89 protein-coding genes are annotated in these 85,530 nt (G+C 29.0%); 20 read left to right on the plus strand and 69 right to left on the minus strand.

Features of this window, described 5'->3' with window-relative positions; genetic code table 11:
* Positions 1-314 precede the first annotated feature (314 nt).
* Positions 315-1,091 carry an alpha/beta hydrolase gene (locus tag H2684_RS09330; RefSeq protein ID WP_182089139.1) on the minus strand — a complete coding sequence of 259 codons (777 nt, stop codon included), beginning with the start codon at positions 1,089-1,091 and terminating at the stop codon, positions 315-317.
* A gap of 108 nt (positions 1,092-1,199) precedes the next feature.
* Positions 1,200-1,682, minus strand: coding sequence for a ferritin family protein (locus H2684_RS09335; protein ID WP_182089140.1), 483 nt, complete (start codon positions 1,680-1,682; stop codon positions 1,200-1,202).
* A gap of 263 nt (positions 1,683-1,945) precedes the next feature.
* Between H2684_RS09335 and H2684_RS09340 the strand changes: the two genes are divergently transcribed.
* The 4 genes from H2684_RS09340 (at position 1,946) to H2684_RS09355 (ending at position 6,915) form a co-directional block, all read left to right on the plus strand.
* Positions 1,946-2,146, plus strand: a complete 201-nt coding sequence (locus tag H2684_RS09340; protein ID WP_182089141.1) for an alpha/beta-type small acid-soluble spore protein — start codon at positions 1,946-1,948, stop codon at positions 2,144-2,146.
* A gap of 193 nt (positions 2,147-2,339) precedes the next feature.
* Entirely contained in the window at positions 2,340-4,157 is a 1,818-nt protein-coding gene (locus H2684_RS09345) for a serine hydrolase (protein ID WP_182089142.1), read from the plus strand.
* A gap of 340 nt (positions 4,158-4,497) precedes the next feature.
* The gene (locus tag H2684_RS09350) at positions 4,498-5,847 is read left to right on the plus strand and encodes an MBOAT family O-acyltransferase (protein WP_243159311.1); all 1,350 of its coding nucleotides are present in this window, start codon (positions 4,498-4,500) and stop codon (positions 5,845-5,847) included.
* A 12-nt stretch (positions 5,848-5,859) separates the two neighbouring features.
* On the plus strand, positions 5,860-6,915 hold the full coding sequence (locus H2684_RS09355) for a hypothetical protein (RefSeq protein WP_182089144.1): 1,056 nt from the start codon (positions 5,860-5,862) through the stop codon (positions 6,913-6,915).
* A gap of 31 nt (positions 6,916-6,946) precedes the next feature.
* On the opposite strand, the gene H2684_RS09360 is transcribed toward H2684_RS09355, so the two are convergent.
* From H2684_RS09360 to gnd, 10 genes are all read right to left on the minus strand, one after another.
* Positions 6,947-7,138, minus strand: a complete 192-nt coding sequence (locus H2684_RS09360) for a hypothetical protein (RefSeq protein WP_182089145.1) — start codon at positions 7,136-7,138, stop codon at positions 6,947-6,949.
* A 66-nt stretch (positions 7,139-7,204) separates the two neighbouring features.
* A complete protein-coding gene (locus H2684_RS09365) occupies positions 7,205-7,735 on the minus strand; it encodes a flavodoxin family protein (protein WP_182089146.1) in 531 nt (176 codons plus the stop codon).
* 41 nt (positions 7,736-7,776) lie between these two features.
* Entirely contained in the window at positions 7,777-8,268 is a 492-nt protein-coding gene (locus H2684_RS09370) for a flavin reductase family protein (RefSeq protein ID WP_182089147.1), read from the minus strand.
* A gap of 30 nt (positions 8,269-8,298) precedes the next feature.
* A complete protein-coding gene (locus H2684_RS09375; protein ID WP_182089148.1) occupies positions 8,299-9,189 on the minus strand; it encodes an ARMT1-like domain-containing protein in 891 nt (296 codons plus the stop codon).
* 32 nt (positions 9,190-9,221) lie between these two features.
* Positions 9,222-10,070: an ATP-binding protein gene (locus H2684_RS09380; RefSeq protein ID WP_182089149.1), complete on the minus strand. Its 849-nt coding sequence runs from the start codon at positions 10,068-10,070 to the stop codon at positions 9,222-9,224.
* A complete protein-coding gene (locus H2684_RS09385; protein WP_182089216.1) occupies positions 10,061-10,891 on the minus strand; it encodes an ATP-binding protein in 831 nt (276 codons plus the stop codon). The genes H2684_RS09380 and H2684_RS09385 overlap by 10 nt, the downstream gene beginning before the upstream one ends.
* Positions 10,892-10,910: 19 nt before the next feature.
* Positions 10,911-11,273 carry a NifB/NifX family molybdenum-iron cluster-binding protein gene (locus tag H2684_RS09390; RefSeq protein WP_182089150.1) on the minus strand — a complete coding sequence of 121 codons (363 nt, stop codon included), beginning with the start codon at positions 11,271-11,273 and terminating at the stop codon, positions 10,911-10,913.
* A 135-nt stretch (positions 11,274-11,408) separates the two neighbouring features.
* Entirely contained in the window at positions 11,409-11,936 is a 528-nt protein-coding gene (locus H2684_RS09395) for a methylated-DNA--[protein]-cysteine S-methyltransferase (RefSeq protein WP_243159312.1), read from the minus strand.
* Complete coding sequence (locus H2684_RS09400) at positions 11,911-12,501, minus strand: GGDEF domain-containing protein (protein ID WP_182089151.1); 591 nt, start codon at positions 12,499-12,501, stop codon at positions 11,911-11,913. Before H2684_RS09400 ends, H2684_RS09395 begins: the two co-directional genes overlap by 26 nt.
* Before the next feature lie 135 nt (positions 12,502-12,636).
* A complete protein-coding gene (gene gnd, locus H2684_RS09405) occupies positions 12,637-13,533 on the minus strand; it encodes a phosphogluconate dehydrogenase (NAD(+)-dependent, decarboxylating) (protein WP_182089152.1) in 897 nt (298 codons plus the stop codon).
* A gap of 277 nt (positions 13,534-13,810) precedes the next feature.
* Between gnd and H2684_RS09410 the strand changes: the two genes are divergently transcribed.
* Complete coding sequence (locus tag H2684_RS09410; protein WP_182089153.1) at positions 13,811-14,668, plus strand: MurR/RpiR family transcriptional regulator; 858 nt, start codon at positions 13,811-13,813, stop codon at positions 14,666-14,668.
* An 89-nt stretch (positions 14,669-14,757) separates the two neighbouring features.
* Here H2684_RS09410 and H2684_RS09415 read toward each other — a convergent pair whose 3' ends face one another.
* The 4 genes from H2684_RS09415 to hcp form a co-directional block, all read right to left on the minus strand.
* Positions 14,758-16,278 carry a gluconokinase gene (locus H2684_RS09415; protein WP_182089154.1) on the minus strand — a complete coding sequence of 507 codons (1,521 nt, stop codon included), beginning with the start codon at positions 16,276-16,278 and terminating at the stop codon, positions 14,758-14,760.
* A gap of 76 nt (positions 16,279-16,354) precedes the next feature.
* Positions 16,355-17,680 carry a gluconate:H+ symporter gene (locus tag H2684_RS09420; RefSeq protein ID WP_182089155.1) on the minus strand — a complete coding sequence of 442 codons (1,326 nt, stop codon included), beginning with the start codon at positions 17,678-17,680 and terminating at the stop codon, positions 16,355-16,357.
* Positions 17,681-17,836: 156 nt separating this feature from the next.
* Positions 17,837-18,541, minus strand: coding sequence for an N-acetylmuramoyl-L-alanine amidase (locus tag H2684_RS09425; protein ID WP_182089156.1), 705 nt, complete (start codon positions 18,539-18,541; stop codon positions 17,837-17,839).
* A 142-nt stretch (positions 18,542-18,683) separates the two neighbouring features.
* Complete coding sequence (gene hcp / locus H2684_RS09430; protein ID WP_182089157.1) at positions 18,684-20,387, minus strand: hydroxylamine reductase; 1,704 nt, start codon at positions 20,385-20,387, stop codon at positions 18,684-18,686.
* A 116-nt stretch (positions 20,388-20,503) separates the two neighbouring features.
* Between hcp and H2684_RS09435 the strand changes: the two genes are divergently transcribed.
* Entirely contained in the window at positions 20,504-21,196 is a 693-nt protein-coding gene (locus H2684_RS09435) for a Crp/Fnr family transcriptional regulator (RefSeq protein ID WP_182089158.1), read from the plus strand.
* A 36-nt stretch (positions 21,197-21,232) separates the two neighbouring features.
* On the opposite strand, the gene H2684_RS09440 is transcribed toward H2684_RS09435, so the two are convergent.
* From H2684_RS09440 to H2684_RS09450, 3 genes are read right to left on the minus strand one after another with little or no spacing between them, the layout of a single operon-like run.
* Positions 21,233-21,787, minus strand: a complete 555-nt coding sequence (locus H2684_RS09440; RefSeq protein ID WP_182089159.1) for a hemerythrin domain-containing protein — start codon at positions 21,785-21,787, stop codon at positions 21,233-21,235.
* A 4-nt stretch (positions 21,788-21,791) separates the two neighbouring features.
* Positions 21,792-22,418 (minus strand): hypothetical protein, encoded by a 627-nt coding sequence (locus tag H2684_RS09445; RefSeq protein ID WP_182089160.1) that lies wholly within the window; start codon positions 22,416-22,418, stop codon positions 21,792-21,794.
* A gap of 11 nt (positions 22,419-22,429) precedes the next feature.
* The gene (locus H2684_RS09450) at positions 22,430-22,624 is read right to left on the minus strand and encodes a DUF1858 domain-containing protein (protein WP_182089161.1); all 195 of its coding nucleotides are present in this window, start codon (positions 22,622-22,624) and stop codon (positions 22,430-22,432) included.
* Between the two features lie 159 nt (positions 22,625-22,783).
* Here H2684_RS09450 and H2684_RS09455 point away from each other — a divergent pair, with 159 nt between their 5' ends.
* The 3 genes from H2684_RS09455 to H2684_RS09465 are packed head-to-tail and all read left to right on the plus strand — an operon-like array spanning position 22,784 to position 25,254.
* Positions 22,784-23,545, plus strand: coding sequence for an ABC transporter permease (locus H2684_RS09455; protein ID WP_182089162.1), 762 nt, complete (start codon positions 22,784-22,786; stop codon positions 23,543-23,545).
* Positions 23,542-24,252 carry an ABC transporter ATP-binding protein gene (locus tag H2684_RS09460; RefSeq protein ID WP_182089163.1) on the plus strand — a complete coding sequence of 237 codons (711 nt, stop codon included), beginning with the start codon at positions 23,542-23,544 and terminating at the stop codon, positions 24,250-24,252. Before H2684_RS09455 ends, H2684_RS09460 begins: the two co-directional genes overlap by 4 nt.
* A 30-nt stretch (positions 24,253-24,282) precedes the next feature.
* Entirely contained in the window at positions 24,283-25,254 is a 972-nt protein-coding gene (locus H2684_RS09465) for an NrtA/SsuA/CpmA family ABC transporter substrate-binding protein (protein WP_182089164.1), read from the plus strand.
* Between the two features lie 106 nt (positions 25,255-25,360).
* On the opposite strand, the gene H2684_RS09470 is transcribed toward H2684_RS09465, so the two are convergent.
* The 14 genes from H2684_RS09470 to H2684_RS09535 form a co-directional block, all read right to left on the minus strand.
* A complete protein-coding gene (locus H2684_RS09470) occupies positions 25,361-26,662 on the minus strand; it encodes a nitrilase-related carbon-nitrogen hydrolase (RefSeq protein ID WP_182089165.1) in 1,302 nt (433 codons plus the stop codon).
* 245 nt (positions 26,663-26,907) lie between these two features.
* Positions 26,908-27,651, minus strand: coding sequence for a 4Fe-4S binding protein (locus H2684_RS09475; RefSeq protein WP_182089166.1), 744 nt, complete (start codon positions 27,649-27,651; stop codon positions 26,908-26,910).
* Between the two features lie 9 nt (positions 27,652-27,660).
* Positions 27,661-28,371, minus strand: a complete 711-nt coding sequence (locus H2684_RS09480; RefSeq protein ID WP_182089167.1) for an ATP-binding cassette domain-containing protein — start codon at positions 28,369-28,371, stop codon at positions 27,661-27,663.
* Positions 28,368-29,135: an ABC transporter permease subunit gene (locus H2684_RS09485; protein WP_243159313.1), complete on the minus strand. Its 768-nt coding sequence runs from the start codon at positions 29,133-29,135 to the stop codon at positions 28,368-28,370. The genes H2684_RS09480 and H2684_RS09485 overlap by 4 nt, the downstream gene beginning before the upstream one ends.
* The gene (locus tag H2684_RS09490) at positions 29,098-29,895 is read right to left on the minus strand and encodes a transporter substrate-binding domain-containing protein (RefSeq protein ID WP_182089169.1); all 798 of its coding nucleotides are present in this window, start codon (positions 29,893-29,895) and stop codon (positions 29,098-29,100) included. The genes H2684_RS09485 and H2684_RS09490 overlap by 38 nt, the downstream gene beginning before the upstream one ends.
* Before the next feature lie 229 nt (positions 29,896-30,124).
* Positions 30,125-30,793: an NAD(P)H-dependent oxidoreductase gene (locus H2684_RS09495; RefSeq protein WP_182089170.1), complete on the minus strand. Its 669-nt coding sequence runs from the start codon at positions 30,791-30,793 to the stop codon at positions 30,125-30,127.
* Positions 30,794-30,866: 73 nt separating this feature from the next.
* Entirely contained in the window at positions 30,867-32,612 is a 1,746-nt protein-coding gene (gene arsA / locus H2684_RS09500) for an arsenical pump-driving ATPase (RefSeq protein ID WP_182089171.1), read from the minus strand.
* A 21-nt stretch (positions 32,613-32,633) separates the two neighbouring features.
* Positions 32,634-33,005, minus strand: coding sequence for an arsenite efflux transporter metallochaperone ArsD (arsD, locus tag H2684_RS09505; RefSeq protein ID WP_182089172.1), 372 nt, complete (start codon positions 33,003-33,005; stop codon positions 32,634-32,636).
* A gap of 195 nt (positions 33,006-33,200) precedes the next feature.
* Positions 33,201-34,715, minus strand: a complete 1,515-nt coding sequence (locus H2684_RS09510; protein WP_182089173.1) for a 4Fe-4S dicluster domain-containing protein — start codon at positions 34,713-34,715, stop codon at positions 33,201-33,203.
* Between the two features lie 380 nt (positions 34,716-35,095).
* Complete coding sequence (locus H2684_RS09515) at positions 35,096-35,323, minus strand: thioredoxin family protein (RefSeq protein WP_182089174.1); 228 nt, start codon at positions 35,321-35,323, stop codon at positions 35,096-35,098.
* Positions 35,324-35,412: 89 nt separating this feature from the next.
* A complete protein-coding gene (locus tag H2684_RS09520; protein WP_182089175.1) occupies positions 35,413-35,943 on the minus strand; it encodes a permease in 531 nt (176 codons plus the stop codon).
* Positions 35,940-36,425, minus strand: a complete 486-nt coding sequence (locus H2684_RS09525; RefSeq protein WP_347707545.1) for a permease — start codon at positions 36,423-36,425, stop codon at positions 35,940-35,942. The genes H2684_RS09520 and H2684_RS09525 overlap by 4 nt, the downstream gene beginning before the upstream one ends.
* Before the next feature lie 25 nt (positions 36,426-36,450).
* Complete coding sequence (locus H2684_RS09530; protein WP_182089177.1) at positions 36,451-37,419, minus strand: permease; 969 nt, start codon at positions 37,417-37,419, stop codon at positions 36,451-36,453.
* Positions 37,420-37,440: 21 nt separating this feature from the next.
* A complete protein-coding gene (locus tag H2684_RS09535; protein ID WP_182089178.1) occupies positions 37,441-37,803 on the minus strand; it encodes a metalloregulator ArsR/SmtB family transcription factor in 363 nt (120 codons plus the stop codon).
* Positions 37,804-37,987: 184 nt separating this feature from the next.
* Between H2684_RS09535 and H2684_RS09540 the strand changes: the two genes are divergently transcribed.
* From H2684_RS09540 to H2684_RS09550, 3 genes are all read left to right on the plus strand, one after another.
* Positions 37,988-38,230, plus strand: coding sequence for an SHOCT domain-containing protein (locus H2684_RS09540; protein WP_182089179.1), 243 nt, complete (start codon positions 37,988-37,990; stop codon positions 38,228-38,230).
* 75 nt (positions 38,231-38,305) lie between these two features.
* Complete coding sequence (locus tag H2684_RS09545; RefSeq protein WP_182089180.1) at positions 38,306-38,998, plus strand: response regulator transcription factor; 693 nt, start codon at positions 38,306-38,308, stop codon at positions 38,996-38,998.
* Between the two features lie 12 nt (positions 38,999-39,010).
* A complete protein-coding gene (locus H2684_RS09550) occupies positions 39,011-40,402 on the plus strand; it encodes a HAMP domain-containing sensor histidine kinase (protein WP_182089181.1) in 1,392 nt (463 codons plus the stop codon).
* Between the two features lie 7 nt (positions 40,403-40,409).
* Here H2684_RS09550 and H2684_RS09555 read toward each other — a convergent pair whose 3' ends face one another.
* From H2684_RS09555 to H2684_RS09630, 16 genes are all read right to left on the minus strand, one after another.
* Entirely contained in the window at positions 40,410-42,305 is a 1,896-nt protein-coding gene (locus H2684_RS09555; RefSeq protein ID WP_182089182.1) for an FtsX-like permease family protein, read from the minus strand.
* Positions 42,292-43,056, minus strand: a complete 765-nt coding sequence (locus H2684_RS09560; protein WP_182089183.1) for an ABC transporter ATP-binding protein — start codon at positions 43,054-43,056, stop codon at positions 42,292-42,294. Before H2684_RS09560 ends, H2684_RS09555 begins: the two co-directional genes overlap by 14 nt.
* A 106-nt stretch (positions 43,057-43,162) precedes the next feature.
* Positions 43,163-44,203, minus strand: coding sequence for a sensor histidine kinase (locus tag H2684_RS09565; RefSeq protein WP_182089184.1), 1,041 nt, complete (start codon positions 44,201-44,203; stop codon positions 43,163-43,165).
* Positions 44,200-44,874: a response regulator transcription factor gene (locus tag H2684_RS09570; RefSeq protein WP_182089218.1), complete on the minus strand. Its 675-nt coding sequence runs from the start codon at positions 44,872-44,874 to the stop codon at positions 44,200-44,202. The genes H2684_RS09565 and H2684_RS09570 overlap by 4 nt, the downstream gene beginning before the upstream one ends.
* A 170-nt stretch (positions 44,875-45,044) precedes the next feature.
* A complete protein-coding gene (locus H2684_RS09575; protein WP_182089185.1) occupies positions 45,045-45,422 on the minus strand; it encodes a carbonic anhydrase in 378 nt (125 codons plus the stop codon).
* A 129-nt stretch (positions 45,423-45,551) separates the two neighbouring features.
* Positions 45,552-45,992 carry a PTS sugar transporter subunit IIA gene (locus tag H2684_RS09580; protein ID WP_182089186.1) on the minus strand — a complete coding sequence of 147 codons (441 nt, stop codon included), beginning with the start codon at positions 45,990-45,992 and terminating at the stop codon, positions 45,552-45,554.
* Positions 45,993-46,021: 29 nt separating this feature from the next.
* A complete protein-coding gene (locus H2684_RS09585; protein ID WP_182089187.1) occupies positions 46,022-47,419 on the minus strand; it encodes a PTS fructose transporter subunit IIBC in 1,398 nt (465 codons plus the stop codon).
* Positions 47,420-48,343, minus strand: a complete 924-nt coding sequence (pfkB, locus tag H2684_RS09590; protein ID WP_182089219.1) for a 1-phosphofructokinase — start codon at positions 48,341-48,343, stop codon at positions 47,420-47,422. It lies immediately after the preceding gene.
* Positions 48,344-48,362: 19 nt separating this feature from the next.
* Complete coding sequence (locus H2684_RS09595; protein ID WP_182089188.1) at positions 48,363-49,223, minus strand: tagatose bisphosphate family class II aldolase; 861 nt, start codon at positions 49,221-49,223, stop codon at positions 48,363-48,365.
* A gap of 207 nt (positions 49,224-49,430) precedes the next feature.
* Positions 49,431-50,168 (minus strand): MurR/RpiR family transcriptional regulator, encoded by a 738-nt coding sequence (locus H2684_RS09600; protein ID WP_182089189.1) that lies wholly within the window; start codon positions 50,166-50,168, stop codon positions 49,431-49,433.
* A gap of 140 nt (positions 50,169-50,308) precedes the next feature.
* Complete coding sequence (gene splB, locus H2684_RS09605) at positions 50,309-51,325, minus strand: spore photoproduct lyase (protein ID WP_182089190.1); 1,017 nt, start codon at positions 51,323-51,325, stop codon at positions 50,309-50,311.
* A gap of 74 nt (positions 51,326-51,399) precedes the next feature.
* Positions 51,400-52,776 (minus strand): HAMP domain-containing sensor histidine kinase, encoded by a 1,377-nt coding sequence (locus H2684_RS12470; RefSeq protein ID WP_347707543.1) that lies wholly within the window; start codon positions 52,774-52,776, stop codon positions 51,400-51,402.
* Positions 52,767-53,426, minus strand: a complete 660-nt coding sequence (locus H2684_RS09615; protein WP_182089191.1) for a response regulator transcription factor — start codon at positions 53,424-53,426, stop codon at positions 52,767-52,769. The genes H2684_RS12470 and H2684_RS09615 overlap by 10 nt, the downstream gene beginning before the upstream one ends.
* 43 nt (positions 53,427-53,469) lie before the next feature.
* Positions 53,470-54,228, minus strand: a complete 759-nt coding sequence (locus H2684_RS09620; RefSeq protein ID WP_182089192.1) for a lantibiotic immunity ABC transporter MutG family permease subunit — start codon at positions 54,226-54,228, stop codon at positions 53,470-53,472.
* A gap of 3 nt (positions 54,229-54,231) precedes the next feature.
* Positions 54,232-54,963, minus strand: coding sequence for a lantibiotic immunity ABC transporter MutE/EpiE family permease subunit (locus H2684_RS09625; protein ID WP_182089193.1), 732 nt, complete (start codon positions 54,961-54,963; stop codon positions 54,232-54,234).
* A gap of 5 nt (positions 54,964-54,968) precedes the next feature.
* On the minus strand, positions 54,969-55,670 hold the full coding sequence (locus H2684_RS09630) for a lantibiotic protection ABC transporter ATP-binding protein (protein ID WP_182089194.1): 702 nt from the start codon (positions 55,668-55,670) through the stop codon (positions 54,969-54,971).
* 149 nt (positions 55,671-55,819) lie between these two features.
* Between H2684_RS09630 and H2684_RS09635 the strand changes: the two genes are divergently transcribed.
* Complete coding sequence (locus H2684_RS09635; protein WP_182089195.1) at positions 55,820-56,557, plus strand: sulfite exporter TauE/SafE family protein; 738 nt, start codon at positions 55,820-55,822, stop codon at positions 56,555-56,557.
* Between the two features lie 21 nt (positions 56,558-56,578).
* Here the strand turns inward: H2684_RS09635 and H2684_RS09640 are convergent, their stop codons facing one another.
* The 6 genes from H2684_RS09640 to H2684_RS09665 all read right to left on the minus strand — a co-directional run bounded on the left by H2684_RS09640 (position 56,579) and on the right by H2684_RS09665 (position 62,260).
* Positions 56,579-57,067, minus strand: coding sequence for a GNAT family N-acetyltransferase (locus tag H2684_RS09640; RefSeq protein ID WP_182089196.1), 489 nt, complete (start codon positions 57,065-57,067; stop codon positions 56,579-56,581).
* Positions 57,068-57,197: 130 nt separating this feature from the next.
* A complete protein-coding gene (locus H2684_RS09645) occupies positions 57,198-57,644 on the minus strand; it encodes an OsmC family protein (protein WP_182089197.1) in 447 nt (148 codons plus the stop codon).
* Between the two features lie 106 nt (positions 57,645-57,750).
* Positions 57,751-58,044, minus strand: coding sequence for a hypothetical protein (locus H2684_RS09650; protein WP_182089198.1), 294 nt, complete (start codon positions 58,042-58,044; stop codon positions 57,751-57,753).
* 123 nt (positions 58,045-58,167) lie between these two features.
* On the minus strand, positions 58,168-58,830 hold the full coding sequence (locus H2684_RS09655) for a hypothetical protein (protein WP_182089199.1): 663 nt from the start codon (positions 58,828-58,830) through the stop codon (positions 58,168-58,170).
* A gap of 8 nt (positions 58,831-58,838) precedes the next feature.
* On the minus strand, positions 58,839-61,430 hold the full coding sequence (locus H2684_RS09660) for a helicase-related protein (protein ID WP_182089200.1): 2,592 nt from the start codon (positions 61,428-61,430) through the stop codon (positions 58,839-58,841).
* Between the two features lie 188 nt (positions 61,431-61,618).
* Positions 61,619-62,260 carry a hypothetical protein gene (locus H2684_RS09665; protein ID WP_182089201.1) on the minus strand — a complete coding sequence of 214 codons (642 nt, stop codon included), beginning with the start codon at positions 62,258-62,260 and terminating at the stop codon, positions 61,619-61,621.
* 301 nt (positions 62,261-62,561) lie between these two features.
* Between H2684_RS09665 and H2684_RS09670 the strand changes: the two genes are divergently transcribed.
* Positions 62,562-63,332 carry a DeoR/GlpR family DNA-binding transcription regulator gene (locus tag H2684_RS09670; RefSeq protein ID WP_182089202.1) on the plus strand — a complete coding sequence of 257 codons (771 nt, stop codon included), beginning with the start codon at positions 62,562-62,564 and terminating at the stop codon, positions 63,330-63,332.
* Between the two features lie 2 nt (positions 63,333-63,334).
* Positions 63,335-64,273: a 1-phosphofructokinase gene (gene pfkB, locus H2684_RS09675; protein WP_182089203.1), complete on the plus strand. Its 939-nt coding sequence runs from the start codon at positions 63,335-63,337 to the stop codon at positions 64,271-64,273.
* Positions 64,274-64,319: 46 nt separating this feature from the next.
* Here the strand turns inward: pfkB (H2684_RS09675) and H2684_RS09680 are convergent, their stop codons facing one another.
* Together H2684_RS09680 and H2684_RS09685 are read right to left on the minus strand one after the other, a co-directional pair.
* Positions 64,320-65,300 (minus strand): Gfo/Idh/MocA family oxidoreductase, encoded by a 981-nt coding sequence (locus tag H2684_RS09680; RefSeq protein WP_182089204.1) that lies wholly within the window; start codon positions 65,298-65,300, stop codon positions 64,320-64,322.
* A 26-nt stretch (positions 65,301-65,326) separates the two neighbouring features.
* Entirely contained in the window at positions 65,327-66,193 is an 867-nt protein-coding gene (locus tag H2684_RS09685; protein WP_182089205.1) for a sugar nucleotide-binding protein, read from the minus strand.
* A gap of 263 nt (positions 66,194-66,456) precedes the next feature.
* Between H2684_RS09685 and H2684_RS09690 the strand changes: the two genes are divergently transcribed.
* From H2684_RS09690 to H2684_RS09700, 3 genes are read left to right on the plus strand one after another with little or no spacing between them, the layout of a single operon-like run.
* The gene (locus H2684_RS09690) at positions 66,457-67,758 is read left to right on the plus strand and encodes a cytosine permease (RefSeq protein ID WP_182089206.1); all 1,302 of its coding nucleotides are present in this window, start codon (positions 66,457-66,459) and stop codon (positions 67,756-67,758) included.
* Between the two features lie 8 nt (positions 67,759-67,766).
* Positions 67,767-68,855 (plus strand): DUF917 domain-containing protein, encoded by a 1,089-nt coding sequence (locus H2684_RS09695; protein WP_182089207.1) that lies wholly within the window; start codon positions 67,767-67,769, stop codon positions 68,853-68,855.
* 1 nt (position 68,856) lies between these two features.
* On the plus strand, positions 68,857-70,401 hold the full coding sequence (locus H2684_RS09700) for a hydantoinase/oxoprolinase family protein (protein WP_182089208.1): 1,545 nt from the start codon (positions 68,857-68,859) through the stop codon (positions 70,399-70,401).
* A 98-nt stretch (positions 70,402-70,499) separates the two neighbouring features.
* Here the strand turns inward: H2684_RS09700 and H2684_RS09705 are convergent, their stop codons facing one another.
* The 3 genes from H2684_RS09705 to H2684_RS09715 all read right to left on the minus strand — a co-directional run bounded on the left by H2684_RS09705 (position 70,500) and on the right by H2684_RS09715 (position 72,621).
* Positions 70,500-71,132 (minus strand): 4Fe-4S binding protein, encoded by a 633-nt coding sequence (locus H2684_RS09705; RefSeq protein WP_182089209.1) that lies wholly within the window; start codon positions 71,130-71,132, stop codon positions 70,500-70,502.
* 164 nt (positions 71,133-71,296) lie between these two features.
* Positions 71,297-71,830, minus strand: a complete 534-nt coding sequence (locus H2684_RS09710) for a GNAT family protein (RefSeq protein ID WP_182089210.1) — start codon at positions 71,828-71,830, stop codon at positions 71,297-71,299.
* Positions 71,830-72,621, minus strand: a complete 792-nt coding sequence (locus H2684_RS09715; protein ID WP_182089211.1) for a protein-ADP-ribose hydrolase — start codon at positions 72,619-72,621, stop codon at positions 71,830-71,832. Before H2684_RS09715 ends, H2684_RS09710 begins: the two co-directional genes overlap by 1 nt.
* 320 nt (positions 72,622-72,941) lie before the next feature.
* Between H2684_RS09715 and H2684_RS09720 the strand changes: the two genes are divergently transcribed.
* Positions 72,942-74,894: an FAD-dependent oxidoreductase gene (locus H2684_RS09720; RefSeq protein WP_182089212.1), complete on the plus strand. Its 1,953-nt coding sequence runs from the start codon at positions 72,942-72,944 to the stop codon at positions 74,892-74,894.
* Positions 74,895-74,936: 42 nt separating this feature from the next.
* Here H2684_RS09720 and H2684_RS09725 read toward each other — a convergent pair whose 3' ends face one another.
* The 7 genes from H2684_RS09725 to H2684_RS09745 all read right to left on the minus strand — a co-directional run bounded on the left by H2684_RS09725 (position 74,937) and on the right by H2684_RS09745 (position 80,458).
* Positions 74,937-75,476 carry a LysR family transcriptional regulator substrate-binding protein gene (locus tag H2684_RS09725; RefSeq protein ID WP_182089213.1) on the minus strand — a complete coding sequence of 180 codons (540 nt, stop codon included), beginning with the start codon at positions 75,474-75,476 and terminating at the stop codon, positions 74,937-74,939.
* Positions 75,460-75,732 (minus strand): LysR family transcriptional regulator, encoded by a 273-nt coding sequence (locus tag H2684_RS09730; RefSeq protein ID WP_182089214.1) that lies wholly within the window; start codon positions 75,730-75,732, stop codon positions 75,460-75,462. The genes H2684_RS09725 and H2684_RS09730 overlap by 17 nt, the downstream gene beginning before the upstream one ends.
* Positions 75,733-75,929: 197 nt before the next feature.
* Complete coding sequence (locus H2684_RS12420) at positions 75,930-77,807, minus strand: pyruvate formate lyase family protein (protein WP_279286877.1); 1,878 nt, start codon at positions 77,805-77,807, stop codon at positions 75,930-75,932.
* A complete protein-coding gene (locus tag H2684_RS12425; protein WP_279286878.1) occupies positions 77,761-78,300 on the minus strand; it encodes a pyruvate formate lyase family protein in 540 nt (179 codons plus the stop codon). Before H2684_RS12425 ends, H2684_RS12420 begins: the two co-directional genes overlap by 47 nt.
* 35 nt (positions 78,301-78,335) lie before the next feature.
* Positions 78,336-79,268 (minus strand): glycyl-radical enzyme activating protein, encoded by a 933-nt coding sequence (locus H2684_RS09740; RefSeq protein ID WP_182089221.1) that lies wholly within the window; start codon positions 79,266-79,268, stop codon positions 78,336-78,338.
* A gap of 160 nt (positions 79,269-79,428) precedes the next feature.
* Positions 79,429-79,536 carry a LuxR C-terminal-related transcriptional regulator gene (locus tag H2684_RS12360; RefSeq protein WP_347707544.1) on the minus strand — a complete coding sequence of 36 codons (108 nt, stop codon included), beginning with the start codon at positions 79,534-79,536 and terminating at the stop codon, positions 79,429-79,431.
* Positions 79,537-79,540: 4 nt separating this feature from the next.
* Positions 79,541-80,458: a helix-turn-helix transcriptional regulator gene (locus tag H2684_RS09745; protein WP_243159316.1), complete on the minus strand. Its 918-nt coding sequence runs from the start codon at positions 80,456-80,458 to the stop codon at positions 79,541-79,543.
* Positions 80,459-80,877: 419 nt separating this feature from the next.
* Between H2684_RS09745 and H2684_RS12260 the strand changes: the two genes are divergently transcribed.
* Positions 80,878-84,000 (plus strand): Alw26I/Eco31I/Esp3I family type II restriction adenine-specific DNA-methyltransferase, encoded by a 3,123-nt coding sequence (locus tag H2684_RS12260; protein WP_207719435.1) that lies wholly within the window; start codon positions 80,878-80,880, stop codon positions 83,998-84,000.
* A 30-nt stretch (positions 84,001-84,030) separates the two neighbouring features.
* Here the strand turns inward: H2684_RS12260 and H2684_RS09755 are convergent, their stop codons facing one another.
* Together H2684_RS09755 and H2684_RS12430 are read right to left on the minus strand one after the other, a co-directional pair.
* A complete protein-coding gene (locus tag H2684_RS09755) occupies positions 84,031-85,290 on the minus strand; it encodes an Alw26I/Eco31I/Esp3I family type II restriction endonuclease (protein ID WP_182089223.1) in 1,260 nt (419 codons plus the stop codon).
* Positions 85,287-85,427, minus strand: a complete 141-nt coding sequence (locus H2684_RS12430) for a hypothetical protein (protein WP_182089215.1) — start codon at positions 85,425-85,427, stop codon at positions 85,287-85,289. The genes H2684_RS09755 and H2684_RS12430 overlap by 4 nt, the downstream gene beginning before the upstream one ends.
* Positions 85,428-85,530: the final 103 nt, after the last annotated feature.

Below are 85,530 nucleotides of genomic sequence, written 5' to 3' on the forward strand. Positions count from 1 at the left end.
AATTTTTAACTTTTATTTTTCAATCTATAATATTTTCTTTTTCTTGTATTTAATTTTTTAATTATGCTCATATCTATTAGTCAATTTATATTGTATTTAGTCAAAAGTTTCTATATTTATAGAAACTATGATAGCAACTTTCTTTTATTAAAAAAATATATATTTCAGTTAGCTCGAAGTCAAGTGTCTTATTTACTTTTAAATATATATATCATAAATTAGATGTATATGGAGGATAGATTAAAGAAGAAAGAAGTGTTCACATTATCAACTATAAAATAGAACACTATAAGGAAATAGTAAAGTTCTGTTTTCTACTTATCAATCAATTCAGTGCGAAAAAACTCTGATGTACAGTCTAATACTTCATCTTCCCAATCCTTTCTGTTAAATGTATGATCAGACCCTTCAATAGGATGCAAAAATGCATTTTCTCCATAGATATCAAGATAACGCTCTGAAGTCTTAAAAGGCACTGTTTCATCCAAATTTCCATGAATCAAAAGTACATTTTTATCATATACTGAAGATCTATTAAATATATCCAAACCATTTAATGCTTTTACGAAGTCAATTCCAACACAAAATCCTCCAATATCAAGAAATCCTTTATTTTGAATTGTATCAACATTTTTATCAGTTTCAAAGTTTTTTACTATTTCTCCCATATTACCTGCAGGCGCCCATAGACAAAGTGCTTTAACACTCTCCTTGCAATCACCTGCAAGTATACTCGAAACAGCACCACCCATGCTGAGTCCTAAAACTCCTATATTATTATTATCCACAAATTCAAGTCCTTTTACATAATTTAATATATCCTTTGCCTCTTGAAGTTCTGTAAGTATTGTCATATCTACAAACTCTCCATCACTTTCACCACTTCCACTAAAATCAAATCTTACACTTCCAATTCCTATCTTTTCAAGCATCCTTGACAACTTTACAAATATAAAATGTTTTTCAGCTTTATTTCCTGTAAATCCATGAAACATACAAACCATTGAAATTTTATTCTTCATATTATCTGGTACATGCATCATTCCTCTTAAAGTAAGCCCTCTGCTTTGAATTTCAACTGACTTTTGCATATATATACCTCCATTAACATAAAATCTACATTTACTTTTGAACACATTGATTATAATTTTACTATAAAGATATAATTCAAAGCAAACTTAGCTTAATTCCAGAAAATACTACACAATCTCATCAAGTAAATTTGAAAAGTATTCCACATGTGATTTTTCTTCTTCTAATATAACTTCTAAAGTATCTTTTACATCTTTTTCAGAAACACCTTTATACATATGTGAATATACATCAACTGTAAGCTTTTCTGTTTCTATAGCATGTTCTATTGCAGTTTTTAAATCACAAAATGCATCATCAGGCTGTTCTTTTTGATCAAAGACTTTATTTTCTATTAAATCTTTCAAATATGCAGTTACTTCTTCATCAAACAGATAATCCGGCTCAGTGTCAATTTTTTTAGAAGCCTCATCAAATAGTTTTTGAAATTTTTCACGGTGTATAAACTCTTGTCCTGCTGCGGATTTTAAAAATTCTTTTATCTTTCCTTTAGTATGTCTTGCTCCATTTGTATAAAATTTATATCCCTCATCTTCCATAATCAATGCAATTTTAAGCATTTCACAAGAATTAAAATTATTTTGTGGCATAAATATTACTCCCCTTCTAATAATTTCCTAGATAATTAAATGATACATATAAATATTTTATTTATCAATACATAATTATTATTGAATAAGTTTAAATATAATCAATCTATACCTAAAATATATATTTAATATCTATTTTCGTACTTGTATATAACTTTACCAATAAGTCCTCTAATTACCTAACATATTTTTTTAGATATTGTGCAAACTCTAATTATAAGTAATTAATACTTATTAAAATATTCTAAAGAGGAGTGATTAACATGGCATCAAATAACAGTAATAAATTAGTAGTACCTGAAGCTAAGGAAAAATTGAACCAATTTAAAATGGAATCTGCAAGAGAAGTTGGAGTAAATTTAAAACAGGGTTATAATGGAGATCTTACTGCAAGAGAAGCCGGCTCCGTTGGTGGAAATATGGTAAAAAAGATGATTGAAGCATATGAGCAAAATATGAAATAATAAAGTAATTTAATACAATTAAATTACTTTAAATTAGGATTGAATTTTTTAAAAATTCAATCCTTTTTATATATTTCTTAATAATTAGAATACTAAATATAGATTTCAAAAATTTCTAATATATATATTTATCTCCTATTTATATGTTATTATTATAATTAGTATATTAAAAAGTATAGGGGGATAATTATAAATGATAAAAAAAACTTTTTCTTGTATTTCTTATATAACGATATCAATTTTTCTTATTTTAAGTAGCAGTATTTCAAATGTACAAGCACAAGATGTAATCTCACAAAAAACATCTAGTCCAATTACTGTTAGTATAAACGGTATAAATATCTCATCTGATATAAACAAACCTTATCAGGATTTAAATTCAATAGTAATGATTCCTTTAAATTCAATTTACAAAAATCTTGGAAATGACTTCAATCTTAAAATGAACAAAGACTATGTTCTACTAAGTAATTCCTCATACAACATAACACTTAAAAATAATTATAAAAAAATATCATCAAATGGTAAAACAATAACCTTATCTACAGCTCCTGTGATAAAAAACAATATTATTTATGTTCCACTTGAATTTTTTAGTAAAGTTCTAGGAAAAACAATAAATTGGAATAGCTATACTAAAGTTGCAAAAATATGTACACCTTATAAAAATGAAGAAAGTTATTTTAAAGATTCACTTAATTCAAATACATATTCTTATATATCCCAGAAATTGAACACCTATATGACTTTACTTCAAAAATATGATAATTTTCATGGAAGTGTTCTTGTAGCTAAAGGCGGAAATATACTTTTAAATAAAGGCTATAGTAAATCTGACTTCGAGCAAAATATTGATAACTCTCCACAAACTGAATTTCCAATAGGCTCTATGACAAAACAATTTACAGCTATGGCTATAATGCAACTAGAGGAAAAAGGTCTTCTAAGTGAAGATGATCCTATATCTAAGTATATACCTGACTATCCAAAAGGTAATACTATAACTATCAAAAACCTTTTAACTCATACTTCAGGAATAGTAAATTATACAAATTTACCTGAGTTTTGGACTATGAAAACTGATTCTTTTAAAGATATACAAAATGTGATTAACTTATTTAAAAATAAGCCACTTGAATTCGAACCTGGTACAAAATTTTCATATTCAAATTCAGGCTACGTTTTACTTGGATATATAATTACAAAGGTTACTGGTACAAGTTACATAGATTACCTTAAGGAAAATATTTTTAAACCTTTGAATATGAATAATACAGGAATAGCTTATAATGGTTCTGACAAATTATATACCTCTTCAGGATATAGCGGATATCTTGATATATATCCAATAGATGATGAAATGACTCTAAATGGAACTTATGGTGCTGGTTCACTGTATTCAACTACAGAAGACCTATATAAATGGGATAGAGCTCTTTATACAGAAAAATTAGTGAGTAATTCAACTTTAAATAAGATTTTTACAGGCTATGTCAAAGTTGGTGAATATCAACCTTATTATGGATATGGTTGGATGATCACTGATGGGAAATACGGAAAAGAAATATATCATGGTGGAAATATATTAGGATTTACAAGCAACATTGCAAGGTATCCAGAAAATGATCTTACTATAATTCTTCTTACAAATGTAGGTTATTATAATTTAAACTCTCTAAATGATACTCTTGCAGACATATGCATGGGTGGAAGTTATACACTGCCAACACCTAAAACTGAAATTAATCTAGATAGTAAAATTTTAGAAAAATATGCTGGAACATATTATTTAAATGCAAATCAGCAAAATATCACTATAAAAAATGAAAATGGTAATCTTTACTATGAACCAACTGAAGGCATAAAATATCAGCTCTTTCCTGAATCTTCAAAGAAATTCTTTCTTAAAGAAGCAGATTTAGAAATAGAGTTCATTACAGGAAGTAAAGACAGTATTTATGGTCTTAAGTTTTATAAAGACGGTGTATCTATGATTGCTCACAGGAAATAGATAAAAAGTATCAGTAGATTTTTTAACCTTCAAAATCTACTGATACTTTTTTATGTTCATTAATGATTACTATTCTTATATTTTAGATTTTGTCACATACTTGACATATATATGAATTATAATCTAAAATGTTAATGTTTAATTTTAAACTTACCAAAAATAGATAAATAGGCCAGTATATTCATATGATGAGTTTTTTATGCTTAAAAGGAGGTTTCTTAACTTGTATTTTAACTCAATGCAATTTTTAATATTTTTCCCTATTGTATCAATTCTTTACTTTATTATACCTCACAAAGTGCGATGGATATGGCTTCTAATATCAAGCTATTACTTTTATATGAGTGCCAATCCAAAATATTTGATTTTACTTGTTACATGCACAATGACTACATATATTGGTGGACTTTTAATAGGAAAGTCAAATAAAATAGGTACAAAAAAATTATTCGTTTTTCTAAGTATGTCGAGTAATCTAGGAATATTATTCTTATTTAAATACTATAATTTTTTCACTTCAAGCTTAATACGAATACTATCAAACTTTGGTATTTCTATTAGCATTCCATCATTTGATGTTATTATGCCTATAGGACTTTCATTTTACACTTTTCAAGCTTTAAGTTATATAATGGATGTTTATAGAGGGGATATAGAAGTTGAATTAAATCCTTTTAAGTATGCTTTATTTGTGTCCTTTTTTCCACAATTGTTATCTGGCCCTATTCAGAAGTCAAAAAACTTTATGCATCAAATATATGATAGACACTACTTTGATTACACCAGAGTAAAAAATGGACTCCTTTTGATGTTATGGGGATATTTTCAGAAAACTATGTTTGCAGATAAAATAGCTCCATTTATAAATACTGTTTATAATAATCCTGCAAACCATAGAGGACTTGAAGTAATTTTAGCTACAGTATTATTTGCTTTCCAACTTTATTGTGATTTTTCATCATACTCTGATATAGCAATAGGCGCTGCTGAAGTTATGGGATTTAAACTATCCAAAAACTTTGAAAGACCTTATTTTGCAAAATCAATAAGAGAATTTTGGAAAAGATGGCATATTTCACTTACTAGCTGGTTTATGGATTACTTGTATTTTCCTCTAGGAGGAAGTAGATGTAGCAAACTTAGAACTTATTTTAATGTTATGGTTGTATTTTTAGTAAGTGGTATATGGCATGGTGCAGGTTTCACCTTTATTATTTGGGGAGGACTACACGGTACTTATTACATAATTGGGAAAGTCATAAGTCCTATAAAAAGGAAACTTATAGAATTATTTAAAATTAGAACAAATGTCTTTAGCTATAAATTGATTCAAATAACAATTAACTTTGTATTAATTGACTTTGCCTGGTTATTCTTCAGGGCAAACTCCTTCAAAGGTGCTATTATATTAATTAAAAATATGTTTTATTTTAATCCGTACATATTCATTGATGGTTCAGTATACAAACTAGGAGTTGATTCATTAAATTTTTCTGTAGCAATGTTTAGTCTTTTTACAGTGTTAATTGTAAATTTACTCCAAAGAAATATGAATTTGAGATATGAACTTTCAAAACAAAATCTTGCATTCAGATGGTTTGTGTATTTTGCATCTTTGCTCATTATATTAATATTTGGTACATATGGATCAGAAACTGGTACTCAACAGTTCATATATTCTCAGTTTTAGGAGGAAATATTTGTGATTAAAAAAGCTTTTTTTAAATTTTCTATTTTTTTCGTAGTTTTAATATCTATAATTTCTCTCATAACTCCTATATTTATATTAAAAACAAATCATAGAGGTAAGCTTATAGAAGGATTATATAACCATACTGGCAATTCATATGACGTGGTTTTAATGGGAGGAAGCCATATGAACAGTGGAATAGATCCAAATGTACTCTGGCACAACTATGGTATAACAAGCTTTAACTATGCAACAGGTGGGCAATCTATAGATTTAACTTACTATATACTAAAAGAAGTTCTAAAGACACACAAAAATCCTATTGTAGTTGTAGATGCCTATTACTTAGCAAGAACTGCTGAATATGGAGAAAAAGGATACATAAGCAACGCCCTTGATAACTTGAGATTTTCAATTAATAAACTAGAAGCAATACAAAATTGTGCTCCACTTAAAGATAGATTAAGTTATTTACTCCCATTTTTAAAATATCACTATAGATGGAATGAACTTACAGAAAGGGACTTTAATTATAGAAGCGATGAGGAATACTATGCAAAAGGATTTGACGCAGGTACTAAAGTATATGGAAAGGATGACTCAACTGCAGACCAGACTTCACAGACAGTTTCAGGTACAGTAGATCTTCCAAAAAAATCATCAATTTATTTAAATAAAATTATAGACTTATGTAAAAAAAATAATTTAAAACTAATTCTTGTTAATACTCCTTGTGATTACAACGCTGAATCAGCTTCAAATGACTGGTCCCATAATCAAGCAAAACTTTTTAATAAGGTTAAAGAAATAGCAGAAAAAAACAATGTTCCTTTTATAAATTATAATGATAAACTAGATGAAATACACTTAGACTTTAAAAAGGAAATGTATAATTCAGGACATTTAAACATTTGGGGTGCTGCAAAAATAAGTCTTGACTTTGGAAAATATTTAAGTGAAAATTACAATTTAAAAGATCATAGAAAAGATAAAAATTATAATCAATGGAATATAGATTATAAATATTCTCAAGTAGCAAAATATGTAACCTCACAAAAAGAGTTTTGAATAAATTCAAAACTCTTTTATATACATAATTTTATTGAATTAATCTAACTTTTAAATAAAGAATTCTAAGTTGTTCCTTAAACTCACGATCCTTGCACTTAGATAGATCTATCCTCTCTGTTTCTCCTTCTCTACACACTTCTGTTTTTTTGAAATCTTCTTTGTTAAATCTAGCATGATATTTTTGTCCATTATATAAAAAAGGGTACCATTTACTACACAATTTTTACTCTCATCTCCTTTTCATAAACAATCTCAATATATAAATAGCTCCACAAACAACAATTTACTATTTAATACTTCTTCCAAACTCTCTAACTTTTTCAAGTTCACTTGATTGTTTCATAGCACCCTTGCTAGACATGCCGCTTATAGTTATAATCCCCTTATCAGTCCAGTTCATATATCTATTAATTGCCTTATAACATTGAATAGAAGAATCATATACATTTTCTGAAGCTGAATTCAAAAGAAGAGCTGCACTTTTAATATTGTAGCCAACTTTACCTTTAGCATAAAATCTATCTATTACAGCTTTTATCTGTGAAGTCATAGTAAAATAATATACTGGGGATGCGTAGACAATCATATCTGACTTGTCCATTATTTTATAAATATCTTGCATTCCATCTTTTTGAATGCATTCACCATCATGAGTGCGGCAGTACTCACAGGCCATACATGGATTCACCTTAACACTGCTTAATTTTACAATATCTACAGTATTACCTGTTTCTCTTGCACCCTGTGCAAAAGCCTCTGCCATAATTTCTGTATTTCCACCCTTGCGTGGACTACCAGTAACAACTAAAATATTCATAAAAGACCTCCATTGTTGTATGTTTTCTTTATATTATAACATTAAATGAGGTCAATTTTTGAAAAATCTATATTTCCCTTTTCATCAACTATTTTTTTATCTGCATTTACATACTCTATCTTTCCTACAAACATTTCATGTGAACCGGTAACTATAGAATCTACTACCTTACACTCTATATTTACAGGACAATCTGAAAGTAAAGGAGCATTAATTGTCTTAGCTTCCTCAGTTTTTACTCCTATTTTCTTAAATTTATCTTCGTCCCTTCCACTATGATTTCCTAAGTAGTCAAACATCTTCTGCTGTTCTTTTCCCGGAATATTTACTACAAATACACCAGTTTCCTTAATCATATGATATGAAAATCTTGAAGGTACAATACCCACCATTATCATTGGTGGATCAAAACTACAATTACAACAATAAGCTACAGCAAGTGCATTATCCCTTCCTTTTTTATCTCTACAAGATACTAGTACCTTAGGTGCTGGTTGAAGAGATGATTTCTTATTTCCTTGAATTTTTTCCATTTTAATTACCACCTTTAACTTAATTTTAATCTATTTTGCAATCATATTTCTTATATTTTTTTCATTTGCAAAAATTCCTGTGAACTTTTTCATATTAAATCTTTTAACAAACAAATCACATTTGCACAAAAATATATAATATATATTCTTACCACATCCATATAATCCTTCAAAATTTCCCTGTCCTTTTGAAATTATTAAATCTGCACTTAATATTGCGTGTCTAGATTTTTCATTTATTTTATCTAACTGTGTACCTGGTATATTAGTCCCATTTTCTATAACATTAGCAATCTTATACATTCCTACATCTTCTGCATCTAAAATAGTTGCATCATTATATATTGGTTTTCCTCTTACAATTACATCTATATCTATTTCCGGATATGTTTTCTTTATAACGTCAATAAATACTTTATCAAAAACTATTTCACCTGCATTGTCTATAATATAAGCTACTTTTTTAGCATTTTTCAATTCACCTATGAAATTCTTATATTCAACTTCATCAATAGGCTGATCTTTAGCATTTTTTATCAATCTTTTTAGCTCATTAACATCCACACTATCCATTGCCCCAAAATCAATAAAATTTCCTACCATAGCATACTTTAGTGCCGTAAGAACCTTATCATCTGAATTATTAATAAAGTTTAAAATTTCTCCTTCCATTGAGAGCAACAAATTATTATACTTTATTTTTATATCATGATAAATATCTCCTAAATCAAGTTCATCATTTAAAGCTCTTATAACCTGTGAATTAAGATATGGTGATGTATCTTCTTTCTTAAGAGTTAAGATAATATTAAATACTTTTTTCATAAATTCTAACTTTTTTTCTTCATCTTTTTCATATTGACTAAATAAAGAATCCGTTCTGTTTATAGTACAGTAAATACATTCCAAACAAATATCCATGTATACATCATGCCCCCCAAATCAATATATTTTTAGTTTAAAAACTTCTTTATATTGTCCCACATATCACAAATGGCATCTTTAGCTTTGCTGTTTTCATAACATATTATTGGCTTAATTTCATTTATAGACTTCATAACTAAATCATCATATGGAATTTTCCCTGCTAAAATCAAATTTCTACTTTCAATAAACTTCTCTATTTTATTTGTAATAGCATAGTTTACGTCATATTTATTTATGCAAACCATAGTTAAAATTTCAAAGTGATTACACAAATCAATTATTCTTATTAAATCTTGAAATCCTGACTCTGTTGGCTCTGTTACAACAAGTGCCACATCCGTTCCTGTTATTGAAGACATAACTGGACATCCAATACCTGGTGAGCCATCTATTATAGTCAATTTATTATCTTTATTGAATTTTTTCCCGTTTTCTCTTAGAGAATTTATCAGTTTTCCCGAGCCGTCACCGCCTATATCCATTTCTGCTCTTGAAATTATTCCTTTATCAGTCTTTGTTACAAATGTATCTGCAGTCTTTTCATCCTTTAATTCTATAGCATTTTGTGGACATACCAAAGTACATGCTCCACAGCCTTCACATGAAAATGGATTTACAGTAAAATTATCTATAGCTTTAAACTTACATACACTTTCACATTTTCCACACTTGATACAGAGTTTTTCATCTATACTTGCCTTTTTTCCACCTATAAATTTACTTTTTTGAATATCATGACCCTTGTAGAATAAATATAAATTAGGTGCATCCACATCACAATCTACTCTTATTACATCTTTAGCAAGTTCAGATATAGCCGTTGCAATAGTTGTCTTTCCTGTACCACCTTTCCCACTTACAATTACTAATTCCAAGAAAGCACCTCCTTTACTTGTTTTGAAAGATTGTCAAATAAGGTTTTATAATATTCATCATCATATAGAAGTTCTCCCTTTGAATAAACAACTGCAGTATTTCTATTGTAAGGAATTGTTCCTATTAACGGAATTTTTTCTTGACTACAATACTCTTTTACTATATTTCTCTTTCCGTTATCTTTATTTATAATAATACCAAATGGTATTCTATATATCCTAACAAGTTCAACTGCCATCTTAAGATCATGAAGTCCAAACTCTGAAGGTTCTGTAACGAGCACTGCACCATCAGCATATTTTAATGTATTTGCTACATTACATGAAGTTCCAGGTGGACAGTCAATTATATTTAATTCATTTGGTAAATGTTCAAGGAGCTGTCTTATGACTGGTACTGCCATTGGTTCACTTATATTCAAAATCCCTCTACTGCAATTTATGCCTCTTGTTTTTCCCTTTTCAATCTTTCCTATTTCCCTTTTTCCATAAGTTATAGCATTATACTTACATGCAATCTGACAAGCACCACATCCATGACATAATTTTTGGAAAAGAATAATATCTTTTTTCACTTTAGCAAGTGCATTGAACATACAAACATCTACACATTCACCACAATTAATGCACTTACTGTCATCTATAATTGGATATTCAACTTTAACTTTCTCTTCTATATCCACCTTTGGCTTTAAAAACAAAAAACCATTTGGTTCTTCTACATCACAGTCTATGTAACTTGCTCCAAATGCAAGAGCCAAGTTAGTAGAAACTGTTGTTTTACCTGTTCCTCCTTTTCCACTTAGAACTGCTATATTCAATGTAAAATCATCCTCCAATCTAGTTTGAACCATGCTTAGCAGAACCTGCTACTTTTATCTTTTCTAATTCTCCATTTTTATATTTTTCAAGTGCCAACATTACGGGTATGTTCTCACACTTGTATGCTTTAATTCCACATTTTTCAATAAGTTTAAAGGCATTTGGTCCAAGATGTCCTGTAATTATAACATCTACTTTTTCATCTATTAACTGATTGGATGCAGCAATGCCTGCTGCACTATTTGAAGTTTTTCCCTTGTTTTCTAAGACTTCAATTTCTCCACTATCTGTATTATATATCTGGAAATAACTACATCTTCCAAATCTCATATCAAGTGGACTTTTAATATTTTTACCTTCCGATGATATTGCTATTTTCATAATTAATCCCTCCAGAATTTATCTACAATAAATAATTTTAAGTAAAATAATAATAGCATTTGCCAATTTCATATTACTATTACTTATAGTTATTGTCAAATGCTAATTATAAATTCAATATATTATTTATATAATTTACTTGCTAGGCATATAAAACTTACTAACATCAATTCCTTCTAGTTGAAGTAATTTAACCTTTACATTAAGTCCTCCTCTATACCCTGTAAGATTTCCACCTGCTCCTACTACACGATGACATGGTATAAGTATAGAAACAGGATTTCTTTTAACTGCGCCACCAATTGCTTGAGCTGACATTTTTCTCTTTCCTGTATCAAACATTATTCTTTTAGCAATATCACCATATGTTATAACCTTTCCGTATGGTATCTCACAAAGTATTTTCCATACAGATTTAGAAAACTCACTGCCTTTAACCTTTATAGTTGGCATAAAATTAGGCTCTATCCCACTAAAATAACAGTCAAGCCATCTCTTAGTTTCATTAAAAATATCCAAATTCTCTGCAGTTACACTAATTATTTCTGCATCATCATACCCTATTTTATTTATCAAAAGTCCTGTTACATTCTCTCCGTCACTTGTAACCCTAATATTTCCGACTTCAGAATTATACTTATATATGTATATCTTTTTCATCATACAATTCCTTCTTTTTTTGTAATTTTCTTTTATACATATCATTATCAGCAATTTTTATTAACTCATTAATAGTCATATCACCCTGTATATGTTTTTTATACTCACAAAGACCATAACTTAAACTAAAATTATATCTATTATTATTTTTATTTATCTCATCTAATTTCACATAAATTCTGTTCCAAATTTTATGAACTTCCTCAACTTTAGTATCTGGAAATACTACTAAAAATTCATCTCCACCCATTCTAACTAAAAAGTCAGTTTTTCTAATGTTATTTTTCAAAACTTCAGCTGTATTTATAAGTAGTTTATCTCCCTCTTGATGTCCAAAATTATCATTTATTCTTTTTAAGCCATCTACATCAACAAAACAAACAACAATACTTCCGTTATTAATTTTCGACAAATTAAGCTTCTTATCAAGCAATTTCAATCCTGATCTTCTATTTAATACTTCTGTCATAAAATCTGTACTTGCATAGTATTTTAATTTTTTAATTAAAGCATCTTTTCTTCTCAGAATCTTAATAAGTGTCTTTTTATCTATATCATCATAATTCACTTAACACCACTACCCCCAAATATTTATATGTTTATTATATACTATTATAAGGGCAATAGCTGTCACTTAAAATAATTTGTAAAAGAATCAGTAGATTTATTTACAAATTAAATCTACTGATTCTTCAAATTATAATTATTTTTTTTCTACACCGTGTCCACCAAATTCATTTCTTAAAGCAGCTATTACTTTACCTGTAAATGTATCATCTACCTCTGAACGGAACCTTGTAAATAGTGCTTCTGTTATAGCCGGTGCAGCAATTTTAAGATCTAATGCTTCCTGTACTGTCCACAATCCTTCTCCGTTTGAATGAATTATTCCTTTAATTGAATTAAGTTTAGGATCTTTTTTGAATGCATCTTCCATAAGTTCCATAAGCCAACCACGAATAACAGATCCATAATTCCATACTCTTGCTACTTCTTTAAAATTCAAATCAAACTGACTTTTTTCAAGTACCTCAAATCCCTCTCCAATTGCTTCAAGCATTCCATATTCTATACCATTGTGAACCATTTTTACAAAATGTCCTGAACCATTTCTTCCTGTATGCAAATATCCTTTTTCCACACTTATATCTTTAATCAATGGCTCAATATACTCAAATACTTCGTCTTCTGCACCTATCATTGTACATGTGCCATGTCTTGCACCTTCAATTCCACCACTGGTTCCTACATCTACAAAATCTATGCCCTTTGACTTAATCTTTTCATATCTTCTTAATGTATCCTTATAATAAGAATTACCACCATCTATTATTATATCATGTTTATTAAGAAGAGGTAAAAGCTCATTTATTAAAGAATCGACTGGTTTTCCCGCAGGCACCATAAGCCAAACAACTTTTCTTCCTTTAAGTTTGTTAATTAATTGTTTAACATTATACGCACCACTTAATCCGTCTTTTTCAGCTTCTTTTACTTTTTCTAAATCACAATCAAATGCAATAACCTCATGTCCATGTTCTTTCATGTTTACTGCAAGATTATATCCCATCTTTCCAAGTCCAATTAATCCAATGTTCATTATAAAATCCCTCCAAAATTCATTGGCACTAAATTAATTGCATATCTATTCAAATAGTACCAATATAAAATTATATTAATTTCATGCTATTTTCATACTATGTTATATATTAAATACGAAAATTATTTTCAAATTTAGTATATCATATAGTGTAAAATAATCAAGTATAAAAAAAATTTTTATCTTATAAACAATTTATTAACGTTTATGATATAATTTATATATATTAAAAACTAAGTATTTCTACATAAACTTTAGATAATCATAAGGAGGCACTATGGGTAATATAGAAAATAGCGACTGTTTATCCAGAATTAGAACAATCTATAGCAAGTTAAAAACTGCAGAAAAAAAAGCTGCTCATTATATTTTGGAAAATCCTGAAAGTATTATCCATCTTTCTATAACTGAATTTGCTTATGTAAGTAAAGCAAGTGAAACCACAATATTTAGGCTTTGCAACAAACTTGGCTACAAAGGTTATCAAGAACTTAAAATAAACTTAGCTAGCGCAATAGTCAAACCAGTTGAAAATATATTTGAAGGTATTAATGAAAATGACGATATGTACATAATAATGCAAAAAGTTATGAGTTCAAGTATATCTAGCATTCAAAAGACCATAAGCATGAATGAAAGTTCCCAAATGGAAAAGGCAGTAAATTTAATATTAAATGCAAATAAGCTTATGTTCTTTGGAATGGGTGGCTCTGGTATAGTAGCTTTAGATGCATATCATGAATTTGTAAGAACAGGTATACCTTGTATTTGTAATTCAGATTCTCATTTGCAAATTATGCATGCATCTATGGCTCAAGAAGATGATGTAATACTTGCCTTTTCTACATCAGGAAGCAATAAGGATTTAATGGATTCCATAAAAGTAGGAAAGGAAAATGGTGCTAAAATTATTTCTATTACAAGTAATAAAAAATCACCACTTGGAAAAATTTCTGATATATTATTAACATCATATGGCAAAGAATCTAGTGTAAGAAGTCAGGCTATGGAATCAAGAATTACATCATTAGTACTAGTTAATAGTTTATTTGTAGGCGTTGCTTTAAAGAAACTAGATGTAACATTAAACAACATCGATAAAATACGCTCTGGTATAACAATAAAAAGATATTAATTACTATAGTCAGTAGCTTACGGTTTACATCAAAATCACCGTAAGCTTTCTAACTATACTAATTTATTTTTAATTATTAATATGAATAATTAAAATAATTTTTTTCCTAAAATAATTGTATAGTAATTCAAAAATTTATTATACATGTCCTTATAAATCTGTATATTATTATAGTTAGGTTTTATAATCTTAATTGGTTTCATTCTAGGTATAGGATGTTTTAAACTCTTTATATCACCTACAGCTGCCATTCCAACATATGCTGCTCCAAATACAGAAGCTTCTGTTGTTCCAGCAACAGCTATTTCTTTATTAAAAATATCTGCCTGTATTTGCAACCATATATCTGAATTTGCATATCCACCATTTGCAATTATCTGTTTAACATTTCCATCAATTTTTTCTATCATTCTATATATTGAATACATATTATAAATAACACTTTCCATAGCTGCTCGTATAATATTCCTTTTATCATGCATAAATCTCAACCCAATTAGTGAAGCAGTTGCATCTGCATTCCACCCTGGAGATCTTTCTCCTGTCAAAAATGGTAAGAATATAAGTCCATTGCTCCCAGGATCTATTTGTGAGGCATAATAATTAAATAGATTGTAGATATTATCATATCCTTTTTCAGAAGCCTCTTTTTCAAATTGATCTCTAAACTGATTTCTAAGATATTTAAGAACTATTCCGCCGTTACTTATTGCACCACCAGCTACCCATGTATCTTTAGTAAAACAGTAGCACCATGTTCTTGCCTCTTCATCAAAAAGTGGCTTATTTGCAGCAATTCTCAATGCACCACTAGTTCCAATTGTACATGACATTGATGTGTCATCAAATCCACCACAACCTATATTGGCCATTATTCCATCTCCTGATCCTATAGCCAATGGTGTATCAGTTTTTATTCCCATTTTTTCTGCATACTCTCTTTTAATGCTTGGAACTATGTAAGTACATTCTCTAACCTCACCTAACATATCAGCATCAATTTTCAATATATCCTTTAGAATATCTTTATCCCAATTAAAACTATTAATATTTAAACAAGCTGTTGCTGAAGCGTCTGTAAGATCTATTATGAATTTTCCACTTAACTTGAAAATAATATACTCTTTTATAGTAACAAACTTATATGAATTTTTATAAACTGCTGGCATTTTATTTTTAAGCCATAGTATATTACTAATAGGATACATTGGATGTTGTACTCTACATCCAGTTTTTCTATACAATTCATTGGAATCATAATTTTTTTCTATGAACTTAGCTTCATTTATAGATCTTGTATCTCCCCATGTAATAACATTAGTAAGGTTATTTCCATCTTTATCTACTGCAATAAAGCTATGCATCTGTGAACTCATACCAATGGATCTTATACTTTTAGATGATATATTACACTTATCTATAGAGTTTTTAACCACTTCTAGAAGTGATTTAAATACATAATTAGGATCTAATTCTAACATTCCTTCTTCTGTACAAATAGTTGGATATTCCTTATAATCAAATCCAATTTGATTTCCTTCTATATCAAAAATATTTGATCTTACTCCAGTAGTTCCAATATCAATTCCTATATAAAAATTCTTTCCCAAATTATTACACCCTCTTACTTTTATAAATACTATAATTAACAATAATTTTTAGTCCTATATTGCTTGTCTATCTTTTCTATCCAACAAATACATTTAAAATTAAAACAAATATTAAGCCACAAACCGATAGTATCGTTTCCGCTACTGACCAAGTTTTTAAAGTTTCAGGAACCGTCAATCCAAAGTATTCTTTAATCATCCAAAATCCTGCATCATTTAAATGTGAGAAAAATATACTTCCTGCTCCAGTTGCAAGAACCATAAGCTCTGGACTAACATGTGTTACTGATATAATCGGCAATACCATTCCTGCTGCAGTCATACCAGCAACAGTAGCTGATCCTACAGAAAGTCTTATTACTACAGCTATTAGCCAAGCCATGAGTATTGGTGAAATAGTGCTTCCACTCATTAAAATCTTTATATAATTAGATACACCACTATCTATTAATATTTGTTTAAATGCTCCACCACCTGCTATTACAAACATTATTACAGCTATAGTCTTCACCGATTCCTCGGAAGTCTTCATAATATCAACTATTTTCTTACCTCTAGCTAATCCAAAAGTATATATAGCAATCAATACAGATAACAAAAGTGCAATTGTTGGCTCTCCAATAAAACCGGTAAACTTAGCAAACGTAGTATCTTTAAGAGAACTAAGTTTTACAATAGCATTTAATGCCATAAAAATTACTGGAGTTAAAGCTGTAAACACACTTATTCCAAAACCAGGCATGTCCTCTTCTTTAAATGTCTTTGCGGTAAATAAACCCTTTGGCAAATCACCTACTTTTTTATCTATGTTTATAAATTTTGTAAAAACAGGACCTGCAAGTATAACTGTAGGTATTGCTACAATAATACCATATATAAGAGTTTTTCCTAAATCTGCATTGTACACAGTAGCTATAGCTGTTGGACCTGGATGAGGTGGAAGAAATCCATGGGTAACAGAAAGTGCTACTGCCATAGGAATTCCCACACGAATTACAGGAATATCAGCCTCTAAAGCTACAGTGAAAACTAGTGGTATCAAAAGTACAAAACCAACCTCATAGAACATTGCAAGACCTACTATAAACCCTGTCAATACAATAGCAATCTGGATTCTTTTCTTACCAAATACATTTATAAGTGTCATTGCTATTCGTTGTGCTCCTCCACAATCAGTCATAAGTTTTCCTAATATTGCACCAAATGCTAATAATAACGCAAGACTACCTAATGTAGAACCTACTCCTTTTTCAATTGAAGTAGCTACCATAGGCATAGACATTCCTTCCATAATACCAACTGCAATTGAAACAAGTATCAATGAGATCATTGCATTTACCTTAAATTTCATCATAAGAATCAACAATATTAATATTCCTAATGCAACTATTACTAAAGGCATATTCAAACTCCCCTTCTCAACAATATTTTTATTTCAAAAATTTTTTTCTTAATTAACCTTTCAATACAAAAAATACTTTTGTGAAAAATTTTTTTCACTACAGAAGTTATAGAAATATAAAAAGGGCATCTCAATTTGAGATGCCTTATCTGTTTTCTACTTATTGTAACTCACAATCACTGCATTAAGCCCTGCTGACTTTAGCTTTTGTACCTGCTTTTCTGCATTAGTTCTATCTTTATATGAACCTACTAAAACTCTATAGAAGGTTTCACTTGTTGATGCTTGCTTATTTTTTTTTTCTACTGCTTTACTAACTTTGCTTTTTATATAATTTATACCTAGTTGAGCTAGTATAGCCTTGGTTATTGCTGTTACAATTTGACTTCTTTTACTATCAAAAATATTATTATCTGCGCTACTATCAATGAATCCTGCTTCTATTAAAATTGCCGGACTTTTAGTTTCTCTTAAAACATAAAAGTTAGCACTTTTTACTCCTCTATTTACAAATCCAACTCCTACTAAAGCACTTTGTACTTTTTGTGCAAGTGATTTTGCTTTAGATCCTGTTTTTGTATAAACGTAGGTTTCAACCCCTTTAGCTTTTTCTGGTTTATAGGCATTTCTGTGAAATGATATAATATAATCATATTTCTTTTTATTTTCAAAGCTACTTCTTGCTCCAAGACTTACATAAACATCACTAGTTCTCGTTTCATCAACTATAACTCTATATTTTCTAATCTCTGCTGCTACAGCTTTGCCTAAACTTAGCACATCATCACTTTCTTTTCTGCCTTTATAAGAGGCTCCACCATCTTTTCCTCCATGTCCATAATCAAAACATAATCTAGCCATTTTATTTTCCTCCTTTATTGAACCCCTAAGAAAATATAATAATAATCCTAGCTGTCCTACTATTACTTATGAAATGAAAATAGATTATGTGATTTATAAAAAAAATCACCCTAAAAATAGAGTGATTTTTTATATTAGTAAATTATCCTAAAAATAATTTTAAATCATCATCAACAGTTCCAATTCCTGCTATGTTAAAGTTATCTACTAAAACTTTAGCTACATTTGGTGATAAAAATGCGGGAAGTGTTGGTCCTAAGTGAATATTTTTAACTCCAAGGTGTAATAATGCTAATAATACTATTACAGCTTTTTGTTCATACCAAGCTATATTATAAGATATTGGAAGCTTGTTTACATCATCTAATCCAAATACTTCTTGAAGTTTCAATGCAATTACAACTAATGAATATGAATCATTACACTGACCTGCATCAAGCACTCTTGGAATTCCACCAATGTCACCAAGGTTTAATTTATTGTACTTATATTTTGCACATCCTGCAGTTAATATAACTGTATCCTTTGGAAGTTTTTTTGCAAATTCAGTATAATAGTTTCTTGATTTTGCTCTACCATCACAACCTGCCATTACAAAGAATCTCTTTATTGCGCCAGTTTTAACAGCATCTACAATCTTATCAGCAAGAGATATTACTTGATTATGAGCAAATCCGCCTATAATTTCTCCTTTTTCTATTTCAGTTGGAGCATCGCACTTTTTAGCCATTTCAATCAATTCTGAAAAATCTTTATTTCCATTTTCATCTGCTTCAATATGCTTGCATCCTGGTATTCCTGTAGCCCCTGTTGTAAATAATCTACCTTTATATGAATCTTTCGGAGGAACTACACAGTTTGTAGTCATTAAAATTACTCCATTAAATTTATCAAACTCTTCCTTCTGTTTCCACCATGCATTTCCATAGTTTCCTGCAAAATGTTTATACTTTTTAAATGCTGGATAGTATTGTCCTGCAAGCATTTCACTATGAGTATATACATCTACTCCTGTTCCCTCTGTTTGCTCTAGTAACATTTGAAGATCTTTTAAATCATGACCAGATATCAATATTCCTGGATTTTTTCTGACTCCAATATCAACTTTTGTAATTTCAGGATTACCATAAGTTTCAGTATTAGCCTTATCAAGTAAAGCCATTGCAGTAACACCATATTTTCCTGTTTCCAGTGCAAGTGCAACTAAATCATCTATAGATAATGAATCATCTAATGTAGCTGCTAAAGCCTTTGCCATAAATCCATGAACTTCTACATCGTTGTATCCTAAATTCATAGCATGCTTCATATATGCTGAAAGTCCTTTAAGTCCATAAGTAATAAGTTCTCTTAAACTTCTTACATCTTCATCTTTAGTTGCAAGTACTCCTACTTTTTCAGCTTTTGCATCGAAATCACTAACATTGTCTGCGTACCATACTGCAGCATCAGGAATAACAACTTCGCTTGAAGACATCTTGAATAGCTTTTTAAAGAAACCAGTATTTTCTTTAGTTTCCTTAACTTGTCCACCAGCTTTTATAACTTCAGCTTTTAATTCTTCTCTCAATTTTAAGGTTTCTTTTACTCTATCTAAAAGTACTTCTCTATCAAAGTTTGCATTAGTTATAGTAGCAAACAAATTTTCTACTATATATTTATCTACATTAGAGTCAATTACTCCAACTTTCCTTCCTTCATTACTTACTACTGCCAATCCCTTAGTTACATAAATTAATAAATCTTGAGTTTTTGCAACTTCTGATGTCTTACCACATACTCCTTTTATAGTACAGCCTTTTCCACCTGCTGCTTCTTGACATTGAAAACAAAACATATTTGACATAATCTGCCTCCTAATCTATTATTATATTAATTATTACTTGCCATTTCTATGTGATTATTATATTATATCTATTATAATAGTTCCGTATCTCAGGATACAAAAAGGATGGTATTTAAATGATAAGCTCAGATATTCATACAATAAAAAATTTACCTCTATTTCATGGTATAGAAGAAAACGAACTTGTTTCAATGTTACAATGTTTAGCTCCTAAAACATATGAGTATAACAAAGATCAATGCATAGTAAATTCAGGTGAAAGGCTAGATAAATTTGGAATAATTTTAGAAGGTGAAGCAGCTGTAAGCAAAGAAGATATTGATGGAAACAGAGTTATACTATCTGTTGTAAAAAAAGGTGATTTATTCGGAGAAATGTTAGTATTCTCAAGTTGTGACATATGTCCAGTAACAGTTAGAGCTCAATCATCTTGTAAAGTATTATTTTTAACAAATTCTTCTCTTATAACTAGATGTGGAAATATGTGTTCTTGTCACACTACACTTCTTCAAAACTTTTTAGAAATACTATCAAATAAGGGATTAATGTTAAATACCAAAGTTAAATACCTATCAATAAAAAGCATACGAGGTAAAGTTGCCTCATATATATTAGATCAATATAGCCGTACTAAAAGTACTACTGTAACTCTACCATTAAATCGTAGCCGTCTTGCTGATTTTTTGAATGTATCTAGGCCCTCTATGTCAAGGGAAATATGCAAAATGCGGGATGAAGGTATAATTGATTTTCACTTATCAACATTTAAAATAAAAGATATTGAAGCATTAAAGAGTTTTTGTGAATGAAATAAAAAAGAGACCCCTAGGTCTCTTTTCAAAGTATCATTTATATTTTTCTTCAAGAATCTGCAATATGTCTATATACTTATTTTGGTTTCCGATTTTCTCCATTTGATCTTCGAAAGTATGACATTCATCATTTACTTTATCAAGGGTTTCCTTGCAAAGCTTTCTCCTTGCAAAAGGATATACAACATCATTTTCTTTATCTATATGTCTATATAATAGATGTGTATAGGATATAGCATTTGCTATGACGTCAAGTTTTGCCTCGCAATCACCGGATTTAGCTCTTTGGAGTGCTTCTACAAGATCTTTAATATAAAGTCTTCCAAGATCATGTTCTACCAGCATTCCAAATTTAATTAATTTCTCAGCTGCTCCTCCAATTTCATCTACCATTTTATTAAATAAAAACTTTTCTTCTTTTCCATGATGATGTTTATCTGCGTAATTTCTCACAAAATCAACTATCATTTCAAAATCGTCATAATCAATTTCTTTTCCATTAATTATGCCTAGACAAGCTTTTCTTATAACTTTTAACATTCTTGATATATTACTATGCTCTTCAACCATAAGTTCAATTGCATCCATAAAGTCACACCCTTTCTATTGTATTTATAACATTTTCTGTTCTAGTATATTTATATTTAGTGGCACAAGCACTTAAAAATCCATTTATCCATGAATCTCTCAAATAATAGAAATTAGAAACTTCTCCTTGAGCATCGTCCCAATAATTTTTATGAATATCTACTACTGTTTTCCACTTAACTATATTTTCACTATTTTCAATTATTTCATTAACTCTGTCACAAGGCATTCCCTCAATCATATAATCAAAAATCAATTTAAACATATCTTGTGGAGAACTTTCGCCTAGATCTAATTCTTTCATTTTACTTTCCCCATCTTCGTAAAATATACAAGAGAGCTCTTCTTTAGTAACGATATTTTTACTTAGAAGTTCAGTTACAACATAGGCAAGTCTGCTTTCTACACTCTTTATTCTTTCTTGAAGCCATCCGTGGATATTAGAATGTTCTATTACATCTGATAGTTCTCCTGTAGCTGGAAATCCAAATCTAGAATAGCTTTCATTTAGTAGAGAATCGCTATCATACCCCTTACTCTTACTTAACTCAACTATACTATCTATAAATTTTTCATGTACTTGAATTTTATTGTATAATAAATAGTGTATTTTACCCAAAAATGCACTCATCTAATCACTCCCTATTTTAAGCCTTCATTTAATGCCTTAATAATTTTTTCAACTTCTATTCCATGAACCTGACATGCTTCTTCTATTGTTTCAGCTTGTGCCGATGGACATCCTACACAGCCCATACCAAAATCAAATAAGATGTCTACACACTCAGGATAATTTCTAGCAACCTCACCAATTGTCATATCTTTTGAAATCTTCATATATTTACTCCTCCATTAATTAGATTTAATTTATACATTAATTATATAGTTTACCCTTTTTCTATTCAGTATCCTAAGTTACAAAAAAATATTATAAATTATCTTCTAGTAAAAATTATGCTATAATTGAAATATTGCATTATCTAAGGAGTTGTAATAATGAATCTAATACAAAAATCAAAAAAATATTTAATTATAATAGTGCTGTTTACTATATGGATAGTCGGTAGCGCTTTAAACTTGTGGAATCACTATATTCTGCCAACTCCCAAGGAAGTTATGCTATCTGCAATTACACTAATAAAATCAGGTGATTTGTTTAAACATATAGCCATAAGTACTTTAAGGGTTTTTGAAGGTTTTTTCATAACAGTTCTTTTAGCTGTACCTTTAGGTGTATTATTTGGAGTAAATAAAAATGTTTATTCCTACTTTGAGGGTCTACTTGGATTTTTAAGACATACTCCTCCACTATCTTTGGTACCACTTTTAATACTCTGGTTTGGCATAGGAGAAAGATCTAAAGTAATAATTATAATATTAGCTTCATTTTTTCCTGTACTATTAAATACAATTAGTGGAGTTGAAAGTTGCAATAAAAAATTAATAGAAGTTGGTCAAACATTTAATTTAAGTAAAATAAATATATTTAAAAAAATAGTAATACCTTGGGCCTTACCTAGTATTCTAGTTGGCATGCGATTAGGCATAGGATATAGTTGGAGGGCTATAATTGGAGCTGAAATGATTGCTGCATCATCTGGTCTAGGATATTTAATATTAGATGGAGAGCAGCTATCACGTTCATCAGTTGTCATAGTTGGGATATTATGTATAGGCATTCTCGGTTATTTATGTGATTACATATTTCTCACTTTAACTAAGAAATTTAATTATACCCAAGAGGAGAATAAAAAATGAATGGCTATAAATTGACTAATGTAACTAAGGAATTTTATATAAATGGTAAATCAGTTAGAATTTTAGATAGTCTAAATCTTATATTAGAAGACAGTAAAATTACCGTTATATTAGGAAGAAGTGGCTGTGGGAAAACTACATTACTTAGACTTTTAGGATATCTTGACAATGTCACAGATGGCACTGTAGAGTTCTATTTTCATGACTCTCTAGTAAAACCTAAAATAGGTATGGTTTTTCAGGAGAGTAGACTTTTCCCATGGCTAAACGTAAGAGAAAATTTAACATTCTTTTTGAATAAGAAAAATCCTGAAATTGAAAATAAATACTTAAAATTAATGCGCTTAGAAAACTTTGGTGAGGCATACCCTTATCAACTATCAGGAGGAATGGCTCATAGGGTATCTATAGGAAGAGCTCTTGCATATGAACCAAACATACTTTTAATGGATGAACCATTTGCAGCTCTAGATTTTTTTACTAGATCATATATGCAAGAAGAGCTTTTAAGAATTTATAGAGAAACAAAAAAAGGCATAGTCTTTGTAACTCACAATGTAGATGAGGCGCTATTAATAGGTCACAAAATTGTAATTTTAGATAAAGGAAAAATTATAAAAGAATATAAGATAGATTTAGAATTTCCGAGAGATATATATTCCCAAAAATTATTAAATATTAAAAAGGATATACTTTCGAAATTATAAAATAAATTATTAAATAAAGGAGATTTTACTATGAAAAGCAAAAAGATTTTATCGTTATGTTTATCTGTATTAATGTCAACAACTCTATTCGTTGGTTGTGGAAGCAATCAGCAAAGTACTTCAACAAAAGAAGATGACCTTAAAGAAATTAACATTACATACGTTAAGGCACCTTTAAATGTTCCATCAATATTAGAGAAGAATCAAAAATCCTTCGATAAAAGTTTTGAAAAAGATAATATTAGTGTAAAGTGGCATGAAATAACATCAGGACCTAAACAAACTGAAGCACTAGCCTCAGGAGATTTACAATTTCTCCACGCTCTTGGTGGTACATCAGCTATACTCGCAGCTGCAAATGGAGTTGATTTAAAAATAATCGGTATATATAGCAGAGCTCCAAAAGCTTTTATGATAATTAGTAATGATCCAAATATAAAAACTCCAAAAGATCTAAAAGGTAAAAAAGTTGCAGGTCCTAAAGGTACAATTCTTCATCAATTATTAGTAGGTGCTCTAGAAAAAAATGGACTAGAAAGCAAAGACGTAAATTTTATAAACATGGGATTGTCTGAAGCCTTTGCTGCACTTAACAACAAGAGTATAGATGCAGCTCTACTTGCAGGTCCACTTGCATTAAAAGCAATTAAAAGTGGTTCAAACGTAGTAGCAGATGGTGAAGGAATCGTTGATGGTACAATAGTAACTGCAGTTAGTGGTGATTTCTTAAAAAATCACAGTGATATAGTTAAGACATTTTTAAGCACTCATGAAGAAACTTTAAAATTTATGAAAGAAAATGAAGATGAAGCATTAAAAATAGCATCAAAAGAAGTTGGACTAACAACTGAAGAAACAAATGAAATGTATAAATGGTATGATTTCGATTCAGAAATAAAAGATTCAGATATTGAAGACCTAGAAAAAACTCAAGATTTTATGATAAAAAGTGGTCTTCAAGATAAAAAGATAGATATTAATAGCATTATATACAACAAATAAATTGTCCGTAAAAATTAGTTATTAAAATAATAGGATAATCACAGGCTGTGGCACTTAAAACTTAGTACCACAGCCTCTTTAAAAAATATGCATAATTAATCTTATTCTAAGCCATAACATAATTTAATAGAGCTTCATAAGAACTACGCCAATTTTCTTTGAAGCCTTTGTCATTATCTTTCCATACTGCTTCTGGACCATTAGCAAGATCTAAATTTAAACCATATTTTCCATCTGTTGCTTTTACAACTTGCACTGTTCCATCTTTGTCACATTGATAGCACTTATAAAATTTATCTGATTCCAATATTACTACACAAGAATTTTCCATTGCTCTTACTTTCAAAACATCTGAAATCTGAGTTTTATACATATTATCATCTAATTGTTTCCATTGATTTACAATAATATATTTCTTATTCTTTATTGTTTTAAGTTTGCTGTTATGAAGTAAGCTTAATACCTTTTCAGGAAATAGAATTTCTTCACCATTTAATAGGCAAATAACAATATTGTATTCTCCTGAATGATACACAAATATATTATCGTCTATCTTTTCAGTATAGTTTAAAATCATTCTTGTTGTACCACCACAAGTATAATAATAATGTTTATAATCATTAATTATTTCTTCTTGGCCAATTGTCTTATCAATATCAAATTCATCACAAGGTATTGATGTATCATATACAAATATTTTACCAACATCGTTATGTTTTGCATTTTTTGAATTAAGACTTCTATATTTCATCATTTTTCCAGTTGGAGTATATCCATATACATATGAATTAACTTCTTTATAATCTCCAGAGTAACCCATTGTACAGAAATTAAAACAATTATTCTCAATTGATCTAACCTTATTAAACTTATCCCATCTATCATATAATACATTACCTTTTGAGCTATTTATCAAAATATCAATACCCTGTTTTCCATATGTTCTGCTGAGTAATGAGTAATTACAATCAGCACCAATAGTCATACCAATTTTTAATCCTTTATATATTACAGGTTCAAATTCTGCCTTAATAGTTTGTCTATAATTATCACGTTCAAAAGCAGAATATCTTTCATCTATATGTTTTATATATAATTTGCTAAAAGTATCTCTACCACTACAAAAAGCGTTTACATAAATGCTATAAGTAACTCCATTTTTATCCACACTGCTAAATATAACTGCACACCCAATATACTTACTAAGCTTTCTGCAGTGATTTTCCACATCTAAATACCCATTCTTAGACATAATGTCAATTGAAGTAAGTTTATTTACAAAAGGAGTATAGCAATCCTCAGGAAACACTAATAAATCTATATCAGATTTTTTTACATAATGCATTGTCTTATAAAATGTTATTATTCCTTTTTTATTCATATCTTCCAAATACAATCCAATTTTCATTTTATCACCCCTAAGCAATAAGAAATAATTAATAAATTCAATGTCTTCATGCTTCGATAAACTTAACTATCCCCCCATTCTTATATCTCTGCATGTGTAAAAATGAGATCTACTTCCCATAGATTGTTAATATTAAATACATAATCCTCTGTATTTTGGATAAAATTACTTTTATATTTAATTTTCTTAAAATTATATATATATTATATTATACCATCATTTATAAAATACTAACAATTATTTAACTAATTTTTATGATTTTTAGCATACTCTGTCATTTTTTTACCACAAATCTTTCTATATGTTTCATCCATTGGTGTTTTTGCCTTAATAGCATTTACAGGACATACACTATAACAGGAACCACATTCATCACAACGATTGCCGTCAATTGAATATTTTTCTCCTGGTATAATTGTGCTAAATGTACATACCTTTTCACAGCTTCCACAGGCAATACATTTTTCAGGGTCTATTACAAAACCTGGTGGTTCACACTTCACATCTCCATATGAAAATCTATTACGTTCTATTTTATGATCACGATGTACTTTATCAAAGTCATAGTCATATACTTCACCTTTAAATCTATATAAAACAAATGTTGTCATTGTTGGATATCTCTCAATATCCTTAATTAATGGCAAAAATCTTTCATCTTCTTCAGCTTTTTTAGTAAGCTCTTCAAAAGATAATTCTTTTACATCACCATTGGCTCTAATAAAATATCCTGGTTCAAATATAGGCAGACCATTTTCATCATGTGAAACTGCACCTTGATTTGTTACTAGTGAACATACAGCTAACTTATTTGTTTGGGTAAGTTGTCTGTAGAAAGGCTTTACTTTCATAGTTTGAAAATATAGTCCTTCCTTATCATATGTAAGAAAATGTGCAATTCTAACTTCAGGATATCCATTATCAATAGTTGAAAAAGTATATGCATTTACTGCATCAAATGTTTCAAAAATTTCTTTTATATTTAACATATTATTTTCCTACCTCTCTAAAAATTTAATTAATTTATCAGTTTTTGGTGATTTTAATTTTTCAATATCTCCCTGTTCAACAATTTTCCCCTTATCCATATATATGAAATAATCTGCAAATTTTTTTAAAAACTCCATTTCATGCGTAACAAAAATAAATTCTGTCCCTTTTTTCTTTAATATCTTTATTGAATCAAGTACTTCCTTTGTGAGGAGTGGATCAAGTGCTGCAGTTGGCTCATCTAAGAAGAGAAGTTCAGGATTTGTAACAACAGCTCTTGCAATAGATGCTCTTTGAGCCTGCCCACCAGACACCTTACTTGGTACCTGATTTGCTATTTCTGTCAAATAGAATTCAGATAACACCTCATCACATCTTTTCTTAGCTTCTTTAGAGTCTATTTTCTTAATTTTCTCTAAAATAAGCAGTATGTTTTCTCTAACAGTAAGGTGTGGAAAAAGGTTATGCTTTTGAAAAACATATCCTATTTTATCCTGATACTCCTTTAAATTATTTTCAGAAAGTGTTATATCATTTACTTTTATTACACCATTTTCAACTACTTCAATTCCAGAAAGCTGGCGAAGAAGCGTAGATTTTCCACAACCTGATTCACCGATAATACCAAGTGCCCCTACATTTGAAATTTTTAAACTTATATCCTTTAATATAGGTTTTCCATCATATGATTTTGAAATTCTATCTAAAACTATATTCATGAACCAAGCCTTCTTCCTATATAACTTGCAAGTAGAGAAAGTGGTATTGTAATAATTAAATACATTACCCACATTACTAAATATCCTTCTATTGCAGCATAACTTTTATTTGAAATAACTGTTATAACATAAGATATCTCACTAACAGAAACAATTTTCAACAATGCAGATCCTTTAATAGCACCTGATAAATTATTAATCATGGAAGGAATTAGAGGTTTAATCATCTGTGGAATAATTACATATCTGTATTTTTGCCATGGTGTAAAATGATAAAGTTTCATTACTGTATATTGATCTTCATCTATAACTGCAATTGCCGTTTCATAAGCATTTGCTAAATAAGGTGTACTGTATATTGTCAAAGCTATTATTCCAAGTATTAGTTTTTGATTAATATTGAATCTTGCACCTAAAACATAAACTACTAAAAATATCATAACAAGTAGAGGAGTTCCCATAACAATTTCCTCTAGTAAATTAGAAAGTGTACTTAAAAATACATTTTTGCTTTTCATACACAAGTAGAATATGAAACCTGTTACCATACTAATTAGTAAAGTTACTATGCTAATCCATAATGTTGTTAAAAGTGCATCTATTAACATCTTTCTTTCTGACAATATAAGATCATATCTAGGATTATCTGTTGCAGTTACTATTACAAATACAAATATTGAAATAACCAATATATATGCCAGTGCTTTTTGAATTACTTTACTTGTATTATTTTTCTTGTTCTGGTTTTGTGACGATATATTCAAGTCCGAGATTTTTGTCTTTGAGGAACTCCCCAACTGGTTCATCGTATTTTTTCGCAAGTTGATCATATAGACCTCCATCTTTATAAAGTGTAGCAATATATTTATTTGCTTCATTTAACAGCTCAGTATTTCCCTTTTTAACTGCAAAGGCTGATGTAGCATATTCTGGAATCCCAGAATAAATTTCCGTTGTATCTTTATTAGCTGCATGATCACCAATAACTGTGTTGGCCCCAACAAGCACATCATAATTTCCCGATGTAATTTCCATAATTCCAGAAGCTATATCTGTTATTTCCGTAACCTGTTTACCATATTTTTCTGGTACAGAAACAGAAATTGTCCCTGTAAGTCCAATTACTTTCATATCTTTTATGCCAAAAAACTCTTTTGCTGTCATACTATCGCTAATGTTATGTTTTTCATAGAATTCTTTATTTACTAAAGCTAATGTTCTACTATATCTATATCCATTAGTAAAATCAACTTTTTGCTTTCTTTCATCATTCACAGTCATATCGCTTATTACTATATCTGTATCTCCAGTTTCAAGTGAAGGTATTAACATTGAAAAATCTGTATTAACTATTTCTACATCTCTTCCAAGATATTTTCCGAAATCCTTAGCTATGTCAACCTCTAAACCTGCTGGATTGCCGCTTTTATCAAGATACATAAATGGTGGATATTTTAAATCTATTCCAACCTTTAATACATCTTTTTTACTACTTTTTGAATTACTGCATCCGGCTAAAAACACACTAATCACTATTATAAAAATTAGTGCTAATTTTTTTTCATTTTAATTTTCCCCTTTTCTAACAATAATATATTTTATATACAGCTTTATTATATGTAATTTCCAAAAGCATATGAATATAATAATGTTCAAAAAACTTATAAAAATGAAGCTGAAGCCAAATTTATAACTTAACTTTTAGATAAATAATGGCAGACAACCCTATTTTATAAGGATCATCTGCCTAATATTATTTAATCCATTCAACTACTTTATCAATCGGTTGTCTTGTCTTTGGAAATATCTCTGCATTAGGTGATCTATATCCAAAGGCCACCATTACAGCTAATCCAAATTCATTTGTGTCAATAATTCCTTCTTTGCTTAAAATTTCTTCAATTTTTTCTCTATCAAATCCCTCCATAGGACATGAGTCAATACCAATAAAAGCTGCTGCTGTCATCATATTTGCAAGTGGAATATATACTTGTTTTCCAGCCCAGTCAAATAATTTTCTATCATCTGTCAAATCGAAATCACTTTCTTGGAATTTTTTATAGAATTTCATCTTTCCGTCAATAACTTCTTGAGGCAATTTTTCCACATCTTTTGCCATATATTTAAGATAATCTGATCCTGCCTTAGTTCCTGAAGATTTCCTAACCATAAGAAGTACAAAGTGACTAGCTGTTGGCAATTGCTTTTGAGCACCCCAGGAAAATTCCTTTAATTTCTCTCTCAAATCCATATTTTGAACTACAACAAATTTCCATGGCTCCCAGCCAAATGAACTAGGTGATAGTCTTCCTGTTTCAAGAATAAAGTTAAAATCATCATCAGAAATTTTCTTTTCTTTATCAAATTCCTTACATGCAAATCTAAAATTATAAGCTTTTATTAATTCATCTTTTTTATTCATAATTTTCTCCTTCTAATCAATATTAATAATCTATTTTACTACTTTTATTATTACTCAAATATATATATAATATTTATTTTATCAACTTGATAAGTTCTTCACCTTTTACTTCTTCTGGCTTCCATTCAATAACAGCAAATCTACCTTTAGATATTTCATTTACTTTATTAATCCATTGAATTTCGTTACTTGCCTTAGCTTTTAATATTTTATTTGTTGTATTAGTAGCATACATACTAGAATTGATTACCCACCATTTACTGTGAATATCAGCTCTCTTTAGATCTTTTTGTAATCTCATTGCTTCATAAACTGGTGTGGTTTCTGGAAGAGTTACAATAATAACTTCTGTGTGTTTCTCATCTTTTAATTTAGGTAACAATTTTTTAACTGATTCTGGTATATCTCCTTGGGATCTCTTTATCTCTTTATTATAACTTTGAGTTGAATCCAAAAGTAATAGCGTATGGCCTGTAGGCGCTGTATCAATAACTACCACTTCATTTTCTGATCTATCAACAATCTCAGCAAAGGCTCTAAAAACCGCTATTTCCTGAGTGCATGGAGATCTTAAATCTTCTTCTACATACTCAATATCTTCTTCACTCATAGTTTCTCTAGCTTTACTAAGTACTTCTTCTCTATACTTTGCCAATTCTTTCTTCTCATCAATATGACTTAATGTGATTCCAAAGCTTTCATCTAAAACAAATTTCAAGTGTGCCGCTGGATCAGTAGTTGCTAAATGTACTTTTTTACCTTTCCTTGCCAGTCCCAATGCAATAGCTGCTGCAATGGTGGTCTTTCCTACTCCACCTTTTCCCATTGTGAACACAACTTTTTTATCAGTATCATATAAATCTTCAATTACAGATTTTAATTTTGGAATTTCATCTACCATTAATTTATCATTGCTATATTCAATCTTATCTTCCTTTAGAAATGCTCTTACATTTTCTATTCCAATTATATTATAAGGTCTTAAAGGTATTTTAAATATTTCTAAATTCTTTAAGTACTCTGGAATTTCATTAAGAGCATTTTGTTGCTTTTCATATAACGCAGTTGATAGCATATCGTCATGACTTTCAAGAACTCCATTAATAACTAAAATTTGATTTTTTATACCTAGATCCTGAAGTTCTTTAGATGCTCTTTCAGCTTCTTTTAAAGGAGATACCTCTGGTCTTGAAACTAAAATTAACGTAGTCATATCACTATCAGCTAAAGCCTTTACTGCATTTTTATAAACTCCTTTTCTGCTTTCAAGACCTGCTAACTGACCAAGGCATGATGCTCCATGAGTACTTTCACTTATAAAATTACTCCAAGCCGATGGAAGCTGTAGCATTCTAAGTGTATGACCTGTAGGCGCTGTATCGAATATTATATAGTCAAATTCCTTTTGAATTTTTTCATCAGTAATAAAATTTGAAAATTCATTAAATGCAGCTATTTCAACTGTACATGAACCTGAAAGTTGCTCTTCCATATTTTTAACAACTACATCCGGAAGCTTTCCTCTAAATGGCCCAACTACACTTTCTCTATACTCTCTTGCAGCTTCTTCTGGATTCAAATTTGCAACTACAAGATTAGGTACATCTTTTATTTCAACTCCTTTATTATCTAATTCTGTATGAAAAACATCCTGTAAATTTGAAGCTGGATCTGTACTTACCAACATTATCTTTTTTCCTTCATCAGCTAAATTTATAGCTGTAGCACAGGCAGTTGAAGTTTTTCCTACTCCGCCTTTTCCAGTAAAAAACAAGTATTTAGTTAACTCTATATTGGAAAGATCGAATTTTTTTATCATAGTAATATCTCCTTTTTTACTTTAACAGCATACACCTTCACAGCCACAATCTTTAGATTTTAATTTTACTTTAGCTCTAATGTAGCTTTCAGGAATCTCTAATAAATTGCAAAATTCCTCATTAGTTGGATACCCTTTAGTTTTAACAACTTTACCATCAACCATAATTACTGGTAAAATATCTGGCCCTTCAGCATTTAGTAATTCATTAATACTTTTATTATCAACAAAAGCTTGAGGATTATTAGTTAGATTATATCTTTCCACTATAATTCCTTTTTTCTTTAAATTATTTAGAACTACAGATACTCTCAATAATTCACGGTTAACACTAGGTCCACAAACTCCTGTTGAACAACACATTGCTGGATCATATATAATCATTTTTTTCATAATTTACATCTCCTTATATACATAGATAATTATCTATGTATAGTATATGCTATCATTTATATTATTGTCAATATACAATATATTTATTAATGGTTAATTAATATTATATTCACTTTAGTCTATGTATCTATATTTTCTTACTATTAAAAAAGTAACCACAAAACTTGTGGTTACTCAAATTACTTAATTAATATTTTATTTTTTTGGAACTCCATGTAAAAGATAGAGTTTATCAGCATATTTTGATTCATCTGAAACCTTGAGTTCAGATTTCTTTGATGCAATTTTAACCTGTACTCCTGATATATTTGGTTTTGCAATACAACCAGCTCCTGATACACATCCTTCAGGGCAGGCCATTCCTTCTAGTAAATATCCATCATATTTACCCTTTACTGCATCGTCAAACATCTTCCTACATTCCTTAAGTCCAGCTGCTGATTTAATTTTAACTTCTCTATCTGGATGTTGTTTTTTTATTAGATTAGATACAGCCTCTGCAACTCCTCCAGCAACAGCAAAACCTCTTCCTGAAGCAGTAGCTTCATTATTTAATGTATTTTTAGTACCTACTATTTTAATTCCCTTTGCATCTAACATACCTGATAATTCTTCAAATGTAATAACAAAATCAACTTCACTTTTTACACTTTTTCTAGAAGCCTCTAATTTTTTAGCACTACATGGTCCAATAAATACTATCTTTGCATCTTTATTCTTTTCCCTTACTAAACGAGCTGCAAACACCATAGGTGTTAATGCCATTGATACATTATCAGCATGATCAGGATGAGATTTTTTAGCCATTACAGACCATGCTGGACAACAAGATGTTGCCATAAAAGATAGATTTTTAGGAACATTTTCTATAAAATCTTTAGCTTCATCAATTGTACAAATATCTGCTCCTATTGCAACTTCAACTACATCTTTAAATCCTAATTTAATCATAGCTTCTTTGAAATCATCAAATCCTACATTTTTACCAAACTGCCCTAAATATGAAGGAGCTACAATTGCAATAACATCATTTTTTTGCTTGATTGCCTGAATAAGCTGATAAATTTGGCTCTTATCTGAAATTGCTCCAAATGGACAATTTACCAAACACATTCCACAGCTTACACACTTATCATAGTCTATATCAGCTCTTCCATTTTCATCTGATGATATAGCATCCATTCCACAAGCAGAAGCACATGGACGCTCATGCTTTATTATTGCTGAATATGGACATGCTTTAGCACATAATCCGCACTTTATACATTTATCCTGATCAATAAAGCTTTTACCATTTATAATACTTGTAGCATTCTTTGGGCAAACCTCTACACATGGATGTGCCAAGCATCCACGACACATATTTGTTACTTCATAACTCTTAGTTGGACATGCATTGCAAGCAAATTTTATTATATTAATCAGCGGTGGTTCATAATATTTAGATGGTTTAGTAGCTTGTTCTATCCCTTCAGTAATTGGTCTAGGCTTGTCACTGGGTCTTAAGTTCAATCCCATTGCAAGTCGAACTCTTTCACTGACAATTGCTCTTTCCAAAAAAGCACTTTGCCTGTATTTACCAACATCTCCTCCAACAATTTCATAAGGAATGTTGGCAATTTCATCTAGGTTACCATTAAATGCAATTTTACTTACAGCTGTAAAAACCTTATGCCTTATATCAGCAAGTGTCTTATATTCGTACTTCATTTCTTTCTCCTCTCTTTTGTAAGCAATTTTTTATAGATATTAAATACTATTAGCATAATTTATAAATTATACTAACGATAAATACCTGTTTGGAATTTTAACAATGCAATATCCGCAGTATCCATTTCTCATCAAATATTTAATTTGCCTATTTTAATTTCTGCACTTTATATATTATTTGCGTTTATATTATAACATATTTAGAATTGTTCATGAAACCTTAATTGTTAAATTTTTAATTAATTTATCACCTATTAGTTATTAATCAACTGTTTCAATACTTAAAAATAGCTAAAACTAAAGCGCAAGACAAATAAGATAATCTTACGCTTTAATTCTAAAATATCTGTTATTGTAAAATTTTTATATTAATACCTTCATTATAGATATTTTTTTATTTCATCTTTTGAAAGTACTTTTCCCATAGCTTTTACCTTCTCATCAACTACTAATGCAGGTGTACCCATTACTCCATAGGACATTATGTCCTTAACATCTTGTACCTTTTCAATAGTTGCATCAATACCCATTTCTTTTATTGCTTCCTTGGCATTAGCCTCTAATTTTTTACATTTTGCACATCCTGAACCTAAAATTTTAATTACCATATTTTATTCCTCCTTAATTATTTATTATAAAATATTAATTAATTTATTAAAAATTAAATAAATTAATTATATAAGTAATATCTTATCATCTATAAACTTTCTGCTCTTTGATATACTCTTTCAACCTCTTTTTTAGGTATTATATGAGAAAGAATATATGCAATAATTATTATTCCTGGTATATCAATTAACAATCTAGTAATAGCAAACTTTATACCTAAAGAAGATAGTTCAAACAAAAACATTGGAATTTTTGTTGTGGACCATGCACCTATAAATATAAGCACATTACTAAATTTTACACCTTTTTTCATAAATACTGCAGCTATTGGAAATGCACCATACAATGGTCCTGCTGCTGCTGAACCTATAAAAATAGCAAGCAGTATTCCAACTATTCCTGATTTTTCACCCATAAACTTTATCATTGTTTCTCTAGGAACCCATATATCTAAAAGGCCTAACAATAGAAAAACAGGTGGAATGACTAATGCCATTTCTTTAAATGAATATGCTGTTATGTCTATTGCTTTTAAACCAATTTTGTTATTTATAAAAAACAGTATAGCAATCATAAATAATGTTCCAATAAAAAATCTATATCTTTTAATCAAGTTCATATTCTACCACAAACCTTTCCTAGGATATATGCCACTATAAAAGAAAATATAAATGCTAAAATGTTTCTTACAATTGCAAGTCTTTTACCAAAATATTTAATTTCTACAGGCATTGTAACAATTCCTACCATCATCAATGTAGAAATAAAAGCTCCAATTTGCATATAGCCTGCACCATTTTCAAGCAGCATTGCCGCTGTTGGAAAGGCGACAAATCCTGGAATTAAAGTTATTGCTCCAATTAATGCGGAAACAACTGTACCATACCATCCTGATTGGACTCCAATAATCTTCGATATAAACTCTGCATCAAATACTGAAAGCATTATACCAACAAGAACAATTACTCCTAAAAACTGTGGAAGTATGTTCTCAAAAGCCTTCCATGCTTTTTTTAGAGCCTTTTTAGTTTTATTTTTATCTTTGTAGTAAGACAGTAATAAAAGAAATATTGTAATACTATATATTCCTATATTCAATATTATCACTCCCTAAAAATGCATGGTATTAAATCAAAAAGTGTGCAATAGCATTAAAGAAATATCCAACAAATATAATAGCAATGCCAGTTATAACAACGAAGGCTCCTATTAATTTAGGTTTAATAACCTTTCTAAGTAATATCATCTCTGGAAGTGATAGAGCTGTTGTTGCCATCATAAATGCAAGTGCTGTTCCTATTCCAACTCCTTTATTAATTAATGCTTCTGCAATTGGAATAGTTCCCAAGGCATTTGAATAAAGTGGTACTCCACAAACTACTGCTATAACAACTGCAAATGGATTATTAGGTCCTGCATATTTAGATAGTAATGATGCTGGTGCCCATCCATGAATTAATGCTCCTAAACCTATACCAATTAAAAGAAATATCCAAACCCTATTTATAATGTCTTTTACATTATCAAGAGCAAAATGTACTCTGTCTTTATAAGATAGCTTTTCTATATCTACCTCTCTTGATTGAATTTCATAGACATATTCTTCAACTTGCTTTTCCATTTTTAATAGTCCAATAAATATTCCTCCAAATATACCTATTACAACACCTGTAATAACATATACTAAAGCAATTTTCCAACCAAATGAAGCAAGTAGTATAGCAAATGCTGCTTCATTTACAATTGGTGAAGTTATGAGGAACGAAAATGTAACCCCTAATGGAATTCCTGCTTCAACAAATCCAATAAATATAGGCACCGATGAACAAGAACAAAATGGTGTAACAATTCCAAGTAAGGAAGCCATTATATTTCCCTTTACCCCACTAAATCTTTCTAGAATTTTTTTTGTTCTCTCAGGTGGGAAATAACTTCTAATATATGATATTGCAAAAATCATTATACCCAATAATATAATAATTTTTATAGTATCAAAAAAGAAAAAGTGAACACTTGAACCTAAACGTGTTTCCATAGATATATTAAATACATTTTCGACTAATAGTCTTATTAAATAATCTAACCAATTGAACATTTAAAACACCTCTTATATGAATTAACTCAATTTCTTAGTGCTATTTGGATTGCATTGTTTTGAATATATTTCTTTATCAACTAATCTTTCGCTATCTGCTTTTAGCTGTGGATAATTTTCAATATTATCTATAATATTAGTAATCAAACTTTCTAATACAGGATCCTTAATATTCAATGAGTAAAAAATAAATTGCTCTTTTCTCTCATCTCTAACAAAACCATTATCCCTAAGCTTGGCTAAATGCTTAGATACCTTAGGCTGAGATAGTTCTAAAATACCGCACATTTCACATACACACAGTTCTTCCTGTCCAAGCAATACAATTATTCTCAATCTAGTTTCATCTGATAATAATTTAAATAAATTTGTAAGTTCATTCATGACAATTTCCTCTCTTTAAATAAATATAATACTTATATACTCATATCCGTATATGTGTATTATATGCTTCTCTTTCATAATTGTCAACTATATAAATTTTATTTCTCCACAATTCCTCCACAGTTTATCTATATAATTCAATGTATAGAGATAATAAACTTTTATTAAAGGGAGGAATTGACTTATGTTTTGTGGTGGTTATGGCTTTGGTGGCCCAAGTTCTATGGGACACAGCTGGATATATTTAACCATTGGCTTTAGATTATTAATATTTATAGGTTTAATTTTCTTTGCTATTAAACTATTTAAAACCTATTCTAATAAATCAAATAATGCTATTAATATACTCAATGAAAAATTTGCTACAGGTGAAATTAGTGAGGAAGAATATTTAAAAAGGAAAACAATTCTTTCACAGAAAAACTAGAGATTAAGCTCTCTAGTTTTTTTTATAGGTATAATCTATAATATAACTAAAATAATGGCAAGTGGAGGTATCTCTATGAATAAAGACTTTAAAATATTAGTTGTAGATGATGAGAAAAATATAGTAGATGTAGTTAAAGCTTATCTTGAAAGCAATGGATTTAAAGTACTTACGGCAATGGACGGAGAAACTGCTATGCAGATATTTAACAATGACACTATTCATCTTATAGTATTGGATTTAATGCTTCCTAAGTTAAGTGGTGAAGAAGTATGCCAAAGGATTCGAAACATCTCTAATGTTCCTATAATAATGCTTACTGCAAAAGCAGATGAAGATGAAAGAATAAAAGGAATATCTATTGGTGCAGATGACTACTTAACTAAACCATTTAGTGTTCGCGAACTTGTAGTAAGAGTACGGGCATTACTTAGAAGATCCTATAGAGATTTTACTCCTATGGCTGATATTCTAAATTTTAATAATGGTGATTTAGAAGTTGATGTTAAAAAGATGCTTATCAGAAAAAAAGGTAATGATATACGATTAACACCAAATGAATTTAAAGTTTTAAAAGTATTTTTAATAAATCCAGGTCAAATATTTTCAAGAGAGCAATTAGTTGAAAAGGCTTTTGGTATAGATTATGAAGGCTTTGACAGGACCGTAGATACCTATATAAAAAATATTCGTCAAAAAATAGAGGATAATCCAAAGGAACCAAAATATATAACAACGGTTTACGGAATTGGTTACAAATTTATGTAAGGAGTGACACTAATGAAACTATCCTTAATGAAAAAACTATCCCTAGGCTTTCTTACTGCAGTTTTAGGATCAATTATTTTAGCAAGCCTTATAGCAAATTATACAGTGGGAAATAAATTTAAAAATTATTTGATTGATGAACATAAGACAAAAGTTTCTACTGCTGTTCAAATTGTTGAAGATTTATATGGGAGTGGAGAAAATCCCTCAAATATAAATAATGATGAAATACAAAGATATGCCGAACTTCAACAGCTATATATTGAAGTTAAGGATTCAAATAACAATACTATATATACGTCTGGAGATTCCTATCTTAAGCATAATTCCATGATGGGAAAAATGATGGGTTCTATGATGCATAACACTTCTGAAACTAACCTTGGTCAGTACTCTGAAAATACATATCCCTTGCTAGTTAATAATAAGCATATCGGTACTATAATAATTGGTTATTTCGGAACTTCCTATCTATCTTCAGCTTCAGTAACCTTTATAAGGACTTTGAATAATTCTTTTTTTCTATCAGCTATTGCAGCATTGATTTTTGGACTTATTATAAGCATAATTATATCAAAGCAGCTTTCAAAGCCTCTTATTAAAATAACCCAAACAGCAAATAAAATGCGAAGTGGTAATCTTGAAGTTAGAGCACCAGTTAACTCAAACACTAAAGAAATAGATGAACTTTCAAACTCTATAAACTATTTAGCAGAAACTTTAAAAAATCAAGAGATGTTTAGAAAAAGATTAACTTCTAATATGGCACATGAGTTAAGGACTCCTTTAACCACTCTAAAAACTCATGTAGAAGCCTTTATAGATGGAATATGGGAACCAACGCCTGAAAGATTTGAAGCATTTTACGAAGAAATTGAAAGACTGACAAAAATGGTTAATAATCTTAGAAGCCTAGCAAAATTAGAGGAAACTAACCTTAATTTAAATAAAAGAGAAATCAATCTATCAAGGGAGCTTACTAAAATCGTAGATACATTTAAGCCCCTTTATATTAAGAAAAATTATGAACTTACTAGCAGTATTACTCCGGAAACAAATGCAATAATAGATAAAGATAAATTTGACCAAATAATCACTAACCTGCTTTCAAACTCTTATAAATATTTAAGACCCAATGGCAAGGTTAATGTAACTCTGAAAAAAGAAAATAATAATATTATAATTAAAGTTATAGATAATGGAATAGGAATTCCCGAAAAAGATTTACCTTATATATTTCAACGATTTTATAGAAGTGATTTATCTAGAAATAAAAATACTGGTGGTTCTGGTATAGGTCTTACTATTACAAAAGCTTTTGTTGAAGCCCATGGTGGCAAAATATATGTTAATAGCAAAGTTCATGAAGGCAGCACTTTCACCGTAGTACTACCTTCTGAATAGTAACTATTTAACTAAGAATTTTTAAATACTTTATCTTAGTAGCCACAAAATAAATTAAGTATACTATTATAAATATTATTACGCTCATTACAGTAGGTATTAAAATATTATAATTCATTAATTTACTTAATGAAATCATAGCTACACAACTGTGAATTATCCCAATTGCTAATGGCATAATATAGCAAATTCCTATTTGTTTCGATACAGCTTTATTTACTTCTCTATCTGTCATTCCAATTCTTTTTAATATAACAAATTTATTCTTATCCATATATGCTTCACTTACAAGTTTAAAGTATATTATACTTCCTGTAGCTACTATAAATACTAGTGATAAAAAAGCTCCAAGAAAATAAAGTATTCCAAATATACTATAAGTTGATTTATCTTTATTTTCATTTGTATACAGACTATCTTTAATACTGTCTATACTCTCCAAATCTTTAGCTAATGATTTTATATTTTCAGTGTTACTTATCTTTAATCCATTAAACTCATATTCTGTAGTTGTACTTTTAAGTTTATTATAAGTATCATCATTCAAGACTATACATGGTGCTGGAATTCCCATGCCAAAAAGCGGAGTCTTTAAATTATTTTTTATAATATATTTTTCATTATTAATATCTACTTCTTTATTTTCATAATCTACAAGGCTCATAACTACAGTTGGTACATCTATGCAGAGTACCTCATTATCTGATAAATCGTATTTTTCAATCTTTTTTAAATCTTTTACCTTAAGGTCATTGCTAATTCTCATAAAATCATAATATTTTAAAGCTATTGCAACATTATTCTTATCATCAATGTGAAATTGTGTCTTCATATGTGGTTTTATCATAAGAAATTTTGTATTTTCCTCTAACATTATATTACTATTATTCTTTTCTATCTTACGTTTTACTTCTTCTTTTACAGATTTATCATTAGAAACATATGATATGTCATAAGGTGTCTGAATACTATCTCGTATCTGTACAAAATATTTCAATGAAGCTACAGTTCCATAACAAGTTAATGTAATTGTAATAAGAATCGCCACTGTAGCTAATGTTCTGTAATTATTTTTAACTCTAAATGCAATATTAGAAATACTTACTATATTAGTTCCATTATACAAAAATTTCTTTTTATTCAATAAATACTTCATAAATATTGAATAACCAGCTCCAAATAACCAATACGTCCCAAAAACCACAAGTAAAATTGCCAAAGGTGAGTTTTTTGCAAAATTACTCTTAACATTTAAGGCAAAATAATACCCTATTCCAATAAATATTATAGATAAAATTCCCTTTATATAATTTAACTTTGGAATCTGTTCCTCTCTTTTAGATGTATTAAACAAGTCAATCAATTTACTTCTAACTATATTTATATATCCGAAAATGGAGTTAGCCAAGAAAATCGTAAAAAATATCACAGTAGTTTCAATTACAGCTTTTATTGAAAAGAAAAAATTCACCTTCATATTTAGTATAGCAACCTTAGCTAACATCATTAAAAATAACTTACAAAATATAATTCCTAGAAAAAGGCCTATTATTATAGAAGTGACACCTATAATAAGAACTTCTATAGTGTATATATAAGCTATTTGATAGTTGGTAACACCCATAAATGCATAAATTCCTATTTCCTTCTTTCTCTGCTTTAAGAAAAAAGAACTTGAAAACCATATAAAAAACATTATAAAGGCCAATAATAAATATGCAACAATTTTTGACATTGTATCAATATACAAATTAGACATATTAGCCTTTTGAAAATCTGGATTATATTTTAATTCTATAAAGTTATAATATACCATTACTGAAAAAATCATTGACATTATATATAATCTATATGTGTTTACATTTCTTTTAAAATTACTATAAGCAATACTAAAATAGTTCATCAGCATCACCTCCCATTGAAGTGGCCATATCCATAATTCTTTTGAAAAATTCCTTTCTTGATTTATCTTTATCAAGTTTTGCATGAATCTTTCCATCTTTAATAAACATTATTCTTCTACAGTAACTTGCAGCAAAAGCATCATGAGTTACCATTATTATAGTAGTGTTATATTTTTCATTCATATTTGAAAGACACTGTAGTAATTCTGATGATGATTTTGAATCCAATGCTCCTGTAGGTTCATCTGCAAATATAACTGAAGGTGAAGTCATAAGGGCTCTAGCTGCAGCAGTTCTCTGTTTCTGACCACCTGAAAGCTGATATGGATATTTATTAAGATGATCTTTTATGCCTAAAAACTCGGCTATTTTTTCTACTTTATTTATTATTTCTCTATGATTTACTTTACCAAGAGCTAAAGGAAGTGCTATATTATCCTGAACTGTCATTGTATCAAGTAAATTAAAATCCTGAAAGATAAATCCTATTTTATTTTTTCTAAATAACGCAAGCTCCTTTCCTTTAACTTTAGCCATATCTTTTCCTTGGAAATAATATTTTCCACTTGTTTGCCTATCTATAGTAGACAGAATATTTAAAAGAGTAGTTTTACCAGCTCCAGAAGGCCCCATTATTCCAAGGAATTCTCCTTCTTCGATTTTAAGATTAATTCCATCTAAAACAGTAGAGCTCATACCTTTTGACCCATAAACTTTTTTTAAATTCTCTGTTTCAATAACAAAACTCATTAGAATTTCCTCCTATTTGATAGCTAATGTTTATATGTCTATTTTAACTTCTGTTTAGATGCTCTACCATCGAATTTAGATTACATATTATATTTTAATATTACATTTATGTAACTTTGAAGTAATCTGACAACTTGTAAAAACATAAAATAAACTCTGTATACACTCCTTCTTCAGATTTAACCAGCAAATTATGATTCATCTTATTGGCCATCTTTTTAGAAAGGTATAAACCCATTCCAGTGGATTTTGATACCTTTCTTCCATTCTCACCAGTAAAACCTTTATCAAATATTCTCTTTATATCCTTTTGGCTTATACCTATACCATTATCCCTAATAAATAATCTTACCATTTTTTCATCTTCATCTGCATAAATTGTTATCTTACCACTAGGTTTTACATACTTACAGGCATTATTTATAATTTGATCAATAATATATCTAGTCCATTTTTCATCTGTCATAACGTTGAAGCTTACATTTTGGAGTTCTAATTCAATATTCTTTGATATAAAAAATATTGAATTTCTCTTTAATATATCTCTAATAATTTTTTCAATATTAACTTCTCTTATTTGTAAATCTTCGGAATAACTTGAAGATCTACTAGTATACAATACCTGATTTATAAGAAATTTTATTCTTTCAATTTCTACTCTAAGTTCTTGCGAAATATTATTAATAGACTCTATTTCAGAAGCTTCCTCAATTCTATCAGCAATTAATTCACAAACAGCAATAGGTATCTTAATTTCATGAATCCACTTTGTAATATAATCATTCACTTCATCTAAAAGCGATTTTATCTTATCAACCTTATTTTCAATCTCACTGTTTTTTGCTCTTAAAATATCTTTTATAATATTAATTTCAAACGAAGTGTTTGAATTGGGCATATACTCATCTACACTCTTACCATTTTTAATAGCTTTTACAATATCTCTATACTTATAATCCCACTTTTTATAATCATATATTGCAAATATTAATGATATAAAAAAAATTAAAAAATCCATGTAGATTACATCATTTTTAGCTAAATTAATAGGCTTACTTGATATCAAAACTAAATTTACAACTGAAAATATGCAGATAAAATATACTATTTTTGAAATGGAATTTTTTAAATAAGTTATTTTACTCATAGTATCATATACCCATATCCTTTCTTTGTTTGTATATAATCCGTAAGCCCTATATCTTTTAATTTCATTCTAAGCCTATTGATATTTACAGTAAGAGTATTATCATTAACAAAACTATCATCTTCCCAAAGAGCTCTCATTATTCTTTCTCGTGATATTGCCTTACCCTTGTTTTTCATAAGTAACAACATTACTTTAAATTCATTTTTAGTTAATTCAATTTTACTATCATTATAAAAAATAGTACTATCTATTAAATTTAATATTACTCCGTCACATTCTAATAAATCAGGAGATGTATCTGTATATGAATATGTCCTCCTTAAAATTGCATTTATTTTTGCAACAAGTATGTCCATTGTGAATGGTTTTGTTATGTAATCATCTGCACCATTATTTACTGCCATTATAATGTCCATATTTGTATCTCTTGAAGAAACGAATATAATAGGTACTTTTGATAGTTCTCTAATTTTCTTACACCAGTAAAACCCATCAAAATAAGGCAAATTTACATCCATAATTACTAAATTAGGTTTATATTTAGCATACTCACTTACTATATTTTTAAAATCATAAACACTTACTGTTTCAAATCCCCACTTTCTTAACACAGCTTCCATATTACTGCAAAGTGCTTTGTCATCTTCAACTATCATTATTTTATATATCATATAATTTACCATCACCTCATCTGAAAATTATACCAAATATTATTGTTATAGTTGTCCTATTAAAAAATAATTAATGGGAAATTTTCCACATATAAAAGCTAGCTTACTATGAATTTAATAAGCTAGCTTAAAATCAATCTTATTGAATTTTGCATTTATTATATTATTTAGTCTACAACATGTACATTCCAAAATTCGTCTACCCACAGACCAATCACTGTAACTGGAAGATCCCATGATTTCACTTGTGATACTGATGCTGCTATATCTTCTAAATGTTTCTCATAGCAAACAGGATTTGCAGCACAATCGTAATGTCCTACAACCGCAACTACATTAGACTTATGGTCATTTACTGAAATCAAAACGCTTTTTCTCAATCTTTCATTTTCACTCAAACAATCATTAGATAATACCTTATCTATTCCAGGCTCCGTAATTAAATCTACATAATCCACATTATAATTTTCCTTAATCCATTTTGTTACAGAAATCTGCGTTCTACCATCCATACAATTTAAAACCGTTCCAAACTTCTTATCCATTTTACACCTCCAACTAATTTCTATAATTAACATATTAAAACATTAGAAAACTTATGTCTATTTAAATTCAATAAAAAAAGAAGCTTTACCACTAAACTGTGCTAGCTTCTTTTTTTATTAAACTAATATTTAAATTATCTCTAATATTTCTGATTTTGATTTTGCATTTATTATCTTATTTCTAAAGTCTTCATGCATTAATTTTCTTGATATGCTAGCTAATGCTTGTAAATGAAGATCACTCTGTGAATCATTAACTGCTATCATAAATATTAATTTTACTGGTTTTCCATCTATTGAATCATAATCAACTCCATCTTTAATTATCCCTAGTGCAATTCTAGGCTCTTTTACAGATGTTGATTTAGCATGTGGTATAGCGATTCCAAATCCTATGCCAGTATTGCTTAAAGATTCTCTGTGATAGATATCCTTTTTAAAATCGCTTTTATTAAGTATTACTCCATCCTTTACTAATACATCGATCATTTTATCAATAAGATCATCTTTATCCTTTGCAGATATATTTAACTCTATAGTATTTTCTGTTATTAACTTATTTAATTCCATAATCATACTCCATCCTTTATTATAAATTACTAAGCATTTTTCTGAATACGACCTCTATATATTCCATATAAGACTCCACCAACTGCTGATCCTGTTAATATTGCTCCTACCCATAACAATGGACTGCTAACCAATGGTAATATTAAGAATCCACCATGTGGAGCCGGAACTTGGATTCTCATTAAATATGTTAACACAGCTGATATAGAAGATGCAATCATTAATATTGGAATAACTCTCAATGGATCTTTAGCTGCAAAAGGAATTGCTCCTTCAGTTATATGAGTACATCCTAAAATATAGTTAACTAAACCTGCAGCTTTCTCCTCTTCATCAAATCTTTTCTTAAATAATGTTGTAGCTATAGCAATTGCAATTGGCGGTGTTATACATGCTGCTGAAACACCAGCCATAAAATAGTAATTTCCCTGTGCAAGAAGCATTGTACCTGTTAAATAAGCAGCCTTATTTACTGGACCACCAAAGTCAAATGCACTCATACAACCTATAACTATTCCTAATAAAATTGGATTTGCCTGTTGTAAAGAGGACAGCCATCCCATAGCACTTTTATTTATAGCTGCCACTGGTCCACCTAACAATGTCATTAGTACACCAGTTACTAATATTCCTATTATTGGCAATATAAATATTGATTTTAAACCCTCAAATTGCTTTGGTAATCCTGATAGTAGTTTTTTAAAATAAAGCATTAAATATCCAGCAAAAAATCCTGCAATAATACCGCCTAAGAATCCTGATCCTGTAGTATTTGCTATAAGTCCACCAACAAATCCTGCAACCATACCTGGTCTTCCAGAAATTGAATTAGCAATATATGCTGTAAATATTGGAACCATTACTGAAAATGCCTGTCCCCCTATATCTTTAATCATAGCCGCTATAGGATTATATTGAGGTGAATTTGGATCAAAGGAATATATACCCCACAAAAATGATACTGCTATAAGTACACCACCAGCTACAACAAATGGTAACATATAAGAAACACCACTCATTAAATGCTTATATATCTCTCTACTTATAGATTGTTTTCCTACAACCTCATCAGAACTTTTCTTTGTATTGGATTTTTCAGCTGCTTTTCCACCTTTTACAGGTACTTTTCCATCTAATATAGCCTGAATTAACTCTTTAGGTTTACGTATTCCATCAACAACTGATGTTTCTATAGTTGGTTTTCCTATAAATCTGTCAGCTCTAGCATCTTTATCTGATGCAACTATTACTCCAATTGCCTCTTCTATATCCTTATCTGTTAGCTCATGTTCAACTCCAACTGCACCATTAGTTTCTACTTTTATTTCTACACCTAATTCTTCAGCTGCCTTTTTTAATCCTTCTTCTGCCATAAATGTATGTGCAATTCCTGTAGGACATCCTGTAACAGCAACAATTTTTTTCATCTACATTACCTCCTTAACATCTATTTTTTCCATATATTTTAATACCTTTTTTAGATCTCCTAAAGCACTGGACTCAGCAACATTTGCTCCTGTAGCAGATGCTTTTTTAAGTGCTTTTTCAACATTACCTTCAAATAACCATTCACTTAAAAATGCCGCTAATGATGCATCACCTGCACATGCAGAACTTAAAAGATTAATTTTAGGTGCATTACAGTAATACATCTTTTTGCCATTATAAAAATACATTCCATTTTCTCCTAATGTTAAAAGTATATTTCTCGCACCTAGAGTATTAATATATTTTAATGCATTTTTTATATCATCTTCATTATTTAAACTGATTTCAAATATTTCTTTAACTTCATCATCATTAGGTTTAATTAGCAGAGGTTTATATTTTAATAATTCCTTTAATTTTTTAGAACTAATATCCAATATAACTTTCACATCTTTTTCAAGACATATATTCAAAATTTGATCGTAATATTCCTGTTTTATACTCTGAGGTAAGCTTCCACTTATTATTAAATAATCATCTTCTTTTAAATTCAATGATAAATACTCTAACAAGTCTTTTTGTTTTTCTTCTGGAACAAATGGACCTTTATTTACATATTTTAATTCTTTATTATCTTTAACGGTTATAAAGACATTTATTCTTGTATTTTCTTCTATCCAAAATGGTATTGTAGATATATTTCTTTTATTTAGCTCCTCTACAATATACTTTCCTGTAAATCCTCCAAAAAATCCAATTGCCTTACTCTCTATAAAGTAATGATTTAAAACTAGTGATACGTTTACCCCCTTGCCATTTGGTGAATATGATAAATTAGTAGTTCTATTTACTTTAAATAGTTCATTACTGCTTGAATAGCAATTCATATCTATAGCTGGATTTGTAGTTAATGTATAAATCATCTTTTCACCACCTGTCTTTTTAAGCTTGGTTATTGCTTCCACAAACTATTATTTTATGTGTCACTATGTCCTTCATTGCTTTCTTTCCTGGTGTCATATATTTTCTTGGATCATTAGCATCTGAATTTTCATTAAAATATTTCTTTACAGCATTTGCAAATGGGATTTTCAAATCAGTGGCTACATTTACTTTACAAATTCCAAGGGATATTGCTTTTTTAACTAACTCATCAGGAACATCTGAAGCACCATGTAGTACTAGTGGAACACTAACCTTTTCTCTAATTTCAACAAGCCTATCAAAATCAAGTTTAGGTTTTCCTTTATATAATCCATGAGCTGTGCCTATTGCTACTGCCAATGAATCTACTCCTGTTCTAGCTACAAATTCTAATGCATCATCTGGGTTTGTATACATAGAATCTTTTTCACTTACTACTAAATCATCTTCTCTTCCACCTAGTTTACCAAGTTCTGCTTCAACAGTTGCATCATATTTATGTGCATATTCTACTACTTCTTTAACAATTTCTATATTTTCTTCAAAAGCTTTTTTTGATGCATCAATCATACATGATTTAAATCCAATATCTATACAATTTTTAATTTCAGCAACATTTTCAAAATGATCTAAATGAATAGCTATTGGAATATCATATTTTTTTGCTGCAACTTCAGCCATTGAAACTATATAGTCAGGCCCTGCATAATCAATGATAGTTGATGGAGTTCCTGCTATAATAACCGGAGATTTTAATTCAGCTGCAGTTTCTGCTACAACTTGTAATGTTTCCATATTATGAATATTAAATGCTGGTACTGCGTATCCATTTAACTTGGCATTTTTCAACATTTGTCTGGTAGATAAAATTCTTCTCATTGACTTTTTCTCCTTCTGTAGTTTATTTATGATTATATTCTAACTTATATATCCGGAAAATGTTTTCACAACTTACATGTATTATTTCTTCCATATGAATAGACAAACTAAGCTTTTATCTATATTGAAGTCATATAATTAATTTTGAAAATATAAAAAAAGAGATTTTCAATAAATTTGAAAACCTCTTTTTATAGCAAAAATAATCTAAATTATTAAATAATCTATAATAGCTCTTGATATAATAAATAATGGCAATCTTGAAGAAACTTCAAATTCCTTTATAGATACTCTTGATTGCTTATACCCAATTAATGTAATATCCGATATTTCTTCCAATTTACTTCCTCTAGCACAGCAGCAAGTTATCAATTTAGCTCCGGTTTTAACAGCACTTTCAGCGGATTCAATTATTTCCTCTGATCTCATCTTTAAAGAAAATACTATTACAAGCTCGTTTTCATTTAATGTTTTACAGATTTTTCTCATAATATTAGGATCAACTATTAAGAATGTATTATATCCTAACAGCTGCAACTTTAAGTTAAATTCTTGAGCAACAAGTTCTGTTAACCCTCTCGCTAATATATATATACGCTTTGACTCCTTTATCAATCTAACAGTTTTTAACACCTTTTTTACAGAAATATTTTCTATAGTCTTTCTTACTTCTATCAATGATTTTCCTAATATCTCATTTATCTTTCCAGAATCAGCATCATAATCTTCTCTAAGTGAAATTTTATATCTTAATTCTGAAAATCCTTGTAGTCCACATTTTTTTATAGTTCTAGAAACAGTTGCCGGTGAAGTAAATGACTTTTCTGCTACATCAACTATAGACATATTAGGTATATTGTATTCATTTGAATTAATATAATTAACTACCATCTTTTCAGTTTCAGTAAGTTTATCCAAAATACTCTTATCTACTTGTATAATCAACTTTATACCTCTCTATAATCACTATAATATTTCAATATAAATAATAAAAAATTTGTAGTTTTAAAACATCTTTTTTCACTAAAATTAGACTACATCTCTAAAAATATTATAACATAAAATAAAAATCTACATTAAATATTTTAGATTATGTACTTTATATTAGATTCATTGAAATAATTTCCTATTTTATTTTTAAAAAATCCCCTCATATCATCTAATTTATCTTTTGTATATACATATTTTCCATAGCCAAATTGCCCATACTTAAACTTTCTTATTTCTTCTTCCATTGGAAGGGTTGTTTTAGGATATATAGTCAATATATTCTCCTTTGCCCTTTTTGTAAATCTATGAGATATAATTTCAAAGGAAATGTCTTCTCCTGAAAATCTATGTCCTATTTCTTCTATTATATTTCCATATTCCATTTTCCACTCATCATACAAAAATACAGGAGCAATTATAAATCCCAAGTGATATCCTGCATTTAAAATACTGCTAGCTGCATTTATTCTATCTTGAATTTTAGGTGTTCCATGTTCAAATTTACTTATAATTCTATCTGTATTCAAACTGAACCTTATAGTTGTTCTTCCATTGTGCTCTACATTAAGCAGACTATCTATATCTGTAAATTTAGTTACAAATCTAAATCTGCTATTTTCAATCTTTCCAAAGTGAAGTATAGCCTTTTTTAAATTTCCACTATATGGTTCAACAGGTACAGGATCAGAAGTTGCTGCACCTTCAAATACAGTTATATGCTCTCCTCTTTCTTCAATATATTTATCTGCTCTATTTAATATTTCATCTGTATTCACATACACCTTTATATATGGTTTCTTTCCCATCTGGGTATTAAGATAACAGTATTCACACATTCCCATACATCCGCTTACTAAAGGCAATTGGTAGTTTGCAGATGGCTTGCATGACTGAAAGTTTCCAATCTTTCTTATGCCTACAACAAGAGTACTTTTCCCTTCAAAATACATTTTTTGTGCTGTATCACCTGGTATCTGTGTTATTCTTCCACTTTTAGAGTACAATATCTCAACATCTTTATCCTTGAAATATGACAGAATTTGTTTTCCCTTTTCATACTCCAATGCAGCATCTTCAAATATAACTCTCTTTGGCTCAAACATATAATTCACCTCTATTTTTTAAGACCTTTAATATATGTTTTCCAAACATCAAAATTTTAGTATGTTAATATATTTACTTTTGTTTATATTAATGCAATTTCTATAGTTACTTTTCCACCACCGGAGTCCGATAGATTTTCTAAAATCAACCTTCCATTATGCAATTTAGCAATTGAGTCCGCTATATAAAGTCCCATACCAAAATGTTTTTTTGAATTTCTACTTGTATCACCCATATAAAATTGCTTTGCAGCTGATTTTAAACCTTCTTTTGTAAATCCTTTACCTGTATCTGTAACTATAAATTTAAGTTTTTTATCATTACCTAATATATGAAATTTTATTAATCCTCCATTAGGTGTATAATCTACTGCATTTGACATAACATTCATAAGACATCTAAGAAGCAGTTTTTCATCTAATGTACTTTCCTTAGGAATGTTTTCTTTTATACATTCAGTCTTTATATGTTTTGAAGCTGCAAGAGCCATCAGTTCACTATAAACCTCTTTAATGAATTCTTCCACATTAGTTTTCTTTAAAACAAGTGATATTTCAGATTCTGTTTTAGAGATTTTTGTAAGTAGTAATATGTACTGTTCAATTCGGTTGGTATTTTTTAAAATAAAATTTGTGTAACTTTGCTGCTCTTTATTTAGATTTGTATCACACAAAAGTTCAGTATTACCTTTTACTATAGTAAGTGGTGTTTTAATGTCATGAGTCAATGCAGATATTTGCTCTCTTCTTGCTTGTTCTAAATTCCACTGCTCTTCCAGTGATTTTTTAAGTTCAGTTTTCATTTCAGAAATTGACAATAGTACATCATTAAACTCCTTTATTCTAGAGCTAGCAACATCAAAATTCAAATCCTGCTCTTTAATTTTTTCAGTAGCTTTCATTAAAGGGACTAGATGAATTTTTAACTTTTTAGCAAAAATAGCTGTAACAACTATGGTAGATACAAGGCAACCTAAAACAAGAATGGTATATATAAAATATTCAGGTTTGGGAAATTTTTCATTTAACCAGTCCGAATTATAGCTCATCTGCACATAGTATTGTAAAACGCAGTAACCATCTTGTCTTTCAATAAAGTAGTACCGTTTTGGACCTACATCTACACTAAAATCTCCTTTTGCATATGATAGTGCTTCAGATAAATTATATTTGTTCATATTTGTCTTTATAACATTAAATTTTTTATCAAAGACTGCAAATGAGCATCCTTTTGGAATCATGCTTTCCTTAATCTCTAAAGAAGATGATAAAATAGCCTTTTCTTTTCTTATAATATTTTCAGAATAATTTGCTGGATATAAAAATTGCGTTTTCATCGCTAATTCTACAAAGAATATAATAAAAACAATTACTATAAAAAATGCAGCTATTAATGAAAATAAATATCTGATAAATACTGTTTTTAATGTAACAACTTTATTTCTTATTTTTATCGCCACTTATAACCAATCCCCCAAACTGTTTCTATTGGATTTACATCAAAAACAGCCAATTTAGCACGAATATTTTTAATGTGTTCAGCAATTACTGAACTATTACTTTCTCCATCATATCCAAAAACACCTTCATATATATTTTCTTTTGAAAAAACTTGTCCATGATTTCTAGCTAAATATTCACATATGGCATATTCACTTTTTGTAAAAGGTATTTTTTTATTATCTACAAAAACTTCCTTAGATAATAAATTAAACTTTATGTCTGACACTACAAGAAAGTTGTGTCTTTCACGCTGCTCTCTGCGGATATGAGCATTTACTCTAGCCTTAAGCTCTCCTACAGAAAAAGGCTTTGTTATATAATCATCAGCCCCAATTCCAAGCCCAAACATAATATCACTTTCCATAGTTTTTGCAGTAAGAAAAATAATTGGACAATCAACAATATCTCTAATTTTCTTGCATAATGTAAAACCATCTATATCTGGCATCATAACATCTAATAAAATTAGATCATAACCAATAAAATCTCCACTTGATAAATTTATTGCATTATCTACTGTAACAACAAAATGATTATCCTTTGAAAGAACATTTTTTATAAGTGTTAAAATATCTTTCTCATCATCAATAACAAGTATTTTAGCCAAAATATCACCTTCTCTTAAAAACAATTATACTGGATTTTGCATCTTATTCTAAAGACTTTCTTCCTTCCCATGAGGAAAACCAAATTAAAATCATAACAAGTGCTACCAAAGTGTCAATTGCCATAATAATAACTCCTTCTTTTAATTCACTTTGAACCATATTATAAAGAGATGAATTTATTTCACTTAAAACACTATAGTCGCAAAACCTTACAGCCCAAGCCCATGGTATTACCTTCCATATTCTATCTCCAAGCCCTGTAATCATAATTGCACAGATTAAGCTTCCAACAATTCCTCCTCCAATTGATGCACCTTTTCCATATCTTAAGCTCAAAAAAGTATGTAAAATATATAAAATTATATTGCCTAAAAGTAATCCAATTCCTACTTGAACATAGCAGCTAAGTGTAAAATTATTTTCATTTAAAACATACTGAAATCCAATTCCAAAAATAGATAAAGCTATAAAAATGAAAAAAAATGACCCTAAAATAAATAAAATAAGTTTGCTAATCAGTGCAGCCCACCTCCACTTACTCCCTGTCAATAATTCTTGGAAGTTTCCTGCTTGTTCCTCCTGTGACACAACCATACTGCAAATCAATCCAATAAGCAGAGGAAATGTAACTGCCACAAATTCAAAATAGGCAGAAACTTTGTCCTTAGCTTTCCAACTAGAAATAGAATAGTAAGCCAGAAAAATCACTGAACACAAAAGAGGAATTAAAATATGCATCCATAAAATTGAAGTGTGTCGCAGTTTATATAAATCAGATTTTACTGAACGAAATAAATCCATTACCTATTTCACCTCCTGATTGCTAAACCAATATGATGTAATAAATGTAAGAATAAGGAATAATATAATTGATAAAACTACACCCGGGAAAATCACATTAGTATTTAAAAGTGGGCTATTTGCTTTCCCTAAAGTACCATTAGGCAAAATTCCAAGTATAGGTGCCATTAATCTTGATGTGAAACTGTAAGGACAAGCAATCCATATACCTTTATCCACTGTAAATAGGTTAAGAACAATACCAAATAAAGTATTTATAAATATAGTAGGTAAAATTCCTGCTTTCTTTGCAATAAAAAGACAAAGAGGAATCTGCCATATAGAAGTTATTGTAATAACAAACCCCGCTATTATAATCCTTGTGACAGGAATAGTATTTGTAATTGGGAAAATAACTCCTCCCGGTAAAATACCTAAAGAAAGTATTATGCAGGAGATAAAAATGAATTTCCCAATTAAAAGTATTTTTGACATCCAAACCTTTTTCAAATCAACATGTAAACACATTACTCCTGTATAATTAAGTTTTTTCTCCTCTTTTTGATGAACTAGAAAAGATAAAAGAGCAATATAGCCTGGCAAAATAATAGTGTACCACCAGTTAAATGCATTTATTTCATACCATATTGGAGATAACAAAGCAATTAACAAACTAATTAGCGGCATAATTACAACAAGTTTTTTTGTAAATGTGCGTTTCAATTTCAGATTTTCAGCTTTTATATAATTTATCATTTTACTCACCTACCTCTATGCTTTTTTACTACTTCCATAAAGAGATTTTCCAAGTTCTCTTCTGGATTTATCTTAGCTTCATATCCTAAAACTCCATTTGAAATAATTCCAATGTAATCAGCAATTTGCTCTACTTCAGATAGAATATGACTTGATAAAATAACCGTTATTCCCTGCTTTGGAAAAGAAGAAATAAGCTTTCGCAAATCTTGAATTCCTATGGGATCAAGGCCATTAGTAGGCTCGTCTAATATCAAAAGTTTAGGCTTATTTAAAAGTGCAATAGCAATTCCAAGTCTCTGTTTCATACCCATTGAAAACTCACTAGCTCTTTTTTTACCTGTATATTTTAAATCAACTATCTCAAGCACTTCATCAATACGCTTATCTGGAATACCTAACAATAGTGTCCTTACTTTTAAATTTTCTCTAGCTGTTAAATTTTCATATAGAGGTGGTGATTCAATAAGTGCTCCTATATAAGCTAAATCTTTTCTACTCCATTTATGACCACAAAATAAGATTTCTCCAGAGGTAGGTTTAAGTATACCTGTAATCATTTTTAGTGTAGTAGATTTTCCTGCACCATTTGGCCCCAGCAATCCATATACTGAATTTTCTTTAACAGAAAGAGAAATATTATTTACAGCTCTTTGCCTTTTAAACTTTTTACATAGGTTTTTTGTCTTTAAAATAAATTTTTCCATTTCCATCATCCTTTCTTTCAATTTAAGAATAATGGACAATTTTAAAGATTTTATAAGGATTCTAAAATATGATATAGGTTTATATTTAAAATAATAAATGCTATAATTATAAATTATACTAGAATTATATAAATAGGAGTCTTTTATTAATGGATATATATGTAGTAATACTTTCAACTTTAATAATATTTTTTGCAAGTTCTGTACAAGGTGCAATTGGTTTTGGTTATGCTTTAATAGCCGTTTCCCTATTGAGTTTTCTATTGCCTATGAAAATAATAGTTCCCGTAATTGTTATATCTAGCTTTATTAATAACATGATAGTTGCCTATTCAACTAAAAATTTTATTGATATAGGTAGAATATGGTTAATGATATTATTTGGAGCCTTGGGAATCCCTCTTGGAGTATATGCGTTAACTACTGTAAACCCTGAATTACTTAAACTTGTTGTTGGAACATTAATATTAATAAATTCTATATTTATGATAAAGGGATATAGCATTAAGTTTAAAAGAGCAAAACTTGCTTATAGTTCAGTAGGCTTTATAAGTGGCGTTTTAAATGGAAGTGTTTCCATAAGTGGCCCCCCTATTGCCTTATTTTTAAACAATGAGGGGTATAGCAAAGATGAATTTAGAGCTAGTTTTGCAGTATACGGATTTATTGAAAATATATTAACGATAATAACCCTTGGTTTTGATGGTTTGCTATCTAAATATATGTTTTCTGTACTTGCTATAAATATTATTCCTTTATTGCTAGGTTCTCTTTTAGGAATCTTTATTTCTAATAAAATATCAAATAGCCATTTTAAAAAAATAGTACTTTTTTTCCTTATAATTATAAGTGTTGTGATAATAATAAATTCACTAATGCCCAATTAACCACACTTAAATTATGTATATCTATAAATTTAAGGCCATATCATACCACTTGGCTCCACCATGTACAGAATTTGAAACTCCTTCACATTTATAACCAAACTTTTCATAAAAACCTATTAAATGAGCTTTACAAGTCAAAATGACTTTTTTGCGATTGCTCTTTTTAGCTTCATCTATAAAAGCATTCATCAAAATTTTAGAATAGCCCTTTCCCTGATAATCAGGATGTACATCTAATCCATAAATAGCTAAATTGCTACCTTTTTCATTATGGTATTCTTTCATGCTTTCAAACATAGGATCTATAATTTCATCTCTATTAGTTGCTGCACCATTTACAAAGCCTATTATTTCCTTTTCATTTTCTGCAACAATAAATCCTTCTTTAAAAGTTAAAATTCTCTCCTTTAAAACTTCTTTTTTTGCTGCTTCTTTTATTGGAAAACAAGCAGTTTCAATTTCAAATATACGATCTAAATCTAAAATAGTAGCTTTTCTAATACTGTACATTTTAAAAACTCCTTCTAAATACATATTATATTTTTGTTACTCTTTAAATTAATATAATCTACTGAGGTATTCTGGTCAAGTAAATTTAAAAGGATGTAGGCTATACTCTATTATAGCTCTACACCCTTTTTTAATTTTCCATTGTTACTTTGGCTTTATCTACTCTTACATTTTTGAGCAATGTCTGTAAAACAGGACATATCTTTTCTACATGTGAAACTAGCTCTTTAACCTTTTTTTCTGGAGAATCACTCTTTACATGAAAATTAAATCTAATATTTTTAAAGCCCTTCTCTACTTGAGGTTTTGATCCAGATAGACTATCTAAATCCAAATCCCCTTCAAGTTCCACCCACAAGTCTTTTAAATCAATTTTATAGTGTGATGCAAGAGAAATAGCTGTAATCGTTTGACATGCACCTAAACTACCTAACAATAATTCAACAGGATTCATTCCTGTATTGGAGCCACCTACTGACTCTGGTTGATCAACGTTTACTTTAAATCCTCTTGATTCAACCTCAACTGCTAGTCCTTCTTTTTTCTTTACTGTTGCTTTAAATGTTCCTATTGACATTCTAATCTCTCCTTTAAATTCTTTAATTTTTATATTAAATAATTAAAACAATTATTATATAATCTGCACTTTAAATTATTCTATGCAATGACGTAATTGAAACTACTTACTTTTTTAAATATGCTAAAAATTCCACACTACAAATAACTATGGACCAAAAGTTAACAACATAACTATTCTTATAAAATATACATATTAAATTTATTAGAAGTCCTATAACTAAACTTATAGCAAAAACATAATCATATACTGTTATTTTAGACTTGTCAAAAAACAATATATAAATTATTGCTCCACATGCTAATCCATTGAATTCTCCATTTAGTACAAAGCTTAATATTGATGTTAAAAGACATGCTACAAGTATTGATACAACTATCTTTTCATTTAATTCAATCATTTTTCTTTTCCCCCATATGGTTATATACTTATACAATATTCAGTCCAACTTATAAAAGTCTGACCATAACTCCCTTTTACTACTTGTACATTTTTTATTGAAAATTAATTTATTTTAATTTCTTTATTCAATATTTATATTACCAAGAAAATAATCTTCAATTGTTTTCCACTTACTATTGCTACCTTCTGTATTAATAATTTTATACATAACTTTGATTTCTTTTTGATCACGTTCTCTCATATCTTTGAGCAACTTATTTTTGTATTTAGGTTTATATAATTCCATAGGATGAAATATATGAATATTCACAGTTGGAAGTTTTCCACCTTTCAATTCAAATTTAGCTAAATTTAAAATTTCTAGCATATAGGCCAAATCCATTGTAATAGTTGTAAATTCAGAACTATGATTGTTTTTATTTAAAAATGGAGGTACAATATATTTCTCAAAATAATCATTTCCTTGAAATCTTTCTTTAAAACTTGTTATTAGTTGTTCTACTCTATCCGTAAAACCTGATACACATATTCTTTCACTACTTTCATCAAAATTTTGAGTATATATCTTTTTTATTACAATAAGCTTATATCCAATCCTACCAGGTTCATCACTATTATAAGATAATAAATTAAAAAGAATATGTTTAGTTTTTGAAAAAATATCTGCATTATAATTCTCCATATTTTCTTTAAGATAATCTTTTATTATATTCTCTGCTTTTTTCTTTGGTATATAACTCTTTTTAGCTTTAATTATTTTAAGAATTTCTCGAAGATTGTCCACATATTTTCTCAATATAGTAAGTGTTTCATCATATTTTTTAATAAAGTTATAGCTATTTTTACACGAGGACTTACCTCATATTTCTCATCAAATAATTCTCCATTAAAAAATTTGCGTTTAACATTTCTAAAACTTAAATCTTTTTGCTGATTTTCCCAATATTTATTCAAATCAAATGAAAAAATATCTCCAATATCACTTACCCTACATGGATTCCATCTATATGTTTTTTCAAATCTTTTATTTGATTCCTTACTAACAATATTATTATCAATATATTCTTTATACTTATATATAAAATCATTTTTCATTTCCTCTTTAACTGTACAATAATACAAACTATAATCATCTTTTGGATATACCTTTATAGCTCCTTTTAAATCTTTTTCTATTAAAAATAAACTTTGTCTTATCTTTTGTTCCGATGATTTTCTATCTTTCTCTGTAAAAGCAAATGCCAATGACTCAAGAGGTATATTTAATTCTCTACAGTGTCTGTTTTTTCTACTTTGATATCTATATTCTTGATTTATCTTATTGAGAATCATAGACAGCTGATAGTTGCTAGGTCTACTCATCCCTTTTAACTTTCTATAATATTGAAAATCCTTATCCATAAAATATGTATAGGCTATCCCATTTATATTTTTATTTCTTGCAGCTCTACCTATTTCTTGAACATAGTCACACACATTTCCCGTTAATGTGTGATGATATACTATTTTTATATCATCAATATCTACTCCCATACCAAAAGCTTTAGTAGCAATCATCACATTTATATCATTATTTTTAAATCTCTTCTCTGCTTCACTTCTCTCCTCAGGTTTTGTATCTCCAAGATATAATGAAACTTTTTCTTTTATATCTTTATCAAGAAGATTATATAATTTATAAGCATGAGATTTCCATAATGTATAGACAATTGCTTTTTTATTTTGCCTCACTAAAGATTTTATTTCTCTTAAGGTTATATCTTCTTTTTTTATTTGGTAGTCTTCATTTCCAGTACTAACTCTATTAATATTTATTTCTATATTATTCCTTTTAACATCACAAAAATATACCTTTCTTTCATCATTAAAATGCAGCAAAGTCATAATTTCATCAACAGTTCCAAGCTCCCCCTTATATACTGCCGTAGCTGTAAGAGCTAGTATAGGAAAATTCTTACTTTCTTTCTTTTTCAACCTTTCTATATAATCTCCTAAATAACCATAATCTGTTCTAAATTCTTTACCCCAGTTACTTACACAATGAGCTTCATCTACTACTACAAGACCTAATTCTCTTTCTTTTAGTATTTCTGACATATTATAACTTACTTGAAGAAATTCAGGAGATACATATACTAAAGAATATCGTTTTTGTTTTATTCCTCTCAAAACTTCTTCTCTTTCATCAAAACTTAACTCTGAGTTAATATATGCAGCAAATTTTATTCCCATATCATTTCTTAGATGATATATTTGATCCTTCATAAGAGATATTAATGGAGAAATTACAAGTACCATATCTTTATTTTCTTCAAGTATAATTGAAGGTAATTGATACAAAAGAGATTTTCCAGACCCCGTTGATGCAATAAAAAATATATCGCTCCATTGTTTTTTATTTTTACATCTATAAATTTGATTCATTATGTATTTCAAGATTTTCTCTTGAGATATATCAACCAATTTTTCATTATTATCAAAATCATATATTTTATAGTTTCTAAATTTTTCACTTTTCCAATACTTTTTAAGATATGGCATAAAATCTATATTATACTCTTCTTCTATATCACTACAATCCACAAATTTAAAAGTTGTTTGACTATAGATATTTCTCCATAAATTAAACATATTTTTATGTTTTTTTATAAAATCTGCCTCACCAATTATAACAACACAATGTGGCTTTTCTTTTTCTATATATTCTAAAAATCTATTGTCTTCATAAGCAGTAAAAAATTCATCACATTTAATATTATAATCTTTTATTTGAGATAAATACACTATTGAATTATCATTATTTATTTTCTCAATATCTTCTTTGGACACATTTATACTACCTGCATGTTGTGCAAATATATTTTTTATTTCATAATTTAAATTAGAAACAATATTTTCATCTAAGTAATCATATACAAGACTTTCACCATTTAAAAACGTTTTAATTCTACAATCATATATACTATTAATTAATGAAATTTCATCATCTTGAAACTCTTTCTTTTTTAACTTATTTATGACATAGGATTCATTAAAACTAAAATGTTTATATCTTATAAAATTATCTTCTAATATAATGATCTTATTTTTAATAGTTGAAATATTAATAAAATCTGATAACATAATTAATTGTTCATAACACAAAAACACATTCTTACTCTTACATTTAATCAAAAGAAAAGGAAAATTTTCTTGGGTATACTCATATATATCATATAAACATTCTGGCTTTTCTTCTGGGTAAAACACAAAAATGTTTTTATCTTCTTTCAACTCATCACATATAGTATATAAATCATCAAAATCAGATGACTTATATGCATAAATATTAGTTTCATTATTATCTGAAAATACTTTTAATACATTGTTTACCCTTTCTCTCATTATTACAATTTTCATCTCCTTATTATTACAATTATAAATATAATTTAAACATTATGTTATTTATTCTACATTATTCTAATATTTCCTCTAAAATTTCAACAAATTAAAATAATTATATTATTACAAAAGGATCCATGCCTTTAATCTAGACATGAATCCTCATACACATTGCTAAATACTATAAGTAATTAGGCAGTATAATTCAAGCTGCTATCGCTGCTATCTTCAAAATTATAGCCGTAATTTTGGTTTTGCTGATATGCATTAACAAGTGATGCCATCTGCATTTGTGTTATTTGACTTCCATCTGATATATCATTTATATCAGTACTCGTAGCTGAACTTAAGCTTTTGAAGTTTCCCATAACTTCAAGATCATTCATATAGTCATTTGAATCATCATCACTTAATGAGTAAGTATCATCGTCTGAAGAACTAAGCTCTTTAATAGTTTCAGCATCAAAACCAAACCCATTAATAGTATCTGCTAAAGATGAGCTTTCATCTATACCAGCCTCAGCAATTGCTTCTGTTATAGAAGTTGCATCATCTTCTGTCAATGATGAACTGTCATATTGCTCAAGGATTGATTTTATTATATCCTCTTGAGATGAAGTTAATTTTTCAGAAGATTGTTTTGGTGGAGGTCCACCTTTACCACTTTTCCCAGCTTTTTTCATACCTCCATTTTTAGGACGTGGAGGCCTATTGCCCTGAACCTTTTTTGTTTCTGTAGTGTCTTCACTTGCTTCAATATTATTGGTGTTACTAGAAGCATATTGTTGCCAAACACCTGGATCAACAGCACTTTGTCCAATTGAACTTACCATATTCATTTTCTCCTTTCTAAAATTTTCGTATAATTACATAAAAATAAATCATCATTAGTTTTTATGTAATACATACTAAATTTTACTATTGAAACCTTAAATTAACCTTAAAATGCCCATTTTATAAAATAATCAATCAAAAAACATCACAATCAATTATAATCATTCAAAATTACATTGACACAACAAATTAAATAGATTATAATTAAGTAAATCAATCATTAACATTTAAAAAAAACTTTTTATAATGATTGTTTTTGAGAGATTCATCTAAAATAATTAAAATGAGAGTGATAATTATATGTTTGCAGAAGAACGGCAAAAAAAAATATCACAATTGTTAAAAGAACAAAGTAGTTTAAAAGTAACTACATTAACAAAACTATTTAATGTTTCTGAATCCACTATAAGAAGAGATTTGCAAGAAATGGATAAAAAAGGACTTTTGACTAGAACTCATGGAGGAGCAGTTAGTCTACAAAGTACTAGTTTTGAACCTTCTTTTAAAGAAAAAGAAATAGAAGGCCAAAATGAAAAAGTTATTATAGGAAAAATTGCAGCTTCAATGATAAAAGATGGAGATACAATTTTACTAGACTCAGGAACTACAACTTTACAAATAGCAAAGCATATAACTGCACATAAAGTCACAGTTATAACAAATTCTATAGATATATCAGCTATTTTATCAAATAGTGAAAATATAGATCTTATTGTTACTGGTGGAAGCATGCGATTTACTACAAGAGCTATGGTTGGTCCTATAACTGAAAGTATATTAAAAAACTTTAGAGTTGACAAAGCTTTTATTGGAGCTAATGGCATATCCATAAAAGAAGGTATAACAACTCCTAATTTTATAGAAGCTCAAACCAAAAAAGTTATGATGAATGTGTCAAATAAAGTTATTGTGGTAGCAGATAGCTCTAAATTTAATAAAGTGTGTTTTTCCATTATAAGTCCTTTAAAATCTGTATCTTCTATTATAACAAGTGGAGATTTAAATGAAGAAACTTTAAAAGAATTTGAATATGCCGGTGTTGAAATAATATATGATAATAAGGAGGAATAAATGTGGTAATAACAGTAACTTTGAATCCCGCTCTAGATAGAACTATTACATTAAAAGGCTTAAATGTAGGAAATGTGAATAGAGCAATTACTACAAGAGAAGATATTGGTGGAAAGGGAATAAATGTTTCAAAAGTTTTAAAAAACTTTAATATAAATTCTTTATGCACAGGCTTTTTAGGTGGTAAACTCAAGAATATATTTGTGCAAGAGTTAGAAAAGAAAAAAATAACTAATGAATTCATATATATTAAGGATGAAACAAGAATAAATACTAAAATAGTAGATAGTTTAAATAATACAAATACAGATATAAATGAACCAGGCCCATACATCAGTGAAAAAGAACTTGAAACATTTATAGATAAATTTAAATCTATATGCAAAAAAGGAGATATTGTAGTTCTATCAGGTGGAATTAGTCCATCATTACCAGATGATATTTATTTACAACTAACCAAAATAGCAAAATCAAAAGAAGCATTAGTAATTATGGATGCAGATGGAAATCTTTTAAAACAAGGTATAAAAGCTTGTCCTGACATTATTAAACCTAATAATCACGAACTTAAAAAATTATTAAATCTTAATGATACATCTGAAGAAAGCATTATAAATGCAGCTAAAGAACTAAATAGCCATGGAATATCAAAAATTATGGTTTCACTTGGAGAAAAAGGTGGATTATTTGTAACAAAAAATGGTGTATATAAATGCCCTGCTCTCAAAGTTCCTGTAAAAAGTACTGTAGGAGCTGGAGATTCAATGGTATCAGCTATAGTATACAGTTTATTAAACAATTATAATGATGAAAAAACTTTAAAATTTGCAACAGCTTGTGGTGCAGCTTCTGTATCCCTTGAGGGCACACAAGCTTGCACACTAGAGCAGGTAAATAAATTATTAATAAACACTAAATGTGAAATTAAGGAAGTATTTTAATAATTCCAAATTGAGATATAAAAATATGAGCTGTCACATTAAAGAATTAATGCGACAGCTCTTTTAGTTTTTTAGTTCTTATTGAGTCCATAATTTCCATAATTTCAATGGAATCTTTCCAGCTCATTATATCACTATAAAGTTTACCATTGTTTATACACTTTACCACTTCTCTAATTTGATATTCAAAACCCGTGATATCAAAATTTATGTGAATTTTTTTCTCTTTCCCATCCTTAAATATATATGCAGTATCTGCACTTGAAAATCTTGGTACACAAATTCTTCCTTTTGTTCCTATAATATTAGCTTCTCTAATTGTATTTAGATTGATAGCTCCATAAAGCTGTGCCTGCTTTCCATCTTTATATCCTAAATTAATTGATACACATTCATCTACTCCTGTTTTGCCTATGTAAAGATTACTTGATATAAATTCAGGTTTATTTCCAAAAATAAACGCACTATAAGACACATCATAAATTCCCACATCTAATAGGGCTCCTCCCCCTAATTTCTTATCAAATAATCTACCTGGAGAATTAATTTGTGCACTAAACCCAAAATCTGCTTGAAGTAAACGGACATCTCCTATTTCCCCTTCATCAATCAATTGTTTTACCTTTTGATTTATAGGTAAAAATCTAGTTTTCATTGCTTCCATAAAAAATTTTTTATTCTTTTCTGCTACATCAATTACTTCTTTAACTTCATCTGCAGTTACAGTAACAGGTTTTTCGCATAATACTGATTTCCCATTTTCTAAACACAAAATCGAAATATCTTTATGTAATGAATTTGGTACAGCAATATATACTGCATCTAGAGTTTCATCTTGAGCTAGCTCTTTATAATTTCCATAACATTTTTCAGCTATAACACCATACTTTCCTCCAAAATTCTCTGCCTTAGTTTTATCTCTTGATGCTACTGCTGAAAGTTCTACTGAATCCATAGCTTTTACAGTTTTAGCAAACTTATTTGCAATATTTCCTAATCCAATAATTCCCCATTTTATTTTTTTCATACTTTCTCCTCCTCATGCCAAAGCTATTAAACTTGAAACAAAAAATCTTCTACACATTTACACACCGCTTCCTCAGTATCAGTAAAACATATACCTTTATTCTTAAGTTTACTATTGGATATTCTTAAATCTTTATTTAATGTTTTATATCTTTCAACATCTTTTATTAAAATCTCTTCAATTCTATCTTTTAATCCCATTTTTTCAAGAACTACTTTAGCAACATCATATGTGCTTAAATTATTTTCACTTCCTACATTATAAATACCATATGGTAACTTTAATATTTTATCAAAATTTTTTATAACATCATATACATAAGTTATTCCTCTATATTCATTTGGAGAAAATTTTATTGGCTGGTTTTTCAAAGCTGATTTTACTATATTCCAAATTATATTTGAATTTATCTTCTTGTGTTTCTCAGAAAAACTAAAAAGCCATGTAAACCTTAAAATTATAGCATCTGGTACTACTCCAAGTATATCATTTTCAGCTTGCATTTTATGATTTCCATATACAGTATTAGGGATAGCTATACATTCTTCATTATATGGCCCTGGGTCAACATTTCCATTATATACTTGATCTGAACTTAAATATATTAATTTAGTTTTTGTTTTTGAGCATCCCTTGGCAACATTACTTGATCCTTTCACATTTATTTCAAAAGACATATCTGGATTTCTTTCGCAGAAACCCGTATCTGATAAAGCAGCTGTATGTACTAAATAATTAGGACTATATTTTAATATAGTTTCAATAGTTTTCTTTTCATCGGTTATATCTAGCTCATTATGACTTAATCCAATAATATTATATTTATTTTTATAACATTCAATAAATCTTGAAGCAAAAAATCCATCTTTTCCTGTAACTAATATTGTATCCACTTTTATACCATTCCTTTACAATTATTATACATTTAAAAATTTTCATTGTCTAAAAAGGCCATATATATTTTATTACATTATAAATTAAACATATCAGACAAATTAAATCATATTTTCTTTTTCCAACACCATATCAACAAGTATATCATATTTTCCCATTAACTATTATTTCTTACCCGTATATTCTTTTCTTAAATTAGATATTAACATAGTTTTTAGTAAAATGTTATATTAAAACAATAATGAATAAATAGGAGGAAAAAATGAATAATTATGAATTAGAGAAAGTTCCAAAAAAAGATAGAAGAAATTGGCTTACTATGTTTTCCGTATTAATAGCAATAGGAGTTGACCTATCATCAATTATGCTTGGAAAAGAAATATCTTCTGGAATGTCAATGGAAAGTGCTATTTTCTCAGTAATCATAGGTTCCTTTATTGTAGCTATATTATGTACAGTATGTGCATTAGTAGGTTCAGGAACTCACTTATCAACAGCAATGATAACTAAATATGTATTTGGAAAAAAAGGAGCAAAAATATTTTCATTAGTTATTGGATTATCCCTGCTTGGTTGGTTTGGAGTACAGGTTGGATTTTTTGCACAAAATGCACAGACAATATTATTGGACATGTTTAATATAAATATAAGCACTGGAATATTGAGTTTAATCGGCGGTATTTTAATGATGACTACTGCTGTATTCGGATATAGAGCTATCGAAAAGCTCAGTGTATTATCAGTTCCATTCTTACTTGCAATAATTCTTTTTACATTATATCAAGCAGTTACAAAGTATACTTATAGCAACAGTTTAGTTGAAAACACAATGTCTAGTGCAAGTGCAACTTCTTTAGTTATAAGCATTTTTATAGTAGGAGCAACAACCACACCTGACATAAGCAGATGGGCAAAAAGCAAAATGGATGCTATAATATCAACATTCTTTGGAATATTAATAGGAAATAGTTTTATGATAGTAATAGCTATTGTACTTACAAGTTACATGAATAACAGTGATATAATGAAAATTTTTATTATACTTGGATTAGGTATTCCAGGAATATTAACTCTTACATTAGCACAATGGACAACCAATACAACAAATTTATATTCAGCATCATTAGGTATATCACTAATATTCAGTAAAATGTCAAAAAGGAATTTAACTATTATTCTAGGCCTAATAGCTACCTCTCTCGCTGTCTTTGGAATATACGATAATTTTATTACATTTTTAAATATATTAGCCATAATAATAGCACCAATTGGTGGAATTTATTCCGCTGAATACTTTGTTATCAAAGAGAAATTCAAAATGATAGAAGAGAATAAAGAAGCAAACAGCATTGTAATAAGATCTATGATAGCATGGGGCATAGGAATATTAATTACTTACCTAACTACAGGGAATCAACAGGGAGCTTATATAACACTAACAGGTATACCTCCTCTTGACGGATTTATTGCAGGATTTATAGTGCAAGTTATTATAAGTTTTGTTTTTAAATCCATAAAATCTGAAAAAATAGATAAGCATAAAGTTAATGGGAAGGCGGTTTAATATAGTATATGAGATATTTAAGTGAAAGCGATATTGATAAAATTGCCATTGGGGCAGCTGTACTTGGAACTGGAGGCGGCGGTGACCCATATATTGGCAAACTCGTAGCCAAAGAGGCAATTAGAAAGTACGGTAAAGTAAAGCTTATTTCATTAGATGAATTAGATGATAGTTCATTAGTAATTCCTTTATCTAGTATGGGAGCTCCTACAGTAAGCATAGAAAAAATTCCATCTGAAATTGAGTTTACTGCACCTTTGGAAAAATTAGAAGAAGTAATACACAAAAAAGTTGACGTTATTATGCCTATAGAGATTGGAGGAATAAATTCACTTTATCCAGTTATTGCTTCAGCTAAAAAAGGAATACCTATACTTGATGCAGATACAATGGGAAGAGCATTTCCTGAAGCACAGATGGTAACATTTTATTTAGAAGGATACAAGTCATCTCCCATTACAATGGGTGATGAAAAGGGAAACAGCATAATAGTATATCCAACCAATACCTTTGAAGCAGAAAGAATATGTAGATCCATTACTGTAGAAATGGGAGGAAGCTCTTCCATATGTGATTACAACTTATCAGGGAAAGAAGTGAAAAAGGCAGCAATTAAAGGTACTTTGACTTTAGCTGAAAATATAGGAGAAATATTATTAAACAGCAAAGGAAATGGAGCATCTGCAATCAGTAAAATATTAAAGCTTTTAAATGGTTATAAGCTTTTTGATGGGAAAATAACAAACATTAGTAGAAATTTAGATGGAGGGTTTACAAGAGGAAAAGCAATATTCAATGGAATAAAGGATAATTCTGGAGAGCAATATACTATTTATTTTCAAAATGAACACCTCATCGCAAAACATGATGACAAACTTCTCTGCTGTACTCCTGATTTAATTTCAGTTCTAGACTTTGAAACAGGCATGCCTATTACTACAGAAAGAATTAGATATGGTGAGAGAGTTACAGTTGTAGCATTTCCATGTAATGAAAAATGGAGAACGGAAAAAGGACTAAAAACTGTAGGCCCTAAATATTTTGGATATAATGACATAGAGTATAAAGCAGTAGAAGAACTACAAGGGGGTAAATAATATGTATCGTATAGGTATAGATGTTGGTGGGACAAATACCGATGCAGCAATTTTAGATGAAAATATGAATGTTATTCATGCATTAAAAGAACCTACAACAAAAGATGTTGAAAGCGGTATTTTCAACGCATTAAAAAGAGTCGTTCATGAAAGTAGAATTGATTGTTCTAAAATACAGTATGCTGTAGTTGGAACAACTCATTGTACAAACGCAATTGTTGAAAGAAAAAGATTGAATAAAATAGGATACATAAGAATATGTAAGCCTTCCACAACAGCTATTCCCCCATTTGCAGACTGGCCACAGGATCTTGTAGATGAAATTAATGTACATTCAGAAATGATAAGTGGAGGCTATGAATTTGACGGTAGGAAAATATCAAATTTAAACAAAGAAGAAGTAAAAAACTTCTGTGAAGTAGTAAAAGGAAAAGTTACAAGCATTGCTGTATGTGGAGTATTCTCACCTGTTAATAAAGAACAAGAGGAACAGGTAGCTGACTGGATTAGAGAATATCTTGGAAATATACATATTTCTCTGTCTAATGAAATAGGAAGCATTGGCATACTTGAAAGAGAAAATGCTACTATATTAAATTCAGCACTAGTAACAACAGGACAGATGGTGGTAAATGGATTCAAAAAATCACTAGAAACTATGGATATAAACTGCCCTATTTACTTCAGTCAAAATGATGGAACACTTATGAACCTTGAGTATACATTGAAATATCCTATCTTTACAATAGGATGTGGACCTACAAATTCTATAAGAGGAGCAGCATTTTTATCTGGCATTAAAGATGCCCTAGTCCTAGATGTAGGTGGAACAACAAGTGATTTTGGTGTACTTTCTAATGGATTTCCAAGGCAATCTTCCCTTCCAGCATCTATAGGCGGAGTACGCACTAACTTCAGAATGCCTGATATATTGTCCATAGGCCTAGGCGGAGGAACTAGAGTAAGAAATAATGATGATGAAATTACAGTGGGACCAGACAGCGTTGGCTATGAATTAAATACAGAATCACTGATTTTTGGTGGTAAAAAGCTTACTTTATCAGATATTGTAACAAAGCTTGGAAAAGCTTTTGAAGATAAAAAGGATAAAGTAAAAAATTTAAGCAGTGAAGTATGTGAAAAAGTATATGAAATAATAAAGGATAAATTAGAGGACGGAATAGATCTAATGAAAACAAGTTCAGAAAAAGTTCCTTTAATATTAGTTGGAGGCGGAAGTATTATAGTCCCAGAGAAATTAAACGGAGTAAGTGAGATTATAAGACCTAAATATTACGGAGCTGCTAATGCAATTGGTGCTGCATTAGGACAAGTTAGTGGAAGTGTGGAAAAAGTTTATAAATTAGACAGCATTTCAAGAAAAGATGCTATAAATGACGCTGCTGAAATAGCAAAAAAAAGAGCTTCCCTAGCTGGAGCAGATGAAAAAACTTTGGAAATACTAACAATAGAAGACGTTCCACTATCATATTTACCAGGAAATGCTGTATTAATTAAAATAAAAGTGGTTGGTGATTTAAAATAAATTCAAGGAATATATCTATACTATCTCAAATTATTTTTATTTGAGATAGTATAGATATACTTCCGCAAAATATATTTTATTTATTTTCTCCCTATTTTCTAATAATTTATCGCATCTTTAGGACATGAATTTACACATGATCCACACTGAATACAATCAGGATGATCTAAAATATTTCCTTTATAATTATATGGAGCTATTCCCATAGGACATTTTTTCTCGCATATTTTACATGATACACAGCTAGATGATACTTTTAATACTTTATTGCTTTTCTTGATTTTTGAAATGCCTGAAGCTATGCTACCCATAGGACAAAAATTACACCATGTTCTTCTATTATAGGAAAAAGATAATAAAATACCCACTACTGTAGTAATAACAATCATTTTATAAAATACCATTCCTATACCAGCTAAATTACCCCAATTTTTATAAACTCCACTTCCAAACATATAAAACATAAATATAATAACAGCTATTCTAAAATAAACTGACTTGATAAACTTAGAAACTTTTTTATTATTGCTAAATTTAGATACTACATTGTCATAAAAACTACCTCTAGGGCATATATTCCCGCACCAAAATCTTCTTTTACCAAACAAAGCAAAAATTATTGGACCAGCCATACAAACAACGACAGCTAAAGCTATTCTCATATCAAACAATCCTGCTATTAAAAATAAAAACATTACCACATAACCATATCGTTTCCACAATTTTAACATTTTACAAATCTCCTTCATTTTTAATTATGATTGATAATAAAATATACTCACAATATACCCCTATGGGGTATATTGTGAGTATAGTATGTTTTCTTTATTTTGTCAATAGAACATTTTACACTAAATAACTATGTATTACTCTAGACAATCTGGAATTTCATATTTTAATCAATTAATAATCCCATCAATAAAGAGTCATAAAACTTACCATTAATTAAGAAATCTCTTTTTACTATTCCTTCTTCTAAAAATCCAAGCTTTTTATATAATTTAATGCCTGGTGTGTTATCAGTTCTTACTCTTAAATTAATTTTTCTAATTATCCCTGAATCTTTGCTCCAATTAATTAAATACTTTATAAGTTCTTCACCTATACCATTTCCCCAATATTCTTTAAGCACACTTACTCCAAATTCGCCAACATGGGCAGTTCTTTCTCTCATACCTCCTGAAAAATTTAAATTTCCAACTATCTTACCTTGAATTTCTGCTACAATAAATAAAGCATTTTCCTTTTTTAAAGTATTCTCAATAAATATTTCTTCTTCATAAACACTTCCTCCAAACTCACCTTTACCAAATGTCAAAAAATCAGATTCTCCACCTATGATATTTAAATAATCTATTAATGCTTTACTATCTAACTTATTTGCTCTTCTAATTATTACTTTTTTATCCTTAATATATATCTCTTTCATTAAATACAACCCCCTATTGTTTTGAGTAATTTTTTGTAGATTTCATAATCGTATTCTTTAAAAACATTAAATACCACATCAATTCTACTACCAGTAGCTTTCTTAAATTTTCTTACAGTTTGTACTGCAATTTCTGCTGCCCTCTTATTTGGAAAATGAAACTCTCCTGTTGAGATACAACAAAACGCAATGCTATGAAGCCCATTTTTATTCGCCAATTCAAGACAGGAACGATAGCAAGAAGCAAGTAAATTTTCATCATCTTTTCTAAGCTTTCCATTAACAACAGGTCCTACAGTATGAATGATGTATTTACATGGCAAGTTGTATGCTTTCGTTATTTTGGCTTTTCCGGTAGGTTCCTCATGTTGTTGTATTTTCATTATCTCTGCACATTCTAATCTTAACTGTACCCCACTATATGTATGAATGACATTGTCAATACATCCATGACATGGATAATAACATCCTGTCATACCACTATTTGCAGCATTAACAATTCCATCAATTTTCAATGTTGTAATATCGCCTTTCCACAGATAGATCTCATTTTGAAGTGGAGTAAGACTTTTATAATCTGTAACGTCCTTACTTTTTAATTCCTCTTGAAGATACTCATCTTGTATCTTAATAAATTCATAGGATATTTTTTTAGGCATTCTTACATTCATAAGAGAACGTAACAATCGTTTTTGATCATCAATATTTGACGGAATTATAATATCAGAGTACCTACTATCCTCTTTTAAAAGATAGTCTATTAAAAATAATCTTCTTTCATTTTGATTCATATAATCATCCCCATTTCTTTATAATATGTTCAAGACAAACTTAAATATATATAACCCATGTAATTTTCATTATTAGAATAAAACATATCATAGTTTCTTTGCAGTGTAAATAACTACATTTATAGTAAATTCTCAAGAAAGGTACTACAAATCTTAATTGTAATTTCAACAATTTTTTTGTGTTTTATTGTAACGTTTAAATACAATATAATTTATATATAATATATGTCAAAAAAATAACAATTTATTTTAAAAAATGTTAAATTAAAAGATTTAAAATACAAAATTTTTTTAAATAATATAAAAAAGGAGATGTAAAAATGCGAAAATTTAATAACTACCCAAATATATTTAAGCCATTACAAGTTGGTAATATGACAATTAAAAATCGTATCACATTTTCTCCTCTTGTTTCCTGTCATGCAGATGCAGATGGAAGAGTTACAACAGAGCTTGTTGATTTCTTAGGTGCCCAAGCAAGGACAGGTGCCTCAGTTGTAACAATTGGAGCAACTGCAATTGATGCTGAAAAAGGAGAAGATTTCTTAGGTGCCTTGTCTATTACAAGAGATAAAGATATTATGGGGCTTTCAAGACTTGCAGAAGAAGTACACAGATATGGTTGCAAACTATCAGTAGAGCTTAATCATGCAGGACGTGCTGCACTTCCAGATTTGCTTGTAGGGGATGCTTTAGCACCATCAAGTATACCACTTCCAGGGAAAAGTAAATATGTAAAAGAACTAAATCAAAGAGAAATTGATGATATTATAAATAAATTTGCTGACTGTGCGTACAGATGTATGGTAGCAGGATTTGATATGGTAATGCTACATGGTGCCCATGGAAATCTTATTGCCCAATTTCTTTCACCTCTAACCAATAAACGTACTGACTGGTATGGAGGTAGCCTTGAAAATCGTATGAGATTTCCACTAGAAGTACTAAAAGCGATAAGAGCAAAATGCGGAAATAAGCTTGCAATAGATTTCCGTATTAGTGCCGATGAATGTGCACCTGGTGGTATGAAAATCGATGAAGTGATTAAATTTTTAAAAGTAGCTCAAAAATATTTAGATATGGTTCATGTTTCAAGAGGATTAATTGTAGACTTAAACTACGCAAAGTATACATTGCCAACTTATTTGTCTGAGCATTGTGTAAATGCTGAAAATGCCGCTAAGATAAAGGCTTCTCTTGATATACCAGTATGTGTAGTAGGTGGTATTACTACTCTTGAAGAAGCAGAAGAAATTTTAGAAAAAGGACAAGCTGATGTCATTGCCATGGCTCGTGCACTTTTAGTAGATGGTGAAACTGTAACCAAAGGTTATAGAGGTCAAAGTGATAAAATTAGGCCATGTATACGTTGCTATAATTGCCTAAAATCAATTTTTCCAGGTTGGCAAGTTCGCTGCAGTCTAAATCCAGTTGTAGGTCGTGAAACAAAATATAGGACAATCCAAAAATCAGATATAAAGAAAAATGTTATGATTGTTGGTGGTGGAGTTGCAGGAATGATGGCTGCTGAAACTGCTGTAAAACGTGGACATAATGTTACTATTTATGAAAAATCAAATCGTCTTGGCGGGCTACTTCATGAGGCTAGCGTACTACCATTTAAGAAGGATTTAAAGCGATATCTTGATTGGCAAGTAAAAAATATTGAAAATTGTGGTGCCAAAATTGTTTTAAATACAGAAGTAACTCCAGAACTAGTTGAACAGGTAAATCCTGATGCACTTGTTATTTGTACAGGATCTACACCAATAGTTCCACCAATTGATGGAATTGATGGAGAAAATGTAATTTCAGTATTTGATGCTGATAAAGGCAATGTAGAAATAGGAGACGAAGTTGTTATATGTGGTGGCGGACTTTCTGGATGCGAAAGTGCATTAGCCTTAGCACAAAAAGGAAAAAAGGTAACAATTGTTGATATGTTACCAGTTGAATCATTATGCAGTGAAATGTTTATGGTTAGTAAAATAGAATTATTTGATTTATTACATGAACATAATGTTAAATTAATTGGCAATGTTAAAGTTGATAAAATCAATGAAAATGGCGTTGAAATAATTGATAGAAATTGGAAAAAAACTCTAGTAAAGGCTGATACAGTGGTAATTGCACTAGGTATGAAACCTACTATTGAAACAGTAAATAAATTGAGCTCAATAATTCCTGAAACATATGTTGTTGGCGATTGTTCAACTGTTAAGGATATTCATAATGCTGTACATTCAGCTTTCAATATTGCAGTAGAAATATAAACAAATTGAAGTAACCAAGAATATTCTAAATTCTTGGTTACTTCAAGCTTTATTTATTATAAAATCAATTAATTTTTGAATATTTTTTGATATTGGTTTACCTTTTTTCAAAAGGAAACCATATTCCCAAACAAAATCCTTATCTTCAAAAGGTATACCTATAACATTATCATGTCTATTCTCTAAACAAACGTGTTCTGCACAAATTAGCATACCTCTGTTTTGACTTACAAGGGAAGTCATAACTTCAATTTCATTAATTTTATAAATAAAATTAGGTAAAAAATTATATTGTTTAAATCTTTCAATTTGATAGTGATATAATTCTAATCTTTCATCACAGGTTATTAATGGCTTATTTTTTAAATCCTTTAATTTAATGGTTTTCAATTTTGAAAAGTCGTTATCCTTATTTACTAATAGCATAAGTGGTTCTGACTTAATTGATATGAAATCAATATTAGTTGAATGAACAGGTCTAATACTAATTGCAGTGTCGATAGTTTCATTCATAACCATATCTTCACAAAATTTATCAAGGTAATCTATTTTATCAACTTTAATATCAGGATACGCTTGCATAAAATCTATAAATATCATTGCAAATGGAGTCATACTCTGATAAAAGTAATTTAACTTTTTGATATAAATACATTCCGTCATTAGTTAACTCTACACCAGTATGTGTTCTCCTAAAAAGTTTAGTTTTTAATTTTTTTTCAAGGTTTTTAATTGAGGTACTTAAGGCCTGTTGAGATATATATAGTGATTTTGCTGTTTTTGATATATTTTTATATTTACATACCGCTACAAAATATTTTAACTCTTTAATTTCCAACAGTATCCTCCCCTTTTTCATAATCAAATAACTAATTTTCTAGCAATTATTTTTCTTATATTAAATATTCTACTACTTTAAAGACTATAATGTCTAATACTTCAACTATTTTTCCAAATTCAAAAGCATCCAATCCCTAAAGATTGGATGCCATCATCTAACTATTAATTATTAACTTTGCAATTTTGTAATTTTAATTAAAAATGAAGCTCTGTACGTTGAATCAAATCTTCCTGTAATGGTTTCCCAAGTTCAACAAAGTATGCACTGTATCCAGCAACACGAACAAGCATATCTTTGTAATTTTCAGGATTCTTCTGTGCAGCTCTTAATGTTTTTGAACTCATAATATTAAATTGTACATGCATTGCATGCTTTGAAATATATTCATCAATAAAACTTACTAAATTATCTCTACCCTCAATTCCAGCTACTGCTTCTTGTGGAAATTTAAGATTTAGTAGTGTACCATTTGTTGCAAGGCTATGATCTACTTTACCTATAGAATTTGCTATAGCTGTTGGTCCTTTAAAATCATGAGAACCTGCTGCAGTATGAACTGGTCCCATATTATCAGAGATTGGCTCTCCTTTTTTACGTCCATCTACAGTTGCACCAGTGCTCATACCCATTCCTACATTAGCATTTACAGTATATACTCCTGGGTTAAATTGACCACCCCTTGCAATTTTTCTTCCTGCAACATTTCTGCAATAGCACTCAAACATAAATTTGAATAATTCATCTGCATAATCATCGTCATTACCATAGTGATGTACTCTTTTACTATTTACCAAAGCATATAATTTTTCATGACCTTCCCAGTTATCTTTAATAGCTTGTAGTAATTCAGCACCAGTAACTCGTTTTTCATCGAATACAAGTTGCTTTATAGTAGCTAAAGAATCTGCACAAGTACCAATTCCACTTCCTTGTGGTCCGATGCCATTGTATTTTGCCCCACCTGCAGATAGATCTTTTCCAGATTCTATACAATCATCAAAAAATGAAGAAACAAATGGAACTGGTTTACGTGTTCTATGAGCATTATCAATAATATTTAAACTACTACACATTTGATCTAACCAGTAAGCAAATTGAGCATCTACACTTTCTAATAATTCATCAAAATTCTTGTAAGTGTCTAAGCTTCCTGTATTAGGTCCAATTTGTTTACCTTTGTTTATACCGTCTAAAACCTTTCCTCCACTTAGAGCCATTTCCAATATTTTTACAGTATTTACATATGCAGCATCATGCCATCCATACTCTTTTCCTGGAATATTTGGCTCAACACAACCAACAACTGCATAATCTCTTGCCTCTTCAAGTGAAGCTCCTTTTCTTAATAATGCCTTTATAGCTGGGGCATCATTGAAAATCTTAGGATGTCCATAACCTGCTCTTATACACTCAACTGTTTTAACCTTTAATTCATAAGGTGTATTTTCATGCATACGTACACAAAGCCATGGATTCATCATACGTGTATGTGCAGAAGCTTCTAACATCAGCATTGTAATATCATTTGTTGCATCATTTCCTTCTTTATCCACACCACCGATTGTTAAACTTTCTCCACCAGCACAACGTCCATTACGAACTAATACTGTTCCTCTTTCTTTTAGTTTTACTAGATTGTTTAATTTAACATATTCCAGTTCAATTAACTCAAGTGCAAATTCTTTTGTAAGAATTCCTTTCTTCATATCAGCTTCATAATATGGATATAGCCACTGATCCATACGTCCGTATGAAATTGAATGCCCATTACTTTCTACTTGAATTAATGAAGTAGTAAAGTTAAATAACTGTAATGCTTGCCAGAAAGTCTTTGCAGGACCTCCTGCTATTTGCTGGCAGTTGTCAGCCATTATTACTAATTCTTCTTTTCTCTTTGGATCTGTTTCTTTTTCTGCCTTTTCTTTTAAAAGTGGAATATAACGCTGTATATGAGCTTTAGCAGCCTTTAACATGATTAATTGTGCCTGGTAAAAATCTCTCTTATCTGCGTATTCAAAATCTCTTTTATCTAATTTTGCATACGCATTGAGATCCTTTTCTTTGGTCTTCATCTAATCTTACTCCTGCTAAATCAGCAACTGTTTTGCCTCTCCAGTATTCGCAAAGGTCCAAAATTTCTTGTCTTTCTTTATCATTTCTAATATAAAATTGATCATATGGACGTTCTTCAAATGGGAAATGTAAAATTTCGTCAATGATCCAATCAACAGAAAATTCTGGATAAAGTGGTGTAGCTTTAGCTGGAGCTACTAGCTCACCTAAAATGAGTTCTTCATCATACACATTTAATTCAACATTGCACAATACATTGTCAAATGCATATGCACATTGTAACATTCTTGGTGCATTTTCATTCCTTTTATATGCCTCTGTAACTAATCTTAATCTTTGTACGTCAATTTCATAAGGTCTGTCTAGAAATGTCTGTCTAAGATGATTTACACGTGGAAATGGAGACCAATCCTCATGATTAACCTTATAACCTACACCATAACAATGATCAAAAGGCTCTGTTCCACATGCAGTTGTACTATTAGAATTCATTAAAACCCCTCCTATTTATTATAAATAAAATTCTTTTATTGTTTTTCTTTTGTACCTACAAGGCAGTGTATACCTCGACTATTAAAATAATCTGCAATTTCATTGACATGCTCTTGAAATGATTCTCTGTCTATATTGATATCTTTCATCTTATAAGGTATATCTAATGAAGAATATTTTTCTTCACCAAGACGCATAAAACTCAAAAGCTGAAGCGTTCTAACATTACCGCCTAAATCATTTAGTAAAAAATCAGCTGTGGCTTCTATATTGTCCATGTCATCATTTACATTTGGAATAATCGGAATTCTCAAAATAATTTCTCGTTTTTCTCTTGTAAGTCTCTTTAAATTCTCCAAGATCTTATCATTGTTCACTCCAGTATATCTTTTATGAATATTTGTATCCATATGTTTTATATCTGAAATTATAATATCTGTATAAGGTAGTATCTTTTCGATTTTCTTCCAGTCAGCATGAAAAGTAGATTCACAACAAGTCTGAATTCCTTCATCTTTACAAGCTTTGAAAAGTTCTGCTACAAAGTCACTTTGAAGCAGAAGCTCTCCACCTGAAACCGTAACACCACCACCAGAACGTTCATAATATCCTTTATCTTTGCGTATTTCCTTCATACACTCTTCCACAGTCATCAACTTACCCCATTGCTTAATTGCATCCGAAGGACAGACATTATAACATTCAAGACAATTAGTACATTTACTGCGATCTATAGAAGTAAGTTTGCCATCTGTAAAATTCAATACACCTTTCTCAGGGCAAACATCCTCACACAAGCCACATTTTTCTTTTGAAATACATTTACTTTCATATACACCTGGCTCTATATAAGTCTTCCAACTCTCAGGATTACTACACCATTCACATCTTAATGGACACCCTTTCAAAAATATCTCAGTACGAATACCTGGGCCGTCATGGATTGTAAATCGCTGAATATTAAAGATAGTTCCTTAAATTCTTCTAGAATCGTTTGCATGTTAAAAGTATATCAAACTCTGCAGTTTAAAAATAGTGGATATCATAACTATTTTATATAGGGAATGTTCCCTATATAAAAAATTAAATCACTCTAAATAAAAGTGATTTAATTATCTAATATAGAAATTATTTTTTTGTATTCTCAATAAATTTATACAATTGAAAACGATTCCTCACTTCACACTTAGTATATATATTTTGCACATGTTTTTTAACAGTATGATAGCTAATCACAAGTTCATTGGCAATGGCCTTGAGTCTTTTCTTTTTCCTTCTTTGATATAGTAATCCAGTGATACCTATCTATGATTCCATTGGAATAACTTTGATCATAGGTGTATATTTTAAAAATATAGTCTTTGATAACCCGTGTCTGAACACAATCTTCCTTAATGTTATCTTCCTCACCTCCAAGTAGAAAAGGCAACCAGCTACAAGGGCTTGTCCTGCTAATCTGTTCTACGATAGACGATCCCAGAATATCTTTCAAATAATTCTGAGCCGTTTTATTATAACTCATGATATGCATGAAATCATCAGTGACAAGATAAGCTTTTTCACCTGATGAAATAATTTGGCTCTGGATGTTTAATATTATCTTTGCCTGTTCATGCTTTTTGAAATTTTTGTAGGCATTAGCCACATAGACGTAGATTTTATTCAGTGCCTCAATTTCTTTATCTGTAAAATCACCTTTTTCCAGAGACTTAAAAAAAATGACTTGAATGTAGGCATTAATACCAAAAGCCATAGTCACACTATAATGTGCATTAAAGTTTTCCTCTAAAAAACGAACATATACAGATTGATCATAGTCGATGTATTTAATTATATCTGTGGATTTATATAGTCTTGGAATCACATTAAAATAAGTTAAATGATTATGAACTGCATCCTGATAAACTATATGCCTCACTACATCGTTTGCAATAAATTTTCTGTATGGATGTTCTTCACAGTCGGCCATAATACCATTCCAATTTACCCATGAAAGAAATTTTCCATGCGTGTCAAAGAATGAAATTAATACCTTTTCCAAACCGAAATTCCTATTCAAAGAATCCAATAAAACATTACCAAAAAATTCGCGTGTTGAAATTTGATGTTCTGACATTTCTGATATAAAATTCATCTGACTGGCATCTTCATATTTCATGGTATACTACCTCCATTCCATTCAGTAACTTTTTTCAGCCGCCACTTATTATTCTGAACCATTATAAACATCTAATTCATCACCACTTATGTTAGCAATAAATTATACATATGAACTTGGTTATTTGGGACAATTATCTAGAAAATATACTTATCTAAAATATAATTTTTAAATTTACTGGAGTTTATATTTTCTCAAAAATCATTTACTTATTTTTATTTACCCATTATTATAATAATTAACTTAGCCTATAAAATCAACTCTTTAATTTCCAGTAGTATCCTTATCATAGATACTTTCTATCATTTTCTAAAAGATGAATATAAAAAATTCTTTTCTAATCGTCTCATTTTTGTTGTCTCTAATTTCTATATATGTTAATATATTATTGACATTCAATAATGAAAGGAACTTACTTAATGAAATTAACAGAAGCTCAAATAAATTTATTATTTGAAAAAATTAATTCAATAAATCTAACAATACCTAAAGATAAATTATGGCAATTAATTGGAGAACTAAGTTACGATTATGAAAAAAGTCTAGATGATCAAACTAAAAGATCAACTGGTATTTATTATACAAATCTTTTACTAGCAGAACATATGATTAATGAAATGTTTAATATTATACCCATTGAAAAACTAGAAAATTTAACTTTTCTTGAACCATGTGTAGGAACAGGTAATTTTGTTTTTGCATATTTAAAAAAAATATACGAGTTAAAACTGGATCCTTTAAAAATAAAAACTATTTTAAACAACATTTATGTTTCAGATATTGATTTAACTGCAATTGAAATATTTAAAAAACTTATGATAAAATTCTGCAAAATCTATTTTCAAATTGATTTAAATTATTCATATTTTGAAAAAAAAGTTTCTACAGGATTAATGTTTAATTTAAATAATGAGGATATTTCCTATATTGACATTAAAAATATATATCCTGAAATTATGAAAAAAGGTGGATTTGACATAATAGTTACTAATCCTCCGTATAAAAATCTTAGAGCAGAAAAAAACAAGCATTATAATAATAATCATTACCAAAAAAACAAATTAATATATGAGAAAATCTCCAAAATTGCAAAGAATCACTTTAAATATGGAAATAATGGAGTATTAAATACTTATAAACTATTTGTTGAAGAAATTCTATGTAATTATTCAAATACAAATTCAGTTATAAGTATCTTAATTCCTTCAACTATACTTACTGATAAATCTTGTACAGCTCTTAGAAAGTTCATGCTAGATAATCATAGAATAATTGCAATTAACTCAATAAGAGAAAATGAAGGTTTTGTAAATGCTCAACAATCATTGTGTTCACTTTTAATAAAGAAAAATGAAAAAACAAAGTTTATTAAAATAAATACTGATTTTAATAAAACAACAATTGGGAAATACTCAATTATCGATGCCAAAGATATAATAAATTCATCAACAGGTTATTCTATATTTACATTAAATGAAGCTGAATATAATATTTTACGGAAGCTAAAAAAATATCCAACAGTTAAAGAACTTCCTTTTATTATTAATAAAAGAGGAGAATTAGATTTAACTGCACATAAAAAGTATATAACAGAAACAAAAACTAAACTTAAGCTTTTACGGGGAAAAAACATTGATTATTACAAAATAGTATTAAATAAAAAACAAGAATGTGTAAAATCTAATTTTATTGAAAAAAGTGCTAAAGCTAAGTTTATAAAGTCGCCAAGAATTGCATGTCAGCAAATATCAAATATGAATAAAGAGCGCCGCATTAAATTTGCGTTTATACCAGAGAATTTTGTGCTTGGCAATTCATGTAATTTTATGTATGTAAATGAAAATAAATACAATTTTGATATATATGCTTTATTAGGAATTATGAATTCAAAAATTATTAACTGGTTATTTAAATTAACAAGTTCCAACAATCATGTTAATAATTATGAAATAGATATGCTTCCTATTCCAATAAAATCAAAAAATATACCTAAAATAAGCAGTTTAGTAAAAGAATATTTATCTTCATATGACAATAAACTTTTAAGTAAAATAGAGGATTTAGTAAATAAGTCATATAATTTAAATTTAGATGAACTCATTAAAAATATAGGAGAAAAAAATATTATCAAATTACATAAAACTTCTTCTTATCAAGAATATATTAGAAAATTTTTAGATGATTTAAAATGCATTTGTAATATAAGTGAAGTTAATTATTCTGTTATAGATGATTTGCTATTTGGAAAAATGATGACTGAAACTTTTATTAATAGCCTTAATTTAAATAAAGATAATTTTATTACTGAAGTTATAAAAAAAATGATTGAAAAATATCAAAAATTATTTAATCAAATAGTGCTTAATCATATAACATTTAAACTAAGTGATTTAGATCTTGAAATGGTCAAAACAATTCCACAAGGTGGTAATTGGAAAAATATACCGGAACATATAGTTGCAAAATCTAAAAGGCTTACAAAAATTACCCAAACTGGTGGACGTACTACTCTTTACGGTAGAATAGATTATTCAAAACCTAGTTATACAATAACAACATATTTTAATAGACCTGGAAATGGAACTTATGTACATCCAATTCATAATAGAGTAATAAGTGTTCGTGAAGCTGCAAGATTTCAAAGTTTTAAAGATGATTATTATTTTGTTGGTAACAAATCAGATCTACTTAAACAAGTAGGAAATGCAGTTCCACCTTTAATGGCATATGTAATTGGCAAAAAAATTAAAGAGATTATTGAGTGTAATACTTCTGTTGACTTGTTCTGTGGTGCAGGAGGCATGACACTAGGTTTTAAAGAAGCCGGTATTAAGTGTTTATCTGGTATAGATAATAATAGAAGCGCATGTTTAACTATGAAAGTGAATAATCCTGAAATGAATATTATTTGTGATGATATAACACTTCCAAAAGTAAAGGATAAAATAGTTGATACTATCAAAAATAAAAAAATTGATTTAATTTGTGGAGGTCCTCCATGTCAAGGATTTTCTCATGCTGGGAAACGATTTGTTGATGATCCCCGTAATAAACTTTTTAGGGACTATGTTGATATTGTAAATAGAGTAAAACCTAAAATAATTATTATGGAAAATGTGCCTGGAATGTTAACACTTTCAAAGGGAAAAATATATGCTGAAATTATTAGTTTGTTCAAATCTTTAAACTATAATATAGAAGGTAAACTATTAATGGCATCTGACTATGGTGTTCCTCAAAAAAGAAAAAGATTAATAATCATAGGAATTAGAGATGATATCAAAGTTGATCCATCTTCTCTTTTTCCAGATAAAATAACAAAAGAAAATCAAATTTCTGCTTATGATGCAATTAGCGACTTGGAATCTATAAAATGCAATGATAATGCAATCTATTCTATAAATAAAGACACTTTAAGTAATTATGCAAAAACTATGAAAGGATATATAAGTTTTGAAGAATTTATATCAATGTTAAAAAAAACTAATTTTCCTAAAGAAGAAACAACATCTGCAGAACATAAACAATTAAACTTATTTTAAGTAATTTATTTAGATAAAAGAGAGCTTTTATTAGCTCTCTTTAACTTTAATTAATAGTTTATTTTGGACATTTTCAACAAGCTCCTTTAATATTAAAAAAGCTTCATCAAATTTTTCATAATTAATTTTATCATATATCTTTTTTATTAATTCAACATCTTCTTTGTCAAGTGAAGATTTTAAATTTCTATTATTTTTTTCATGATAATCTTCAACAGCTTCAAATGCTACTCTAATAAATCTATCTATTTCTTTCCTTGTTGCATCTGTAATTTTTCTTTCAGTGCATTTTATTATTTGTCCTTTTTCATTAAATTTATAGGAATATTTAAAATATCCAAACTTTGGACTAAGTAATTTTTCAATTAAAAATCTTTCTCCATTCTTGCCACATTGTTCTTTTATTATCCATAATATTTCCATATAATTAGCCATATTTTGTTTTAATAAATCTCTAAACATATCAATTTTGTATTGCTCTATTGCATATCTTTGTTTTATGTATAGCCATATTTTCTCTGAAAACCATGATATTGCAGTAACTCCTGAATTTTCATTTTCAATTTTAATAAGTAATTCAATATCTTTAGGTAATAGTCTATCCCTTTTAGATGAATTATCACCTTTACTCATTTTTTGCAATAATAAAGGATCATGCTTAAAACCAAGTGAAATTGCTCCAATATGATCTGCACTAGTACCTTTAAAATAAGAACTGTTCATAAATTTATTTGCAGCATGAATATTACCATCACTCCAATATTCATAAGCTCTTCTATCTTTATTATAAGTTTTCATATTTTCTTTATGTCTTCCAGTATCTTCTTTTTGTCTACAACAACGATTGTATGTATGAAAACCATCTAAACGATCTGGGTAATTAGACATAGCTCCAGGTCCTAATAATTTAGATTTTCCATTTCTACTTTTAACCTCACATTTATAAATTATACTTTTTATCGATTCATTAACATCATCACTTAGTTTAAACTTGTCTATAAGAAATTTTTTAATTTTACTTTCACTAACTCCATTTGCTATAACTGTTTCAACTGCATCAAATATTGAATCCAATGTTGATAAATTAACTTTAAATTTTTTATAAAATTCCTTTACAAAACTTGCATTTAAATAAATATAATATAGTGACATCTCTTTACCGCAGATTTGACATGGTTTCTTCTTAGTTGGATGAATTTCAAACATTACTTTTGCATATACACCAGGCTTAATTGGAAATCCTAGTTTTTTTGCTTTAGCTTGGGCCCATTCTATTCTTTTCTTTCCTATATCACTTTTTTAGATGCTATCCAAGCAATTTCTCCATTTCTTTTTCTTTTAAATGGAATATTTTTATAATTGGAATGTGTTATAATAGTTTCCATATATTCTTTAAACTCTTTACTCCATATTTTCTCTTTTGCCATTGCTAGTCCCCTCTTTTATTTTTTAAATTAGCCTTGAGCATAACTCTAAGACCTTCATTCTTCTAGCCCCATGAGGGCTATTTTTTTCTATCACTAAAATTTA

It is taken from the genome of Clostridium sp. cel8 (genome assembly GCF_014050525.1).
Lineage (GTDB): Bacteria > Bacillota > Clostridia > Clostridiales > Clostridiaceae > Clostridium_B.

Coding starts and splice junctions, on each gene's coding strand:
- H2684_RS09410 (WP_182089153.1), top strand. CDS start 13,811: ATGGGTAATATAGAAAATAGCGACTGTTTATCCAGAATTAGAACAATC.
- H2684_RS09695 (WP_182089207.1), top strand. CDS start 67,767: ATGAGATATTTAAGTGAAAGCGATATTGATAAAATTGCCATTGGGGCA.
- H2684_RS09580 (WP_182089186.1), bottom strand. CDS start 45,992: ATGGAATTAAATAAGTTAATAACAGAAAATACTATAGAGTTAAATATA.
- H2684_RS09565 (WP_182089184.1), bottom strand. CDS start 44,203: ATGAGTAAAATAACTTATTTAAAAAATTCCATTTCAAAAATAGTATAT.
- H2684_RS12260 (WP_207719435.1), top strand. CDS start 80,878: ATGAAATTAACAGAAGCTCAAATAAATTTATTATTTGAAAAAATTAAT.
- H2684_RS09510 (WP_182089173.1), bottom strand. CDS start 34,715: ATGAAGTACGAATATAAGACACTTGCTGATATAAGGCATAAGGTTTTT.
- H2684_RS09710 (WP_182089210.1), bottom strand. CDS start 71,830: ATGAAAGAGATATATATTAAGGATAAAAAAGTAATAATTAGAAGAGCA.
- H2684_RS09665 (WP_182089201.1), bottom strand. CDS start 62,260: ATGGTAAGTTCAATTGGACAAAGTGCTGTTGATCCAGGTGTTTGGCAA.
- H2684_RS09650 (WP_182089198.1), bottom strand. CDS start 58,044: ATGATTGAATTAAATGAAAAGATAGTTGTATCAATACTTGTAGCATGT.
- H2684_RS12425 (WP_279286878.1), bottom strand. CDS start 78,300: ATGAATTCTAATAGTACAACTGCATGTGGAACAGAGCCTTTTGATCAT.
- H2684_RS09660 (WP_182089200.1), bottom strand. CDS start 61,430: ATGAGAGAAAGGGTAAACAATGTATTAAAAGTATTTTCAGATAATAAT.
- H2684_RS12420 (WP_279286877.1), bottom strand. CDS start 77,807: ATGAAGACCAAAGAAAAGGATCTCAATGCGTATGCAAAATTAGATAAA.
- H2684_RS09520 (WP_182089175.1), bottom strand. CDS start 35,943: ATGAACTTGATTAAAAGATATAGATTTTTTATTGGAACATTATTTATG.
- H2684_RS09725 (WP_182089213.1), bottom strand. CDS start 75,476: ATGCAAGCGTATCCTGATATTAAAGTTGATAAAATAGATTACCTTGAT.
- H2684_RS09690 (WP_182089206.1), top strand. CDS start 66,457: ATGAATAATTATGAATTAGAGAAAGTTCCAAAAAAAGATAGAAGAAAT.
- H2684_RS09645 (WP_182089197.1), bottom strand. CDS start 57,644: ATGTCAATAGGAACATTTAAAGCAACAGTAAAGAAAAAAGAAGGACTA.
- H2684_RS09700 (WP_182089208.1), top strand. CDS start 68,857: ATGTATCGTATAGGTATAGATGTTGGTGGGACAAATACCGATGCAGCA.
- H2684_RS09455 (WP_182089162.1), top strand. CDS start 22,784: ATGAATCTAATACAAAAATCAAAAAAATATTTAATTATAATAGTGCTG.
- H2684_RS09445 (WP_182089160.1), bottom strand. CDS start 22,418: ATGAGTGCATTTTTGGGTAAAATACACTATTTATTATACAATAAAATT.
- H2684_RS09390 (WP_182089150.1), bottom strand. CDS start 11,273: ATGAAAATAGCAATATCATCGGAAGGTAAAAATATTAAAAGTCCACTT.
- H2684_RS09465 (WP_182089164.1), top strand. CDS start 24,283: ATGAAAAGCAAAAAGATTTTATCGTTATGTTTATCTGTATTAATGTCA.
- H2684_RS09715 (WP_182089211.1), bottom strand. CDS start 72,621: ATGAATCAAAATGAAAGAAGATTATTTTTAATAGACTATCTTTTAAAA.
- H2684_RS09670 (WP_182089202.1), top strand. CDS start 62,562: ATGTTTGCAGAAGAACGGCAAAAAAAAATATCACAATTGTTAAAAGAA.
- hcp (WP_182089157.1), bottom strand. CDS start 20,387: ATGTCAAATATGTTTTGTTTTCAATGTCAAGAAGCAGCAGGTGGAAAA.
- H2684_RS09680 (WP_182089204.1), bottom strand. CDS start 65,300: ATGAAAAAAATAAAATGGGGAATTATTGGATTAGGAAATATTGCAAAT.
- H2684_RS09495 (WP_182089170.1), bottom strand. CDS start 30,793: ATGAATAAAAAAGATGAATTAATAAAAGCTTATAATTTTAGATTTGCA.
- H2684_RS09530 (WP_182089177.1), bottom strand. CDS start 37,419: ATGTTCAATTGGTTAGATTATTTAATAAGACTATTAGTCGAAAATGTA.
- H2684_RS09560 (WP_182089183.1), bottom strand. CDS start 43,056: ATGAGTTTTGTTATTGAAACAGAGAATTTAAAAAAAGTTTATGGGTCA.
- H2684_RS09635 (WP_182089195.1), top strand. CDS start 55,820: ATGGATATATATGTAGTAATACTTTCAACTTTAATAATATTTTTTGCA.
- H2684_RS09625 (WP_182089193.1), bottom strand. CDS start 54,963: ATGATAAATTATATAAAAGCTGAAAATCTGAAATTGAAACGCACATTT.
- H2684_RS09720 (WP_182089212.1), top strand. CDS start 72,942: ATGCGAAAATTTAATAACTACCCAAATATATTTAAGCCATTACAAGTT.
- H2684_RS09475 (WP_182089166.1), bottom strand. CDS start 27,651: ATGTTAAATATAAAAGAAATTTTTGAAACATTTGATGCAGTAAATGCA.
- H2684_RS09450 (WP_182089161.1), bottom strand. CDS start 22,624: ATGAAGATTTCAAAAGATATGACAATTGGTGAGGTTGCTAGAAATTAT.
- gnd (WP_182089152.1), bottom strand. CDS start 13,533: ATGAACATTGGATTAATTGGACTTGGAAAGATGGGATATAATCTTGCA.
- H2684_RS09435 (WP_182089158.1), top strand. CDS start 20,504: ATGATAAGCTCAGATATTCATACAATAAAAAATTTACCTCTATTTCAT.
- H2684_RS09585 (WP_182089187.1), bottom strand. CDS start 47,419: ATGAAAAAAATTGTTGCTGTTACAGGATGTCCTACAGGAATTGCACAT.
- H2684_RS09595 (WP_182089188.1), bottom strand. CDS start 49,223: ATGAGAAGAATTTTATCTACCAGACAAATGTTGAAAAATGCCAAGTTA.
- H2684_RS09425 (WP_182089156.1), bottom strand. CDS start 18,541: ATGGCTAGATTATGTTTTGATTATGGACATGGAGGAAAAGATGGTGGA.
- H2684_RS09350 (WP_243159311.1), top strand. CDS start 4,498: ATGAGTGCCAATCCAAAATATTTGATTTTACTTGTTACATGCACAATG.
- H2684_RS09470 (WP_182089165.1), bottom strand. CDS start 26,662: ATGAAAATTGGATTGTATTTGGAAGATATGAATAAAAAAGGAATAATA.
- H2684_RS09745 (WP_243159316.1), bottom strand. CDS start 80,458: ATGAAATATGAAGATGCCAGTCAGATGAATTTTATATCAGAAATGTCA.
- H2684_RS09370 (WP_182089147.1), bottom strand. CDS start 8,268: ATGGAAAAAATTCAAGGAAATAAGAAATCATCTCTTCAACCAGCACCT.
- H2684_RS09620 (WP_182089192.1), bottom strand. CDS start 54,228: ATGGATTTATTTCGTTCAGTAAAATCTGATTTATATAAACTGCGACAC.
- H2684_RS09440 (WP_182089159.1), bottom strand. CDS start 21,787: ATGGATGCAATTGAACTTATGGTTGAAGAGCATAGTAATATATCAAGA.
- H2684_RS09575 (WP_182089185.1), bottom strand. CDS start 45,422: ATGGATAAGAAGTTTGGAACGGTTTTAAATTGTATGGATGGTAGAACG.
- H2684_RS09460 (WP_182089163.1), top strand. CDS start 23,542: ATGAATGGCTATAAATTGACTAATGTAACTAAGGAATTTTATATAAAT.
- H2684_RS09345 (WP_182089142.1), top strand. CDS start 2,340: ATGATAAAAAAAACTTTTTCTTGTATTTCTTATATAACGATATCAATT.
- H2684_RS09330 (WP_182089139.1), bottom strand. CDS start 1,091: ATGCAAAAGTCAGTTGAAATTCAAAGCAGAGGGCTTACTTTAAGAGGA.
- H2684_RS09515 (WP_182089174.1), bottom strand. CDS start 35,323: ATGGTAATTAAAATTTTAGGTTCAGGATGTGCAAAATGTAAAAAATTA.
- H2684_RS09705 (WP_182089209.1), bottom strand. CDS start 71,132: ATGTTAAAATTGTGGAAACGATATGGTTATGTGGTAATGTTTTTATTT.
- H2684_RS09375 (WP_182089148.1), bottom strand. CDS start 9,189: ATGGATATTTGTTTGGAATGTATTTACTGTACTATAAACAGAACGGAT.
- H2684_RS09630 (WP_182089194.1), bottom strand. CDS start 55,670: ATGGAAAAATTTATTTTAAAGACAAAAAACCTATGTAAAAAGTTTAAA.
- H2684_RS09395 (WP_243159312.1), bottom strand. CDS start 11,936: ATGATGAAAAAGATATACATATATAAGTATAATTCTGAAGTCGGAAAT.
- pfkB (WP_182089219.1), bottom strand. CDS start 48,343: ATGATTTATACATTAACTACAAATCCAGCTATAGATATGAATTGCTAT.
- H2684_RS09535 (WP_182089178.1), bottom strand. CDS start 37,803: ATGAATGAACTTACAAATTTATTTAAATTATTATCAGATGAAACTAGA.
- arsD (WP_182089172.1), bottom strand. CDS start 33,005: ATGAAAAAAATGATTATATATGATCCAGCAATGTGTTGTTCAACAGGA.
- H2684_RS09550 (WP_182089181.1), top strand. CDS start 39,011: ATGAAACTATCCTTAATGAAAAAACTATCCCTAGGCTTTCTTACTGCA.
- H2684_RS09365 (WP_182089146.1), bottom strand. CDS start 7,735: ATGAATATTTTAGTTGTTACTGGTAGTCCACGCAAGGGTGGAAATACA.
- H2684_RS09540 (WP_182089179.1), top strand. CDS start 37,988: ATGTTTTGTGGTGGTTATGGCTTTGGTGGCCCAAGTTCTATGGGACAC.
- H2684_RS09480 (WP_182089167.1), bottom strand. CDS start 28,371: ATGAATATAGTTTTAGATAGAATTTCAAAATCATATGATGGAAAACCT.
- H2684_RS09545 (WP_182089180.1), top strand. CDS start 38,306: ATGAATAAAGACTTTAAAATATTAGTTGTAGATGATGAGAAAAATATA.
- H2684_RS09335 (WP_182089140.1), bottom strand. CDS start 1,682: ATGCCACAAAATAATTTTAATTCTTGTGAAATGCTTAAAATTGCATTG.
- arsA (WP_182089171.1), bottom strand. CDS start 32,612: ATGATAAAAAAATTCGATCTTTCCAATATAGAGTTAACTAAATACTTG.
- H2684_RS09340 (WP_182089141.1), top strand. CDS start 1,946: ATGGCATCAAATAACAGTAATAAATTAGTAGTACCTGAAGCTAAGGAA.
- H2684_RS09640 (WP_182089196.1), bottom strand. CDS start 57,067: ATGTACAGTATTAGAAAAGCTACTATTTTAGATTTAGATCGTATATTT.
- H2684_RS09420 (WP_182089155.1), bottom strand. CDS start 17,680: ATGCCTTTAGTAATAGTTGCATTAGGAATATTAATATTGTTGATTCTT.
- H2684_RS09555 (WP_182089182.1), bottom strand. CDS start 42,305: ATGAACTATTTTAGTATTGCTTATAGTAATTTTAAAAGAAATGTAAAC.
- H2684_RS12430 (WP_182089215.1), bottom strand. CDS start 85,427: ATGGCAAAAGAGAAAATATGGAGTAAAGAGTTTAAAGAATATATGGAA.